The sequence below is a fragment of the Hymenobacter telluris genome, assembly GCF_017313265.1.
GTDB lineage: Bacteria > Bacteroidota > Bacteroidia > Cytophagales > Hymenobacteraceae > Hymenobacter > Hymenobacter telluris.
Map to the genome: position 1 here is coordinate 1 of NZ_JAFLQZ010000015.1, position 115,343 is coordinate 115,343.

The window sequence follows — 115,343 nt, forward strand, 5'->3', positions numbered from 1 at the left end:
AATCCGTTCCGCGACGAGCGAAGCGAGTTTCTACGCGTTAGCGCGGAGCCAGATACTCGCTTCGCTCGTCGCGGAACGGATTTCCGCGCTACATATTCGACCAATCCCCTCTTTCCACTCCATTCCCCTGTCATGAACCCATTAGTTGCTATCCGCGAGTTCAACCAAAGCATCTGGCTTGACTTCATCCGTCGCAAAATTCTGATTAACGGTGAGTTGAAGCGCCGCATTGACCACGAGGCCCTGCGCGGCGTAACGTCCAACCCGGCCATCTTCGAGAAGGCCATTGGCGGTTCCGACGACTACGACGGCGCCATCAAAAGCCTGGCGCTGCAAAACAAAACCACCGACGAAATCTACACGGAGATGGTTATTGCCGACATTCAGCACGCCTGCGACCTGTTCCGCCCGCTCTACGACAGCCACGACAACTCGTCCGACGGCTACGTGAGTTTGGAAGTGTCGCCGACGCTGGTTAACGACACCGAAGGCACCATCGAGGAAGGCATGCGCTTCTGGAAAGCGGTGGACCGCCCGAACGTGATGATTAAGGTGCCGGCCACGCTGGAAGGCCTCCCCGCCATCCGCCGGCTCATTGCCGAAGGTATCAACGTCAACGTAACCCTGATTTTCGGGTTGGAGCGTTACCGTTTGGTGGCCGAAGCCTACATATCGGGCCTCGAAGACCGGGTGAAAGCCGGCCTGCCCCTCGACAACATCGACTCGGTAGCCAGCTTCTTCCTCAGCCGCATTGACGTGCTGATTGACCCGATGCTGGAAAAGATTGCCGCCGAAGGTGGTGAGAAAGGCGAGCTGGCGCAGTCGATGGTGGGTGAAGTGGCCTTGTCGAGCGCCAAGCAAGCCTACCAGATTTACAAAGAGATATTCCAGGGTCCGCGCTGGGAAGCCCTGCAAGCCAAGGGGGCCGACACGCAGCGCCTGTTGTGGGCCAGCACCGGCAACAAAAACCCGAAGTACGACGACCTGAAGTACATCGAGAACCTGATTGGGCCGAACACGGTGAATACCGTACCGACCGAAACGCTCGACATTTTCCGGGAGAAAGGCCAGCCCGCCAACCGCCTGGAAGATGGCCTCGACAAAGCTGCCGACGTGCTGCGCCGGCTGCCTGAATTGGGCATCAACCTGGAAGAGCAAACGCAGGCATTGGAAGAAGACGGCGCTAAAAAATTCAAGGAGCCCTTCGCCAAGCTGATGGACTCGATTGAGAAGAAGCGCGTAGAGGCGCTGAAACTCACCACGGCTCCGGCAGAGCTGGCGCTGGGCAAGTACCAGGCCGATGTGGATGCCAAAGTGAAGGAGTTCAAGAGCAAGAACTTCACCGTAGGCTTCTGGAACAAGCAGGCCGATTTGTGGGTGCAGGACGCCGAAGGGCAGGAAAGCATCCGCAGCTTTATGGGCTGGTTGCGCGTGGCCGAAACGATGGTAGCGGCCGTGCCCGCCATCGAGCAGTTTGCGCAGGAAGTGAAGGACGCCGGCTTCAAGCACGTAGTAGTGATGGGCATGGGCGGCAGCACGATGGCGCCCATTGTGTTCAAGGAAAGCTTCGAGCAGGGCGCAAACGGCCTGCCCGTATCGGTACTCGACACCACCGACCCCACCACGGTGCGTCAGATTGAAGAGTCGGTGCCGCTGGCCGATACCTTGTTCATTGTGGCCAGCAAATCGGGCACCACGGCCGAGCCGCTGGCATTTGGCGACTATTTCTACGATAAAGTCAAGCAAATCAAAGGCGACAAAGCCGGCGAAAATTTCGTGGCCATTACCGACCCCGGCTCCAAGTTCGTGACGTCGGCCACGGCGCAGGGCTACCGCCACATCTTCCTGAACTTCGCCGAGGTAGGCGGCCGGTTCTCGGCCCTCACCTATTTCGGTTTGGTGCCGGCCGCCATGTACGGCTTGAGCACCGGCGAAATTCTGGGGCGTGCCATTCTGATGATGCGGGCCTGTGGCGCTTACGGCAACGTAGAGCAAAACCCCGGCGTGGAACTGGGCGTGGCGCTGGGTGTGCTGGCCAAGCAGGGCCGCGACAAGCTGACGCTGATTGTGCCGGAGTCGTTGAGCAGCTTCGGGCTGTGGCTGGAGCAGCTAACGGCCGAAAGCACCGGCAAGCAAGGCACCGGCATCATGCCGATTGCCGGCGAGCCGGTGCGGGAGCCCGCCCTGTACGGCAACGACCGGGTGTTTGTGTATGTGGGCTACCAGAACGAAGCAGACGAAGCCAACAAGCAGGCGCTGCAAGCCCTGGAGCAAGCTGGCCACCCCGTGGTGCGCATCACGCTCGAAGATGCCTATGATTTCGGGCAGGAGTTTTTCCGCTGGGAAGTTGCCATTGCCGTGGCCAGCGCCGTGCTGGAAATCAACCCCTTCGACCAGCCCAACGTGCAAGCCGCCAAAACGGCCACCGATGCGCTGATGAAAGTGGTGGAAGAGCAAGGCAGCCTGCCCGAAGGCGACGCCCCGGTGGTAACCGAAAACGATGTGGCGTACTACACCGCCGTATCGGGCGCCACGGCTACGGAGGTGCTGCAAGCCTTCTTCGACCAGGCCCAGCCCGGCAATTTCCTATGTTTGCAAGCCTACCTGACCGAAACGCCGAGCCTGAATAAGAGCCTCGACCAGTTCCGGACGCAGGTGCAGGAGCAGCTGCACATTGCCACGGCTTCGGGCTACGGGCCGCGCTTTTTGCACTCCACAGGGCAGTACCACAAGGGCGGCCCCAACAACGGGCTGTTCGTGCAGTTCACCAAAAACCACCCGCAGGACCTGCAACTGCCCGGCCGTTCCTACACGTTCGGTACGTTCCAGAACGCGCAGGCAGCCGGCGACCTGAAAGCCCTGCACGATTACGACCGTCGCACGTTGCACATCCACCTCGGCGACGATGCCGAGCAAGGGTTACAAACTGTGCTGGCGGCCCTGCAAGCCGCTACGCTGCGGGTTAATTAGGGCCTCACCCCCCGGCCCCCTCTCCTAGGGGAGAGGGGGAGCCAGACGACCGTAGCGCCGCCCCGCCGGCTCGCGCCTTCGGAACGGCTACCAGCATATATATCATCACTAGTTAAAAAGGCCTGTAGTTATTGCTACAGGCCTTTTTAGCTTTCTAATCCTCGCCTTACTGCCTAGCATCTAGTTTATTCGGTAGCCGTTCCGGAGGCGTGAGCCGACGGGGCGGCGCTACGGTCGTTTGGCTCCCCCTCTCCCCTAGGAGAGGGGGCCGGGGGGTGAGGCTACCACGTCAGCCGCAACAATGAAACGCCCTGCCGAGGCAGCGTGACGTGCAGGGTGGTTTTGCCATCTTTGGTTTTCACCCAGGTCGGCGAATCGAGCAGGGCCAGCTGGCCGGCTTGCTCTAGCTGGGTGCGCTGGGTGGCCGATACATTTTGCGGGGAGCCCATTTGCTGCCACGTGGTGTAGGAGTTGCTGTGCGTACCGTCGATGCGGTAATGTTGCACTAGGGCTTGCGACGCGGCTAGGTTTTGCAGCTCGATTTCCACCTCGGAAGCTGCGGCGGGCAGGTCGTCGTTGTGGTAGTTCCAGACCAGCACGTTTGCCGAGCGGCCATCGGTGGAGGCCAGGGCGCTGATGTCGGGGCGCTGGGTTTGCTGGCCCTGGCGCACGTCCTGCAACGACAGCGCCGTGGGGTTGCTGACGGCTACGCGCTGCCCGCCCATCAAACCCAGCATCCGGAACACGTTGAGCACCGGCTTATCAACGCCATTGGTGGCCAGGTCGCGGAAGCCGGCAAACCAGGGCTGGTTTTCAAACTCGAACGACCAGCTGACCGCGCCCAGCAGGTTCACCTTATATTCGTCGGCCAGCTCGTAGAGATGCGCGTAGGCGGCGGCGGTGTAGCTGGAATACATGGTGCCGTTGCGGTAGGCGTTTTCCGGGCTCAACTCCACGGAGCAGGCCGCGCAGCCTTCGGGGTCGTTTTCGCCGATGATGATGGGCAGCCCCTTGTACTGCGGAAACGAGGCCACGATTTTGAAGCCTTCGGTAAGGTCCTTGAACTGGGTGCCCATGTTCATGCGCACGTGACCGTCTACCACTTTCGGGCCGCCTTTGGCGTGGAAGGTGATGAAATCGAGGCGGGTGCCGGTTTTGCCGGTGGCGTAGTTGGTGCCGGTGGCGCAATGCTGCAGGAAATTGCGCAGGAAGTCGGCGGCTTTGTCCCAACCGGGGCCGGTGGTTTCGGGGCCGCCGAGCTGGGCGCCGGGGCAGGCGCGGTGCACAGCTTCCTCGGTGTAATCGAAGAGCTTGCTATACTCTTCGGGCGTGCCTTTCCAGTAGCCGATGTTGGGCTCGTTCCACAGCTCCCAGGGCCAGGTTTTCACCTCGGCCTCGCCGTAGCGCGCCACGCAGTGCTTCACCCACTGGTACACCAGCTCGCTCCATTTCTTGTAGTCCTTGGGCGGGTAGGCCCAGCCGGTGTAGATGTCGTTGTAGTTGTCGCCGGGCTTCCAGTGGTGGCGGTAGGGCACCGGCTTGCTCGACAGCGCCTCGGGCATGAACCCGATTTGGGCAATGGGTTTCATGCCGCGCGCCAGGTAGGTATCGAAAATCTGGTCGGCAATTTTCCAGTTGTAGATGGGCCGGCCTTTCTTGTCTTCGGTGTAGGCGTTGGTGGAACCCCACTTGAGGGCGGGCGTACCGTCGCCGGTGGTAAGCAGGTTGTGGGTGCGCACGTACACGGTGCTGGGGCTGAGGGCCGCCAGCTCGGTGAGCAGCTTCTGCCCATCCTTCATGTAGGTGTAGTTGGGCTCGTCGTACCCAAAGTAGGCCCACATCGGGTACAGCGGGCCTTTCGGCTTCGCCAAATCCACCTGCATGGTAACGGGTGCGGCGGGCGTTTGAGCCTTGGCGGAAACAGCGGCCAGCAACAGCAAGCAAACGGCAGAAAGAATGGCGGCGCGGAAATCCGTTCCGCGACGAGCAACGCGAGTATCCGGTACCGCACCATGCGCGCAGGAACTCGCGTTGCTCGTCGCGGAACGGATTTCCGCGCTACAGGTGGTATAGGAAGCGGAAGCTTTTTGCATACAAGGGTGGGGTGGGGATTGGGAAAGAAAGGACGCTTGCAGCAAGCTACCATTCCTGCTAGCCAAACACAACCGATTGTGTGCCTACGCGTACCTTTGCCGCCATTTAATCCTTGCGCATGTCCGTTTCCCCCATCAAAAGCCGAATTGCCGTAGCGGCCATTTTCTTTCTAGCGGGCATCTGCTTCGCCAGCTGGGCCTCCCGCATTCCGGATATCAGCCTGAAGCTGGGCTTGAGCGAAGGCGACATTGGGCAGCTACTACTCGCTATGCCGGTGGGCTCGATGGTGGCACTGCCGCTGGCCGGGTGGCTGGTGCACAGCTGGGGCAGCCGCACGGTGGTACTGATAGCCGCGGCGTTGTACTCCGTTTTTCTGCCGCTGCTGGGCTGGGCCAACTCGTTCTGGACGCTGGCCCCGGCGCTGGCGCTGTTTGGCTTTGCCGGCAACCTGGTGAATGTATCCGTCAACACGCAGGCAATCAACGTGCAGGCGCACTACGGTAAGCCCATCATGGGGTCGTTTCATGGGCTGTGGAGTTTGGCGGGCTTTCTGGGTGGGGCGCTCGGCACGTTGCTGATTGGCTGGCACCAGTCGCCCCTCTCCCACTTTCTGCTGGTGGCAGGCCTGGGGCTGCTCATTGTTCTGGGGGCCCACCCGTTCACCGTGCGCCAGGATGCCGGCTCTGAAGCCGGCGGCATGAGCTTGCGCCGCCCCGACCCCTACCTGCTGCGCATTGGCCTGATTGCGTTTTGCGGGATGCTCTGCGAAGGCTGCATGTTCGATTGGAGCGGCGTGTATTTCCAGCGCGTCGTGCAGCCGAGTGCGGCCTGGGTTACGAGTGGCTACGTGGCCTGCATGAGCACCATGGCGCTGGGCCGCTTCATTTCCGACTACCTCACCCACCGGTTCGGGGCCGCCCGAATGCTGCAACTCAGTAGCGCGCTTATCACCAGTGGGCTGCTGCTTGCTATTCTGTTTCCGTACCTGGGGACGGCTATTGTGGGGTTTCTGCTGGTGGGCTTCGGCATTGCCTCGGTTACGCCGTTGGCCTACACCGCAGCCGGCCAGGCGGGCACGGTGTCGCCGGGCGTGGCGCTGGCGCTGGTTTCCACCATCGGCTACTTTGGGTTTCTGCTCGGGCCTCCTTTGATTGGCTTGCTGGGTGAAGCGTTCAGCCTGCGGATTTCCTTCGCGCTGGTAGCCGTGATGGGCGCGGCCGTGGGCATACTGGCCGCCGGCATTGCAGTCAAGCCTAAGCCGGTGCCTACGTCGGGCTAGTGGCCGTTTAAGTTATTCAAGCAAGTCGTCGGAACGGTGTAGAGACGCATACTTGCGTCTCGTCGTTGAACAGAGTCGGCCGAACGGCGCGCTCGACGAGACGCAACTATGCGTCTCTACACCGTTCCGACAACTTGCTCACTTAATCAGCTTCTCAGGGTTTCAAGCCAGCCGGTAGTTAGCTGAAATTGAACTCGGGCCGCCACTTCTCGATGGTGTGGTTGTAGATGGCCTGATTGGCTAGGTACACGGCGCACGCCACCCGCGCCCCTGTATATACATTGGAATCGGGCAGCTTCTTGTCTTGCACGGCCTTGTAAAAATCGTTCAGCGCGTACCAGGAGCCATCTTTCAACGGCTCGGTGGTGATGGGAATGCCACCGTTTTTGTCCCAGGTGATTTTGGTGGCACCCGTCACGCCGTCCACGGTGCCGTATTGCTTCAGGGTTTCCTTTTCGGGGTAGTAAATGCCTTGGTCGATGAGCAGGGAAATGGTGCCTTTCGTGCCTTTGAGCTTGAACAAGTACCCGTCGCGGGCGTTGCCGCAGGTGGCCCCGAAGTTACCCACCATACCCTCACGGGCGTAGCGCACCATCACTTGCACGTTGTCGTAGGTTTCACGGCCGTCTTTGTAGTAGTCGATGCCGCCGGTGCCGAATATTTCATCGGGGGTGGTATTGAAGGCCCAGTGGATGAAGTCGAGCTGGTGCGAGAGCAGTTCGGCGGCCAGGCCCCCGGAGTATTCGCGGTACATGCGCCAGTTTATTTTGCGCTCCAGGCTCGGCTCAGGCACGGGCCGCCGCCAACTGCCGTTCCGGTCCCACCGGCAGTCAATCTGCGTCACCTTGCCCAAATAGCCCTGGTCTATCATCTCCTTAACCCGGTAGTAGAGCGGCGAGTAGCGGTACTGGTGCCCAACTTGCAGAATCTGGCGGGGGCGCTGCTGGGCCAGCGTCACGAGTTCCGTGGCCTGCTCGATGTTGTGGGTCATCGTTTTTTCCAGGTACACCTGCTTGCCCGCCAGCAGCGCCGCCTTCGCCACCGCAAAATGCAGGTTCAGCGGCACCGAAATAATAACGGCGTCTACGTTGCGGGCCTCCAGCAGGGCGCGGTAGTCGGCGTAGGTTTTGGCTTTGCTGGCCGCCCCTATCTTTTGGGCATCGCGCAAACGGAAAGGCAGCTCGTCGCACAGCGCCGTTACTTCGTACTTATCGGGGAGCTCCTGCAAGATTTTGAGCAGACCGGTGCCCCGGTCGCCGCAGCCAATAATGCCGATTCTGAGTTTGTCGCCAGCTACGGAAGTTGCAAAAGCTTCGGTTAGCTGGGTGCCCAGCAATAGGCCGCCAGTTAGCAGGCCCGTGGTTTTCAGAAAGTCACGTCTTGGAAGGTGAATCATGGGTGGGAGACTAAGCGGTGGAATCCGGGAGAGGCAGTGTCGGCAACCGCGCCGTTGGGGCGCTGGTAGATGATGTAAGCGTGCAGGTTGGGGTGGGCGCGCAAAAAGGCCAGGCTTTTCGGCAACCCCATGCCCATCAGCGCATTGTCGTAGGCGTCGGCGGTTATGGCGTCGGGGGCTACCACCGTCACGCTAATCATTTCGTTCCGGAGAGGGTAGCCGCTTTTCGGGTCGATGAGGTGGGCAGTTCGAGTTGTGCCGGCCTGCCTGAATTTACGATAGTTGCCGGACGTCGTGATTCCGCCGGCTTCAAGTTCAATGACTTGCTGCATGCCCGGCAGTTGCCAGCCGCTGCTATCGGGCCGCTCTATGCCAATGCGCATCCGGTGCCCGCCCGGCTGCTTGCGGCCCCGCACGCGTAGCTCGCCACCCAGCTCCACTAGGTAGTTGCGGATGTGCTTGCGCTCCAGCAGCGCCGCCAGCACATCTACGGTGTAGCCTTGGGCAATACCGTTTAAATCGAGGTGGACGGCCGCCACCTTCTTCACCAAAGAATCGTTGCGCAGCTGGATTTTATCGGAGCCAATGGCGGGCAGGATGGCCTGGATGGTAGCCGCCGACGGGGCTGTTTCGGTGGGGCGCGTACCGAAACCCCAGGCTTGCACCAGCGGCTGCACGGTGGCATCAAACACCCCATCCGTTTGCCGGTACACGTCCAGCGCCTTGCCCGCTACCACCCGCAGATGCCCATCAGCCAGCACTCCAGTGGCCGACTCATTGAACCGATTGATCAGCGAGTTAGGCTGATAGAGCGAAAGCGAAGCATCAATTTCGGCTAGCTGCCGGCGCACCTCGGCTTTTGTAACGAGGCTATCCGGGGCATAGTAGGTGATGGTGTAGGTGGTGCCCTGCGCGTAGCCACTGAGCTGAAACGGCCGAAGCGGCGCCTTATCCACCGGAAGCAGCCACAACATGAGCGCGGCAACGATACTGCATTGCATCATAACGATACGCCTGGGTGAAGCGGGTTTTATCATTAGTCAGTGGTACAATCCGAACAGCCTGTAATTCTATAGCCGTTTCGCAAACGGTATACGTGCTGGTCCGGCGGCTATATTCAGCCGGCGGGCCGGTTACCGCCTGCACGGCACCGGGTATACAACGGCGCCTTACTTCGAGCGGCCCGACAGCTGAAAAAAGCCGCCGGACCGGCAGGAGCCCGCCGCTACACCGTTCGTGAAACCGCTATAGCCAGGAAGCCATTTTACCGGCCGAAAACAGAGTGCAGGGGGTTTGCTACTCCTGTTCCTCTCAACCAACCTATCATTTAAACGCGCCTTCACCAAATGCTAGTAACTTAAATCATCGTAAACGATTGCGTAATTAAAGCCACCATTTACACGCCGTTAAATGGTATTTGCCTATAGCTTAGCAACCCATACCATCAGCAAAAGCTAACACGCCGTTCAAGCACTGCGCACTGCTTTGAAACTGATTTGCAGTACACAGCTTCACTTCTTTTAGCAAGTGACTCTTCCTGCCCGCCACCACATCCTCTACCCTTCCTTTCCCCACCACGTTGATAAAGCTTACAACCTTCGCTATCTGCGCCACGGCGGCTTCCATGGCCTTTGTGCAGCCCCGCCCGGCGCCCCCCGCTCCTGCCGATACGTGGCAGAATCTGTTCGACGGCAAAACCCTGAATGGCTGGAAGCGCCTGGCCGGCACCGCCGACTATAAAGTGGAAAACGGCGCCATCGTGGGGACAACGGTGATGAACTCCGGCAACACGTTTCTGGTCACCGAGAAAGAGTACGGCGACTTTCAGCTGGAGCTCGATATCATGCTGGAAAGCAACGTCAGCAACTCCGGCGTGCAGACGCGCAGCCACTTCAATACGCCCGGTTTCGAGAACAAGGTGTACGGCCGGCAGGTGGAAATTGACCCGTCGGAACGAAGCTGGTCGGGAGGCGTGTACGATGAGGCGCGCCGGCAGTGGCTGTACCCGCTGGACTTGAACCCCAAGGCCAAGCCGCTCTTCAAAGTGGGGCAGTACAACCACGTGAAAGTGGAGTGCATCGGCAACGAGATGAAAACCTGGCTGAACAACACGCCCGTGGCCTACGTGGTGGACCCTATAGATGCCAAGGGCTTTATCGGCTTGCAGGTGCACGGCATTACCACCAAAGAGCAGGAAGGCAAAAAGGTGTACTTCAAGAACATCAAAATCAAGACTACCGGCCTCAAGCCCAGCGCCTTCCCCACCGATATCTACGTGGTGAATTTCATGCCCAATATGCTCACGCCCTACGAGAAAGAGCACGGCTGGAAGCTGCTGTTCGACGGCAAATCCTCGGCGGGCTGGCGTAGCGCCAAAGGCACGGCATTTCCTACCAAAGGCTGGCAGGTGAACGATGGCACGATGAGCGTGCTGCCGGCCGAAGGCAAGGAATCAACCAACGGCGGCGACATTGTAACCAACGGCCAGTACAAGGCTTTCGATTTGTCGTTTGAGTTCAAGCTGACGCCGGGCGCCAACAGTGGCCTGAAGTACTTCGTAACGCTGGCCGAGCAAAGCACGGGGTCGGCAATTGGCCTGGAGTACCAGGTGCTCGACGACGAATTGCACCCCGACGCCAAGCTCGGGCGCGACGGCAACCGCACGCTGGCCTCGCTCTACGACCTCAAGAAAGCCGACAAAAACCCGCGCTTCATTCACAAAATTGGGGAATGGAACGTGGGGCGCGTGGTGGTGTATCCCGACAACCGGGTGGAACACTACCTGAATGGCGCCAAAGTGCTGGAATACACGCGCGGCTCCCAGGAGTTCAAAGACCTGGTGGCCATCAGCAAATACAAGGTGTGGCCGAACTTCGGGGAGGCGCCGGCCGGGCACATTCTGCTGCAAGACCACGGCAATAACGTGTCGTTTCGGAGCATCAAAATCAAGGAACTGAAGTAGCTACCCGCCTTTCCCACCCTCAATTGCCTGTTCTTATGTCGTATCAGCGTCGTGATTTTCTTAAAACCACTGCCCTGGCCAGCGCCGGGGTGATGTTCTCGCAGGTTTCCTGGTCGGCCAGCAGCTACAAGCGCATTATCGGGGCCAACGACCGGGTGCGGGTGGGCGTGGTGGGCTTCTCTGACCGCCACCGCAACTCGCACATGCCCTGCTTTCTGAACCACTACAAGGAGTTGAACTTCGACGTAGTGGCCGTGTCCGACATCTGGAAACAGCGCCGGGAGGAAGGCGCGGCCCTGTGGAAAGAGAAGCTGGGGCACGATGTGGTAGCGTACCGCAACAATGAGGAGATGTACGCCAGGAAAGGCGTGGATGCCGTGTTTGTGGGCACCGCCGACTTTCAGCACGCCCTGCACGCCATTGAGGCCGTGCAAGCCGGCTGCGACGCCTACGTGGAAAAGCCTTTCGCCGAGACGATGGAAGACAACCGGGCCGCGCTGAAAGCCATCAAAGCGTCCAAGCAAATTGTGCAGATTGGCTCGCAGCGCCGCAGCGGCGCCAATTACCACGCGGCTGATACCTTCATTAAATCCGGCAAGTTTGGCCCGATTACGATGGTGGAGCTAACCTGGAACGTGAACCAGCCGGGGCGCTGGCGCCGGATTCCGTTGCTCAGCCAGCTCAAGGAAGCCGACACCGACTGGAAACGCTTTTTGATGAACCGCCCCGCCGAGGCTTTCGATCCGCGTAAGTATCTGGAGTACCGCTTGTTCTGGCCGTACTCCTCGGGCTTGCCGGGCCAGTGGATGAGCCACCAGATTGACACTGTGCACTGGTTCACGGGTTTGCAACACCCGCGCAGCGTGGTGGCCAACGGCGGTATTTACATGTGGAAAGACGGCCGCCGCAACTGGGATACCCTCACGGCCGTGTTCGACTACGGCCCCGCCAACGACCCGTCCAGCGGCTTTCAGGTGACGTTTGGCTCGCGCATGCACAACGGCGACGAGCGGCCCACCGAAATCTACTACTCCAACGGCGGCGAGCTGAACCTGAACACCAACAAGGTGATTCCGCGGGGGGGCCTGACCAAACAGCACGCCGCCGAAATGCAGATGCAAGCCAATCTGCTGCCCGAGTTCAGCTTGTCGGAAGCTACGGCGGTGGCGGCTTCGGCCAATACGGGCGGCGACTTGCTTACTTCCAACCACGTGCGCAACTGGATGGAGTGCGTCCGCAGCCGCAAGCAGCCCAACGCGCCCGTCGAGGCCGGCTACTACCATTCCATTGCCAATATCATGACCACCGCCGCCGCGCACACGGGGCTCAAGGCGACCTTCGATGAAAAGCGGCAAGAGGTGATGGTAGGCGGCAAAGTGTTTACTTTATAAAAGCTATCCGGGTGTAGAGACGCATACTTGCGTCTGGTCGGGCAGGCCGTTCAACCGATTCTGTTCAACGGCAAGACGCAAGTATGCGTCTCTACACCGTTCTGACTGCTCTTGCGCTAAATCAAACAGCTTCTTAGCTCCTTACAGGTCCGCGCCATGATGAAATTCGTTTGCTTGCTCCTGGTGGCTGGCTGCTTGCCTGAAGTACAGGCGCAGCAAAAAGAAGTGGTCCACATCAGCAAAGACGCCAAAGCCAACAAGGTGGATGTGTTTGTGGGCAAGCGCCTGTTCACCACCTTCCTCTACCCCGATACGCTGGAAAAGCCCGTGCTGTACCCGCTGCACACGGCCAAAGGCACGGCCGTTACGCGCGGTTTCCCGGTAGCGCCCAAGCCCGGCGACCCTACAGACCACCCGCACCACCTCGGGTTATGGCTGAACTTCGAGAATGTGAATGGCCTCGATTTCTGGAATAACTCCTACGCCATTCCGGCCGAGAAAAAGGGGGCCTACGGCTGGATCAAGACCGACAAGATTCTGGAAACCACCAGCGGCCCCACCGGCACCCTGGCCTACCACGCCAACTGGACGAATCAGCAAAACGACGTCCTGCTGGAGGAAACCACCCGCTTCGAGTTCAGCGGCACCAACCAGCAACGAACCATCGACCGAGTTACAACGCTCAAGGCCAATACCGAAGTGACATTCACTGATGTTAAGGATGGCCTACTAGGTTTGCGGGTGGCGCATGAGTTGCAAATTCCGAGCGACAAAGACGAGAAGTTCACCGACAACCAAGGCAACGTAACGGTGGTGAAGGCCGGCACCGACCGAATTCCCAACGGCAACTACCTCGCCAGCACCGGCAAGCGCGGCAACGACGTGTGGGGTACCCGCGCCGCGTGGTGCAAGATGTACGGCAAAATGGGCGCAGATTCGGTGAGCGTCGTCATCCTCGACCACCCCCAGAATTTCAACTATCCCACCTATTGGCACGCCCGCGGCTACGGCTTGTTTGCGGCCAACCCGCTCGGCGAGAAGATTTTCACCAACGGTGCCACCGCCAAAAATCTTAAACTCAGGAAAGGCGAATCGGTAACGTTCCGCTACCGGGTGCTCATCGATGAAGGCCGCACCACCCTATCCGCCAAGCAGCTCAACCAAGCCGCCACCGACTTCGCTAAGCAAAACGTGGCCGTGAAGTAAGGCTGGTACCCTGCCAGCTGGTTCTCAGTGGGCGCGCCGCCCGGCTGATTCCGTTCAATGATAAGACGCAAGTATGCGTCTCTACACCGTTCTAACACCTTACCGGGGAAAGGGCATATCAGTTACCGGTAGGTTCAGCCGGGGTGATTTGCGGGGCTTTCGACCACACTTGCAGGGCCTGCACGGCGCGGTGCCAGTTGGCAATTCCGGCTTGCACCTGCGCGGGTTGCAGCTTCGGGCTGAACTGCTTTTCGGCGTGCGGCAGGGCCTGAATTTCCTCTAGATTTTTCCAGTAGCCCACGGCCAGGCCGGCCAGGTAGGCCGCACCCAGGGCGGTGGTTTCCGCCATACGCGGCCGTATTACGTTGGTATTCAGCACGTCGGCCAGAAACTGCATCAGGGTTTCGTTGCTGGTGGCGCCGCCATCTACCCGCAGCTCGGCAATGGGCAGGTTGGCGTCGGCCTGCATGGCTTTGAGCACATCCATGGTTTGGTAGGCAATGGCCTCTAGTGCCGCGCGGGCAATGTGCGCCGCCTGGGTAGCCCTGCTCATGCCGAAGATGACGCCCCGCGCGTACGGGTCCCAGTAGGGCGCGCCCAGCCCCGCAAAAGCCGGCACGAAATACACGCCCTCGGAACTGCTCACCTGCCGGGCCAGCTGCTCTACTTCCGCTGAGGTTTTGATGAGGCCGAGGTTGTCGCGCAGCCATTGCACCACGGCCCCGGCAATGAAAATGCTGCCTTCCAGCGCGTACTGCACCTGCCCGTTGATCTTCCAGGCCACCGTGGTAAGCAGCTGGTTTTGCGAGAGCCGGGCTTCCGTCCCGATGTTCATCAGCATGAAACAGCCGGTGCCGTAGGTGCTTTTCACCATGCCCGACCGCACGCACTGCTGCCCAAACAGCGCCGCCTGCTGGTCGCCGGCAATACCCGCAATAGGGATTTTCGAGGCAAAGACGGTGGTTTTGGTTTCGCCGTACACCTCGCTCGACTGCCGCACATCAGGCAGCATACTGCGCGGAACGTCGAATAGCGCCAGCAGTTCCTCGTCCCATTCCAGCGTGTGGATGTTGAAGAGCATGGTGCGCGAGGCGTTGGTTACGTCTGTTACGTGCAGCTCGCCTTGGGTGAAATTCCAGATCAGCCAGCTGTCCACGGTGCCGAAAGCCAGTTTGCCGGCTTCAGCTTGCTTACGGGCACCTTTCACGTTTTCAAGAATCCAGCGCACTTTGCTGGCCGAAAAATAGGCATCGAGCAGCAGGCCGGTTTTACGCCGGATCAGTTCTTCCTGGCCTTCTTCGCGCAGTTGGTCGCAGTATTCGGCGGTGCGCCGATCTTGCCACACAATGGCGTTGTAAACCGGCTTGCCGGTTTTGCGGTTCCAGACCACCACGGTTTCGCGCTGGTTGGTGATGCCGATGGCCGCAATGCTCTTGCCGTTGCGGCCAGCTTTCACGGTAGCTTCTGCCGCCACCCCCGCCTGCGTCGACCAGATTTCCAGCGGGTCGTGCTCCACCCAGCCGGGCTTGGGGAAAATCTGCTTGAATTCCTTTTGCGCTTCGGCCACCACCTGCCCTTTCTTGTCGAAAAGGATGGCGCGGGAACTGGTAGTGCCTTGGTCGAGGGCCAGAATGAACTGTTGCATAGCAGGTGGATAAGTCAAGGGGAAGTATAGAACCAGAAGCACTCAACTAGGCAGCACGTAGTGCTGGGCCACCTGCCGAAACGCCGCCACTTGCTGCTGCTGCCAGGCGGCATCGTGGCCTAGCTCCTGCGCCAGTAAGGCGGCCACGGACGGGGCCACCCGCAGGGCGGCGCGGGCATCCAGAAACAGGATACGCACCCGCCGGGCCAGCACGTCTTCCACGGTGCGGGCCATTTCGTGGCGGGCAGCCCATACCACTTCCGCCTTCAGAAATTCCAAGGTTGGGTCCAGCTTTTCGCCGAGTTCGGGCTGCTGCGTTATCAGTTCAAGCAGGGCTGCTTGGTCGGTGCCGTACACGTAGAGGTGGCTGCTTCGGTCGGGGATGGGTTGGGCGCCGTGGATGGGCAGGTGGGCAGTACGGCTGGCGGCGGCAGGCAGCTTGCCCAGCGCCACGGCCTTGTCCACGGTATCCTGGCCCATACGGCGGTAGGTGGTCCATTTCCCACCAGTAATTGTAATGAGCCCGGTTTCCGACACAATTATCTTGTGGCTACGCGAAATTTCCTGGGTTTTCTCACCGCCGCTTTCCGTGGCCGCCAACGGCCGCAGCCCAGCAAACACGCTCAGCGCGTCGTGGCGCTGGGGCGCGCGGGCCAGGTAGCGCCCGGCGGTACGTAGGATAAACTCGATTTCCGCTTCCAGGGCCTGCGGCTCTTGGCGGTATTCCGTGAGGGGCGTATCGGTGGTGCCCACTACCACCCGGTTGTGCCAGGGCACGGCAAACAGTACCCGGCCATCATCGGTTTTCGGTATCATTAAGGCGTCGTTGCCGGGCAAAAACGACTTATCCAGCACAATATGCACGCCTTGGCTGGGCCGCACCAGCTTCCGGCCGCCGGGCTTATCGAGTTGCAGAATATCATCCACGAAGATGCCGGTGGCGTTTACTACCACCTTGGCGCGTAGCTCATACGCAGTGTCAGTTTCCTGGTCGGTGGCCGATACGCCGACGATGCTGCCGTGCGCGTCTTTCAGCAGCCCGCGCACCTCGAAGTGGTTGAGCAGCGTGCCTCCTTGCTCAATGGCCGTTTGGGCGAGGTTAATTGCCAGGCGCGCATCATCGAACTGCCCATCATGGTAGAGCACGCCCCCGCGCAAACCCTCGGGTTTCAGGTTACCGAGGCGCTGGAGGGTTTCCGCTTTGCTCAGGTGCACCGAGGCTCCCAGGCTGAGTTTGCCCGCCAGCAGGTCGTAGAGCTTCAGGCCGATGGTGTAGAATGGGCCTCCCCACCAGTTGTAGTTGGGGATAATGAAATCTTGGTTTTTAACCAAGTGCGGCGCGTTTTTCAGCAGCAGGCCCCGCTCGTATAAGGCCTCGCGCACCAGGGCCACGTCGCCTTGCGCGAGGTAGCGCACCCCGCCGTGCACCAGCTTGGTACTGCGGCTGCTAGTGCCCTTGGCAAAGTCTACCTGCTCCAGCAGTAAGGTTTTGTAGCCCCTACTGATGCCGTCCAGCGCCACCCCCAGCCCGGTCGAGCCGCCGCCAATTACCAGCAAATCCCACTCGGGCTGTGCCACCAACTGTTGCAACAGTGCCTCCCGGCGAAACGGCGTGAACGAGGGTTGATTGGGCATTACGTGGGCGAGTTTTGTTGGCGAGTCAAGGTCTATACGATAGATAACAGGCTTACGCAGCAAACCTAGACAGGCTCTAGTAAGCGAATAAAAAACGGTCATGCTTTGGGAAGCACAACCGTTTTTTATTCGCCACAAAACCCAACAAAGGCCGTCATGCTGAGCGCCGCCGAAGCATCTCGCGTGCTGATGTTGCAATGGTAGCCTGACGTCAGCAGGCGAGATGCTTCGGCTTCGCTCTGCATAACGGCCTTTTAGCTTACTTCACACATACTAGCATAGCAAAAATCAACTCAGATTCCTCCCTACGGTCGGAATGACAGTTTACTTGGCCACTATCTTCTCTTCCACTTTGCGGGTGATGAGGTCGACGTCGGTGATACGCTCCGGGAACCAGACGGTCATTTCGCCTTTGCCGCGGTTGGCCCAGGCGTAGTACGGAATGGCGGTAAGGGTTTGCTGCACGGTGCTGATGGAGTTGTTGGCGGCGTCCACTTTCACCACGGGCACGGTGGCGGTCAGTTCGGTGATGCCGTTGAGCACGTCGGGTTTGTAGCTGGCCGTGAAGCGGGTAGCGGCGGGCACCACGATGTTGCTGGTGCGGCCATCGTTGTCTTTCCACTCGGCGCAATACACCACCGGGCCGCGCTGCAAAGCCACTTTGCCCACGTCGTCGCGCACGTTGGGGTTAGCTACCACTTTGCGCGTTTCCATCGGCAGGGCTACTTCCACCACGTCGTTCTTCTTCCACTTGCGGGCCAATACGGCGTAGCCGTTGCGCATGGTGTAGGGCTGCGCTTTGCCGTTCACCTTGATGCTCACCTGCTCCGGCGAAGGCGCGGCGAAGGTGTAGAGGTTGGACGGCACCGCCTCATTGCGGGCCCAGCCGGGCAGGCGCACCAGCAGGTTGAAGTCGGCGCTGGACTTGGGGGCTACCGTGAATTTCAGGTCGCCGTTCCAAGGGTAGTTGTTTTGCTGGGTGATGCGTACGGCCTGTTTATTCACGTTCAAATCGGTGGTACCGTTGATGAACAGGTTCACGTACACGTCATTGGCCTTCTGGGCGTACACGTAGCCAGGCAACGACGGAAACAGCCGCGCTAGGTTGGTGGGGCAGCACGAGCACTCAAACCAGCCCGCCCGCTCCGGCTCCGACTGCCCAAACACGGCGCTATTCTTGATTTGCATGGCGTTGGAGTAGAAGAACGACTTGCCATCGAGCCCCACGCCCGAAATCAGGCCGTTGTAGAGCACCTTCTCCATGACGTCCACGTACTTCGAGTCGCCGTGGAGCAGGAACATGCGCTGGTTCCAGTACACGTTGGCCACCGAGGCGCAGGTTTCGTTGTAGGCCGTGCCGTTGGGCAGCTCGTAGTTGCCGCCGAACCGCTCCCCGCCGGGCACCGCGCCCGTGCCACCGGTTACGTACAGCTTTTTAGTCACCATGTTGTTCCAGATGCTGTCTACCGAAGCCAGCATTTTCTGGTCGCCGGTCAGGGCCGCCACATCGGCCATGGCCGAGTACAGGTATTCGGCGCGCACGGCGTGGCCCACGGCTTCTTTCTGATCATACACTGACTTGTGGTCTTGCCAATAGGAGCCGTTGCGCCATGCGTCGGAGCTTTTGGGGTCGTAGCCTTTGTACTGGCCGCGCTGCTCGATAAAGAACTTGGCGGTGCTCAGGTATTCCGGCTTGCCGGTCACGCGGTACAGCTTCACGAGGCCCATTTCCACGATTTCGTGGCCGGGCGCCACGGCGCGCTTGCCGGGCCCGAAGGTGGCGCACACCAAATCGGCGTTTTTGAGGGCAATGTTCAGCAGGTTTTTCTTGCCGGTGGCCTCGTAGTGCGCCACCGCCGACTCGTAGAGGTGGCCGGAGTTGTACAGCTCGTGGCTCAGTTCCCGCTCCTTTTCCCAGCGTGTGTTGCCGGCCCAGGCGTGCGGGTGCGCCGGGTCGATGGTGCGGGCCGTGTAGAGGTAGCCGTCGGGTTCCTGCGCCTTACCCACCTTGGTAATCAGCTCGTCGATGTAGCTTTCCAGCTTCTGGTCGGGGTACAAACTCAGCGAGTACGACGCGCCCTCGATGGTCTTGTAGATGTCGGTGTCGTCGAAGGGAAACGTGGTGGCGAACTTACCTGATTTAGCCGCGGCCATTTCAAAGTTCTTCACCCGGTTAGTGGCCTCACAGCGCTGAAACGACGCCGGAATGGTGACGTCGGTGTTGGTTTTCAGCCGGGGCAGCCAGAAGTTGTCGGCCAGCTTCACCTTAGTGAAGGCCACCGCCTGAATGGGATAGTCGGAGCGCTTCACCGACTGGGCCACGCTCGGCGACGTCAGCAAACCAGCCACAGCCAGCGCAGGAAATACTTTTTTCATTGGGAAAGGGGGAATTTGGAGATGGGGATTCTTGAATAGTGGCAGCTGTTTAGGTAGTGCTCCACAACTTTTCTGAACGTCATGCTGAGCGCAGCCGAAGCATCTCTACCGCTTCATCTGGTTGGTATTGCAACGAAGCGGTAGAGATGCTTCGGCTGCGCTCAGCATGACCGGCTCATGACTTCATAAACAGCCTACTTCGGGACAGTCGTTCCGCGTTTGGAAATTCGATACAGCTGCGCGCCATGGCGCCGCACGTACGGGGCAAACTCGCCGGTAACGGTGCCCACCGTTTTGCCGGCCCATAGGTCGCGCACGGTGCACGGCCCGGTGAAACCCAGCTCGGCCAGGTTCACTTTCACCGCCACCGAATCGAGCGGGGCCGCCTGGTAAGGGCTTTTGGTGAACACCAGAAACTGCACGGTGCCGCCGGTATTCTGGCCGGCCGCGGCCTTATCCAGCCCCACCGTGGTAGTGAGCTTGGTGTAGCCGGCCGGCAGGTCGTACTCGATAATGGAGTTGGCGTGCGTACCGATGCCCTCGGGGTAGGTTTTATCAGCTACCACCAGCTTCCCGCCCGATACGCTTTTGTTGACGGTCGTTTTGCCCCAGCCTGCCGACGCTGCTTTCCACGGAATCGAGGTCAGGGACACCGATTTGCTGCCGTTGGAAAGCGTGGGCATCAGCCAATCGGCGTGGTCCCAGGAAGTGTCGTCGCCGCCGTTGCGCACGTTCAGGTAGAGCTTGTTGGCACCCGTAATGTCGATTTCAGCGGTTTTACTTTGGTTGGGCGTGCTACGCGTAATTACACCACTGTTCCACACGGCGTCCTTTTCCTCGGCCAGTTCCTGGTCTTGGGCATTGAAGACGGCCAGAAATTTGTCGCCGGTTTTTGGGTCGTCGGCGGTCCAGGCTACTAGGTTGTTGCGGCGGAACAGCTGGCGGTTGTTGCTGCTGCTGCGGTGCATGGCCAGCACCTCTTTGTTGGTGAGCATGGCCAGCGTAAAGGCATCGTTGCTGGGCAGGTCGCCGCCGAACATCAGCGGGGAGCGGAAGATGCTCCACAGCGTCATCAAGGTGAATTGCTCGTCGTGGGTGAAGCGCGTCATCCGGTCGTCGCCGCGCTCGGCCCGGATGCCCAGCCGGCCCATCGGCAGCATGTCGGCATCGGGCCATGCCCCCGTCATGATGTACGGCGCCCACCGCTCACACACCTCGAAGTGCTCTTTGAGCTGCTCCCAACTGTCCCAAAAGTCGCCGACGGTGCGCCACATGTTGGCGTTGGCTTGCACGTGTTTGGCCTGGCTGATGGGCGTTTCGCCGGGCGAGGTGCTCAGCACAATCTTGCGCCCGGTCAGGTCGATGGCCTTGCGAATCATCTCCACTTCCGGCGCGTGGTACGGCGACGACAAATCATCGACCTTCACAAAATCAACGCCCCACGAAGCGTAGAGCTTGAAAATGGAATTGTAGTACTCTTGTGCGCCGGGCCTGCCCGCCACCACCGTGTACATGTCGCGCAACCAGGTCCCCTGCCCTTCCTTGGTGTAGATGTCGGCGGCGGTGGCTTTGCTACCGAGGATGGGCAGCTTGCGGTTCACGGCAATGACCGGTACCCCCCGCATGATATGAATCCCGAATTTCAGGCCCTTGCTGTGCATATAATCGGCCAGCGGCTTGAAGCCCTTGCCCCCCGCCGCCGACGGAAACCGATTCGGAGCCGGCACGAAGCGCCCGTACTGGTCGATGTTCCAGTCGGGGTCTTTCTCGTTGTAGCCGTGCGCCGTATCGTTGCCCACGTACCAGCGGATATCCACCACCACGTAGTCCCAGCCGCTGCGTTGAAGGTTTTTGGCCATGTAATCAGCGTTGGCCTTCACCTCGGCTTCGGTTACGGTGGGGCCGTAGCAGTCCCAGCTGTTCCAGCCCATCGGCGGGGTGGCGGCCCATTGGTGGAAGTCGGGTTTGGAGGCAGGTTTGGTTTGGGCGAAGGTGGGCGTGGCCGTACAAGCAAGCGCGGCCACAGCTAATACTGACTGGGGTAGAAATTTCATTAGCGAGTGCAAAAGTTGATTATGCCGCTAAGTCGGAGCCTAGCGAGTCAAGGCAGGGAAAAGAAAAAGCGGAGCGCTTTGTCAGCCACTCCGCTTTTCCATTCGTGCTTTAGCGTTTACCAGGAATCCGGAGTACCGTGAACGAATTCGGGGCCAGCGTGTAGCTCACCGTGGCAGACGACACCTTGAATTGCTCTTCTTTCGGGGCGAGCTTCATAGGTTCCTGCAAGCTGTTCACGGCCTGTAAATCGTTGCTGGCCAGCACAATGGCTTTGCCTGTTTTGCCCATTTTCTTGGCGCCGGCCAGGTTCAGCTTCACCGGACGCGCGTCGTTGGAGTAGTTCACCAGCTTCACAATAATGTCGCCGGCCTTGTCGTCGGCTACGGCACTGGCGAAAAGGTTTGCGTCACCATTCTTCGCATTGTTCGGCAGTTGCACGGGCAGCATAGTGGTGCCAGCGTTGGTGGCATACATTTTCTGCACGTAGTAGTTGGGCGTGCCATACGACTTCAGGTTGTCAAACCAAATCAGGTCGGGCGTCCACTGCCAGGCATCCACGTGGGCAAACAGCGGCGCGTAGGAAGCCATGCGCACCACATCGGCGTTGCGCTCCAAGCCGGTCATGAAGGCCGCTTCCGAAATGGCGCAGTCCCAGGTGTTCTTGTTTTCGGAACTGCCGGTGTTCACGCTTTGCGCGGCATACTCCCCGGCGAAGATTTTCGGACCCGTGCGGGCGTAGTTGTCGTAGCGGCCCACGTTGTTGCGGAACCAGTCGGGCTTGGCGTAGTAGTGCTCGTCCACAAAATCGGCCTTTAGCTCGCCCAGGCGCTTGGAGGCTTTCACAAAATTGTCACCGTCGGGGCTCGGGCCGGCACTGCTCACGATTAGGATGTCGGGATACTTGGCCTTCAGCGCCTTAGCAAACGGCTCGTAACGCTCCAGGTACTGCGGCCCCCACTGCTCGTTGCCCACCCCAATATACTTCAGGTTGAATGGCGCGGGGTGGCCCATAGCGGCCCGCTTGGCACCCCAGGGGCTGCTAGTGGGCCCGTTGGCAAATTCCACCAGGTCCAGCGCGTCCTGAATGAACGTGTCCAGCGACAGGTCGGCGCCAGGGGCTGCATTGCCGGCATTCGGGCCCGAAGCGGTGGTAATGGGGGCCAGTTCAGCGGAGTTGAACTGGCAGGCCATGCCCACGTTCAGGATGGGCAGCGGCTCGGCGCCAATGTCCTCGGAAAGCTGGAAGTACTCGAAGAAGCCCAGGCCAAACGACTGGTAGTAATCGGGCGTGAATTTGTGCTTGAACTCGGTGTTCCAGCGGTTAATCAAAGGTTTGCGGCTGGCTACGTCGCCAATGGTTTCTTTCCACTGATACCGCTCTTCCAGCGTACGGCCCTCCACAATGCAGCCGCCGGGGAAGCGCAGGAAGCCGGGCTTCATGTCCTTAAGCAGCTGCACCAAGTCGGGGCGCAAGCCGTTTTCGCGGTTCTGCCAGGTGTCTTTCGGAAACAACGATACCACGTCGATATCCAGCGTGCCGGCGCCGTCCATCGTCAGCTTGAGCCGGGCCCTGGGCGCCGTACCCGACGCTTTGATAACGGCCGTGTACTTTTTCCACTCGTTGGTCAGGCCCGTGATTTTCGCTTGGCCTAAGGTGCGCCCAGCGTTGCCGCGGCCGGGTTCTTCCAGCGTTACGTTCAGGCCGCTCACGCTGCCGGGCCCGCGCCGCAGATACACCGAAAACGTGTACTCGGCATCCTGCTTCACGCCCATTCCGCGGAAGCCCTCGTTGGTGAAGCCGGCATCGGGGCTGGCGGTGGTGGCCGTCAGGCGCAGGAAGTGGTTGTTGGTGGCGCTGATGGGCTGCTGGCTGGAAATGGTGTACGTAGACAGCGCCGCCGCCCCGTTGATGCCCTTCCACCCTACCAGCTTTTCGTCGGTTTCAAACGACTTGTTTTTCACCAACTCCGGGTACAGGCCGCCGTCGGCCGCGAAGTTGATGTCCTCGAAGAACAAGCCGTACATGGTTTTGGCGATGGGCGCGCCCGGCTTGTTAACCTGAACGGTGATGGTGCCCGGCGCGGCATTCTGCGCCAGCGCTACGTTGCCGGCCACCACGCTCAGCAGCGCGGCACCTGACACAATCGATTGTGGATTGAAAAAACAAAGTTTCGAGGCCATGAGTGAGAATTTGGGGAGGAAATATTCTGGTGAAAGAACCTAATGCGAGCGTCTAGGTCCGTGCTATACGGCAGCCAACCAAAGCGCTGCATTGGTTGGGGGTTGGTGGCTGAGCGGTGGTCCTGCACCAGCCCGAAGGCAAGGCACAGGACCACGTTCAGTTACATCAGCGCTGGTAAGTGACTACCAGAACTTAACATACAGCGCCGTGATGAGCAGCAGCGTAATTACAATCAGGGCCAGGGTCTGGCCGCTTACTTTGAACATGCCAGGCTCCAGGTTGATGGCGCGCGGGTTGATAACCGGACCGGCCAGGCTGATGAGTACCATCAGCAGCACCGTGAAGGCAAACGACAAGCCCATGCAAATCAGGAACGGAATTTCGTAGCCGCCGTGGCCGTTCGGGAAGGCGGTGTACAAAATGGTTTCAGTGCCCAGTACGCCCACCGCGTAGTTGTTGAAGAACACCGACAGGACGAAGCCCGCCAGAATGCCCACCACGCCAGCCGTAGCGGTGGTGCGCTTCCAGAACATCCCCAGCAGGAAGATGGCCAGGATACCAGGCGAAATGAAACCGGTGTACTTCTGAATGAACTGGAAGCCACCTTCGCCACCAATGCCCAACAGGTCTTCCCAGGTGAGGGCCACCCCGAGGATTACGGCAATCAGAATGGTGAGGCGGCCCACCCACACCTGCTTCTTCTCGGTGGCGTCTTTGTTGATGTAACGCTTGTAGATGTCGAGGGTGAAGATGGTGGAAATCGAGTTTACTTTACCTGCCAGCGAAGCCACAATGGCAGCCGTAAGAGCAGCCATTGAGAGGCCTTTCAAGCCGTTGGGCAGGAAAGTCAGCACGGCCGAGTAGGCGTTGTCGGAGTTGAAGGCGCCTGTAGAGGCCATTTCCTGCTGCAACTCGCCGTTTTTGTAGAGCACGTAGGCGGCAATACCGGGCAGCATTACAATTACCGGCATCATCAGCTTCAGCATTCCGGCAAACAGGATACCGGTACGGGCCGTGTGCAGGTCGGCGCCGAGGGCGCGCTGGGTGATGTACTGGTTGCAGCCCCAGTAGTTCAGGTTCACAATCCACTGACCGGCGAAGTACATGGCAATGCCGGGCAGCGCTATGTACTTATTGATATCCTCCTGCGGCGTATTGGGCCCCGGCTTCGGAAAAATCATTTTGAAGTGGTCGTCGGCGTTGGTCATCAGGGCCTTGAAACCCGAAATAGCGCCGCCGCCCAAACCGAACTTGGTGCTTACCACGTCCAGGGCAATGTACGTGGTCATCAGACCGCCCACTACCAGCACTACCACCTGAATTACGTCGGTGTAGCCTACCACTTTCATCCCGCCCAGTGAGATAAGCAGGGCAAACACGGCCAAAGCCACCATAATCAGATGGAAGCTGCCCCCGCCAATCAGGTTGCTGATGGCCAACGCCCCCAGGTAGAGGATGGACGTCAGGTTAACCAGCACATAGAGGAACAGCCAGAAAACACTCATAATCAGGCTCAGCGTGGTGTTGTAGCGCTGCTCCAGAAACTGCGGCATCGTGAAGATTTTCTCTTTCAAGTAGATCGGCATGAAGAACACCGCCACAATGATGAGCACAATGGCCGCCACCCACTCATACGCCGCCACGGCCACGCCCACGTTGAAGCCGGAGCCCGACATGCCAATGAACTGCTCGGCCGAAATATTAGAGGCAATCATGGAAGCCCCAATGGCCCACCAGGTTAGAGAGCCTTCGGCCAGAAAGTAGTCTTTGGTGCTTTGCTCGGCCTTTTGCTTGCTCTTGTACACGTAATACCCATAGCCGGAAACCCCAACCAGGTAGAACAGAAATACAAAGATGTCAAGCGTAGTAAGATTGTTACGCATGAGGGAAAAAAGAGGGAACGTGGGAGATGAGGAGAGTTTGAGAGCTTAATTTTAAGTAGAATTTATTTCATTCTAAGTTGATCTTTTGCGCGAAGGAGCAGAGGGATTCTTCTAAACTAAGAGCTAGTTCCCCTCCTCAGATGAGGAGGGGCTAGGGGTGGTTGAAAGTCTAGAATTAGAAACTAGAGCTAGTAAGTCGTTCAACGATTGGTCAACCACCCCTAACCCCTCCTCATCTGAGGAGGGGAACTAGTTTTTTAGTTTTTGAAAGCCACTTCGTTGTAGCGCAGCTCGTTTTTGAAGGTGCGCAGCTTGGTATCGGCGTCGATAACCACGTACTCGATGCCGGCCATTTCGGCGAAATCCTCCAGGTACTCGGCGGTCAGGTTTTGGCTGAAACCGGTGTGGTGCGCTCCGCCGGCCAGAATCCAGGCGGCGGCGCCGGTAGCCAGGTCGGGCTTCACTTTCCAGAGCACGCGGGCTACGGGCAGGTTGGGCAGGTCTTGCTCGGGCGCCACGGCCACCACTTCGTTTACAATCATGCGGAAGCGGTTGCCCATGTCCACGATGGTGGCGTTGAGGCCTTCGCCGGCGGGGCAGTTGAACACCAAGCGCACCGGGTCGGCTTTGCCGCCAATGCCCAGCGGGTGAATCTCGGCGCGCACTTTGCCTTCGGCAATCGTGGGGCAGATTTCCAGCATGTGCGAGCCCAGCACCTGGTTGTTGTTGGGCGCGAAATGGTAGGTGTAGTCTTCCATGAACGAGTTGCCGCCGGGCAAGCCCGCGCCCATCACCTTCATGGCGCGCACCAGGGCCGAGGTTTTCCAGTCGCCCTCCCCCCCGAAGCCGTAGCCTTCCGCCATCAGGCGCTGGGTGGCAATGCCGGGCAGCTGCACCATGCCGTGCAAATCCTCGAAGGTATCGGTGAAGCCTTTGGCGTTGGTGTCCTGCAAGAACTTGCGCATGCCGGCCTCAATGCGGGCCGCGTCGCGCAGGGATTCGCGCTGGCTGCCACCGTCTTTCAGCGTGTCAGCCAGCTCGTATTCCTTTTCGTAGGTGGCCAGCAGCTCGTTGATTTGCTGGTCGGTTACGGCGTTTACCACCGCCACCAGGTCACCGATGCCGTAGGTGTTCACCGAGTAGCCGAACTTGATTTCCGCTTCCACTTTGTCGCCTTCGGTTACGGCTACGTAGCGCATGTTGTCGCCGAAGCGCACGAAGCGGGCCCCCTGCCAGTCGGCCCAGGCCGAAGCCACGCGGCTCCAGATGTTCAGGCTCTGGTGCACGGCGGCATCCTGCCAGTGACCCACTACCACCTTGCGCTTGATGCCCATGCGGGCCCCGATGAAGCCAAACTCCCGGTCGCCGTGCGCCGATTGGTTGGTGTTCATGAAGTCCATGTTGATGTCGCCCCACGGAATGTCGCGGTTGAACTGGGTGTGCAGGTGCGCCAACGGCTTTTGCAGAATCTTCAGGCCGTTGATCCACATTTTGGCTGGCGAGAAGGTGTGCATCCAGGCAATCAGACCCACGCAATTCGGGGTGGTGTTGGCTTCCTGCATCAGCTTGTAGATTTCCTCCGGGCCGGTCAGCACGGGCTTATATACAATCTTGATGGGCAGCTGCGTGTTCAGCTCGGCAGCAATCTGCTGCGAGTGTACGGCTACTTCTTCCAGGGTTTCGGGGCCGTAAAGGTGCTGGCTGCCAGTGATGAACCAGGCTTCGTATTGCGAAATGTTGATCATGAGAAAGAGAAACTAAAGAAGAACGTCATGCTGAGCTTGCCGAAGCATCTCTACCGCTCCGTTGTGGTAGTAACTTCTGACGTGAGCAGCGAAGCGGTAGAGATGCTTCGGCAAGCTCAGCATGACCGTTATTTTGAAAATTTATTGACCGTAGTAAGAATTAGCGCCGTGCTTACGCTCGTAGTGCTTGCGAATCAGGGCGTCTTTCAGACGGGGCACCTCGGGGCGCAATGTGCAGCTGAGGTAGGCCAGGCGGGCAATTTCTTCCAGCACGGCGCTGTTGTACACCGCTTTTTCCACGGTTTTGCCCCAGGTGAAGGGCGCGTGGTTGCCCACCAGAATCATCTCCACTTCGGTGGGCGAAATGCCACGCCGCTCGAATTCCTGGATGATCTGCCAGCCGGTCTGGTGCTCGTAGTCGCCCTGAATCAGCTCGTCGGCCATGGGCGGGGCGCAGGGCACGTCGGTGGTGAGGTGGTCGGCGTGGGTGGTGCCCAGAATCGGAATGTCGGTTTGGGTTTGGGCCCAGGCGGTGGCGTAGGTGGAGTGCGTGTGCACAATGCCCCCGATTTCCGGCCACTGCTTGAAGAGCAGCGCGTGCGTCTTGGTATCCGACGACGGGCGCTTCTTGCCTTCTACAATGTTGTTGTCGAAATCGACAATCACAATGTCCTCGGGCGTCAGCGTGTCATAGGGCACGCCGCTGGGCTTGATGGCGAATACGTTTTTGGCGCGGTCCACCACGCTGGCATTGCCGAAGGTGAACAGCACCAGCCCAAGTTTGGGCAGTTGCATGTTGGCGTCGTAGCACGCCTGTTTCAAATCCTGGTATTGGCTCATGCGGAGGTGATGGCAGGTGTTTCGGGTTCCATTACCGGCTCAGACTGGCCCACGGTGGCGCTTTCCACGAACTTACCGAAGGCCTGGTACTGCTCGTAGCGGGCCTGGTAGTCGGCCACGCGGGCGGGGTTGGGCTCGTAGGTTTCGGCAAAGCCGCTGCCCATCACGCGCTGGGCTGTCAGCACATCGGCGTGGATGCCGGCGGCTACGGCCGCGTACATGGCCGCGCCCAAGGCCGGGGCCTGCTCGGAAACGGCAATTTTGATGGGGCGGTCCAGCACGTCGGCCAGGGTCTGCATCACAAACTTCGACTTCTTGGCCACGCCCCCGATGCCGATTACCTGCTTCACCGGGATGCCTTCCTGCTCGAAGCGCTCCACAATTTGCTTGGAGCCGTAGCAGATGGCTTCTACCAGCGCCCGGAAAATCTGGGGGGCGTTGGTGCCCATGGTCAGGTTCATCAGGGCGCCTTTCAGGGCCTGGTTGGCGTCGGGCGTACGGCGGCCGTTCACCCAGTCGAGGGCCAATACGGCCGACTCTTCGGGGTCCACTTCGGCAGCGGCTTTGCTGAGCTCTACCAGCAGCAGGTCGCTCATTTCGTCGCGCAGGGCCACTTGTTGTTCGGCGTTCAGCACTTTGGAATGCGGCAGCACGTGGTGTAGCGGCCATTCCACCATCTGGCGGAACCAGGCCAGCAAGTCGCCGAAAGCCGACTGCCCAGCCTCCAAGCCCAGCATACCGGGAATCACGGAGCCGTCCACCTGCCCGCAGATGCCAGCCACGAGGTGGCTGCCTACTTCGGCGGTGGGCGCTACTACAATATCACAGGTGGACGTACCCATCACCTTCACCATCGAATACGCTTCGATTTCGCCAGCTACGGCACCGGCGTGGGCGTCAAAGCTACCCACGGCTACCACGGTGTTGGTGGTCAGGCCGAGGCGCTCGGCCCACTCGGCGGAGAGGTGGCCGGCTACTTCGTCGGCGGTGTAGGTTTCCTCGAACAAGCGGCTGCGCAAGCCGGCCAGTTTGGGCTCCAGGTGCGTCAGGAACTCTTCAGAAGGCAAACCGCCCCAGCTTTCGTGCCACATGGCTTTGTGGCCGGCGGCGCAGCGGCTGCGCTTGAACGTGGCCAAATCCTGGCCGGTCAGCAGCAGCGTCACCCAGTCGCAATGCTCAATCCAGGAGTGCGCGGCCTTGAATACGGCCTCATCCTCGCGGATAACGTGCGCAATCTTGGCCCAAAACCACTCCGACGAGTAGATGCCGCCTTCAAACTTGGTGAAATCTTCGCCGCCCCAGGTGCGGGCTTTCTGGTTGATTTCGGCGGCTTCGGCCAGCGCCGTGTGGTCTTTCCAGAGCACGAACATGGCGTTCGGGTTGGTTTCGAAGCCGGGCGTGAGGGCCAGGGCCACGCCCTGCTCGTTTACGGGGCCGGGCGTCGAGCCCGTGGTGTCCACGGCAATGCCCACAATCTGCTCGGCGGGCACGTGGGCGGCCACTTTGCGGATGGTGGTTTCCAGCCCTTCGATGTGGTCGAGGGGGTGCTGGCGGAACCGGTTGCGGGCCGGGTTGCAGAACTCCAGCTTTTTCCAGCGCGCGTAGTAGTGCACGGCCTGGGCTATTTCGGCGCCAGTGCGGGCATCAACCAGCAAGGAGCGCACCGAGTCAGTGCCATAATCAACCCCAATGACGTACGCCGGGGAGTTGGAAGATGCAATATGAGAAGTTTCCACGGGTGGTGAAATGGTGAAGTGGTGAAGTGGTGAAATGGTGAGGATCTATCAGACCGTCATGCTGAGCTTGCCGAAGCATCTCGCGTGCTGACGTCAGATTACTAATTCAACATCAGCACGCGAGATGCTTCGACAAGCTCAGCATGACGGTCTGTAGTATAACATACCTCACCATTTCACTTATTTGCGCACGCCGAACTTGTAGATGGTCGTGGATTTCAGGGTGTCGCCGGGCTTGAGGATGGTGCTCGGGAACGAGGGCTGGTTCGGCGAATCGGGGAAGTGCTGGGTTTCCAGGCAGAAGCCGGAGTTTTTGCCGTACACGGTGCCGCCTTTGCCTTTCAGGGTGCCATCGAGGAAGTTACCGGTGTAGAACTGGATACCGGGCTCGGTGGTGGTTACTTCCATGGTGCGGCCGGTGGCAGCATCGTACACGGTAGCGGCGGCGTGCATGCCGCTCGGGTTATTCAGCACCCAGTTGTGGTCGTAGCCACCGGGTACCTGCCCGATTCGCTCGCCAATGGTGTGGGGCGTGGTAAAGTCGAAGGGTGTGCCTTTTACTGGCTTCAACTCGCCGGTCGGAATCAGGGTGGCGTCTACCACGGTGTAGCGGTCGGCGGGCAGCGTTACCTCGTGGCCCAGGATGTCTTTGCCTACGCCGTGGTTAAGGTTGAAGTAGGCGTGGTTGGTGAGGTTGACGGGCGTGGCCTTGTCGGTGGTGGCGGTGTAGTCGATGCGCAGGGCGTCGTCGGCGGTGAGGGTGTACACCACCGTCACGGCCAGGTTGCCGGGGTAGCCTTCTTCGCCGTCCTTGCTGTTATAGGTAAGCGTTAGGGTCTGGCCGTCGGCCGAGGAGCCGGGCTTGGCATCCCATACCACTTTGTCGAAGCCTACCTTGCCGCCGTGCAGCGAGTTTGGGCCGTTATTTTTGGCCAGTGTGTATTCCTTGCCATCGAGCGTGAACTTGCCGCCTTTGATACGGTTGCCGTAGCGCCCAATCAAGGCCCCAAAATACGGCCCCGACTTCAGGAACTCCGGGCTTTGGTAGCCGCTCACGTTGTCGAAGCCCAGAATCACGTCGCCCATTTTGCCGTCTTTGTCAGGCACCATCAGGCTGGTGAGCGTGCCCCCGAAGTTGGTGATGGTGGCTTTTACGCCGTGGGCGTTGGTGAGCGTGAAGAGTTGCGCTTCGGCACCGGCGTTGGTTTTGCCGAAAGAAGAGGAAGTAGGCATTGCGGCGGCAGAGGTTTGGGTGGAATCGGGGGCGGCAGCGCTGGTGCCACCTTCGGTATTGGTGGCCGGCTGCTGGTTGCAGGCCGTAAAGGCCAGGCTGGCCGCAATACCACCGGCAAGCAGACCGGCACGGTTGAATTTTTTCATTGCGTGAGGGGAAGTTAGAAATGCAGAAAACAGGGAGTGGAAACAGGCAGTGAAAAGAAAGTGGAATCAACTGATTTGCCGTAAGCAGCCCAGTGCGGCTTGCTGCCTAGATGGCTGGGCATTGGGGTCTAATTCCACTTCAGCAAGCATAAGTTGTAATCCAGTAAGAAGTAAGTTCTTCTTTCATAGGGAGCCACAATAGCTAAGTAGCCCGTAAAGTAGGAATTACTATTGGTTTGCACAATCGTTTGTGCATGCTTGCTTGCAAATAATTGTTTGCGTTTCCACTTGTACTAGATTGATTAACAGCCATTCACTCTTTATCATCAGGCAACAAATTGTGGGAAATAGACGCATGAAATTGTGCTGGGGAATAAGCCAAGACCCTGTTTAGGTAGCAAGCAGTTAGTTGCCGTCTGCGTCAGGCACGAACTGCGGAGGGTAGCACTGCTCCCCTGCTGTGCTAGCTCTTCAGTCCGCTACTGTTTTGCATGGCATCTGAAGCAGTGCGAACAGCTTTGCGGCTGCGTACGCCTAAGCATAGAAAGCAACTACAGTAGCAACGCCGGTTGCTGTGCTATTACTGCCTGCCGCTGCCTGGCAGCAAGGTGGCTCGGCAACGAAAATATGCGCACAAATTGTGCAAACCTTTGCATCAGGCATTGCTCGGTTCCTCATTTTAAATAACTCTCACTAGTGTCCGTACGCTGCATATACGCCGAATACTACGAGCCAAATATGGGGTAGTAGCACTAAAATATTGCAAACGTATGCGCTAAATTCCAGAATTAATTTCCTTTACTTTAGCCTCAGTTTCTTTTGTCCCATTCCAGTTTCACGTCCTTGTTTCCTACAGGTCATGCTTCAACAATCAATTGCAAAGTCTTTTCAAGAACGATTCGACCATTCTCCTTTGCTGGTAAGAGCGCCAGGTAGGGTGAACCTCATTGGTGAGCATACTGATTATAATGAGGGCTTTGTGTTGCCGGGCGCCATTGACAAGGAAATCTACTTTGCAGTAGGCTTGAACGGTACCAGCAAAATCCGCCTGTATGCCTATGACCTGGAGCAGGACTACGAAGCGGAAGTAGCGGACGTAAGCAAGGGCAAAACCATGTGGGCCAACTACCTGAAAGGCGTGGTAGCACAGTTTCAGAAGCGTGGCCTCACCGTGCCAGGCTTCGACTGCGTGTTTGGCGGCACTATTCCCATTGGGGCGGGCTTGTCGTCGTCGGCGGCGGTGGAATGCGGACTGGCGTTTGCCCTCGACCACCTGATGGACACCCAACTCGACCGGATGACGCTGGCGCACATGGCACAGAAAGCCGAGCACGAGTTTGCCGGTGTACAGTCCGGCCTGATGGACCAGTTTGCCAGCTTGTTCGGCAAGCCCGGCCAGGTGGTGCGCCTCGACTGCCGCTCCCTCGATTATGAGTATTTGCCCTTCGATACCGAGGCGTGCCGCATTGTGCTCTGCAACTCCGGCGTGAAACACTCCCTGGCCAGCTCGGAATACAACCTGCGCCGCCAGGAGTGCGAGCAGGGTGTGGCTATTCTCAAAAAGTACTATCCCGAAATCAACTCCCTGCGCGACGCCACGCTGCCGCAGGTGAACGAGCACCGCGAGGAAATGGGCGACGTCGTGTACCGCCGCTGCCTGTACGTGGTGCAGGAGAACTTCCGGGTGGAAGCGGCTTGCCAGCACCTCAAAGACGGCGACCTGAAAGCTTTTGGGCAGGAAATGTACGCCTCCCACGCCGGCCTGCGCGACGACTACGAGGTGAGCTGCCGCGAGCTGGACGTGCTGGTACAGATTGCCAAGGCGCTGCCTGGCGTGTACGGCTCCCGCATGATGGGCGGCGGCTTCGGCGGCTGCACCATCAACCTGGTAGCTACCGAGCACGTGGATGATTTTGTGCAGAAGGCTTCCGAAGAATACCACCGCTACCTGGGCCTGCCCCTCGAAACCTACCAGACGACTATTGTAGGCGGCGTGGAAATAATCAAGTGATTTTCAGTTGCCAGTTGAGAGTTACCGGTTACCAGTTCATTCAACTACCGACAACTCTCAACCGGCAACTCTCAACTGGCAACTCATAACTAAACTGATGGCTGAATTCGACAGCGCCGAGCACCCACACCGCCGCTACAACCCGCTTTCCGGCGAATGGATTCTGGTGTCGCCGCACCGCTCCAAACGGCCCTGGCAGGGCCAGCAGGAAAAAACAACGGCCGAGCAGCGCCCCACCTACGACCCCACCTGCTACCTCTGCCCCGGCAACACCCGCGCCAACGGCGCCGTGAATCCGGCCTACGAAGGCACGTTTGTATTCGACAACGACTTTGCGGCTCTGATGCCTGATGTGCCTGTGGGCAGCGTGAACGTGGGCGGCTTGCTCCGGGCCGAATCGGAATCGGGCGTGGGGCGGGTTATATGCTTTTCGCCGCGCCACGACCTAACGTTGCCGGAAATGACGCCCGCTGAAATCCGGCGGGTAGTGGATGTATGGATCGAGCAGTACCAGGAGCTTGGCGCCCGGCCCGACATCAACTACGTGCAGATTTTCGAGAACAAGGGCCAGGCCATGGGCGCCAGCAACCCGCACCCGCACGGCCAGATTTGGGCCCAGCGCACCGTGCCGGTAGAGCCCGCCAAGGAAACCGTGCAACAGGCCGCCTACTTCGCCGAGCACGGCCGCAGCCTGCTTTCCGACTACCTGGAAATCGAAACCAAGGAAAAGACCCGCGTAGTGCTCGAAAACGAGCATTTTGTGGTGGTGGTGCCGTTTTGGGCGGTATGGCCCTACGAGACGCTGCTGGTACCGCGCCGCCACGTGCAGGACGTGGCGCAGCTTACCGATGCCGAGAAAGATGCCCTGGCCGATATTCTGCGCCAGCTCACTATTCGCTACGACAACCTCTTCGAAATCTCCTTCCCCTACTCGGCCGGGCTGCACCAGCGCCCCACCGACGGGCAGGCGCACGAAAGCTGGCATTTCCACATGCACTTCTTCCCGCCACTGCTCCGCTCAGCTACGGTCCGCAAGTTCATGGTAGGCTACGAAATGCTCGGCAACCCCCAGCGCGACGTAACCCCCGAATTCGCCGCCGAACGGCTCCGCATCCAGTCCGATGTGCATTACAAACACGTTAGCGCTTAGCGCTTAGCGCTTAGTGCTTAGTGCTTAGTGCTTAGTGGCCTACTTTACTTTGGGACTGGCAGTTCAAGAAAAGGCCCGATTCCTAGCGGAATCGGGCCTTTTCTTTGGTGCTTGCTAATGAGCCAAGTGGGTGTATTGTTCTGGTGAGGGGCCTCACCCCCCAGCCCCCTCTCCGAAAAGGAGAGGAGGTGCCAGTCGTCAGCAGATGAACCGGTTTCCCCTCTCCTTTTCGGAGAGGGGGTCAGGGGGTGAGGCCCCTCGTCCGCGCCCCTAAACACTAAGCACCAAGCACTAGGCACTAGGCACTAAAACCTACTTGCCGTTTAGCTTCTTAATCAGGTTGGTTTCGTCTTGGCGGTAGGGCGCGCCGTCTTTCTGAAACACCTCGTGGAACCACTCAATTGGCTCACTGCCATCGGCCAACGGCGTATCCCAGGCGTATTTGGTGTTGGTTTTTCCATCGACCAGGCCCCAGTTGATGGCGCCTACGTTTTGCTTTTTAAGCAGCGGCATGATGTTGGAAAAACGGCTGTTGCGGGTGCGGGCCATGTACTCGGTGCAGATGAGGGGGCGGCCGTGGGTTTCGAGCAGCTCAATCACGCGCTGATGCATGGGCGCGTCTTCGTAGTTGTGGTACGTAATAATGTCGGAGTTGCGGGCCTGAAACCCATTCAGCGCCTGGAAGTCCCAGGCCCAAAGGCCCACACTCAGCGGCTGGTCGGGGTTTACGGCGCGGGCCCAGCTGAACACGTTGCGTAGCAGCGGCAACGATGTGGCCAGCTTGCCGGAGTTACCGGGCTCATTAAACAGGTCCCAGAGCAGAATGCGCTTATCGGTTTTGAAGCTGGTTAGCACGTCCTGCACGTAGGGTTTCAGCTTTACAAACGTGGCCGAGTCGCGGGAGGCAGGGTCGCCGGGGTCTTGCAGCCAGCCGGAGTTGTGGATGCCGGTTTTGGGCGCGGGCTGCAGGCCGGGCTTGCTTTCCTTGTTCCAGCAGTCATCAAAGAACACGAAGATGGTTTGGATGTGGTGCTTGTCGGCAATGCCCAGGTAGGTGTTCAGGCGCTGCTTGAAGCCGCTGGGGTCTTGCTGCCAAGCCTGGCTGTGCAAAAACACGCGCATGGTATTGAACCCAATACCTTCGGCCCAGCCCAGCTCCCGGTCGATGGTGGTGGGGTCGAAGGTGGTAGCCTGCCACATTTCCAGTTGGTTGATGGCCGTGCTCGGAATGAAGTTGGCGCCCGACATCCACGGATGCGCGCGGTACCACTCCCAGGCTTTGGCCGTCGTCCAGACTTGGCCGGTGGCGGGTTGGGCATTCGTCTTGGTTTTGGTTTTAACTTTTTGCGCCTGGGTGCTGCCCCCCAAGGAAAGCAAGAGCAGAAAGAGCAGTAGTTTTTTCATAGGGTGGAAAGTGGGAGTTGGAAGCCGGATGGATTAGGCAAGCCAAATAAGAGCAAAGAAGTTGGCTATACAAACGTTTGTGTATATCTATTCCGCGAGTTGAGGCTGTTACGCCCGATCAAAGCCGATAAATCACCTGGTTTCACGCAAATACTTGCGCAAATTTGCATAGCTTGAGTAGCATTATTGCCTAGCCTTATTTCAACTCAACCCCTCCGTGGCCCGCACCCGCACTTCCATCTCCGACCTGGCCCAGCAGCTTGGCATCTCTATTTCCACGGTTTCGCGTGCCCTCGCCGACCACCCCAGCATCAGCGACGCCACTAAAAAGAAGGTCTGGAAGCTGGCCAAAGCCTTGCACTACCAGCCTAACCACATGGCAGCGGGTTTGCGCAAAGGCCGCAGCAACCTGCTCGGCGTGATAGTGCCGCACATTGATGGGCACTTCTTCACGATGGTGGTAAAAGGTATTGAAGCCGTGGCGGCCAAAGCCGGCTACAACGTGCTCATCTGCCAGTCCAACGAAGACGTGGCGCACGAGCAGAAGAACATTGAAACCCTGCTCAACGCGCAGGTGGAAGGCATTTTGGTATCGTTGGCCCGCACCACGCGCACGTTCACGCACTTCGAGAAAGTACGGATGCAGCAGATTCCGCTGGTGTTTTTCGATAGGGTACTGGAAGGGCTTGATGTGAGTGCCGTGGTGATTGACGACCGGGAAGGCGGCTACCAGGCCACCAAGCACCTGCTGGAGCAAGGCTACCGGCGCGTGGCCCATTTCAGTGGCCCCCAGCACCTCAACATCTACAAAAACCGCCGCCAGGGCTACCTCGATGCCTTGCACGAATACAACCTACCGGTAGTAGAGGAACTGATTTTCAACTGCAACATGGCCCTGGAAGACGGCGAGCGGGGCATTGAATACCTGCTGGCCCTACCCGAACCGCCCGATGCCGTATTTTCAGCCAGTGACTTTTCGGTGGTTGGGGCCTTGCAACTACTGAAACAGCGGGGCTTGCGCGTACCACAGGATATAGCGCTGGTGGGTTTCAGCAACGAAACCTTCACTTCCTTCACCGACCCACTGCTGACGTCGGTGGATCAGCGGTGCGAGCAGATGGGCCAGGCGGCGGTGCGGCTGTTTTTGGAGATGCGCGAAGAAAACGACGGTTTGTATTCGCCGCGCCGGGTGGTATTGCAGCCCGATTTGATGGTGCGCGCTTCCTCAGGCATCAAGCAGCAGTTGGAAGTGGAAGCCGATTGAGCTATCCTGCTTCGGTTAACTGCCATTCTGAGCGCAACGAAACCTTGCTCACATCACAACGGCTTTTGCAGCGCGGAAGCCTGCACGGCCATTGCCAGCGTGGTACAGAGGATTTCCGGTGCCTTTGCTGGTGAGGGGAGGCCGGGTTTCCAGCTTGAGAGCGGCAGAGCAGCTACATCCATTGTTGGGTTTAGCCCGTATAGGCTTCCGACAATATGTTGACTGTTCCTACTAATCTTCCCTCTCATGTTTAAGAACCTCCTTTCCGTAACGGCCCTCACGCTGGCTTTCTCTTTTGGTGCTGCCTCTACTTCGCAGGCCCAAAGCTCGATGAAAACCAAATCGGACGACGAAAAAACCAAGACCAAAGACGGCGAGATGATGACCAAGACCAAGGTCGCCGACGATGGGAAAACCAAGCTCAAAGGCAAAGCCAAAGACGGTAGCAAGATGAAGGCTACCACCAAGCCCCGCGAAGGCAAGGACATGAAGGACATGCAAATGACCAGCACCGACGCGGCCGGTGGCGTGATGGTGGGCGGCGCCATGATGACGCCCGATAAAGACATCGTAGACAACGCCGTAGGCTCCTCGGAACACACCACGCTGGTAGCAGCCGTGAAGGCTGGCGGCCTGGTTGAAACCCTGAAAGGCGCTGGCCCATTCACCGTATTTGCGCCCACCAACGCGGCATTTGAAAAGCTGCCCGCTGGCACCGTGAATACGCTGGTAATGCCCGAGAACAAGCAGAAACTGACCACCATCCTGACCTACCACGTAGTGCCCGGCCGTGTGATGGCCGCCGACCTCAAAGATGGCCAGACGCTAACCACCGTGGAAGGCGAAACGCTGACCGTAATGGCCCAAGGCGGCAAAGTGATGCTGCACGACTCGAAAGGTGGCACCGCCAACGTAACCATCCCCAACGTGGTATCCAGCAACGGCGTTACCCACGTCATCGATGCGGTATTGATGCCATCCAAATAGGGTTGAATTGCTGAATTGTTAAATTATTGAGCGTTCGGCAACTAGCCTTAAAAGGGCCCGTTTCTTTAGGAAGCGGGCCTTTTTTTCGTGTGGCTGGTAGTGGTGAGCTGCGGGTAACGGACGTGTGAATAATCCGGCACAACTACCATTTATCCTGCTCATCATCCAACCATTGCCGTAGAATCCCGACCTTTAACCACGTTTTTCTTACCTATTGCTTTTGCTGATGAAACACTTTTTCGCTCGAATGCTGGGGGCGGCGCTGACGGTATGCAGCCTCGCCGCTTCGGCTCAGGTAATGCCGCCGGCCCCACCCGTTTCGCTACAAGGGCAAGCCCTGAAACTATGGCTGCGCCAGAACTGGTACGATGGCCGCCGCACCGTGCTGAGCTACAACGTGGCCCGCGGCAAGATGTACAACTACATCGACAACCAGAACGGCAGCGTGGTGTGCGTGTACTCGGGCTACACCGAAACCACCCCGCTCGACTCGGTGAGCACCAGCACTACTGTGGTCAACCAAATCAACTGCGAGCATACCATTCCGCAGTCGTGGTTCAACGAAACGGTACGGATGCGCTCCGACATTCACCACCTGTTCCCGACCTACATCACCTGGAACTCCGACCGGGGCTCCGACCCGTTTGCGGAAATTCCGGACGCACAGACGTTGAAATGGATGCGCGGCACCCAAAGCCAGACCACCATCCCAACTGCCAACATCAACGAGTATAGCGAGGATACCAACACCCAGTTCGAGCCTCGCGAAGACCACAAGGGCAACCTGGCGCGGGCGGCGTTCTACTTCTACACCATGCACCAGGGCCAGGCTTTCGACCCCGGCAAAGACACCATTACGGCCCTGGCCGACGTGAACACGCTCTACCAGTGGCACCTCGCCGACCCAGTGGATGCGCGCGAGCGGGAGCGGAACCGGCGCACGGCCAAAAGCCAGGGCAACTTCAACCCCTACATTGCTTATCCTGACCTAGTAGGGCGTGCTTTCGGGTTTCAAGTGCTGCCTACCTTCTCGTTTGCCACCGCCACCGGCAGCATAGCCGAAGGCAACACCGGCACCACCACCTACACCGCCACCGTCACGCTGACGGGTGCCGCTACCACGCCGCTCACGGTGCAAGTGGGCCTCAACGCGGCCAACTCTACGGCCACCTCCCCTACCGATTTCACGTTCACCTCGCCCCAAACACTCACCTTTGCCGCGGGCCAAACCAGCCAGACGGTAACCGTAACGGTGAACGGCGACACCACGCCCGAAGCCGATGAAACCGTGGTGCTCACGCTCCAGAACGTAAGCAGCGGCGGCGCTATTGGGGGCCCGGCTACCCACGAACTCACCATCACCAACGACGACGGCACGCCGCCTTCGGTGCGCTTTGCAGCCGTTTCGGGCTCGATTACGGAAGGCAACGCCGGCACCACCACGTACACCGTAAACGTAACGGCCGCCAACATTCCGGCCGGCGGCGTAACGGTGCCGGTTACCGTAGATGCGGCTAACACCACCGCCACCGCAGCCGATTACCTATTGAATACCACCACGTTGACGTTTGCGGCAAACAGCGGCGTGCAAACCGGCACCGTGACAGTGACCATCAACGGCGACACCACGCCCGAGCCCAACGAAACGGTGCGGCTGCGCTTTGGTACGCCCAGCAACGCGGCAGTACTGCTAGCGGCCCCAAGCACCCACACGCTCACCATCCTCAACGACGACCAGGCGCCGGCCGGCTCGCCCTGTACTGACCCGTATTTTTCGGAGTACGTGGAAGGCTCGGTGGGCAACACCAAAGTGCTGGAGATTTACAACCCCAGCCCTGCTCCTATCAGCCTGAGCGACATTCGGGTATCCTTGTTTGCACCCGGCGCCAGCACCCCCACCACCACCGCCACCCTTACCGGCACGCTGGCCCCCGGCGACGTGTACGTTATTGCCAATACCGGCGTGGCCTCGCCCGTAGTGCAGGCCCAGGCCGATTTGATTTCCAGCGTCTGCTTTTTCAACGGGCCGCACTCCCTGGTGCTGTTCGATGGCACCGATACGCTTGACGTTATTGGGGTGCCCGGCCAAACGCCCGCCGGCAATGCTTGGCTGATTCCGGGCGGCTCTACGCTCAACAACACACTGGTACGCCGGCCTACTGTGGCCCGCGGCGAAGTGCGCTGGAGCACCGCCGCCGCCACCTGGCAGGCCCTGGGCACCGATGTGTACACCAACGTAGGCAGCCATACCAGCACTGCCTGCGTGGTGAATTCCACTAAAAATGCGCCCCTCAATTCGGGCCTTGCCGTGTACCCCAACCCGGCGGCTACCGCCGTGCAGGTACAGGTGCTGAACCTGAATGGCCGCCACCCGGCTGACATTCGCCTCTATAACGCCCTGGGCCAGGAAGTACTTGCCCAACAGCAGCCGCTAACCGGCACCGACACGGCCACCCTGGACGTGCGCAACCTGCCTGCCGGTCTGTACTCCTTGCGCGTGACCGTGAATGGTGTGCGCTACACCAGCCGCGTGGCGGTGCAGCCGTAAGCCACCGAATACGCTTCACTGAAAAGCCCCGGTTTCCTATTGGAAGCCGGGGCTTTTGTTTACGGTTACTTTTCAGCCGGTTGAAATGTAGCCAGCGGCTAGGCCAACAGGTCTTGGTACTCGGGGTGGCGCTTAACGTAGGCGGCCATGAACTTGCAGCTGGTTTCCACGCGCAGCTTCTTTTCGCGGGCGTAGGTTAGGCCTTCTTTGGCCAACGCCTCCCCGACGCCTTTGCCGCGCAGGGCTTCGTCAACGAAAGTGTGGGTGAAGTCGATGGTATCGGGGGCGGGTTGGCTGTAGGCTAGCTCGGCTTCGTGGCCATCAACGGTAGCAACGAATTCTTGGTCTTCGGGATGGTGCTGAATGGGAACGGGCATGGTTGGTTGAGTGGTGATAGTGAAGAGTTGATTACGATGGTGCTGACTGCGTTGTGCCGTAACAAGGAGGCGGCAACACGCCAGTGCATACGAGTGCAGCCACCAATCAGCAATTCAACAACCAATAATTAAGCTATTCAACTCACCACTCAACTTTTTTACGTCTACCCTAACCGTGTACCGCCCAGCCTGCGTATGCAGTCCGGGGCCTATGTCCCTCTCCCTTCCTACCTCTTACCTTTCAGTTCCTTTCCCATGAATACCACTCCCGATTCCGACGGCAACAGCCCACTCAACACCGACGACACCAACAACCTGCCAAACAAGTACCCCGACAACATTGAGCGTGGCACCCATAGCACCAGCCCGGCACCCACGCCCAGTCACTCCGACACGCCTAAGTACGGCGACTTTGGCCACGTAGCTTCGCAGCCAACCAACCAGCAGCCCGACCGCCCAGCCGGCACCAACCCCGACGGTGAGGCGGCCCCCAGCACCGCTGACCCGAACCAGCGCGGTAGCGTAGCACAGAACCTCAACCCGACGGAGGTGCGCAACGTGGAAGACGAAGAGTACCGCGACCAGCGCGAAGGCTGGGCCAAGGACGACCCACGCTACGGCGGTGGTACCCGCAACTGGGCCACCAACGAGCCCGCCAATAAAAGCACCGGCTCGGAGCCGGAAACCGATGATTCGGAGCGCCGCAACCCCAACGACGGCAGCAACGACAACCCCGACGAATTCAGCGCCCTGCGCCCCGATAAAGGCGCTGGCATCCCCGGCAAATAATATTTAGTGCTTGGTGCTTGGTGCGTAGTGCATAGGTCGTTCACTCCTCTTTTACAGCTGAACGACCTATGCACCAAGCACTACGCACCAAGCACTAAGACACTAAAGCACTAAAGCAATGACTGAACCGAACCAAGACCCCGCCGCCGCCCTCGACCCGAAATCGGGTGCCAACCTGACCGACGAGCAGCGCAAGCACCGCGAAGAGCTGTACGGCTACAAGAAAGACGAAGAAGGCACGCTCGATACGTCGGCGCGGCTGGAAGACGAAACCACCGGCATCCCGACCGATAGTGCGACTACTGGCCCCGACCCCGACACTTCCAGCATGACCGACGAGCTAAACAATCCTGGTTTCAACAACCCCATCGACGACAACAACCGCTAGACCAACCAGCGCCTATTAGAAAAGCCTTCTGCTATTGTGCGGAAGGCTTTTCTTTTTCAGGTTTCCTGACATAAATCAGGTGCTTTGCCACTCGCTTCAGCGTGCAGCTTCCCTATCTTGTTCTGCGTATAAACCTGCATCAACCGTTACTCGCTGTTCTATGGCTGCCTGTTTTCTCGTTCTGACCGACTTCACCCCCGCCGCCGACCAGGCCCTTACCTACGCCGACAAGCTGGCTACCCAGCTTGGCGCTTCGCTGGTGCTGCTGCACATCCGCCGGGAAAGCCTGCTCGACCCCGATGCGTTTAATGGCTACATTCAGCGCATGAGTGAGGGCGAAGTGGCGGCGGCCCTGGCCGAGCGCACGGCGCCTCTAACCTCCCCCACCACAGTAGAAACGTCGGTGGCGGGTATTACGGAAGCCACGCAGCAAGCCATGGGAAAATATCAGCCCTTGCTGCTGGTACTGGGCAAACCCGATAGCTCCAAAATCCCCGACGAGCTGGTAACCACCACCTCCCTGAACCTGTTGCGGGCGGTGTCGTTGCCATTGCTGGTGGTGTCTATGGGGCAGCAGGCAGCAGTGCCGGCGCACGTAGTAGTAGCTGCCGATGGGGAGGTATTTCAACTGAGCGCGCCGGTAGCGGAGGGCGCCCAGCAGCTACTAGCGGCGCTGTCGCCCGACGTTACGGTGGCGTACGTGGCCGAGCCCGAACACAGCGACGACACCAAGCCCGCGGTGGCCAGCGTGCAGGAAAGCGGGCTGATTCCGGAGGCGTCGTTACTGCAAGGCTACGGGGTGCGCAACCGCCGAGCATCAGAAGGCATTTTGCAGGCGCTTACCGATAAGCAGGCCGATTTGCTGCTGGTTATTGCGCGGCGCCGGAGCTTCTTCGGGCACATGTTCAACCATAGCGTTTCCTCGCAATTGGTACTGCACAGCCCGGTGCCCGTGCTGCTGTTGCCGGCCGTAACCTGAGTATCCTAGCACTTGGTTCTAGCAGCGCGCCCGCGCCGCCTACCCTACTCGGTACGCGGCGCGGGCGCGCTTTGCATGGCATTGGACCATAACGCGAAGCGCCTTCCGCCCGTTCTGCCAAAGAGAAACCACTTCTTGTCTATGCTTTCCAGTTCCACCACCGAGTCGCGCCGGCAGTTTCTGCGGCAGGCGGGCCTTACGGCGGCCGTTGCCACTGTTGCCGGCCCCGCCGCCGCGCTGCCCTTCTCCGAACCTCTGGCCGCTATGCAAAACGAAAACCAACGTAAACTCGGCTTCGCCATCGTGGGCCTCGGCAAGTTTGCCACCCAGCAGATGATGCCCGCCTTCAAAGACTGCAAACACGCCAACATCACGGCCTTAGTAAGCGGCTCGCCCGATAAGGCTAAAAAGCTGGCCGCCGAGTATGGCGTAGACCCCAAAAACATCTACAATTACCAGAATTTCGATTCCATCAAAGACAATCCGGCCGTGGATGTGGTGTACATCGTGCTGCCGCCCTCCATGCATATGGAGTACACGCTGCGGGCCGCCAAAGCCGGCAAGCACGTGCTGACTGAGAAGCCGATGGCGACGTCGGTGGAAGATTGCCAGAAGATGATTGACGCCTGCAATAAGGCCGGCAAAAAGCTGATGGTGGCCTACCGTGCCCAGTTCGAGCCCTTCAACCTCGACGCCATTTCGCGCATCAAAAAGGGCGAGCTAGGCAAGCTGCGCCAGATTACCGCCGACCACGGCCGCATTGTAAAGCCCACCGAGGAGCCCGCCGAAGCGTGGCGCGTAGTGAAAAAGCTGGCCGGCGGCGGCTCGCTCATGGACATTGGCGTCTACTCGCTGAACGCCGCCCGCTACCTCACCGGCGAAGAGCCCACCGAAGTAACCGCCCAGGAATTCAGCGACAAATCCGACCCGCGTTTCAAGGAGGTGGAAGACACCATTCACTTCACGCTACGCTTCCCCAGCGGCGTGTTGGCCTCGTGCACCAGCTCTTACAGCATACAGGAGGTAAAGCGCTACCGGGTGTTCGGCGACAAAGCCTTCCTCGACCTAGACCCCGCCACCGACTACTACGAGCACAACATGACCATCGGGACCAAGGAAGGCGACATGAAAGTGAGCCTCAAGGAAGGCAACCAGTTTGCCGCCGAGCTCGACCACATGGCCGAATGCGTGCTGGAAAACAAAACGCCGAAAACGCCCGGCGAAGAAGGCCTCAAAGACATCCGCATCATCATGGCCATCTACGAAGCCGCCCGCACCGGGAAGAAGGTGAAATTGTGAGATGGTGATGCAATAGCCTGAAAGACTTTCAATCAGAAGGCCGTCATGCTTCGACAAGCTCAGCATGACGGCCTTATTTTATGACTCACCATCTCACCACTTCACCGCTACTTGCGCGCCGCCGTAGTAGTTGCGGCCGGGCGCGGGTTGGAAGTAGCGGCTCCCGAAGGCGTTGAGGTCGTTGCCGAGGGAGTAGCGGCGGTTGGTAGCGTTTTCAACGCCACCGAAAATATCCAGCTCCAGTTGGCCGAGGGTGCGGCGCCAGCCCGCGCGGGTGGCAAACGTCCAGTAGCCCGGCGCCGATACGGTGTTGGCATCGTTGAGGAAGATACGGGCCTGGTGGTTGGTGGTGGGGCTGAGGTAGAAGCCGTGCAACTCGCTGAAATCGAGGCCGGCACTGAGGGTGTGGGGCGCGGTGCCGGTGAGGCGGTTACCGCTGAAGTTGTTGCCGCCCGACTCGTAGCGCCCGAAACGGTAGTGGTTGTAGGCGTAGCTAGCAAAGGCGCGTACGCCACCAACTACCTTTTCCTCCCGGAAAATACCAGAAGCAGAAGGTCCAATCGGATACGTATACTCTCTCACCAATTCCGTCTGCTGCCACAGCCAGCCGCTTAACGCTGCTTCCAGGCCGCGTTGGCGGGTGTTGCCGGAGTTGGCGAACAGCTGCGTCCCCAACTCGTCGGTGCGCGTGACGATGGTTTCGCGCAGGCGGAAATTGTAGGCGGCCACATCGAACTTCAGACGCTGGTTGAAAAGTGTGCCGCGCGTGCCCACTTCGTAGCTGGTGCCGCGCTCGGCCTGCAACGCCGTGTTGATAGACCCATTGGAAGGCCGGATTTCCTCTTCGGTAGGTGGTGAGAAGCCACTGCCCACACTACCGTACACCGATACTTGCGGCGTCAACTCCTTAAGCAGCGCCAACCGGGGCGCCAGCCGGGGCTGGAAATTCCGTTCGGTCTGGTAGCCTTGCAGCGGTGGCGTTACGGCCTCGGTCAGGCGGTTGATGCGGTAGCGGAGGCGGTTGTAGCTGGCGCCGGCCGTCAGCAGCAGCCCAGCGGGCAGCTCGTAATCCGCTTGCGCAAAGCCGAAGCCGGTGAGCGTCCGGATTTCGTCGTCGTAGCGCAGCGGGCCGGGGGTGCCGCCGCGGTTCTGGTAGTTGCGGGAGCTTTCGAAGCTGGTTTGCAGCTCGGCGCCACCTTGCAGGCGCAGGGTCCGGCCGGCCAGGGAGGTGCGGTAATTCACGACGGTGCGCCCCCCGCTGCCCAGCGGCGTGTTGCGCTCCAAATCCACCAGAAACGGCGTGACGATGGTGCTGCCCGTGCCGTAGAGGGTGGTTCGGCTGGACAGCCGGTTGGTGAAGCGGTGCTCGTAGGTGGCTCCCAGCAACACCGTGCGCGAGGCATACCCGGCTTGTTGCGCCACGGTGCCGGCCGCGGTAGGGGTGCTGGGCCGCGCCTGGCGTGGGTTGGCATCAAACTGCGCCCGGGTAAGGCTGCCCGGAATCTGATAGTCGAGGTCGGAATACAGGCCGTGCAGGGCTAGGGTGCCCTTTTCGGAGGTGCGAAATTCACCATCCAACGTTAGCACGGTGCGGCGCAGGGCACTTTGCTCCCGGTAGCCGTCGAGGGTTTGGCGCGCATACTGGGCCCGGAAGTAGCCGGTAGCCGTGCCGGCTTCGGCGGCTACGGTGTAGCGGCGCAACCCGTAGGAACCCGCCGTAAAGCCGGTTTGCACCCGTGTTTGGCCCGCTACCGGGCGGCGGTTTTCGAGCAGCACCGCCCCGCCCGTGCCGGCGCCGTACACGCTGGCAGCCGGGCCTTTCAGCACTTCCAACCGGCCTAGTTGGCTGGGGTCGAGCAGGTTGAGGTTGGTACTGCCGCTGGCTTCGGTGAACGGAATGCCTTCGTAGTACACCTTTACGTTGCGCACCCCAAACGGCGAGCGGAGCGTACTGCCGCGCACACTAAGCCGGTAGCTGGCGGTGGCCCGCTCCTCCAGGCGCACCCCGGGCAGCGTGTTGATGGCCTGGGTGAGGGCGTTTTGTGGAAACCGCTCAAACGTGGCGGCATCTACCACCCCCACGGCGGCAGCGGTGCGGCGCAGCGGCAGCTGCTGACCGTAGCCGGTAACGGTGGCTTCGGGCAGGCGGACGGTGCGGGTGGTATCGGGCGGCGCGGTTTGGGCAAACAGGGAAGCAGGCAGCAGCAACAGGGGCGCGGCGTAACGGTAGGGCATTGGGCAAGCAAAAGGATTCGTTGCTGCTAACCGAAAATCAGCTGCTAGGGTTGGATTTACCTGCCATTCCAGACAATATTTCGTCTTCTACCAACGTGTAGTAGCTATACTCTTCGGCCATGACTAACACGCTCTATCTGCCCCGCCGCCACCGTCGGCCGCTACTGTTCCCGCCGGGCCTGTTGGCGCTGGCGTGGCTGTTGTGGCTGGGTTGCGCGACGCTGCCGCAGATGCAGGAACCCCAGCAAGGTGTATTTCAGCTAACAGTGGACTTTAAGCCATTTCGCGACGAAATGAAGCCCTTACCCATTCAAGGTGCCTTCGTAATCCCAGCTTCGTATATGTCGCCGCTGGAATTAGCGACGCTTCGACCTTGGAAGAACATTTCTTTTACTGGCAATTTATGGTCTGATTACTTCAGCTATCAGCAAGTAGCGGCAGCAACATTAGAATTGAAAGACAACAACTATGAAGACTCAGGAGTACGTGTGTTTTTTAATACACCAGCTCACTACCGCAGCTTAGTTTACACTTTAGACAAGTTTAACACTGCTGATACTCTTGCTAACCGAGTACATTACTGGCTTGACATTCGGCATCAGCCGACTACTATTTACGCTATTACTAGCAAGCCTGTAGAGAGATACCCTTGGCATAATTATACTGCTCCCCTTTGGAACTGTATAGTTGATAACAACTCCATAAGTGCTTCTACATCAGATTGGCATGGACGCTTTCAGGAATGGATTCATTCTCTATCTGACTTTACCACGTACGCACCACTCTTCTACCCCGACTGGCGCAACACCACTCTCTTGCTGCTCCTACTGGCGCTGCTTTCCGTCATTCGATTGTACCGGCAGTATCGCGCCAGCTAGAAGCCCAAACGTAACTTAAGCCCGGCAAAAGCAGTTGAACAGAAGCACCTTTTCTGCTTCTCACTCCTCATGAAAACGACTGTTTTACTAGCCACTGCTTTCCTGGCAGGTTTCTCTACCATAGCCCAAAACGTACCGCCCGAAGGCACCCCGTTCAAGATGCAGGGCAACATCTACTTGCCCAAAAAGCTACCCGCCACCCCCGAGCGAGTAGCCGCCCTGAAAGCACCAGCCGGCTTCACCGTCAGCAAATACGCCGAAAACCTCGACATGCCCCGCATGCTGGCCCAAGCGCCAAACGGCGACCTGTACGTGAGCAACCGCGTGAAAGGCACCGTAACGCTGCTGCGCGACGCCAACAAAGACGGCAAAGTGGAAACCACCAAACAGGTAGCCCAGAAGCCACACCTGCATGGCCTCGCCCTCAAAGATGGCAAGCTGTACATGGCCGCCGTGCGCGAGCTGTACGTGGCCGACGTGAAAGCCGACGGTACCCTCGGTGAGTTGAAAACGCTGTACAAAGACCTACCCGACGCCGGCCAGCACGCCAACCGCACCCTCAATTTTGGGCCCGATGGCAAGCTCTACCTCTCGGTGGGCAGCACCTGCAACGCCTGCGACGAAGACAACCCCGAAAACGCTACCCTGCTGGAAGTCAGCACCGACGGCTCGGGGCGGCGCGTGTACGCCACCGGCCTGCGCAACACCATCGGCTTCGATTGGCACCCCACCACCAAGGCCCTGTTCGGCATGGACCACGGCATCGACTGGCTCGGCGACGAAGACCAGCAGGAGGAGTTCAACCAGCTCAAGCCCGGCGCTAACTACGGCTGGCCCAGCATCATTGCCGATGGCAAGCCCTACCCCGCCAACAAGCCCAAATCGGGTGAAACCTACGAGCAGTTCGACGCCAAAGCCGTGCGTCCGCTTTTACTTTACAAGGCGCATTCGGCCCCGCTGGGACTGGTGTTCAATAAGGCCCAGCAGTTTCCGAAAGAGTACCAGAACGACGCTTTTGTAACCATGCACGGCTCCTGGAACCGCGCGCAGCCCTCGGGCTACAAGATTGTACGGGTCCGCTTCAACGAGCAAGGCCAGCCCCAGCAGTTCGAGGATTTCGTGACCGGCTGGCTGGTGGAAGATGGCAAGTCGGAGTTTGGGCGGCCCTGCGCCATCGTGCAAGCCACCGACGGCTCCCTGCTGGTCTCCGACGACGACAACGGCGTGATTTACCGCGTGGCCTACGCCGCCGACAGCAAGGCATCAGCAAAGCCAAAAAAGAAAAGCTAAGGCTAGAAGCCAGAAACTAAGGAGAAGCTAGAAGCGAGGAACTGGAAGCTAGCTCCCCTCCTTTTTTAAGGAGGGGTTGGGGGTGGTAAAATCGTTGCACGACAACTAGCTTTAGCTTTCTAATCCTAGATAACCACCCCCAACCCCTCCTTAAAAAAGGAGGGGAGCTAGCTTCCAGTTCCTAGCTCCTGGCTCCTAACTCCTTCCAAAGCATGCCCACCCTCTCGCCCGACCTACGCAAAGCCCTGTTCAACCTGCCGCAAAAAGAAAAAGACCAGCTGCTGGCGCGGCTGGTGGCGCAGGATGCCGTGCTGACCGAACAGCTCACGTTCCGGTTGCTGGAAGGAGATGATGCGCTGGAAGCCCGGCGGGAGCGGCTGCGTACCCTGATAGACGACCCCGTGCGCGGCTACCACCAAACGCCCAACGATTTGCTGCACATCGTGCGGCAGCTACAAGCCCGCCTCGCCTACCACGCCCGCATCACCGGCGACACATCCGGCGAAATCGAGCTGACATTACGCTTGCTCACCAACATTTTCCGGCACCAACCCGAGGCGGTGGCCCGGCTGCATGGCCCCACCCAGCCGCTGCTCCAACACCTGGCCCGCCGCACCCACGACGTACTCAAGCAAATCAGCAAGCTGCACGAAGACTACCGGGTGGAGTTTGGGCCGGCCGTTAACGAGTTGTTGCCGTTGCTGTATGCCTCAGCGGCGGCTCCCTTAGCGCGGGAGTTGGCCGTACCCCCCATGTTTGAGTGACAAGGCGAGGTATGAAATACAGCTTAAAAACCGGGGCCGCTACTTGAAATTTTTCACCGTGCCGCGCAGCAGAATCCACCTAAGCAGCCCTTTCATTAAAGCAACATCAAGTATAATTATTTCATTATCTATTCCAACATCCTGAAACCAACCGGCAGCGTGTAAGCAACCCGTACCGGCTGCCCGTTCACGCGGCCGGGCGTCCACCAGGGCATGATCCGAACCAGGCGAAGCGCTTCTTCGTCGAGGCCGCCGCCTAGCCCCTTTACCACTTTGGGGTCTAGAATCCGGCCTTCCTCATCCACTACAAAGCTGACGTGTACTTTTCCTGATAAGTTAAGCCGTATTGCTTGCTCTGGGTATTTTATTTTAGCTTTTAGGAATCTTTGAAAAGCCACCGCGCCACCAGGGAAGGTGGGCATTTCCTCGGCCACCAAGTACACCTCGGGCGCAGCTGGGGGTTTCGGAGGCGTTTCGGGAGAGGCTACGGCGGTGGTGGCGGAGCGGCTGGCTGCTAGCGTTTGGGCTAGCAAGCCAGGGGGTAACAGCAGGAATAAAAGCAGCAAAAGGCAGAGGCGGGGCATACGAGTAAAATATAATATAACCGTTCAAAGGTACACCAGACCCCACCCCAGACCTGGGAAGGTATATTACTTAACTATTGTATTTGTGTTACGGCCGCGGCGTATCCTTTGCCCAACAAAAGCTGTATCTTATTCTATAAGCGTTTCAACCTTCAGCACCCACCTGCCATGTCCACTATTCCAGCCCCCGAACACGTGCGTGTGCCCCAGCACCTTTCCGACAAAGACCTGCGCCAGTCGCTCGAAGACCTGGATGGCAAAATCAAGACCTTGCGTAACCGGGCTCATGCCACCACCGAGGGCGCCAACCATACCTACCACGAGCACATTGCTATGCTGGAAGCCAAACGGCTGAAATTGGCGGAGCGCCTCGGCCCAACCCCTGCCGCCGACGCGCAAGCCAACAGCCAGGACCAAAGTGTGTGGGGCGAAATCTGGCACGGCATCGAGAACCTGCGCAATGACTTGCGCAACATTCTCTAAAGCCCAGCCATACGGTTTCCGGCCAATACGCCTCGTTTTTACAAGTAAAAGACGCTCCGAAGGGGGTGTCTTTTTTAATTTTAAGGTAGCCGTTTTTGCCAGGCAGCGGTAATCTGGCGCAGCCATTCGGGCGGGTTTAAAGCAGTTCAGGGCGCCGATTTACCGTTCCCCGAAATCCTGTTTCCGGCGGCGGCGGGCGGCAGTAGGTTTGGCTATTCTTTCACCTGTGCTACTCCTCACTGCCATGAAACTTGTTACCGTCCTCCGCTCTTTCTCGTTCTGCTCGGCCCTGCTACTGGCCGGTGCCAGCTTTGCCGCGGCGCCAGCTCCGGCAGCTGCCACTTCCTTGCCACTCGTTGCAGTTGCCGACAACCCAACGGCGCACCCCAACTTCACGGTGCGCGTGGTGGGCAAAGGCCAGCCGATGCTGCTGATTCCGGGCCTCACCTGCCCCGGCGCGGTGTGGGACGAAACGGTGGCCCGCTACCAGAAACAGTACCAGTGCCACATTGTGTCGTTGGCGGGCTTTGGCGGCAACGCGGCCCCGGCCAGCACCAATCAGCTGTTGCTCAACGTGCGCGACCAGCTGCTGGCCTACGTCAAAACGCAGAAGCTCGACAAGCCGGTGGTGGTCGGCCATAGCCTGGGCGGATTCATGGCCCTGTGGATGAGCACTGCCGAGCCAGCCGCCCTCGGCCCGCTGGTTATCGTGGATTCGTTGCCGTTTCTGGCGGCCGTGCAAAACCCCACCCAAACGGCCGAAGGCGCCCGGCCCATGGCCGAAGGCATGCGCCAGCAGATGAGACAGGGCAAAAACAGTATGGCCAATGCCCGCCAGATGTCGGCTTCACTGGTAACCGACACCGCCCGCGTTACGCAGCTGGCCCGCTGGAGCGTGGCGTCCGATATGCCCACCGTGGCGCAGGCCATGTACGACCTGTTCACCACCGATTTGCGCCAGGATATTGCCCGCATTCAGCAGCCGGTGCTGGTGCTGGGTGCCTGGGCCGCTTACCAGCAGTACGGCTCCACCAAGGCCAGCACCCAGGCCATCTTCGAGCAGCAATATGCCAAGCTCCCCAAGCACCGCATCGAAATGTCGGAAGCTGGCCGCCACTTCCTGATGTACGACGACACCACTTGGTTTTTCGCGCAGACCGACGCGTTTTTGAAGCAGAACGCCGTGGCCAAAAAGTAAGCTGCCTTTTGCTGGTCGAGGCAAGCTTGGCGCAGGCGCTGAGGTTGCCTTGGCAGGCTTTTCTTTCCTTGCGTGCTGCCTCTATAACCAGTGCCCTTCCATTGCTTATGCTACTCGAAAAGCAGTTTGCCAAGCTACAGCTCGAATTATCGGTGAAAGCCAAAAACGGGCTTGATTTCATACTGGCCGCCAGCATCGTTTGGGCTGCTATTGCCTTCGTCTGGACGCTGCCTAACTCGCCGACACTGAACGGGTTTATTACATTTTTTGTGGGTGCCGCAGTCTTGCCGCTGGCGTGGCTGTTCTCTAAGCTGCTTGGCACCACCTGGACTATTGCGCATAACCCGCTGCAACCCCTGGGGCTGTGGCTGAATTTCGCGCAGCTGTTCTATTTTCCCATCCTGCTGTTCATATACAGCAAGCACCCCGCCCAGTTTATCATGACGTACGGCATCATCACCGGGGCGCATTTCTTTCCCTACGCCTGGTTTTACAAGGCCACCCCGTACGCCATTATGGCGGGCGTTATTGCGGTGGGCTGTTTGGTGCTGGGGCTGCGTACTCCGGAGGCAAATCTGTACCTGATTCCGGGTTTTGTGGCGGCTGCTTTGATGCTATTAGGCGGTTTGCTGTATGTTTCTTACCGCCAGAACGAGCAGGTGTACCTGCTGCTAACAGCGCAATCCGAGTAACTTGGGCAGCACTATGTTTTCCTACGCATCTGTTCCGCCGCCCAGCCGCCTCTACTGGCGCGCGCAGCTACTCGGCTGGACGCTCTATTTTGCCTTTAACCTGCTCTTGTTTTCCGTGTTTGGGCGGTTTTCCGGCGAGCTGCTGCTCATCACTACGGCCATTGTGCTGCCCATAGCAGCTCTCACGCACGCGTTGCGCTACCACATTCGGGCCAACCGCTGGGAACAACTGCCCCTGCTGCCGCTGCTCGGCCGTTTGCTGGTAATGAATGCCACCTTGTCGGTGCTGAGCCAGCTGATTATCTGGGCCCTGCTGATTTGGGTGGTGCGGCCCAGCCCCGATGGTCAACCGCACGGCTGGGCGCAGTTTCTGGGCTATTGCCTCAACGTCAATTTTATGTTGTGGCTGTGGGCGGGCTTCTACTTTGGCTGGCACTTTTTCAATCGTTACAAGCAAGCCGAAGTAGACAAGTGGAAGCTGGCGGCGGCGGTACAGGAAGCGGAAATGCGCACCCTCAAGGCCCAAATCAACCCGCATTTCATGTTCAACGGGCTCAACAACATCCGGGCGCTGGTGATGGAAGACCCGGCCCGCGCCCGCACCATGATTACGCACCTCTCCGATTTGCTGCGCTACTCCATCCAGCTCAATAGCGCCGAATGGGTGCCTTTGCGCCGGGAGCTGGAAATTGTGCGGCACTATCTGGAGCTGGAAGCCATGCAGCTAGAGGAGCGCCTGCACTACTCACTCGATGTAGACCCAGCGGCGCTATCCGTGCTTATTCCGCCCATGACCTTGCAGCTGCTGGTTGAAAACGCCATCAAGCACGGCATTGCGCCCCGGCCCGAAGGCGGCACTATTCAGCTCACTGCCCAACCCGATGCCGCTACCGGGCAGCTGCACATTATAGTGCGCAACACGGGCCGCTACCAGCCCCAGCCCGGCCACAACGGGGTGGGCCTGCGCAACGCCCAGGAACGGCTAGCCCTGCTTTTCGGCCGCGCCGCCACCCTCACCATCAGCAACGACCCCACCACCGCCGATACAGTGGTAGCGCAGTTGCAATTGCCGGTGCAAGCGGCGGTAGTTGCTTAGGCTGCGTGAGCAGTACACTGAGGCAGAACGTCATGCTGAGCAGAGTCGAAGCATCTCGCGTGCTGACATTGTAGTGCTAACCTAGCATCAGCACGCGAGATTCCTCGGCAAGCTCGGAATGACATCCTTTTTAGTTGTGATATGCGGAAACTATCTATCGACCACACACTGGGAATACCGCCAGTTTTACCGGAGTGGCCTTACCTCAGAACAGCTTAGCTCTCTTACATCTATGAATATCCTGCTCGTTGACGACTCGCGCCTGGCCCGAACCGAGTTGCGCCACCTGCTGCAAGCCTTCCCCGACGTAACCGTAGTAGGCGAAGCCCGCCACGTCGCCGAAGCCCGCACCCGCATCCAGGAGCTTCAGCCCGACGTGTTGCTGCTCGATATTCACATGCCCGGCGAAACCGGCTTCGAGTTGCTTGCGTCCTTGGAAGCGGCCCCGCACGTAGTCTTCACCACCGCCTACGACGAATACGCGCTGCGGGCCTTTGAAGTCAACGCCCTCGATTATCTGCTCAAACCCATTGAAGCGCACCGGCTGGCGGCCGCCCTCGACAAGGCCCGCACCCAGCTGCGCCCGGCAGTTTCCGCGGAAGCTCCCCCCCCAATACCGGTATCCGAGGAGCCAGCCGCCACGCCCCTCACCGAGCACGACCAGGTGTTTGTGAAGGACGGCGAGAAGTGCTGGTTTGTGCGCCTCGCCGACATTCGCCTTTTCGAAATCAACGGCAGCTACACCCAAATCCACTTCCACGAGCACCGCCCCCTGATTCCGCGCACCTTGCAGCACCTGGAGCAACGCCTCGACCCGCGGGTGTTCTTCCGGGTGAACCGCCAGCAAATTATCAACCTGAAATGGGTGGAAGGCATCGAGCCCTGGTTCAGCAACTCCCTGAAAATCCGGCTGCGGGGCGGGCCTGAGGTGGAAGTATCGCGCCAGCAGTCGGTGCGGTTTCGGGAGCTGCTGAGTTTGTAAGCCGCCGGCCAGGCACCGCCCGCTTGCCCCCACCATAACCAGACCTCTTGGTTGCCGGTTCTGGGTCTGTTCTTCTCACTTGGAAAACCAACTATGGAATACAGACAATTAGGCGCCTCGGGTTTGCGCGTGCCGGTGCTGAGCTTTGGCACGGCCACCTTCGGCGGGGGCAACGAATTTTTCAAGGCCTGGGGCAACACCGACGTGGCAGAAGCGCGCCGCCTGCTGGAAATCTGCCTGGAAGCGGGCGTCAACTTCTTCGACACGGCCAATGTGTACTCGCAGGGGCTGGCCGAAGAAATCCTGGGGCAGGCACTAGACGGGCGCCGCCACGAAGCCCTGCTCGGCACCAAAGCCACCTTCCCAATGGGCGACGGCCCAAACGACTTCGGCTCGTCCCGCCTGCACCTGCTTAAAGCCTGCGAAGACAGCCTACGCCGCCTGAAAACCGACTACATCGACGTGTACTACCTGCACGGTTTCGACGCCAACACGCCTGTGCAGGAAACCCTCCGCGCCCTCGACGACCTAGTGCAGAGCGGCAAAGTGCGCTACATTGCCTGTTCCAACTTTTCGGGCTGGCACCTGATGAAGTCGTTGTCGGTATCGGAGCGGTACGGTTGGGCGCGGTATGTGGGGCATCAGGTGTACTACTCGCTTATCAACCGGGAGTATGAGTGGGAGCTGATGCCGCTGGCGCAAGACCAGGGCGTGGGTGCCGTGGTATGGTCGCCGCTGGCGAGTGGCCGGCTCAGCGGCAAAGTGCGGCGCGGCCAGCCCATTCCGGACAGCAGCCGCCTGCAACAAGGCGGCGGCCAGGGCCCCGATGTACCCGACGAGCTACAATTTGCTATTGTGGACGTGCTGGATGAGTTGGCCGAGGAAACCGGCAAAACCGTTGCCCAAGTTGCCCTCAACTGGCTGTTGCAGCGCCCCACAGTCACTAGCCTAGTGTTCGGAGCCCGCAACGAAGAGCAGCTTCGCCAGAACCTGGGCGCGGTCGGCTGGCACCTCACACCCGAGCAAGTCGCCCGCCTCGACAAGGTGAGTGCCACCCCGCCGGTGTACCCCTACTGGCATCAGCGCAATCAGCCGCAGCTCAACCCGTTGCCGGTTTAATCCGCTATTTTGCGGCCTTCACTTTCCTTCCCCTTATGCTCGACCTCATCATTGATGCGCGCCCTGCCGATATCGGCAATGGTTTTGGGGTGCGGCGGATTCTGCCGTATCGGTTGCGGCGGATGCTGGGCCCATTCATTTTCATGGACCACGCCGGCCCCGTGCAAGTGGCCCCCGAGTTGATGCCCACCCTGGATGTGCTGCCGCACCCGCACATCGGCCTGTCCACGGTCAGCTATCTGTTTGGCGGACAAGTTGTGCATCGGGATAGTCTGGGCGTAGAGCAAGTAATTCGGCCGGGCGAGGTAAACTGGATGACGGCCGGCCGCGGCATTGCGCACTCCGAGCGGTTCGAAGACCCGGCCACCCTGGCTGGTGGCGCCCTGGAAATGGTGCAGACCTGGGTGGCTTTACCCGAAGCAGCCGAAGAAGACGCGCCCAGCTTCACCAACTATCAGCCCCAAGAGCTGCCCATCTTCACCGACCAGGGCGTGTGGATGCGCCTGATTGCCGGCGACGCTTTCGGGTTGCGCAACGACGTGAAAACCCATTCACCCCTCTTCTACCTGCACGTAGTTTTGCAAACGGGTGCCCGCTTCGGTCTACCCACCGGCTACCCGGAACGCGGCGCTTACGTGGCAAAAGGCAGCGTAGAGGTGAGCGGCCGTACGTACACCACCGGGCAGTTGCTGGTGTTCACCCGCGGCCTCGACCCCGTACTGGTAGCCCGTGAGCCTACCACACTCATGCTGCTGGGCGGCGAACCATTGGGTGAGCGGTACATCTGGTGGAACTTCGTTTCGTCGCGTAAAGAGCGGATTGAGCAGGCCAAAGCCGACTGGCAAGCCGGCCGCATTGCCCTGCCCCCCACCGACAACGCCGAATTCATTCCGCTCCCCGCCGACCGTTCCCGCCCCGCTGGCAGTTCCCCGCCGCCCCCGCCCCTCTCGTAGCTACTCACGCAGCAGATAGCCTTAAATAGCTAATCCATACGTGCTTCCCAGAAGCGCCTGGCAGCCCTGAAAAGGGGTATGCCAGGCGCTTTTGCTTTATCGGCATCCTATTAGGTAAGCTATAAGGCTAATAGATGGTGAACTATAGCATTTCCAATTCAACATAGAAGCTTACAATAATCCTAATCAATCAAATACAACAATCGGGCAGCAACGAACCATTCAAACATCTGCTTTTGCATCGTTTCCTACAGCTCTATTTATAACTATTGTGCCTAATATCCGACATCAGCAGTTTTACATTAGTAGACGAACTCCTAACTCACTGCATGCGTATATACATTTAATATAAAATAAATCAAGCAGTATAATTTATCATTTAAGAATGATTATCAGTAAAAAATAGCCTTTATAGATGTATTATCAATTTATAGCATGCTAGATTTACAGTATTGATATTGCACTTTTTATTAAATAGTACAATATCACCATCTGTTTAACTGTCCTTTTCAGCCTGCTATGAGTAAACTTATACCTTCCTTCAAATTAGTACTATTATCAGTAGCCACCTGTTTTGCCTTTTCAGGCAAGGCCCAGCAAACAGGTAGCAATCCGGCTCCCATAGCAACCGGAACTTTCGTTGATAACTTCAATCAGCCTGCCACGCTTGATGGCACACTGGTATTCAAGCTCAAGCCCGAATTCCAGGCGCAAGCTTCTTCGGACGGGGTGGCCGTGCCGGCCCTGAACGATATGCTGCGCCGGATGGGCGTAACGCGTATCACGCAAAAGTTTCCGCACGCCTCAGCACCGCATGCGGAGCAGCCCGGCGCTGTGGATCTGCGCTTGATTTATCAGATTTGGCTGGATAAAGCGGCACCTCTGGCCAAAGTGCAGCAGGCCCTGCTCAGCACTGGCACGCTTACCTACGTGGAGCCGCTGTACTACCGCGCCCCCCTGTCGCAGCCCAATGACCCGCTAGCCGATTCAACCCTGGCAACCGGCCAGTATCACCTTAAGAACATCCGAGCTTACCAGGCCTGGAACCTGACCCAGGGCGACAGCACCGTGCTGATTGGCATCACCGACACCGGTTTCCGCCTTTCGCACCAAGACCTGGCCGGGCAGTGGCAGCGCAACTACCAAGACCCACCCGACGGTATCGACAACGACAACGACGGCTTCGTTGACAACTACCGGGGCTGGGATTTTGCCGACCGGGACAACAACCCCGCCGCCAATGGCATGACGCAGCCGCTGCACGGGGTGCACACGGCTGGTGCCGCAGCGGGTCGCGTCGGCAATGGGCTGGGTATTGCGGGCGTGGGCTACAACTGCCGTTTTCTGCCCCTGAAAATCTACCCAAGCACCAATACGGGCAGTTTCGCTGGTTACGAGGCCATTGTGTACGCCGCCGACCACGGCTGCAAGGTTATCAATATGTCGTGGGGTAGCGCGGGTGGCCGTTCCCAGTTCGAGCAGGATGCCATTACCTACGCCGCCATCAACCACGACGTGGTGCTGGTGGCCTCGGCCGGCAACACCAACGCCGAGCTGGACTTCTACCCGGCCAGCTACGACCACGTACTATCGGTGGGCTGGACCGGCGCCGACGATGTGCGGGCTAGCCGTGCAACCTATAGCCGCCGCATTGACTTGGTAGCTCCCGGCGACAACATTTACACCACTTGGGGCGACACTGACTCCGACTACATCCGGGCCACGGGGTCGTCTTTCTCGGCACCGTTGGTATCGGGAGCAGCGGCGCTGGTGCGGGCGCGGTTTCCGCAATTCACCGCAGCGCAAGTTATTGCGCAGCTGCGCGCTACCACCGACAACATCTACAACCTACCGGGCAATACGCCTTACGCCGGTAAGCTGGGCACGGGCCGCCTGAACGTATTCCGGGCGGTGCAGGGCGACAACCAGCACGCCATGCGCATCACGCAGCGCGTGTTCACGCCCAGCAAAACCATTTATCAGCTCAACGACACCATCCGGCTGGCCGTGGAAGTGCAAAACCTGCTTCAGCCCGTCCAGAACCTGACCCTCACGGTTACTTCTCTTTCGCCTTACCTAACGGTGCAGCGCGGTACGTTCACGGCCGGCGCGGTGGCTACTCTGTCCCGGGCATCCAATGCAAGTGCTCCTTTCTGCCTGAAAGTGGCGGCGGCGGCGCCGGTTAACACGTCCGTTACAATCCGCTACCGGCTCTCCGACCCTTCCACCGGCTACGAGCAAGACCAATACACCACGTTGCTCATCAACCCAGAATACGTGGTGCTGAATGCTGGCAATTTGGCTCTCACGCTTACTCACCGGGGCAGCTTGGGCGTTGATGGACTGGGCTCCACGAAGGGGGAAGGCGTGCGGTACCAGGGCGGGGCTTCCCTGATCTACGAAGGCGGCATTATGGTAGGCGCTGGCACTACGCGCGTTTCCAGCCGCCTGCGCAACGACCGAAACGGGATAGATACCGATTTCTTCACCCAGGCCCAAACCACTATGAACCGCCAGACCCTGCGGGCCGACCAGGAGGCTTGCGGTTTGCTGCAAGACTCGCTGCCAAGCGCCACCCGCAACCGCACCGTAGGCGTGCAGATTCGTCAGCGCGGCTACTCGTGGGCGCAGGCCCCACACCGCGACTATGTGGTGCTGGAGTATGTAATCAAGAACGTGACGGCCGATACGCTGAAGCCATTGTACGCCGGCCTGTTTGCCGACTGGGACCTGGGTGACTACATCCGCAACGCAGTGGCCTGGGACTCGGTACGCAACCTGAGCTATGCCTACAATGTGAATAGCCAGAACGCTTATATAGGACTACAATGGCTGCGTGGCGGCACTCCTATCTCCTACGCCATTGATGTAAATGCTCCCACTGGTCTCGTTCGTCTTTCCGATGGCTTCAGCAGAGCCGAGAAGATGACCACGCTCGCCAATGGCACTCGTCAGCGTACTACGGGCCTCACCAATGGCACCGACATTGCCCAAGTGGTAGGCGCTAAATTGCCTTGGTTGGCCCCCTCCGATTCGGTGGTGGTTGCGCTGGCAGTGGTAGCCGCTCCCACGCTCGCCCAGCTTCAGGCAGCGGCCAGTGCTGCGCAAGTGCGCTACAGTCCTCAGCAGGCCCTGAATACCCGCTCTGCACTGGCAGCCGGCGCTTGGCAGCTTTATCCTAACCCAACCACCGGCCAAATCCGGGTAGAGGTACCGGCCAGCTTTGGCAGCCGCCAGTTGGAAGTGCTGAGCCCGCTAGGCCAAGTAGTGAAGCAGCAGGCTTTTCTGGGCTCAACATCAGAAGTGAATTTGCAAGGATTACCAGCCGGCATGTACATCGTGCGCATCCACGGCGCCACCGGTTCCCTCACGCGGCGCGTTTTGCTAACGCACTAAGCCAGCAAGAAGCTACCATAAGGCAAGGCCCGGTTGAACGGCAAAGCCAGCATAGTGCTGGCTTTGCCGTTCAACCGGGCCTTTTAGCTGTTAAAAAACTGAGCTTATATCTATTTCCGGATTGAGAAACTTTGCACTCCATTATTGCTGTATATACATCTATAACATCCAACATTTAACTAAAAATATTAGCAAATCACTTTGCGTATTCGATGCTTTGCTCGTCATCAGGCTATCTTATAAACGCTCTAAATTTTTATTAAAATTTGATTAAATGCACGTTATGGGCTTTTCGCCCGTAAAAAATTATCAACTAATCTTTTTAGAATGACTTAATATGCGTATCTTTGGATATGTCGAAAGTTAAGCTTCCCGTCCCGCCGCCCGTGCAGCAATATGCCCGTTGTGTAGATGACAGCCGCCGCCCCTCCGACCACATCGGCGACTGGCCTATCGCTGGGCAGGTGTATCCTATTCAGGTGCGCCGCAACGCTCGTACCGGCTTGCCACAAATACACGTGCTGGGCTTTTATGCCGAACAGCCTTATGGCGCCTTTGCTCGTCACCGTTTCGAGACGGTAGCCGAGCTTTGGCTCAACTAACAGGACCCGGCCGTTTTTCCGCCACCCTCAGCCCCGGCTGCTTCTGTGCTACGCAGGAGCAGCCGGGTTTCTTTTTTATAAACCGCTAGCACCGCCAACAACAAAAAGGCCAACCCTGCATCAGCAGGGTTGGCCTTTCAATTCACTCAGCGTAGTTTCCTTAGCGTTGAGCGTCTGTTTTGGCCAGCTGACCAATCTCCTGTGCCGGGCTATTGCCTTCCGCATACATCGGCTGGTCGCTGAGGTTGTAGATTTCCTGAATGTCGTGCAGGATATGCTCGAAATCCAGCTTGAGGTCTTTCAGCAAGCCGGTTTTCAGATCGAACACCCAGCCGTGTACCGTAGGATAGCCGTTTTTGAGGTACATCTGTTGCAGCACCGCCGTCTTGATAACGTTGACGCACTGCTCCTGCACGTTTAACTCCACCAGCCGGTCGTAGCGCAGCGTGGTGTCTTCAATCTTGTCGAGTTCCGTGTGGTGCAGGCGGTACACGTCACGGATATTGCGCAGCCACGGGTTCATAATGCCTAGGTCTTTGGCCTGCATAGCGGCTTTCACGCCGCCGCAGCCGTAGTGCCCGCATACCACAATGTGCTTCACACCTAGGTGCGCCACCGCGTATTCAATCACCGACATGGCGTTCAGGTCGATGTTGATGACCATGTTGGCAATGTTGCGGTGCACGAATACCTCACCCGGCGCCACACCCATCAGTTCCTCGGCCGTTACGCGCGAGTCGGAGCAGCCGATGTACAAGTAATCAGGCTTTTGGTCGGCAGCCAAGTGCTCCAGAAAGTTGGCGTTGGATGCCTGGTTGTTGGCTACCCACTGGCGGTTTTTTTCGAAGATTTGGTCGTAGGTTATCATAGGGACTTTTTACGTTTTTGCATCTTCGGAGGATGCTTTACAGGTGGAAGATTTCTATTTGACAGGGCCTCGGTTGCGGTAGTGCCAGAAAATACCACCGTCGAACGGCGTCCATAAGGCGGCGCGCTGGTCGGCCGCTTTTAACGCGGCATTGGCCCAGCTATTGCAGGTGTAAAACAGATTGTACGTACGCTTGGCTTCGTAAAATGCATCGTATTGGCCGTAGCTGTGGCCTTTAATGTGCTCTACCAATCCTTGCGCGTCGTAGTCGAAGCTTTTGCGGATGAAGTCTACCAGTTCGGCGTACTGGGCCGGTGTCAGGTAGATGCGCACGCAGTCGGGACCTTCGGTGGGCTTGTGGTGAAAGGTGGCGTGAATGGCCGACTCGCCGAGCCAGAACATAGCCTTGAACGCCGTGCTCGGTTTCAGCTCGGCCCAGGTAGGCGTATCGAGGTAAAAGCCCTTGTCGCCCCAACCAAAACCGACGTAGCGCATGCTGGAGTCGGCGGCAGGCGTATCGACGTAGCGGATTTGCTGGGTCCAGTCGATTTGCGGGTTGCGCACCGGCACTACAATATCGGTGTGCACGCCATTGGACAGGATGTAGGCCTCAATGGCACCGGGCGTGGGCTGGCTTCGTTCTCCTACTGGTATAGCCGAGCAGATAACCGCCGCCACCGCATACACCACCACCACGCCCACTATTCCGCCCCCTACGTAGGCGGTTGTTCTTAGTACTTTTCTGAACGTAATTGGCATCAACTGGCAGCTACAAGTAAGGACGGGCACTTAATCAGGGGCATCGAAAAAGGCTGTCTGCGTTTTATATTTGGGTAATTCACCTGCACCATGCCCCAGCCCGACGACCAAATATACAGCATCCCGGCTCCTTACCGCCGGATGGAAAACATGCACATCCTGTTCTGGCTGCTCAAAGACATTGGCTGGTGCATGATTTGGAAGCCGCTCGGGCTAAGCATGATTGTGCCCACACTGGTTATTGCCATCGTCATCACCTGGCGCACCCGCGACATCAAAGCCGAGCTGGCGCACAACCTGGCCATTGTATTCTGGATTTCGGCCAACTCCTACTGGATGATCAGCGAGTTCTTGGGCTTCGATACGGTGCGCGTATGGGGCAACCTGACCGGCAAGCACCTGGCATTGATTCCGTTCCTCACCGGCCTATCTATTCTGCTGTACTACTATATCGTGCAGAAGCCCCGCGAGAACCGCGCCGCGCAGGTAGCCACGCTGTAGTAGGCTACCGGCCAGGCAGAGTCGTGCGCAACAGCACCTCAACCTGTCGAATAGCTTGCTGCAAGCGCACTTCCCAACTGCCACTGATTTCCACTACTGGCACATTATAGCGGCGGAGCGTGGCGCGGTGCGAGGCATCCAGCCGCAGCCGGTCGGTGGCGGAAAGGCGGGTGCCGTCCTGCACAAAGGGCACATCGGGGCTCAGGTACAGATACAAGTCGGCGCGGTTGAGAGCGTATATCTCCGGCGGTACGGGTAGCTCCTGCCCGAACATCAACTGCGCATACGATAGGGTGATGTGTACATCGGTATCGATTATCAGCAGCGGACTGGAACCAGTTTGTGCTTGCCGAATGCGGCGGGCGTGTTCCTGGGCCACGGCGTGCAGGTCAGCCAGGCTGAAACTATCGGAGCTGGCAATCAGGTCACGGCCGGCTTCGGCTACCAGACTAGCGTGAAAGTGCGCGGCCAGCTGGTTAGCCAGTACCGTTTTGCCAGTCGATTCGGCGCCTAGTATCACCACCTTACGCACGTAGTAGGGCTTCACGCTGGCGGGCAGAAACTGCCAGTGCGCCGCCGGATTCCGCCGGATAGCCGACGCGGAAACGGGCACGATTCCACGGGCCTCGTCAAACAGCAGATACCTAATGCCCATGCGCGCGGCTACCAGTTCCCCATACGGCTCCGAGGTTATCACCAGCCGGCACTCCGGCAATAGTCTGCTGAACACGTCAGCCCAAACCTCCGATACGGCCAACGACGTTTCCGACGTATTCGGCAGCTCACTTTCCAGATATTCCAGCACCTGGATTTCCACGTCCGGCTGCCCGGCATACGTTTCCCGCAACCATGCCTGCCGCACCTCGGCCGGCAGCGCCTCTTGGTCACTCACGCACAGCAGCACCGTCAGATGGTCGCAGTGCTGGCGCGCGAAGTTGATGAGCTGCTCGTGGCCTTTGTGGAAAGGCATGAACTTACCGAATACAAAGGCTTTAAGCGGAGCACTGCTTTGCATGGGGAAGAAATGTCATTCCGACCGAAAGGAGGAATCTGGGGTTCCTATTGCAAGGGTGCCATTCAGATTCCTCCTTTCAGTCGGAATGACAGCTAGAAGGTATACTGTGCGTTCAGGTAGAAATTGACGGGCGCCTGCACAAAGTACTTGCGGGTGCCATCGGCTTCCACGTAGCCGTTGTTGTAGTACTTGGTATTGGTGAGGTTGTTGGCAAATAACGACACCTGGTAGCCCTTGTGCGCATACTGCACCCGCGCGTTCAGCAGCACGTAATCGGCCACGGTGGCGGAGTTGGCAAAGTCGATGTAGGAGCGGCTCTGGTAGCGGCCCACCAGCGCGGTGGTCCAGCGGCCCGCTTGGTACACCACTTCCTGGTTGACAATGAGCGGCGGCGTGAGAATGGGCTCGAACGATTCGCGCTGCTCCCGGATGCGGCTGTAGCTGAAGGCCGAATTGTTGCTGAACGCCCATTGGCGCGTGAGCTGGTAACGCACGGTAGCCTCCAGACCGGTCCGGCGGCTGCTTTCCACCTTGTTGGTCAGGGCCAGCCCGTTCGGCCCGAATTGCCCGTTCAGCACAATTTCGTTGCGGAACGCCATGTAATACGCATTCAGATTCAGCTGCCACCTTTCGGTTTGGTGCCGCACGCCCAGTTCCTGGTCCACCACCGATTCGGGGGTGGCGGTGGTTACCAGGGCGGCACCGGTGCTGTCGGCCAGCAGGTCGTCGTTGCCAATGAACAGGTCGTTGCGGGTGGGTTCCCGGCTGGTGCGGCCCACGCTGTAGTACAGTGTGGTGCGCGGCGAGGCGGCGTAGCTCAGGCCGGCTTTGGGGTTCAGGAAGTGCCAGTCGAGGGTTGGCAACGGCACGCTGCCTTCGTAGCGAAAGGCCGTGTAGCGGAGCTGCACATCGGCGAAAAGCGTGAACCGCTGCACCTGCGCTTCCAGCTTGCTGAACGCACTGAGGTCGGGCTTGCGGCCGGTGTTGCGGTAGAGCTGGCCCAGGGCTCGTTCGGTACCGGTGTGGCGGCGGTGGTAGGTGCTGGCGTGCACCCCGCTGGTCCACGTCAGGCGCTGGGTGCGGCGGGTGTAGGTACTAAACGCACCCAGCCACCCCGACTGAAACCCGTAGTTGTACAGCTCGCTGGTGCTTGGCAGCCCGATAAAGTTGTTGAAGTCGAAATCGTAGTTGCCGCGCAGCGCGGAGTAGTACACGCTGGTACTCACCAACGAGCCGGCACTCGGCTGCCAGTCGTTGCTTAGCTGCACCAGGGCCTGCGTGAAATGGTCGTTTTCAGCGGGACTGTTGGCATTGGCCCGGCGGTTACGTTGCAGCACCGAATCGGGCACTCCCAGCCAGGCCAGCTGGTTGCGCTGCTGCCCGGCCAGGATGTTCAACTTCCAGGTGGTTTTGTTGCGGAACAGCCCGCTGCTCACGAACACCGAGCGCGACGTATTGGCCGACCGGTCTTTATAGCCATCGGAATGCAGCTCCGAGGCCCGCACGTATAACGCCTTGCCATTGCGCAGCCCGCTGGCATACTCCCCAAAAATTCGGTAGCTGTTGAACGAGCCGTAGCCCAGCCCCAGCGTGGTGTGCGCCGAGTCGCGGAGGGAGGCTGAAAACAGCTGGATGCTGCCGCCGTAGCTGGCTGTGCCGTTTTGGCTGGTGCCCACCCCGCGCTGAATCTGGATGGAGCTGACCGAGTTCAGCAGGTCGGGGTAGTTGGAAAAGTAGGCACCCTGGTCTTCCGGCTCGTTGAGCGGCACCCCGTTGAGGGTGGTGTTGATGCGGGTTTGGTCGATGCCGCGGAGCCGGAAGTAGGCGTAGCCCTGGGTGCTGCCCGCATCGGAGTAAGCAGTAATGCTGGGCGTTTCGGAAAGCAGAAACGAGGGTTCCTGCCCCACGCTTTTACGGGCCAGCGCCCGGCCATCAAGGTTCAGAAACGTAACCGGCGTCAGCTTTTCCGCCTGGTAGATAACGCGCACCTCGGGCAGCGCCTGGATGGTGTCGGCGGGTAGCGTTTGGGCTTGGCTTGGAGCGGCATACACTAGCGCGGCGGCCATTGCACTCACTAATCGTTTCATCAAGCGTATCGGAATAAGATAAATAGGCCCGAATCTACGGCTCTTTGTAGAGCTTCCCGCAGCACCTCATCCACTAGCAATTCCTATACGGGCCCAGGCTTGGGTTCCGTCAGGGGCACTTCCCGCTTCCAGCCAATCAATAGCACGCCTACTATAACGATTAAAGTACCCAGTACTTGCGTGAAAAATATCTTCTCGCCCAGCACAAAATGCGCCTGTACAATGGTGGAAACCGGCCCAATTCCGCTGATAACCGCCACATTGTTGGAGCCGATGCTTTTCAGCCCCTGCGACAACATAAACGAAGGCAACACGGTGGAAAAAACCGCCAGCAACACGCCATACTGCCAGATGTCAGGGCTGAGCGCCACTCCCTTACCGGCATTAACTACCAAGAAATGCCCCAGCACGCCCACTGTGGCCGCCAGCATGGCGTAGGCCGTAAACTTGTTGGCCCCTACCCGCGGAATAATCCGGCCGCTGCCCACCAAATATACCGAGTATGTTGCGGCGCACAGCAGCACCATCAAACTGCCGAAGTAGAAATCGGGGTTGTTGGCATCAACCGACAGTTCCCCGAAATACGCAATGCCAATGCCGAGGTAGGTCAGCAGCAAAGCCGTTTTCTGGATGCCGGAAATCCTTTGCTTGAAGTAGAAAGCGTTGATAAACACGGCAAAGCTGGGATACAGGAACAAAATCAGCCGTTCCAGCCCCGCCGAAATGTATTGCAGGCCAATAAAATCGAACAGGCTGCTGAGGTAGTACCCCAGGATGCCAATGGCACTAACGTACACCCATTCTCTCACTGTGAACCGCACATTGTCTTTCTGCCGGCTCAGCAGGAAGGCCGCTACCAAGTAAAACGGCAGCGCAAAAACCATTCGGGCCGCCAGCAGCGTCACGGCATCTACGCGCACTTGCCCGAAGGCCAGCTTCACGAAGATGGCCTTGGTGGAAAACAGCACCGCCCCCGCTAGCGTGACGAACAATCCACCCAACGACAAGGTGTGTTTAGTGGCAGTGTTCATGTAAGACAGTATAACACGTTAAGAGGCTTTTTGAGTGAAGCAGTCAGAACGGTGTAGAGACGCATACTTGCGTCTTGTCGTCCGCGCCTTTCAGTCGGTTTCGTTCAACGACTAGACGCAAGTATGCGTCTCTACACCGTTCTGACTGCTTCTAAACAATCCAAGTAGGTAAAAAATGGAACAGCCCTACCTCATCCTGCGCCCGCTTGTCGAGGCATGATGGGCAATGTAGCCGCTCAGTACCAACACAAAAGAGCCGCTTCTCACGAAGCGGCTCTTTGCGTAACAGCTAGAAATCAGCTCGGTATTACTTCTGCGACAATTCTGCGCCGCTGGCTTCTTTCTGGCGGATCAGGTTCAGGGCCGAACCGGCTTTGAACCACTCAATCTGGCCTTCATTGTAGGTGTGGTTCACCGTAATCAGGTCAGTGTCGCCGTCGGCGTGGTGCAGGCGGATTTGCAGCGGCTGGCCAGGCTGGAAGCTGTTGAGGCCAAGGATGTCGATGATGTCGTTTTCCTCAATCAGGTCGTAGTCGGCCTTGTTGGCGAAGGTGAGGGCCAGCATGCCCTGCTTCTTGAGGTTGGTTTCGTGAATCCGGGCGAAGCTCTTCACCAGGATGGCGCGTACGCCCAAGTGGCGTGGCTCCATGGCGGCGTGCTCCCGGCTCGAACCTTCTCCGTAGTTCTCATCCCCCACTACAATCGACCCGATGCCCTGGGCTTTGTAGTTACGCGCCACCGCCGGAACCGGCGAGTACGGCGTGCCCGAGGTCAGCGCGTCCTTCACCGAGTTTGCCTCGCCGTTGAAGGAGTTGGTGGCCCCGATGAGCATGTTGTTGGAGATGTTGTCGAGGTGGCCGCGGTATTTCAACCACGGGCCGGCCATCGAAATGTGGTCGGTGGTGCACTTGCCCTGGGCCTTGATGAGCAGCCGCAACCCTTTCAGGTCGGTGCCTTCCCACGGCTTGAACGGCGCCAGCAGTTGCAGACGGTCGGAACCGGGGTCCACGATAACCTGCACGGCGGAGCTGTCGTCGGCCGGAGCCTGGTAGCCGGCATCTTCCACGGCGTAGCCAGCTGGCGGCATTTCCAGGCCCGATGGCTCGTCGAACTTCACTTGCTGACCGTCTTTGGTGGTCAGGGTGTCAACCAGCGGGTTGAAGGTCAGGTCGCCGGCAATAGCGAAGGCCGTTACGATTTCGGGCGAGGCCACGAAAGCGTGCGTGTTTGGGTTGCCGTCGTTGCGCTTGGCAAAGTTGCGGTTGAAGCTCGTGATGATGGAGTTCTTGCGCTTGGGGTCGTCGGTGTGGCGGGCCCACTGCCCGATGCACGGCCCGCAGGCGTTGGCCAGCACCACGCCACCCATCTGGGCGAAGGTGTCCAGCAACCCGTCGCGCTCCACGGTGTAGCGTACCAGCTCCGAGCCAGGCGTTACCGTGAATTCGGCGTTTACGGTCAGGCCTTTGCTTACCGCCTGCGACGCTACCGAAGCCGCGCGGGTGATGTCTTCGTACGACGAGTTGGTACACGAGCCAATCAAGCCAACTTCCAGCTTCTCGGGCCAGCCATGCTCCCGCACAGCGGCAGCAAACTCGGAAATCGGCCAGGCGGCGTCCGGCGTGAACGGGCCGTTCACGTACGGCTCCAGCGTGTTCAGGTCGATTTCGATGAGCTGGTCGTAGTAGGCTTTTGGGTCGGCGTATACTTCATCGTCGGCGCGCAGATGCTCGGCCACGGCGGCGGCGGCATCGGCAATTTCGGCCCGGCTGGTGCCGCGCAGATAGTCGCCCATCTTCTCGTCGTAGCTGAATACCGAGGTGGTAGCCCCAATTTCAGCCCCCATGTTGCAGATGGTGCCTTTGCCGGTAGCCGAGAGGCTGTTGGCACCTTCACCGAAGTATTCTACAATTGCACCGGTACCGCCTTTTACGGTCAGGATACCAGCCACTTTCAGGATTACGTCTTTCGCGGAAGTCCAGCCGTTCATTTTGCCGGTCAGCTTCACGCCGATTACTTTCGGGAATTTCAACTCCCAGGCCATGCCGGCCATTACGTCCACGGCGTCGGCGCCACCAACCCCAATGGCAATCATGCCGAGGCCACCCGCGTTGGGCGTGTGCGAGTCGGTACCGATCATCATGCCGCCGGGAAAGGCGTAGTTTTCGAGTACCACTTGGTGAATGATGCCCGCACCGGGCTTCCAGAAGCCGATGCCGTATTTATTGGAAACCGAAGCCAGGAAGTCGTATACTTCTTTGTTCTCGGAGTTGGCAATGGCCAAATCCTCGTCGGCGCCATCTTTGGCCTGAATCAGGTGGTCGCAGTGTACGGTGCTGGGTACGGCCACTTGGGCTTTACCGGCCTGCATGAACTGGAGCAGCGCCATTTGAGCGGTAGCATCCTGCATGGCCACCCGGTCAGGAGCGAAATCGACGTAAGAAACACCCCGCTGATACGCCTGCGAAACAGAGCCGCCGTACAGGTGAGCGTACAGGATTTTTTCAGTCAGGGTAAGCGGACGGCCAACAGCAGCGCGCGCTGCCTCAATACGCTGGCCCATACCAGCGTACACCGCCTTGATCATTTCTAAGTCAAACGCCATAATGCGAGAGGGAAAAATGTGGAGGGAACGAACCTACTAGGAGGTAGGTACGCAAATATAGGTACCGAGTAGGGCGCGTCCCAATTTTTCGGGGCTTTGCGGCTCTTGCGCGGCCTCATTTAGAATGATTCCAATGAGCCTGCGTGAAAACGGAACGCCGCGCTCCTTGTATAGGCAGTACCTTCACGGGCCTTAGGTAGTAAACTAATAGCGGCCCGCAGTAGTTTAGTGCCGCATCAACCTTTTCAACTTTTCTCTATGCCCGTTGCCTTCTTCTTTCGCAAGGCTGTAGCTGGGGCCGGACTCGCGCTGGCCGTAGCGGCCTGTCAGTCAAACTCATCATCAGAAAATCAAGCGGCCACTACGGCCGGCACGCCCCTTACAGCCGGCACCTGGCGCGGCGTACTCTCGGCGCAGGGCCAGGAAATACCGTTTTTGTTTGATGTGGCTACCGACGGCGGCAAGCCCACCGTAACGTTGCGCAACGGCGAAGAACGTCTTAAGCTCGATGAAATCAGTTCGGCTGGAGACTCCACAACCATCCGTTTGGGTGTGTTCGACGCGGCTTTGGTGGTGCACGCCGACGGGGCCGACAAGCTGCGGGGCACTTGGGTGAAATACGATGGCAAAGAGCCGTACCGGGTGCCGTTTAGCGCCGCCAAAGCTGCCACTTCTACGGCCTTGTTCACGGGCGACACCAAACCGGTGGAAACCTACGGCGACATGAAAAAGGGCGCCACGTTCCGGGTGGAATTCAAGGGTGACGACGGCGAAACGTACCCGGCCGTGGGCATCATCACCCAGGACAGCGTGAATACCTCGCAGCTCACGGGCACCTTCCTGACTTCCACCGGCGACTACCGCTACCTGGCCGGAAACCTCGTAAACAAGGCCGACGGCGAGCATATCCTGCTTTCCACCTTCGATGGCAGCCACGGCTTTCTGTTTGATGGCAAACTAGCCAAGCCCGGCAACATCAACAACATCACCGGCGACTTCTACGCCGGCAAATCCGGCCACGAAACCTGGACTGCCGTACTCGACGGCAACGCCAAGCTGCCCGATGCCAACGCCCTGGCAGGCATGAAGCCCGGCCAGAAAAAGCTGGATTTCAAGTTCCCGAGCGTGTATGAAGGCGGCAGCATCTCTCCCACTGACCCCAAGTACAAGGGCAAGGTGGTAGTGCTGCAAATCCTGGGCTCGTGGTGCCCAAACTGCATGGACGAAACCAACTTCCTGGCCCCCTGGTACGAGAAGAACAAGCAGCGCGGCGTGGAAATCATCGGGCTGGGTTACGAGCGTACCTCCGACCAGAAACTAGCGTCGCAGAAGCTGCTCAAGATGAAGCAGCGCCTCAACGTGGGCTACGACTTAGCCGTGGCCGGCGTGGCCAACAAGGATTCGGCCGCCAACTCCCTGCCGCAGCTGGCGAAAGTGGTAGCCTTCCCCACCACCATCTTCCTGGACAAGAAAGGCGAGGTGCGCAAGATTCACACCGGCTTCTCCGGCCCCGGCACCGGCAAGTACTACCAGCAGGAAACCGAGGAGTTCGAGAAAACCGTGGCGAGTTTGCTGGCGGAATAGCTTGACGCACGTCCTTTCTCGTACTTATCAACACCACAAGGTCCTTCGTGCTAGCACGAAGGACCTTGTGGTTTCAAGCAGCGTAATAATTATGTGGGCTGAGCACTTTAGTTGCCGAATAACTTTTCTCGCAATGCTTTATGTCCCCTCCAACTATACTGGGTATCATAAACCCATATTTGAGGTTTCTCATTATCCATTCCAACCCAATATATATTTCCGGCATGGAATGTACGCAGGTCTTTCAAGCTGTAATTGAGCAAAGCATGCATGTATCGCACAATAGCTTTTTCATCGTCGACACTTAGCACTTTCTGCTTTTCCAAGAAATACTTTCTGTCAGCCCGGTAAGAGCATCCTATTGTATCAAGGAAAAAATCCGCAGTAAATGGTCTTTGTCTAAATTCTACATAGCCTAGTCTTTCTCTAACGTCACCTTCATCAGACAAGTACACTTTTATTAACTCCCGATGCCCACCAAACTCTCCACATTCTGAGTATTGTGCATAAATGAAAAGGGTATCTCCGTAAGATATATTGCCGATTACATGCTCCTCACTATGCTTTGCTTGATTCACGTGAGGTGCAACAGGCTTTCGTGTGAATACTATCACTAAAACAGACACTGCTACCAGCAGCACTAATGCAGCTTTCCACATACTCTCAGCCAGCTTATTCTATAGAGTCTGATTTATATATGTTGAGGCAATATGCTTTTTATTCAGGTTAAGTGAAGTCCTGTCTGCTAACTTCCTACTTTGGCTAACCAACTCTGCCACTACCTTCGCAAGCAACTTCCCGGCTAGTTTCGGGGTTCTTGATACTCTCACTCGCTATTCCTGTCTTTGATTTCCGTCGCTGCTTCTCCCTGGTTGATTCTGCTGTGCCTGGCCGTGGGCGCGGGCTACGCGGCTCTGTTGTATTCGGCTAGAGCGCCGTGGAGCAAGGCGCTGAATTACGGGCTGGCAGCCCTGCGCTTTGTGGTGGTGAGCTTTCTGTGCTTTCTGCTACTCTCCCCGTTCCTGAAAACCACTACCAACACCACCGAAAAGCCTACGGTCGTGTTGGCCGTCGATAACTCGCAGTCGGTGGGGCTGTTCACGCCGCCTGCCGTGCTAGGCCAAGCCCAAACCGGGCTGCAACAGCTTGCCGAAACGATGCGCGGCCGCGGCTTCGAGGTGGAAACCCGCACGCTCGGACCCGGTGCGGGCCGTCCTGTGCCCCCCGATTCGGTGCGCTTCACGGCCCCGGCCACCGACCTGAACGGGCTACTAACCGGCGTGCGCGAAACGTATGAGGGGCGCAATCTGGCCGGTGTAGTGCTGGTGTCGGATGGCATTGTGAATCAGGGCCAGTCGCCGACGTATTCCGAATTCAACTTCCCGATTTATTCGGTGGCTGTGGGTGACACGCTGCCCAAGAAAGACCTAAGCCTGCCCACGCTGAACTACAACCGGGTGGCCTTCAGTGGCAACAAATTCCCGATTGAGGCCGAAATAACCTACGACGGGTTTGCGGGCGGTACGGCCACCGTGCAGCTGCGCGAAAACGGCCGGGTGCTGCAAACCCAGCGGGTACGCCTGCCCGCCGGCCAGCGCCGTACCAAAACCACGTTTACGGTAGTAGCCCCGGCACCCGGCAAACGCCGCTACGAAGTGGTGGTAGAGCCCCAAGCCGGGGAGCTTACCACGCTCAACAACAGCAAATTCGCTTATATCGAAGTTGTGAAAGGCAAGCTGCGGGTGCTGCTGGCCGGGGCCGCGCCGCACCCTGACCTGAAGGCCCTGCGCGCGGCCATCCAGCAAAACGACAACTTCGACCTGGTTACGTATCTGCCCGGCATCAGCCCGCTGAAAAGCCAGGACTACGACGTAGCCATCTTGCACCAGCTGCCGGCCCGTAGCGGTGAAGGCGCTGAGGTGCTGGCCCAGGTGCGTAGCCGCCGCATTCCGGCCCTGTACATTGTGGGCGCGCAATCCGACTTCAACGCCTACAACAACGTGGGTACCGGCCTGACCATCCTGCCCCGCGGCACCCAAACCGACGATGTAACACCCGTGCTGAACCCGGCGTTTTCACGGTTCACCTTTGAAGAAGAGGCCTTGCGGCGGTTTGCCGCGTACCCACCCGCCCCGGTACCGTTCGGGGATTTGCGCCTGGGCGGCGGGGCCGAAGTGGCCTTATTTCAGCAGGTGGGTCGTTTGCGGACGCAGAAGCCGCTGCTGGTTTTTGGTGGCGCGGGCACGCAGCGCCAGGCTACTTTGCTCACCGATGGTAGCTGGCAGTGGCGCCTCCAGGAAGCCGTGGAGCACGACGACCAACCCGAGGCCTACGACCGGCTCGTGATTCGCACGCTCCAGTTGCTCACCCAGAACGCCAACAAAAAGCGCCTCGATGTGTATCCCACCCAGGACGCTTTCAGCACCCAGGACGATGTGACCTTCGGGGCCGAAACCTACAACGCCATTTTCGAGCGGATCTACGGCCAGCAAATCACGCTCACGCTTACCGACGAGCAGAAAAAAACGCGCACCTTCAGCTACACCAACTCCGAAGATGGCGCGCCGCTGCACCTTGGCACGCTACCCGGCGGCGTGTACCGCTACGCGGCCCGCGCCACGTTGAGCGGCCAGGCCCAGCAAGACCAGGGCGAGTTACTGATTCAGGAGCAACAGCTGGAAGCCCTCGAAGCCCGCGCCGACCACAACCTGCTGTACCAATTAGCCCGCCGCAGCAACTCGCGGCTGTATTATCCGCAGCAATTCACCCAGCTCACCCAGGATATTCTCAAGGCCGATTACAAGCCGGTCATCTACTCGCAGGAAGACCTGAAGGACCTCATCAACCTGAAGTGGCTGTTCTTCCTGATTCTGGCCTTCGTGACAGCGGAGTGGGCCACGCGCAAATATTCGGGCGGGGTATAGCGGCGGTTGATAGAATGGTGTAGAGACGCAACATCTTGCGTCTCGTCGTTGAACGACCGGAGCCACGCAGAACTGCGCACAATAATAAGCTCAGCAACGCCGAGACGCGAAGTGTCGCGTCTCTACAGCTTTTGTATAGCCCCGCGTGGTACCTTTGCAGTATGCGCTACATTCTGGTCAACAAACCCTACGAAGTCCTCACCCAATTCACCGACGAGCAAGGCCGCGCCACGCTCAAGGATTTCGTGGCCATTCCGAACATCTACCCAGTGGGGCGGCTGGATTTCGACTCCGAGGGCCTGGTGCTGCTCACCGACGACAAGCAGCTTCAGCACCGCCTTTCCGAGCCCCGTTTCAAAGTAGCGAAAACCTACTGGGTGCAGGTAGAAGGCATCCCGACCGAAGAAGCGCTGGAAACGTTGCGCCGCGGCGTAGACATCAAAAGCGGCTTCACTTCCCCCGCCGAAGCCCGCTTACTACCCACCGACACCGAGCTGTGGCCTCGGAGCAAGCCGGTCCGGTTCCGAGCCAACATCCCAACCAGCTGGGTTGAAATCACCATTTCGCAGGGCATGAACCGGCAGGTGCGCAAGATGACGGCCGCCGTGGGCTTTCCCACGCTCCGGCTGGTGCGCGTAGCTATTGCCGATTTGCGCGTAGAGGGCTTGGAGCCCGGTAAATGGCGTGAGCTGACCACCGAAGAAGTGCAGGCCCTGAAAGAAGATATGGCTGCCCAGACTGCCGCGGCGGGCACGTTCAAAACGCCCGGCAAAACCTCGGAGTACTGGCCCGGCGGCGTCCGGCCCGGTACGGCCAAACCCAACCAGAACAGCGCGGGCGGCTACAACCGTGGTGGTTTCGGCGGCGCATCGGGCAGCAAAACCAAAGGCGATGCGCGGGCGGCGGGCGTACGGGGCTCCGGCCGTAATGCCAAGCCCACTGGTGGCACCAAAGCCAAGCCTACCGGTGGCCCAAAGTCAACGCCCGGCAAAACCGGCAGTAAGCCCGGTCCGAAATCGGCCGGACGCGGAACCGCGGGTGGCCGCGGCGGCCGGAGCTGATGGCTGCCCGGCGGAAGTGGCAGCGGCGCCTGTTGCTGCTGGCGGCGGTGGCGTTTGGGGCCATGAACCTAGTGGCGGCCTTCCACGCCTGGCGCTTCACCCATTTCACCACCGAAGCGGGCACCCACACCGACAACCCCGAGCAACTGACCGCCACGCAGAAGCTGTGGGTACTGCTGACCGGCATCAAAAACCCGAAGCCAGTAAACCACCAGAGGCCGAGCTTCCCTTATCGAACCATCCACCTCACTAGCCCCAATGGCCAACTGGAAGCGTGGTACGGCGCGGTACCGCACGCCCAGGGCACGGTGGCGCTGTTCCACGGCTATACCAGCTCCAAAGGCAAGCTCCTGACCGAAGCCGCCACCTTTCGCCGCCTCGGCTACAACGTACTGCTCACCGATTTTGCCGGCAACGGGGGCTCTACGGGCAACGTCTGCACCGTCGGCCACCACGAAGCCGCTGATGTAGCGGCCGTAACGCGCTGGCTGCAACGCCGGCCCGGCCCGGTGTTTATCTACGCCAACTCGATGGGAGCCGTGGCCACCTTGCGGGCCGAAGCGGAGCTAGGGGTGCGCCCTACCGCCAACGTGCTAGAGTGCCCTTATGGCTCCATGCTTGAAACCGCCCAAAGTCGTTTCCGCTCCATGCACGTTCCGCCGTTCCCGATGGCCAATTTGCTGGTATTCTGGGGCGGCGTGGAAAACAACTTTTGGGCCTTCGACCTCAACGCTACGGATTACGCCACCCGCATCAGCACCCCTACCCTCCTGCTATGGGGCACTGCTGACCCGCGCGTAACCCGCCCGGAAACCGACGCCATCTATACGGCTCTGCGTGGCCCCAAGCAGCGGCAGGATTTCCCTGGTTCCGGCCACGAACCATACTGGCGCAAGCATAAGGCGCAGTGGGAACAGACGATTCAGAATTTCACTAACAACTATTCTCAATCAGCAGCTTATGGATCTTCTACAACGAATTCAACGCTGGTACACAATTAACTGCAACGGCGACTGGGAACATGATTACGGAATTTCTGTTTGGCACGGAATATCAGTTCAAACATTAGACAACCCCGGCTGGATAGTGTCTATCGACTTAGAAGACACATGTGTAAAGCAGGCTGACTTGCCTTACGTGTTGCATGAACGAAACACAACTGATTGGTTCGGTTATAAAGTAGAAAACGGAAAATTTGAAGGAGTTGGAGGGCCTGAAAACCTTTCTGAAATTCTGAGCTATTTCCTTGACACCTTTCTACCAGCACACATCGACCCAACCTGTACTCTAGAAATTCACTTGCCCGTACTTGGCTATGAGAATCGGTTGTGGTTGAAAGCGGAAGCTAAGATGCTTTCAGAGTCAGTAGTCGAAATTACAGCTGTTGCTGACCGACAGCATTCACAGTCTTATGAGTGGGGACTTGATACCGATTTAGACTTGCTCAATGAGCTGGAATCTTCGCTTTCGGAGTTACAAGTGGATTACGTGCTTGGCGACAACGCCGAACCATACGTATTTCAATCCAACGACAATATGCTACGCACCTTCTTAGTAGCACCAAGCAAGAGCTAACTCTGCCCCAGTGGCAGAATATCCTGCGGCTGTAAATTTCGTAGAAGTCAGTCCGGCGGTAATTTCTGGTGGAAGGCCTTTAAAAATGACAATCTGTCACAAATAAAGCCTTTTACCGGGGCTGGTACGAGCCTTGTAATTCCCCCGGTGCGAGTGATTCGCAACACAACCTGACACCTCAACTTACTACATAACAACCATTCAAATGGGCAAAATAATCGGTATTGACCTCGGCACTACCAACTCGTGCGTCGCCGTAATGGAAGGCAACGAGCCGGTGGTAATTCCAAATAGCGAAGGCCGCCGCACCACTCCTTCCATCGTGGCGTTCCTCGACAATGGCAAAGGTGAGCGGAAAGTCGGTGACCCGGCCAAGCGTCAGGCCATTACCAACCCCACCAACACCATCCAGTCGATTAAGCGTTTCATGGGTCGCGCCTTCGGCGAAGTGACCGAAGAAGCCAAAAACGTATCGTACGCGCTGGAGCGGGGTTCCAACAGCACGGTAGCCGTGAAAATTGGCGACCGGCAGTACACGCCGCAGGAAATTTCGGCGATGGTGCTTCAGAAAATGAAGCAGACCGCTGAAGACTACCTCGGCCAGACCGTAACCGAAGCCGTTATTACGGTTCCGGCTTACTTCAACGACGCCCAGCGCCAGGCTACCAAAGAAGCTGGTGCCATTGCCGGCCTCGACGTAAAACGCATTATCAACGAGCCTACCGCCGCTGCCTTGGCGTACGGCCTCGATAAGAAGCACACCGACCAGAAAATTGCCGTGTATGACCTGGGTGGTGGTACCTTCGATATCTCCATCCTGGAGCTCGGCGATGGGGTGTTTGAAGTACTGAGCACCAACGGTGACACCCACCTCGGTGGTGACGACTTCGACCAGGTAATCATCAACTTCTTGGCTGAAACTTTCGCCAGCGAAAACGAAGGCCTCGACCTGCGCAAAGACGCTATGGCCCTCCAGCGCTTGAAAGAAGCCGCCGAGAAAGCCAAAGTGGAGCTGTCGTCTTCGACCGAAACGGAAATCAACCTGCCCTACGTAACGGCTACGGCTTCGGGCCCCAAGCACTTGGTGGTGAAACTGAGCCGCGCTAAGTTCGAGCAGCTAGCTGACAACCTGGTTCGTCGTTCGATGGAGCCGGTGAAGAAAGCCCTGCAAGATGCTGGCCTGAGCACGTCGGATATCAACGAGGTTATCCTCGTGGGTGGTTCGACCCGCATTCCGCGCATTCAGGAAGAAGTAGAGAAGTTCTTCGGTAAGAAGCCTTCGAAAGGTGTGAACCCCGACGAAGTGGTGGCCATTGGGGCTGCTATCCAGGGTGGGGTACTGACCGGTGAAGTGAAGGACGTGCTTCTGCTCGACGTTACCCCGCTTTCGTTGGGTATCGAAACGATGGGCGGCGTAATGACCAAGCTCATCGAGTCGAACACGACCATTCCTACCAAGAAGTCCGAGACTTTCTCGACGGCTTCTGATAACCAGCCTTCGGTGGAGATTCACGTGTTGCAGGGCGAGCGTCCGCTGGCTTCGCAGAACCGCACCATCGGCCGCTTCCACCTCGACTCGATTCCACCGGCTCCCCGCGGCGTTCCGCAAATCGAAGTAACCTTCGACATCGACGCCAACGGTATCCTGCACGTATCGGCTAAAGACAAGGGCACTGGCAAAGAGCAGAAAATCCGTATCGAAGCTTCGTCGGGCCTCACCGACGCCGACATCGAGCGGATGCGCAACGAAGCCGCGGCCAACGCCGAAGCCGACAAAGCCGAAACCGAGCGTATCGGTAAGGTGAATGCCGCTGACTCGATGATCTTCCAGACCGAGAAGCAACTGAAAGAGTACGGCGACAAGCTGAGCGCTGGCAACAAAACGGCCGTTGAAAACGCCCTTGCTGACCTGAAAAAGGCCCACGAGAGCAAAGACATCAGCCAGATTGACACCGCCATGGAGGCCATCAACGCCGCTTGGCAGGCGGCCTCGCAGGAGATGTACGCCGCTACCCAAGGCGGTGCGGAAGGCCAGCCCGGCGCCGACGGTGGTAACCCCTTCGGTGGTGGACAGCCCGGCGGCAACGGTGCCCAGGGTCAGCCCCACGACAACGTAACCGACGTGGACTACGAAGAAGTAGGCAACAAGTAATTGCTGATTGTTGAATCGGTGATTATTAAGATAAAAGGCCCGAAGCGCATTGCTTCGGGCCTTTTTGTTTTCGGTGTAGAGACGCATAGTTGCGTCTCGTCGTTGGACGACATGTCCGCCCCGTTTTCCGGTTGCTGTAGGCTGTAGCGCGAAGCTCTGCTTCGCGTACCGTTGAACGACTTGCGTATGGTGCAGCTGTCCGCAACGATACGCGAAGCAGAGCTTCGCGCTACAGCCTGTAATCAGAGTATATAAACAACATCAGCAACGACGAGACGCGAAGTGTCGCGTCTCTACAATCGTTCTGCTGGGTTTAAGGGGAACGTGGCGCGGGGCTGCCATTGGTGGCCGTTGTGACGGAAAAGCGTGAGGGTTTTCACCGGAAATGAGGCGGCATACGAGCGGCTCTCGAAAAGATGTTGGAGTTCTGGCACCTGTGCTGGTGGAAGGTCGCGGGTGGCTAGGGTGAGGTGCGGGGTAAACGGGCGTTTCTCGCGTGGCACTTCGGGCAGGTGTATGGCGCACCACTCGACAAGCGCCGCGTGAAACGTTCTTATAGCCGCGGCTTCGCTTACCTGCACGAACAGCGTCCGGTCACCGAACCAGGCGAAATCCTGCAAGCCGACGGTGAAGACGGACTGTGTTGCTGCAAAAGCTGTTAGCGCGGCTGTGCATCTGCCCTCGAACTCATCGGGCTGATGCAGGGGCGGAATCAGGGTGATGTGCGGTGGTAGGCGCACGGCGTTGCGGCTGCCCGTGAGGCGGTGTACCTCCTGCTTCAAGGCCCAGGTTGCCGAGAAAACAGGCTCGGGGGGCAACAGCGCCACCAGATACAAGCTGGCCATGCGTCAGGTGATTTATCGGCGCGCTAGTACAGCAACGCTGGGTTTACAGCTTTCACTTTCCCATACTAAAAACCCCACTCTACCAGCGTAGCTAGCGGAGTGGGGTTTCTACGGCAGTATCAGGTAGTCAATTCTTTCTTCTCCGGATTAGCGGCTTCCTCGGCTTCTTCTTCCGCTTCTTCCTCGTGGCCTTCCCTTATTTTCTCGTCGGCCTCCTGGTGGTCGTCGGCGTCGGCTTCCTCGCAGTTTTCCTCCTGCTTTTCTTTGTCGTGGGGCTCGTAGCTGAGCTTGATATAGATGGGAAAATGGTCGGAGCCCACATACGGCAGGCGCTGCATATCGTCCACCTTGAAATCGGGCGACACGAACACATGGTCGAGGGGCCAGCGGAGCACTGAGTAATCGGCGTGGAACGTGGGGAGCAGGCCGCGGCCAACGCGGGGGTCCATGAGCCCGCTCACCCGCCGGAACAGCTCGGAAGTGTGCGACCACGCCACGTCGTTCATATCCCCGAACACGATGGTTGGCTCATCGTGCTGCTCAATTTCCTTGCCTACAAGCAGTAGCTCAGCGTCGCGCTTGGTACTGGTTTTCGATTCGGCGGGTGCCGGGGGCTTGGGGTGCAGGCCGTAGAGCCGCACCCAGGTTTTGCCGTCGGGCAGCTGCACGCGGGAATGCAGGGAGGGTACGTCGTCGTCGAGCAAGTATTTCACCTGGCATCCTTCCAGCGGCAGCCGCGAAAAGAACAACAGACCATACGTGTTATCCAGCGGCTCGTGACAGGTGTAGGGGTGCGTTTTTTCCAGCGGCTTCAGCTGCTCGTACCACCACTTATCGGTTTCGACGGCCATAATAACGTCGGGGTCGGCTTGCTGGAGCGTGGCCAGTGCCTTGCCGCCTTCCTTGTTGAATTGCAGCACGTTCATAACGGCCAGGCTCAGATGGCGCTGGCCGTCTTTCAGGGTACTATCTCCCACCTGCTTGCCCACCAGCGGCGTGTAGGGCGCAATCCGCACCGACTGGTAGGCTACTACAATGCCCAGCGCGCCCATGGCGCTTAGCCCGGCCCAGCCGGGCAGCTGGTGCCACCCCAGCATGGCCGCACCGCCCAGCGTGAGCAGCGTTACGCCCACAATCTGAAGCCGCGGAAAATCAAATACCCGTATCCACCAAGCGGTTTGGCGCAAAAGTGGCAGCAGCGTGGCAACAACCGCCAACACGGCCAGCAAGAAAGTAAAACCATGCGCTATGAGAAGCCAAAGCGGTGCATCGAGGTTAGGCACAGGTGGGTGAAGTAAGGAGTGAAGGAGCGGGAAACGCCAACCCAGAAACCAGCGCACTACAGGACTGAGCGGGCAATTCGCTTATCTGGTTGCCGTACGCAAGTTGTTTTTTGCCGTGAGGCTGGGATTTGTACGCTAATGCGCAACCACGGTTGACCTTTCAAACATAGTACTTTCCTGGATTGCCGCTTCTATCAGGCCGCGTACCTTTGCTCGGCCTTGCACCGGCTGCCCGTCATGGAAATTCTACTTGCCACGTTTACCACGCTCTTCTCGGTTGTCAATCCGTTCGGGGCCATGCCCGTGTTTCTGACCCTAACGGAAGAAGACACGCCCGCCGAGCGCGCCAACATTGGCCTGCGGGCCTGCCTGTATATGATTGGGGTGTTGTCGGTGTCGTTTTTCGCGGGGCAGTACGTGCTCAATTTCTTCGGCATCAACATCCACCACCTGCGCATTGCGGGCGGCATCCTGCTCATGCGCTCCGCCTTCGATTTGCTTACGCCCGGCGGCAACCGCTCGAAGGTATCGGAAGAAACGCTGGAGGAGAGTATGCACAAAGATGACATTTCCTTCACCCCGCTGGCCATGCCCATGCTGTCGGGGCCGGGCTCTATGGCGGTGTGCATCGGCCTGTTCACCGAGAAGCTGAGCTTCCTGGATATGGGTTTGATTGTGCTGGGGTTCGTGCTGGTGGCGCTGGCGGCTTATGTTATTCTGATGTCGTCGCTCCGGCTGACCCGGTTTTTGGGTCGGCCGGGTATGGCCGCGTTGGCACGCATTATGGGCTTCATCACGCTGGCCATTGGGGTCAATTTTCTGGCCACGGCCATTAAGGCGCTGTTTCAGGAGTAAGCCAACAATCGTGTAATGGGCGGGGCTCTGCTAGTATTCTTTCTTATCGGCTTACTGGTTCTGTCTGTTCCAATTGGAATAGGTTGGAATATTTATGAATGGTTACGAAAAAGAGGCAATTTCATAGCATCACAAGTCTTTTTGGGTACAGCTAGTGCCATCCTGCTGACACTAGGCTACTTTGTATACACTGCTTTCTATCCGAATGACGAGTTTTATGAAACGGAGTTCAAGCAAATAACCTCTTCGTCTTTTCCGGAAACTGGTGTTCTTTTAGTCAAGGATGCGAGCTATCCAGATCAACATGGCGACTATAGTGTCTGCGCTTTAGTAGAAGTTTCACCGCAAGAATATCAGCGCACATTGCAGCAAGTTGCTAACGAGCCCACTTTCACTGCTGTAGATGTTGCTAATAATGCCCCATTTGCTCGTAGCGAGTCTTTTAACGCAGTGGCAGGAAATATTCCTGCTGCTTCTTATTCAAGAAGCTATTCGCGGGGCAGTACTGTTCATCACGCTTTTCAGTTCGTCGGTTTTTTAACTGACCGGAAAACCATCGTTATTTACCGCCATAGCAGCTGAAGCTATTTTCACTCTTCCGGCATCCAACTCTGTAATCCTGCGCCACAGGCCCTACCTTTGCGGCAGTTATGCTGAAGAACGACCTCCTGCTCCGTGCCGCTCGCGGCGAAGAAACCGAACGTACCCCCGTCTGGCTGATGCGCCAGGCCGGCCGCATCCTCCCCCAATATCGTGCCCTGCGGGGTCGCCTGAGCGGCTTCAAGGAGTTGGTGGAAACGCCCGACCTAGCCGCCGAAGTCACCATTCAGCCCGTGGATGCGCTGGACGTAGACGCCGCCATCATCTTCTCCGATATTCTGGTGGTGCCCGAAGCCATGGGCCTGACCTACGAAATGATAGAGGCCCGCGGGCCGCTGTTTCCCGAAACCATCAAAACCGCGCACGACGTAGCCCGCATGCGCATTGCCGACCCGGAAGAGCATTTAGGGTACGTACTGGAAGCCTTGCGCGTCACGAAGCGTGCCCTCAACGGCCGGGTGCCACTCATCGGGTTTGCCGGCGCCCCCTGGACTATTCTGGCCTACATGGTGGAGGGCCACGGCTCGAAAACCTTCAGCAAAGCCCGCCGCATGCTCTACGCTGAGCCCGCACTGGCTCACGAGTTGCTCGCCAAGATTACCGCTACCACTATTGCGTATCTGAAAGCGCAGGTGGAAGCTGGCGCCAACATCATACAGGTATTCGACTCGTGGGCCGGGATTCTGCCGCCCGCGCACTACCAGGAGTTCAGCACGCGCTACATTGCCGAAATCTGCCGCGCTATTCCGGAGGTGCCCGTCACGGTGTTTGCCAAAGGGGCTTTCTGGGCCGTGGAAGAGTTTGCCACCCTCCCCTGCCGCACCATCGGCCTGGACTGGAACCAGGATGCCCGCGCCGTGCGCCCGCTGGTAGGCGACAAAACCCTGCAAGGCAACCTCGACCCCTGCGCCCTCTACGGCACGCCCGCCCAAGTGCGCGCCGCTACCACCGCCATGCTCGACCAGTTCGGACCGCACCGCCACATTGCCAACCTCGGCCACGGCGTCTACCCCGACACCAACCCCGACAACGTGAAGGTGTTCATTGAGACAGTAAAGGAATACAGCCCAACGTTGCGCTAGGCGGTCGGCAAAAGCTGCTTTTCATTAGTAACAAGCCAGTCTGCTGCCAGCGGGCTGGCTTGTTTCAGTTGGGGCCACCATAATGCCATTCAGAGCTACTTATCTGGTTGATTGGCTGGCCTTATGCGTAGGGCGAAAGCAATTTATCCGTACGTCTTTATCCTTCAGCCTCCTTCATTGAGAGAGGTGCTGCCACCCTTAAAGCACAGCTGCTAATTCTATATAACATATATAGAATATTACAATAAATTATTGCTACTTTTCAATTCGCGCCGGCTTATACTACTATCCTGTAGGCGGTTGCAGCGCAAAGGATGCTAGCATGATTTCCAACTCTACAAAGCAGATTAGGGTTGCTGTGTTAGGCGGGGGTGTGGCCGGGATGAGTGCGGCGCACGAATTGGCAGAACGCGGCTTTTCGGTGGATGTGTATGAGCGGCAGCCGCAGTATGTGGGCGGCAAGGCGCGCTCCGTGAGTGTGCCGAACACTGGCCAGGATGGGCGGCTAGATTTGCCTGGTGAGCATGGCTTCCGGTTTTTTCCGGGCTTCTACCGGCACATCACCGATACCATGAAGCGCATTCCGTACGGCACTAATCCGCAGGGGGTGTTCGATAACCTGGTGGCGTCGCAACGGGTGCTGCTGGCGCGGTTTGGCAAGCCGCCGCTGCCTACTTTGGTCAACTTCCCCAAAACCAAGGCCGACCTTGAAACCATTCTGCAAGACCTGTCCGGCGCCGATACAGGGCTGACCAAGAGCGACATGCAGCTGTTTGCGCACAGCTTGTGGCAGATTCTGACGTCCAGCTATGAGCGGCGGCAGCAGGTGTATGAGCGCCAAAGCTGGTGGCAATTCATGCAAACCGACGAGCAGCAGCACCGCGACGGTATTGCGCCCGATGCCCCGTCGCCGTACGAGCTGTACTGCGTGGGGGGCCTGACGCACTCCTTGGTGGCGGCGCAACCCAAACTGATGAGCGTGAAAACCGGCGGCGACATTCTGCTTCAGCTGCTGCTGCTCATGGCCGACCCCACTGCCCATACCGACCGGATTCTCAACGGCCCCACCAACGAAGTGTGGCTCACTCCCTGGTTTACGCACCTGACCACCACGCTGGGCGTGCGCTACCACAAGCACCGCTACGTTACGCGCTTCACCTGCGACCGGTACACCCGGCGCATCACGGCCGCCTACGTGCGCCCCGATGTGAGTGATGCGGAGGAACGGGTTGAGGCCGATTTTTACGTGGCAGCCGTACCCGTGGAGCGCATGGCTGAGCTAATCAGCGACGACATGCTGGACGTAGATGAGACGCTAGAGTTTATAAAAACGCTGGCGGCGCCGGTTACCGAGGCGCTGAACTGGATGAATGGCGTGCAGTTTTATTTGAACGTGGATGTACCGCTGGCGCCCGGCCACATCATCTGCCTCGATTCGCCGTGGGCCGTAACGGGCATTTCGCAGGCGCAGTTCTGGCCCCAGCACCCGCTCACCAACTACGGCAACGGCCAGGTGAAAGGCCTGATTTCGGTGGATGTGAGCAACTGGTTTGAGAAGGGCCTAAACGGTCAGGAAGCCCGCAACTGCACCATCGAGCAGATAGTGGAGGAAGTCTGGAACGAGCTGAAAAAGAGCTTGGTGCAAGCTAACGGCCAAGGTATGCTTACCGACGAGATGCGCGTGGGCTACTACGTTGATTCCGACATCCAGCCCGACACTCACCAACCCACTCCACCGCCTATTAAAAGCCCGTTTGTGGCCATGCACAACACCGAGCCGCTGCTGGTGAATACGGCCAACTCGTGGAGCCTGCGGCCCAACAGCTTCTGTGGCATCCAAAACCTGTTTCTGGCCTCCGACTACGTGCGCACCAACACCGACCTGGCCACCATGGAAGGTGCCAACGAAGCGGCCCGCCGCGCCGTGAACGGCATTATTGCCGCCAGCGGCAGCGGAGCCCCGCTCTGCAAAATCTGGCCGCTGCACGAGCCCGACGTGCTGGCCGTGCTGCGGTGGCGCGACCGGCGGCGCTTCGAGAAAGGCCTGCCCTGGTCCGACGTGCTGACGGGCCCCGCCCGCCTGCTGCACGAAGTGAACTACTGGTTGCAGCGGCTGCGCGGCGTCACAAAATCCTAGCGTTTCCCTTGTAGCCCGCGCTGGTTGGCCTAGGGTCGGTTTTCCTATTTTACGCTTGTCGTCCCATGCTTGGTGTCCTGCTTAACCTCAACGACTACACGCCTTATGAGCACGTCTGCTTTGCGGTCGGCTGCTTTCTATGGGTGATTGTCTACATTTTCACCATTCGCTCCATCCGTCGCAACCAGTTCGTTGACATCCCGCTGATTTCGGCCTGCGCCAACATTTCATGGGAATTTTTGTGGAGTTGGGTGTTCACCACCGACATGGGCGAGCTGTACGTGTGGGGCTACCGCATCTGGTTTTTCCTGGACTGCTACATTGTGTACGGTTTGTTTCGCTACGGCTACAAGCAAATCCTGATTCCGGCGCTGGCCAGGAAACACCAGTTGGTTACCACCTTTGGTATTGTGGCCTGGCTGGTAATGCTCTACTTCTACATCAAGCTCTACGATGCGCCGCTGAGCCACATGGGGGCCTATTCCGGCTACATTCTGAGCATTCTGATGGGCACTTTATACATCACGCTTTTCCTGAGTATGAACAATACGCGCCTGTTTTCCTATGCCTCGGTGTGGTGCGCGGGCTTAGGCAATCTGCTGGTTACGCTGTTCTGCTTTTCGCACTTCACCGATTGGTTTTTGCTTTCGATGTGCGTATTTACTACCATTCTGAACGCCGCTTATATTCTGATTTTCGCCAGCCAACGCAAGCCCGCTGCCCACGAGTTGTCTACCGCATGAGCACCACCACGTTTTGGGAGCAGTACCTCTGGTTTCCGCTGGGGTTTCGGGGGCTGGAAGCCGACGAGTTCAAGAAGCGCACCACCGCCGTCCGGCTGGCTCTGTTTACCATGCTAGCCGCCATTCCGTATTCGCTGGTGTATGCGTGGCTGGGGTTTCCGCTGGCCCCGCGCGCCACGTTCATCTACATTGGCTTCTCGCTGGCCAACCTGCTGCTGCTGTTTCTGACCAAGAAATATTCGCTGTTCACCACGGCGCAGCTGGTAGCCATCATCCTGAACCCTATTATGGCGCACGTGGCCATTGGGGGCTTCGTGGACAGCAGCGCCATCATTCTGTCGGCCATCCTGAGTCCGTTGGGGGCTTTGATGTTCACCAACTACCGCACGGCGCGCATCTATTTCGTGCTGTTCGTGCTCGACGTGGTTGTTGCGGGCGTCTGGGATTATCTCTATGTCAGCGGCGAGCCGAAGCTGCCGAAGGGGGTGCTCATCGTCAGCTTCGTCAGCAACCTGGTTATCATCTGCTTGATTATTTACTTGCTGATTGCCAACGTGCTGCAAAAGCGCGAAGAGGCGCAGCAGGAGCTGCAACAGTCGCTCGACCACCTCCGGGCCACCCAGGTGCAGCTGGTGCAGCGCGAGAAAATGGCCAGCCTGGGGGAGCTGACGGCCGGCATTGCCCACGAAATTCAGAACCCGCTCAACTTCGTCAACAACTTTTCGGAGGTATCCACGGAGCTGGTGGAGGAGCTGTCCGAAGAAAACCACAAACCCGAGCGCGACGCCGGTTTGGAAGACGAGTTGCTGCATGATTTGCAGCAGAACCTTCGGAAAATAACGCACCACGGACGCCGCGCCAGCAGCATCGTGCGCGACATGCTGGAACACAGCCGCGCCAGCACCGGCGAGCGGCAGCCCACCGACCTGGCCGCTCTCTGCGACGAATACCTGCGCCTGGCTTACCACGGCCTCCGCGCCAAAGACAAAAGCTTCAATGCAACCCTCGAAACCAGATTCCCGCCCGATTTACGCCCCGTAAATCTTATTGGCCAAGACATAGCGCGGGTAATGCTTAACTTATTTACCAACGCCTTCTACGCGGTACGGGAACGGCAGCAACGGGGCGAGGCAGGGTACCTGCCAACCGTTGCGGTAAGCATTGAGCAGGACGCCGAGCAGGTACGAATTCGGGTGCGCGACAATGGCACCGGCATACCCGAAAGCGTGAAGCATAAGATTTTTCAGCCCTTTTTCACCACCAAGCCCACCGGCGAAGGCACTGGCCTCGGCCTCTCGCTCAGCTACGACATCATCACGAAAGGCTGCGGTGGCACGCTCACTGCCGAAACCACGGAAGGCCAAGGCACCGAACTGACTGTCACGCTACCAACATGCTTAGAATGAGGCGAAGAAGCAAGTGAAAAGAAAGCCCGTAGCTGCTATGCAACTGTAGCTTCTTTCACACCAACCAATTGATACTTAGATAGCCAACCCTACTTCTTGCGCTTCTTCCAGCAGCAGCAGCTTCTCGATTGGAACTACGCCTACCTGTTCACAAACCAGCCCGCCGCCGAGGTTGGCCAGCGCGGCCGTAACTGAGGCGGGCAAATCAAGCGCCACGCAAAGCGCCGCAATGCTAATCACCGTGTCACCGGCGCCGGATACGTCGGAGATGGTACGCAGGTGAGCCGGCAGGTAGGTTTTTTCCTGCTGACGCTGCGCGAATACGCCGTGCTCGGAAAGAGTTACCAGCACGATTTCCGGCGTCAGCACTTCCCGCAGGCGAGCTACGGCAGCTTCAAATCCGGCGCGGTCGGTATCCGGCTCCCCGAACTCCAGCTTCAGACCTTCGCGCAACTCTTTCAGGTTGGGCTTGAACAGGGTACAGTGCTGATACGCCAGGAAGTTCTTTTTCTTGGGGTCGACAACGGTGGGAATACCCCGCTGCCGCGCCAGCGCAATGAAGTGCTGAATGCTGGCTTCAGTGAGCACACCTTTGTCGTAATCCTCGAAAATCACCACGTTGGCTTGCGCCAACAGGGTTTCGTAGCAGGCCGTGAGCTGCGCGTTTTCTTCGCCGTTGAGGTCGGTTTCCACCTCCGAATCAATACGCAGCAGCTGCTGTCCTTGGGCCAGAATCCGCTGTTTCACGGTGGTTGGGCGGTACGCGCTGCGCACAATACCTTCGGCCGACAGACCGGTGGTGTGCAGCAAATCCAGCAGCTGGTTGCCGCCTTGGTCTTCGCCAATTACAGCGCATAGCAATGGGGTGGCCCCCAGAGCCTGCACATTCAGCGCCACATTGGCCGCCCCACCGAGGCGGTTTTCCATACGGCTCACGTTCACCACCGGCACGGGGGCTTCCGGTGAAAGCCGGGTGGCTTTGCCCCACACGTAGGCATCCATCATCACGTCGCCCACAATGAGCACGCGCAACTGGTTGAAAGCGTTGAACAGCTCGGGCAAGGTGGTAGGGGCAGATGGGGCAGGCATTCTGGCAGGTTCGGTGAAACCGCAAAGGTAACTCTAACCCTGACTTTCACTTGTTGAAATGAACAAAGCGAGTAGCTGGCCCTGTCCTGAACGGTACAGTGGCCGGCTACTCGCCTCGTGCGTGCTGTTAAGCCTAAGGCAGCGCTACTTTATACCAGCGTGGCCAGGCTCTTTTTGATGCGGGTGAAGGCGTCGCGCAGCTTTTCATCGGCGGCGGCGGTGCTGAACCGGATGCAGTTTGGGGCGCCAAAGGCCCGGCCATCTACGCAGGAAACGTGCGCATCGCGCAGAATGAACAGGGCGAGGTCGTAGGCGTTTTCAATCACCTGGCCGTCGGGGGCGGTTTTGCCGAAGAAGCTGCTCACGTCGGGAAAAACGTAGAACGCGCCGCTGGGCGTGGGCGTGCGCAGGCCGGGAATCTCCTTGGCCATTTCCAGCACCAGGTCGCGGCGGCGGTGGTAGGCTTCCACCATTTCGTCGGCCGAGGCCCGGCCGCCTTTCAAGGCCGCCAGGGCAGCACGCTGGGCAATGGAGCAGGTACCCGACGTAATCTGGCTCTGGATTTTTTCGCAGGCACTGGCAATGTCTTTGTGGGCCGCAATGTAGCCCACGCGCCAGCCGGTCATGGCGTAGCCTTTCGAGAAGCCATTCACGGTAATCACCCGGTCCTTGATGTCAGAGAACTGCGCAATGCTGGCATGGTCGCCCACGAAGTTGATGTACTCGTAAATCTCATCGGCCAGCACGTGCACCTGCTCGTGGCGCGCCACCACGTCGGCAATGGCGGCCAGGTCGTCGCGGGAGAATACTGAGCCGGTGGGGTTGCAGGGCGACGAGTACATGATGAGCTTGGTGCGCGGCGTAATAGCGGCTTCCAGCTCGGCAGCCGTCACTTTGAAGTCATTTTCAATGGAGCCGACCAGCTCCACCACCACGCCTTCGGCCAGTTTCACTATTTCGGTGTAGCTCACCCAGTACGGCGCAAACACAATCACCTCGTCGCCGGGGTTCACTAGGCTCAGCACGGCATTCGCCAACGACTGCTTGGCCCCGGTGCTCACCACAATGTTCTCGTTTTTGTAGTCGAGGTTATTGTCGCGCTTTAGCTTGTCGCAGATGGCCTGGCGCAGCTCGGGGTAGCCAGGTACGGGCGTATAGAAGGTGTAGCCTTCGTCGAGGGCGGCTTTGGCGGCATCCTTGATGTACTGCGGGGTCTGAAAATCGGGCTCGCCGAAGCTGAGGTTGATAACATCCACGCCCTGGGCAGCCAGTTCACGGGATTTTTTAGCCATGGCTATCGTCTGGGATTCCTGCATGGTCAGGATCCGGTCGGACAGAACAGAGGTGGACACTGGGGCAAGCGTAACTTCTTGAGACATGGGGGCAAAGACGAATTAGTGAAGCGGGCGAATGTACTGAGGATAGAATAATTATTCAGCACCAGCTCGTTGATTATCTACACAGGCCAACGCGCCATTCCGCCTGCTATTGCCCGCCAATTCAAGAACGTGATACACTACTGCCATTTCGCACCCGTCGGCGTTTTCTGTCCTGCGCTTCCTCCTGAATCCTGCTCTAGAACACCCATAATCACGCCGGATAGCGGCTTCTTGCTACTCTTCGGGGGTATATTGACATGCTCTGGCCTGCAAGCTCTATAGTAGCAGTTGGTACCCCAAGGTGCCGCCGCTTAGCAGCACGAATCTATTATTTCTAACGCTTGAATAGCTCGTCCGTTAGTGTCTTGAAGCAGTTTCAGAAGTGTAGCGCGAAGTCTTTACTTGGCGTGTTGTTGCGGCCTAGCAAATTATCAGAACCGACAATATTCAATGGCGCGCCAAGCAAAGGCTTCGCGCTACAGTCCGAGCGCGCCCTACTCCACTCCCAGCCACCGAAAGCGCCGTAGCATAATACTGAGGTCGGTGCCAGGCTCGTAGTCTTTGGCGTAAAGCAATTCCAGGCGGCGGCGGGTGGCCTCGGTGAGAGGCGTGGCTACCGGCGTGGCATCGGCGGGCGAGAGGATGGCGCGGGCCATGTGGGTGGGTGTGGCGGCATGGCGCAAGCCTACCCAGGTGCGCGAGCCACCCAGCACCCGCAAACAGTTGCGCACGAACCCGCCTTTGCGCTCCTGCAACCCCAGCACCAGCGGCGACGCCAACAATAGCAACAAAGCCGTCAGCAAGTCGAGCACCCGCTTGTTGCGCACCTGCTGGGGCCGGAACAGATTGAGCGTAATATCGAGGGCGTAGTAGTCGCCGGGCGCGTCCTTCGACGAGCTACCAATGATGTACTGGCTATCCTGCGGCAGTATTTTGTAGGCCACGGCCGGGTGCTGCGGCAAACTCACCATCAACCCGATAATCTGGCTGGCCGACAAATCTTTGCCGCAAAAAATCAGCTCATCCAGCGCATAGATTCGGATGATTTCCGCTAGCTGCCGCACTTCGCCCAGCTGGTCGTCGGCCGGTGCGGCTAAGGTGGTTTCTGCATCCAGCACTGCCTGTTGTGCTCCAGAAGCAGCCCAGGCAGGACCAGCCAACACCGGGGCGGGCGCCGCCGGGGTGGCTACGGCGGTAACCTCCGGCGTGATGTAGCCGATGATGCGGGCCTGTACTGCCGCATGCTCCAATAGCTGCCGCACCCGCAGGCTTTCCACCGCCGAGCCCACAATGGCCACGTTTTTCTGCCGCCGCTCACTCAGGCGTAAGTCGTGGTAGCGCAGAAAGTGCGTGGCCAGCCGCCGCCCGACCAAGGCCGCCACGGCCCACACGCCCCCCAGCACAATCAGCGCCTTCGAGAAGCGCCAGGCATCAAAGAAGTTGCTGATGGCCGAAATCAGCACGGTGCCCAGGAAGATACCGCGCACGATGCGCGAGGTTTTGGTGGGCTCGTCGTAGGCGCCGCTGAAGTAGGCCGAGGTCAGCCACACCAGAATGTAGGCCGGCACCGCCACCAGCATAAACTGCGGCGGATAGGCCGTGGGCACGTATTTGTGGTTCTGCTCCCAATAGTGTTTCAGAAAAAACATCCCCCCGTAAATCAGGCCGGCATCGAGCAGTACGGGCGCGGCGCGGGTCAGCAGGCGCTCGGCTACCGCCATGCCCGCCCGCAGCCAGATGGCCGCGTTTATCAGCACCGAAAACAGACCGGCCTGCCCCGGCATGAAGTGCTTGCGCGCAAAAATCACCATGGCCCGGTAGAACACGAACACATAGTTGACGCTGGTGCGCTTGGTGCTTTCGCCCTTATAGTGGATGATGCGGGTGCCGGGGAAGTAGTAGTTTTTCCAGCCGCCCTGCGTGATACGGTACGAGAGGTCAATGTCCTCGCCGTACATGAAATAGTCCTCGTCGAGCAGGCCCACTTGCTGGAGCGTGGCCTGCCGCATCAGCATAAAAGCGCCACTCAGCACTTCCACCTCATGGGTCTGGTCTTTGTCGAGGAAGCCGAGGTGGTAGCGCCCAAACCGGCGCGACTTCGGAAACAGCTTGGCCAGCCCGAATATTTTGTAGAACGCCACCCACGGCGTGGGCAGCCCCCGCTTGCTTTCCGGCAGAAACTTACCCTGTCCGTCGAGCATCTTCACGCCCAGGCCGCCGGCATTGGGGTGCTGGTCCATGAACGCGCAGCAGGCCCGGAAGGTGTCTTCCTCCACCACCGTATCGGGGTTGAGCAGCAGTACGTACTCGCCGCGCGCTATCCGCAGAGCTTGGTTGTTGGCCTTCGAGAAGCCGGGGTTGTCGTGGTTTTCAATGAGAATCACCTCCGGAAACCGGGTCCGCACCATGGCCACCGAGCCGTCCACAGAGTTGTTGTCCACTACAAACACTTCCACCGGCTGCCCCAGCTTTTCCACCGCCCGCCGAACCGACAAAAGCGCCTGCTCCAGAAAGTAGCAGACGTTGTAGTTGACGATGACAACGGAAAGTTTCACGGATGGCAGCAAGCAAGAAGTAGCCTCGAAAGGTACGCAGAGTCAGGTCAGAATGTAACGCGGAAGCTCGTTCATCTCAAACCCTTTGGATGGTACGGAAAAGACCTGTCATGCTGAGCGCAGTCGAAGCATCTCGCGTGCTGACTTCTGGATTACCGTTGCAACGTTAGCACGCGAGATGCTTCGACTGCGCTCAGCATGACGTTCTTTGAGTTGATGTTCACACACGCTAAAAAAACAAGGTTTTATTCAACGCAACCACGGCGGCCCGGAAATCCTTGCGGGCAACCAGGAATTGGATGTTCACTTTGCGCAGGGCGAAACCGGCACTCATAATGTTGATGTCGGCGTCGGCCAGGGCGCCGGCGGCTTTGGCCAGCAGGCCCGGCTGGTCGATGTTGGAGCCAATCAGGCACACCATGGCCATCTTTTCCACGGTTACCTTTTCGTATTTCTCCTGCAGTTCCAGCACCAGCTTCTTGTTGAAATCCTTCTCCCAGATAACCACCGAAATACTGTTGGCGCTGGTGGCTTTGAAGCTGTAGCTGATGCCTAAGTCGTAGAATATCTGCATAATATGCAGGTCGTAGCCGGCCGCGCCCACCATCAGCGGGTCGTACACGTCAATCATCATCACCTTGTCGGTGCCGGTAATCACCTCCACCCGCTTCTGCGGCGACACGTAATCTTCGGTGATGAGCGTGCCGGGGTGCTCAGGCTCGAAGGTGTTCTTGATGCGCAGATTAATCTTGCTGATTTCCAGCGGCTTCGAGGCCTTGGGGTGGATGGCCTCCATGCCCACGTCGGCAAGCTGGTCGGCCACGTCGTAGTTGGTGAATCCAACGGGTTGGCAGTTGTCCACGCCTACCATCATGGGGTCGGCGGAGCAGAGGTGGTACTCCTTGTGAATAATAGCTTCCTGGGGCTTCACTGCTACGGCTATCTTGCTGAAGGTCACCTCGGAATAGCCCCTATCAAATTCCCGCATGATACCTTCCGTGCCCTTCACGTAGCCCGTCACGATGCAGATGGTTTCGGCGAAGTTGATTTTCTTGAAGGCGTGCCGGATGCGCTGGTCGATGGTGTAGGATTTATGGTCGTGAAAACCGCTCAAATCCACCAGCGTAGCGTTGATGCCGCGGTTTTGCAGGATGTTCACCGAGTTGAACGCCGAGTGCGTTTCGCCAATGGAAGCCAGAATTTCGCGGGCCGCTTGCAGGATGTTGGCGCTGCTCACGTAGCCCGACGCCAGAATATTAACGAGGCTGTTGAGGTAGGTTTTGGCGTCCTGAATTCGCTGCTCGATGAAGGCATCGGCCACCGCCAAATCCAGCCCCAGCGGCTCGTATTGCCGGTTTAGGGCCTTGAGCTTGGCGGCTACTTCGGCCAGAGCCTGATGAAACTTCTTGTGCTCGGTAATGCGGTGGTACACGCCCGGCTCACCGGTTTTCTTGTTTTCCAGCAGCCAGTTCGTCACACCCGCGTAGGCCGACACCACAAAAATCCGGTTGTAGAGTTCGGCACCCGTGCGGTTGTACAGTATAATGTTGCTGAGCACGTCGCCGAAGGCACTCATAGACGTACCGCCGATTTTTTCTACGGTGAGCATGGAAGTAAAGCAGACAAGTGAATCAGCAAACATAAGCGGTGAATTGGTGAGATAGTGAAATGGTGAGTTGCTATTCCATTTGCACCACTTGCGCGGCTGGAACAACAACTCACCATTTCACTATCTCACCAATTCACTTACTTCGCTTGGCGCTGGCGTTCCACAATGCTGCGGCCCAGCGTAATTTCATCGGCGTACTCCAACTCTCCACCCATCGGAATGCCGCGGGCAATGGAGCTGATGTGTACCTCGGCGAAGTCGCGCAGCTTGCGCGAAAGGTAGAAGGCCGTGGTGTCGCCTTCCATCGTGGGGCTGATGGCCAGAATAACTTCTTTGATTTCCGAGTCAGGCGCGCTGATACGTTCCACCAACGAGTCGATCTGCAAGTCGCTGGGGCCTATGCCTTCAATGGGCGAAATCACGCCGCCCAGCACGTGGTAGCCGCCTTTGTACTGCCCGGTGTTTTCGATGGCAATAACGTCGCGGATGTCCGATACCACGCAGATGATGCTATGGTCGCGGAGCTTGTTGGCGCAGATGCTGCACTCGGCCGTGTCGGAAATGTTGTGGCAGGTGTCGCAATAGCGAATGTCGAAGCGCATTTTAGCTAGCGCCTCGGCCAGCGTAGCGGTGGTATCCGTTTCGGCTTTCAGCAGATGCAACGCCAGGCGCAACGCGGTTTTTTTGCCAATGCCGGGCAGTTTAGACAACTCCCCGACGGCGTTTTCTATCAGTTTGGAAGGAAAGTCCATTCAGTTGAATTGTTGAATAGCTGATTGTTAAATTGTTAACTGTTCAACGAGCCGCTGAAACGACCAACAATTCAACAATCAACCACCCAACTATTTATAATACGTCGGCCGAGATGCCCCGGTCGTGGATGGCGGTGCACATGGCGGCCAGTTCATCGTACACGCCGTGCTTCACCGTGCACTGGCCTTTATGATGAATTAACAAGGTGCACTGCTCGGCCTGTTCGGGCTCGTGGCCGCACACATCCATGAGCGTTTTGATGACGTGGTCGAAGGTATTGATGTCGTCGTTATACACGATTAGGTCGCGAACATCCGTCGTTTCCTCCAGTAGCAGAACGTCCTCGTCGTAGTCGATTTGTGGGTTGGTGTTCATAACACAAAAGTACGGAAAAACGAGTGAAAAAACGGCGTTGATGGCTTCTATCGGCCTTGTATAACCCCTTGAAGAGCAGAATCGTTTCGCCGATTCCGAGAAAAGACAAGCCGGATGGCTGGCATTCTAAAATTACGGCAGGTTAGCGCCGGCCGCCGTAATTTCCGCCTTTCAATTCCTGGTACTTGCTTCAATTTTATGCTCAATTCCTCTCCCCGCCTGCTGCTGCTTGTGCTGCTGGCGCTGGCGGCGCAGCTTCCCGCCCGCGCCCAACAGAAACTGCTGACCATGGAAGATGCGTTTCTGAACCGTAGCCTCCAGCCCGAAAACATTCGCCAGCTAACTTGGATTCCGGCTTCACAGGACGAATACAGCTTCCTACGCACCTCCGGCGGCCAGGACGAGCTGATGCGGGCCAGCCTGGCCGGCAACCTACGAGCCGTAGTAACGCTGAACGAGTTAAGCCAGGCGTTGCAAGCCGCTGGTGCTCCCGCCGTGAAGGCAAGCGCCTTTCCGGCCGTGACGTGGATCAGTCCTAGCATTTTTGTAGTGACGCGCGCCAGCAAACTATACCGGGTGGATGCGTCGAGCAAACAAGCCAGCCTCCTGTTCGGCTACGACCAAGCCGCTGAAAACGTGGAGCTGGACCCCACTAAAACCCGCGTGGCGTACACCAAAGCGCAGAATCTGTACGTGTCGGGAGCAGGCCGCGAAAACGAGGCGGTAACCACCGAAACCAACCCAGCCATCGTGAATGGGCAGGCGGCGCACCGCTCGGAGTTCGGCATCACGAAAGGCACGTTTTGGAGCCCCACCGGCCGGCGGCTGGCCTACTACCGCATGGACCAAACCATGGTAACCGACTACCCGCTGGTAGATATTGCTGCCACCCCGGCGCAGGCCAGGCCTATCAAATACCCCATGGCCGGCGACAAAAGCCACGAGGTAACGGTGGGCGTGTACGACCTGGAAACGCGCAAAACGGTGTTTCTGCAAACCGGCGAGCCCAAGGAGCAGTACCTCACCAACATCAGCTGGAGCCCCGACGAGAAGTCGATTTACGTAGCCGTGCTGAATCGGGGCCAGAACCACCTGAAGCTGAATCAGTACGATGCGGGTACGGGCGCCTTCGTGAAAACGCTGTTCGAGGAGAAAGACGAAAAGACGTTTGTGGAACCCTTGCACCCGCTCACCTTCGTACCCAGCCAGCCGACGCAGTTTATCTGGCACAGCCAGCGCGACGGGTACGACCACCTGTACCTTTATAACACCAGCGGCAAGCTGTTGCGCCAGCTCACCAAAGGACCGTGGCAGGTAACTGACTTGCTGGGCTTTACCAACAAAAACCAGGAAGTGGTTTTTCAAAGCACGGCGGCTAGTCCGCTGGAGAGGCAGGTGTACGCGGTGAAGCTCAGCGGCGGTAAGCTGCGCCAGCTCAGCCAGGAAAAGGGCACGCATACCGTTACCCTCAGCCCCAGCGGCAACCACTTGTTCGATACTTTCAGCAGTACCACCACGCCACGCACAGTGGGTATTATCGGGGTGGATGGCAAGCTGAAACAACAGCTGCTCAACGCCGAAAACCCGCTTACCGGCTACACACTAGGCGAAACCAAGCTGGTGACCATCAAAGCCGCCGACGGCAGCACCGACCTGCACGGCCGCCTCATCACGCCGCCCAACTTCGACCCGGCCAGGAAGTACCCCACAGTGGTGTACCTCTACGGCGGCCCGCATGCCCAGATGGTAACCAACTCCTGGCTGGGCGGCGGCAACCTCTGGATGCAGCTGATGGCGCAGAAAGGCTACGTGGTGTTTACCGTAGATTCGCGCGGCAGCGGCAACCGGGGCTCGGCGTTTGAGCGGGCCACGTTCCGGCAACTCGGCACCGTGGAAATGGCCGACCAGCTCAAGGGCGTTGACTACCTCAAAAGCCTGCCTTACGTGGACCAGGCCCGCATGGGCATTCACGGTTGGAGCTTCGGCGGCTTCATGACCACCACCCTGATGACGCGCAGCCCCGGCACGTTTAAAGCAGGTGTAGGTGGCGGCCCGGTTATCGACTGGCGCATGTACGAAATCATGTACACGGAGCGCTACATGGATACGCCCCAGGAAAACCCCGAGGGCTACGAGAAAGCCAACCTGCTCAACTACGTAGACAAGCTGCAAGGCAAGCTCCTGCTCATCCACGGCACCGTGGATGACGTGGTGGTGTGGCAGCACAGCCTCGATTACCTGAAAACCGCCGTGGATAAAGGCGTGCAGCTCGACTACTTCGTGTACCCCGGCCACCCGCACAACGTGGGCGGTAAAGACCGGGTGCACCTCTACAACAAAATCACGCAGTACTTCGACGAGAAGCTGTAAGCTGTTAGGAATTAGCAACTCCAGCGGCATGATGTGGCTACAAGCTAGTTCCCCTCCTCAGATGAGGAGGGGTTAGGGGTGGTTGACCAACCGTTGAACGATTACTATTTCTAATTTCTAGCTCTAGCTGTTCAACCACCCCTAACCCCTCCTCATCTGAGGAGGGGAACTAGCTTGTAGCTTTTAACACAAGCTCTCTACCGCTGCTTGATTTGGCGGACGATGGTGTCGTCGGTGATTTTGTCGTCGTCCATGAGCAGCAGGGCTTTGCTGAGGATGATGGACAGCACGGCGTCGCCCTCGAAAGGCAGGAAGACGCCGGCGGTGCTGGCGGTTTTGGCGGACCGGTCGGGCACAATGCACAGGTATTGGTCGTTGGGCGTCATGAGGATGTTGCCCGAGCCGAGGTGGATTTTATAGGTCCGCAGCTTGCCTTTCACTTCCAGAAAGTTGCCCTTGATTTCGCTCACTTTCCCAATTTTCAGGCGCGGCACCAGCCGTTCCAGGGCCAGCTTGCGGTTTTTGGCCACTTCGCCCAGCTCCCCGAAGCTGTAGCTTTCCCAGTAGTTGCGGTACTGCACCAAGCCGCCATTGTCGCGCCAGAGTGGGTCGTTGCCGACGGAGGCTACCCCCACAAACAAATCCACGTCGCGCATTACCTCCGAGAATACCAGCGGCGGCACCTCGGGCAGCGGCACCGGCCCGTGGCCGGTCACGAAACGTACCTGGTCGGTGCTGACGTAGTTCCAGATGCCGGTGTCGTTGAAGGCGTCGTCGGCGTTGACTTCGCTCACCCAAAACTGTGCCTGCAAGCCATGCGCGGGCAATTCCAACGTGGCAGAGTCCGATTCGTAGCCCTTATCATAGGCACCCATGAGGCGGTAATTCCAGCCCCGCCCTCGTGCCAGGGCACTGAACTGATGTTGGCGCAACACGTGAGCGGCCATGCGGTTGGAGTAAACGCGGGTGCGCTCCTCGGGCGGCGTGAGTAGGTACACTTCGCGGTACACCTGCTTGAAAGGCTGGCGTAATTCCCGTTCGTCCAGCAAATTGCGCCAGGTAAGCACCTCATCGGTGGTGGATAGCACGGGGTGCCAGAGTTGCAGGGTATCGGCGTCGGTAAGGGCGGGCAGGGCCTCGCCCTGGGCGGTACGCCAGGCGTCGTTTTGCCACAGCGCGTCGTGGTGGGAGCCGTCGGGGTGATGAATGCGCCACACGAGCGGGCGCGCCAGCTCTCCTACCACACCATGCTCCAGGTAGTAGCGCCGGAAACGGGGCCACGCAATGCGCCGGCCGGTGATATAGCCCCGGTCTAAACGCTCGCGCTGGGTGGTGTAGGTGTGCTGCACCTGCGTTTGGGTGAGCTTCAGGCTCCGTAGTTCGTCGGCATGAGTACTCTTCAGCGCGGTGGGGGCCGATTTCAATGATTTACCGGCTTTGCTCCATAGTAGTTCCACCTTGCTGCCAGCCACCGTTAGCACCGCTTGGTAGTCGCCGAACAGGTAGTCTACCCGCCCGTTTACCAGCCCAAAATCGGGCACGGCCATGTCTTCCAGCTCGGCGGGCGTCATACCCAATTCCAACGCGGCCTTCTCCAGGTAGCGCCCAATCAGGCTTTGCGTGTTGGGCTGTTTCACGGCACTATGCAGGCGCGACAAATGCGCCACGCCCGGCAAACCGCCCTGCGCCAGCACCCACACGCCGGCATTACCTAGGCTGGGGGCCAACTGTCCTTTGCCCGGAATCTTGCGGTAGCACTTAGCGGACAGCTCAGCCACGTAGTGTAGCAATGCCGAATTCAACAGCGGCACGCTGGTCCAGAGCAGGCCCTTCACCACGTCTTGATTGGTCTGGCTCAAGAAGTGCCACTCCGAATAGGTGTAGGAATGGCCGCCGTAGTTGTTGGTACGGCTCAATTCCTGCACGGGCAGTTTGGCCAAAGCGCCCAGCCACGTTTCATAGTGTTTGGCTACTACATCTGCTCCTATAGCGGCCACAGCAGCTTCCGCTTCCTTCTGAAATTTGGTGGTAGGTTGCGCGCCGCTGGCTTTCTGAAACAGCTGCAACAACCGCAGCCACGGGCCAGCTTCCGGGCTGGCTCCCAAGCCTAGTACAAACTCGTTCAGCGCTTCGCCAAAGGCATCCCCATCAGCAAATACCACCGTTGGCAGCCCTTCAGCACCGCTCAAGCGTAGTATTTCCTGAATCTTACCGCGCATCTTCACCACACCGGCATCGGAAGTATAAGCGGCAGAAACGGCCAGCAACTCCCTTAAATACACTAGCAGTTCCTCAGCTAGCGGCTGCTTTTTGGTCTGCTTTTCCAGTTGGCCCAGCGTTAGCAGCACTGGAAAAGCAGATAAGGTCTGCCCTAGTGGCTGCTTCGGATGCTTCGTTCGAGCATCAAGTCCATACACATGAAATAATTGTACCCAGGCGGCTGGCTCTAACTCCAGCGTAGCGCGTAATAAGGCTTGCAACAGCTTTGCCAGTTGATAGCGGGTTTGATAGTTGTTGCTCAAGCTACCCATTGCTTCTGCAGTAGCTACTGCCAAGCGGCCTTTGTAAGCGGCATCCTGGGTTTTCAGGGTCTGGTATGCTTCAATTTCCGGCAGCTTCAAATCCCAGTAACTGATGTCCCGGTTCTGTAGCTCCGTCAGGTACGCCAGTAGAAACGGTTGCATTTCGGTGGCTTCGGGGCTGGTGCTGCTGAGAAGCTTCGTGAACGACTTTTTTTCTTTAGTAGTCATAGAAGATGCAGAAGAAGATTTCGCGCTGGTAAGCTCCCACACGCTGTTCAACCAGTCGGTCCAGAAGGATGCCATATCAGCCGCCTACCAGGGGGGTGAGCTTGATAAAGCTGGCGGTAGCGCCCGTGCCTAGCCATACTTCTTCGTCTAGGCTTTCCACTTGCCGGTCGTTCACCAGCACAAAGTAGCCGTTTTGCTGAAAGCCTTCCAGGGCTTTATAAAGCTGCTCTTCGGCATCAATCGGCTTGGGCTGGCGCAACCGGAAGCCATTGAGCACTCGTTCCGAAGCGGTGGGCTGTACCAAGCCAGTAAACACCCCAGACTGCCGGGCGTTGTAGGCTTCCACTTCCTGTTGCACGCGCTGGGCAATCAGCTCGCGCACCGTGAGGGTTTCCTGGGTGATTTCCAGCTCCAGCCGGTTGAGGACACTGCCGGTGGCAGTTTCATCCTGAATGGTGAGGTAAGCCATGTAGAGAAGGTTAGTTGCTAACTGAATTCAATATACTAATTTTTTTAGCAATAGTTGCTAACTGCACCGGCAAAATCGCCAAAAGTTGCGTGGTTGCGTTTTTAAGTAGTAGGTCATAAGTAGTTGGACAAAGGATGCATTGCTGTCTGCCTGGCATTCCAGTGGGTGGCATCTCAATTCCAACTACTCACCACCAACTACTTACTTAGCTTACTTTTAGCGCGCACTTGCTGTTCCTGCCTGCCCATGCCTGTTCCGTCCGCCGATTTCAAGAAGGCCCTCCAACGCCTCTCCGACAAAGAAAAGGAAACCCTGCTGCTCCGCGCCGCCCGCCGCGACGCCGAACTCTACGACACGCTACGCTTTGAGCTACTGTCCGATATAACCATCGAGTCGGTGTTCGAGGAAACCTCCGACCGGATTCACGAGCTGTTTGCAGTGGGTGCTACCGGCCGGCTGCTCAACCGTAGTCTCACCAAGGCTCTCCAGAAAGCTACCAAGGAAGTGGCCCGCGCCAAACGCGTTACCAAAGACAAGCGCCTGGAAATCGACCTGAACCTGTACATCCTGCGCCTGATTTTCGATAACTACACCGGCCAGTTCGACAGCGTATACGGTGGGTTCTACACGGCTACGGCCCGGCTGGCGGCGCGCACCACCCAACTGGTTATCAGCAACCTGCACGAGGATTTGTGGCTGGAATACAAAGAGGACCTCGACGATTTCCTGAGCCAGCTGCACGGGCGCAATAAAAGCCACAGCCTCAAGTTTATATTGCCCCGCGAGCTGGTATTGCCCGATTAATGATTTCTTGCGGAAAACTATCCTCTATGTTGCTCTTCCGCATTTCCGCTACCCTTATCCTGCTTGGCGGCTTGGCTGCTTGCTCCGAAAACTCCTCTCAGCGCACTACCTCTTCAGCAGCCGGAGCACCCCTTGATACGGCCGCCGTGCGGAAGGCAGCGCAGGAATATCGGGTGCATTATAACACGCCGGTGAGCCTAGATAGCACTGATTTTTACTATCAGCCCATTTCGGTGGTGCCGCTGGACCAAGCCAGCCGAAGCCGCTTCCTGTCCAGCAACGAGTACGGCGAGTATGAGGCAGATGACCGCAGCAGTATTGAAGGCACTTGCTACAATGTGCTGTTTTTCCAGAAGTCGACGTTGCAGGAGCACGCGCTGTTTGAGCACGGGCGCTTTGTAGTTACGGCAATTGATACCGACAGCAAGCCCGATGTCCGGTGGCCCTACTTGTTCTACACCGTCATCAAGGCCGATACCAATGCCGACAGCGAGCAAAATGAGAAAGACGCCAGCGCCCTATTCGTGTCCGATAGGAGCGGCCGGCAGCTGCGGCAGCTGACGCCCAACGGCACGCGCCTGGCCAACCGGATTATCCTATCTAAAACCAATATCCTGCTGGTGGAAGTGCAGCCCGATTCCAACGGAAACCGCGCTTTCACCCACGCTGATGGTACCTATTGGCTGCGTTTCGATTTAGCAAACCTAAGCGTTCCTCCTACCCGGCAGCCCACGCCAGCCTTATCCGGTGCTCTGCACCAGCAAATGCTGGAGCGGCAGAGCCGGAGCGCCCAGTAGATAACCAAATAAAAAAAGCCCCGCTGGCAATGCCAACGGGGCTTTTTTATAGTTAAGAACTACTACTTAACTGCAGCGCTGCTCTTGCCTTCGGCTTTAGCAATAACGTTGAAGCTCAGCGTGAAATCATCCATAATGGCTTTGTCGCCGATGCCTTCGAAGAACGATTTAGAGCCGTATTTGATGTCGAATTTGGTACGGTCGATGGTGGCGGTGCCGCTGGCCGAGGCCAGGTCGCCTTTTACGCCGGTTTTAGCGGGGAAGCTTACGGGCTTGGTGATGCCTTTGATGGTCAGGTCGCCGGTGATGGTGGCGTTGTTGCCGGCTGCATCGGCTTTCATGGGGGTTACTTTCGTGATTTTGAAAGTAGAAGTCGGGTTCTTCTCGATGCTGAAGAAGTCGTCGGAACGCAGGTGGCCCATCAGTTTGCCATTCATGCCGGCATCCTTGATGTCTTCCACTTTCAGCGTGTTCATGTCAACGGTGAACATGCCGCCCACAATCTGGTTGCCGCTTACCTGCAATGTGCCTTCTTTGAACTGCACGTTGCCGTTGTGCTGGCCGGTTACTTTTTTGCCTTCCCAACCCAGCGTGCTCAGCTGAGGCTGCAACTTGAAGGTTTTGGTGGCAGCTTTCGAGTTGCTGGTAGTGGCTTTGCTGGCAGCAGGAGTGCCGGCAATAACAGGCGAAACCAACAGTGATACGGCCAACAGGGCTGGGAGAATGAGCTTTTTCATGAGAAAGGCAAGAATGGAATGAGAGTAAAAAGAAGGGCCGACTGAAAACCGTCAGTCGCGGATTTTATCGAGAAGGTCGTTGAGCTGGCTGGCTTCGGCCTCGGTAAGATTGCGCAACTGAGGTTCTTGCGCAAATACTGTGTCTATTTCGCTTAGCAGGGTAAGGCCGGCTTCGGTGATGCGGATATCAACGGCGCGGCGGTTGCTGGGGCACACGGTGCGCGTAACCAGCTTCTTTAGCTCCAGCTTGTCTACAATGCGTGAGGCGTTGCTGGTTTTGTCCAGCATCCGCTCTATTAGCAGATTGACGGTAGCTGGCTTGGGGTGCTGGCCGCGCAGGATGCGGAGCACGTTGAATTGCGGACTGGTAATACCATACTCTTTGAGCTGCAAGGCGTTACGCTGGCTAATCCAACCGGCGGTATATAGAATATTGATCAGTCCCTTCTGAAACACATTGCTGAAAACAGGCTGCTTGATTTCGTCTTCGATTTTCATTGTAAGAAGGGTATTACCCCGGAAGGCGTTGCAAATATATGTACATACATTTAATGTCGCAACACAGTTCAAGAAAATATTTTTATACCCCGAATGTACTTACTCCGCAGCATAGCCATTTTCCGTTGCCCGCCGTATGTCCAGCCAGCCCTACATACTATTACCGGAATACTATGAAAAAGCTATTGTTTTTCCTTGCGCTCAGCTCGGTTTTGGGCAGTGCCAAGCAAGCAGCGGCCCAATCCAAAACCGCGCCACTTGTTGGCGCCATTGAAGCTAACTCATCGGATAGATTTCTGATGCAGAATGGTTCCGTGGTATTAGTGCAAGGTAGGCGCCCCACGCCACTCACCAAAAACGTAGTGCTGGCCAATGGCACCAAAATCAACTACAAAAGTGGGATTGTAGAATTTGTCACCGGCAAAAAAACCACGCTGCAAGAAGGCGACTACGTAAAAATGAATGGCGACATCGTATTTGCCACTCCAGCCAGTGCGGCGGCGGCCCGCGGCAACAATTCGGTACCCGCTACGGCGCAGTACGACCCGTATGTGCAGCAAACTGGCGCTGCTACCAGCACTACTGTTTCGGCCACGCCCATGGAGCAGCAACTTACCACCCTACTCACGCGCAAGATTGAGCTGCTTAACCAGAAAATCAGCCTCATGACGCCCAACCCCGCCAACCAAGCCGCCCTCGACAAGCTCAATCAGCAGATTCAGAGCCTCGATGCGCAGATTGGCCGGTAGCTGAGTAGTTACGAGGCGCTATTCAGGCAGCAGCAAGCCGTTTTCTTCACACACCAGCCCAAATGGCTCGTCGCGTATAATCAGCAGGCCATCTAGGTCGCAGATTTCAGCTAAGCCGCTGACCTGCAATGCTCCCCAAATACCTAACGATGTTTCCACCATGCAGCCAATCATGGTTTGCAGGCCGTGGGCGCGGGTTTCGCGCAGAATCCGGAGGCCGTTACGGTAGCCCCCGGCCTTCATAAGCTTCATATTCACGCCATGAAACTGACGGGCAATGTCACCAAAGTCGGCCGCATCCGTCACCGACTCATCTGCGAAAAGCGGCCAAGCCGAGCGGGAATGCAGGTAGCGGTAGTCAGTGGCTTGGGCGGCAGGTAGGGGCTGTTCCAGCATCCGAACGTGCAGGCCAGGCAAGGTGCTGGCACGCTCCACAAATTGCAGCAGCGTATCGGCGTCCTGCCAGGCTTCGTTGCCATCCACCAGCAGCGGCCGACCGGGTAACGCGCGAGTTAGCTCCCGCAGCAAATCGTATCCGCTTTCCTGGTTTACTTTCACTTTCAACGTCTGGAAGCGGGCCATGCCTTGTTCCTGCACGAAACCGGCTACGGCGCCGGGCTCCATGATGGGCAGCGTGAAAGCCGTAGGTACGGCCGCCGCAGGCTGGGGCGCGCCCAGCCACTGCCATACCGGCTGCCCAGCCCGCGCCGCCAACCATTGCACAAACGCCGCCTCGATGGCAAAGCGCAGCGCATGCGCCGGCGGGTAAGCCGCCAGAAACTCATGCAGTTCTGCTTCGGTGTGCACCTTTTCGAGGCCAGCTGCCAGCAATGCCGCAAATTCCGCTTGCAGGGCTTCGGGCGTTTCGTTGTAGCGCACGTTGGGGGCGGCCTCTCCCCTGCCTACAGGTCCGCCGCCCGCATCCTGCACCTGCACAACAAGGTTGGTTTTGGAGGTGGATGCGTTGCGGGATATTTTCCAGGTGAAGCGCAACGGCAGCACGTAGGGCGTGAGAGTCCAGATGGGCATGAGGCGGCAGAAAAGACGAAAATAGCCTATTGGCGCCCAACGCCACGCGCTGCTTGTCCTGCCTTGCCGGTTTCCTGTCGAATGCACTCCTCCAATTGTTTCAGCGTCAGTTGCTGAGCGCCAGCGGTGGCTAATGCAACGGTACAGCAACAAGCAACTTGCAGGATAGCGGCCCCGGTAAGCTCGTGGCGGGTTGCTACCTGCTGCCAGTTGATGTTGGGAGCCAAACTGAGCTGCCGGGAAAACGTTTTCTGCCAGATGGCTGCGCGTTCTTCAGCCCGAAGTGTGGGAAACTGGATGATGGTGCGGAGACGCCGTAAAAAAGCTTCGTCGAGGTTGTTGCGCCGCTCGGTAGCGAGTATCACGAGGCCACTGTACGCTTCGAGACGCTGCAAGAGGTAGCTGGTTTCTTGGTTGGCGTACTTGTCGTGGGCGTTGCGGATGCCAGTGCGCTTCCCGAACAGGGCATCGGCTTCATCGAATAAACAGAACCCAGTTCTTAGCCGCGGCCCGCTCGAAGAGACGCCCCAGGCTTTTCTCGGTTTCGCTGCTGTATTTGGCTATTGCCTGCGAGATGTCAACGCGCACCACGTCGTTGCCCAGATACTTACCCAGCACAGCAGCCGTTAGGGTTTTGCCGGTGCCAGCCGGCCCACAGAGCAAGACCTGGTAGCCGGCGGGTGAGGTGCCCAGACTGGTGGCAGCCGCATCAGGGGCAAGCTGGCGGGCCATTGCCTGCACCTGGCGCAGCGTATCGGGGTGCAGTACCAAATCGGCCCATTCTATATCCGTTGTGAGATGCTCGATGAGGAAAGCCGGCGGGTAGCTTGGGGCACTGAGTTGCGCCACCTCGTTGCGGAGGCGGTACACAGCGCTGGCCTGGCGGGCTTGGGTTAGCGCACGAAGTTTCTCAGTGCTCATACAAATGTGTTGGTAGCCGCGTGGTAGGTCTTTTGCAGCACTCCCGCCCCAACGCCTTCGGCAATTTTTTGCTTCAGGGACTTGATGCGCTCCGCATAGTTGGCAGCCCCAATAGTGAGCAGGTTGGCGTAGGCCCGGTCCCAGTTGCCGCCGGTGTTCAGGGCCGCGGCAATCCGGTCGAAGGTGGCGCGGCCCTGATGCAGAATGTCGCACACGGCGATGCACACCCGAGCCGGGGCCTGGTCGAGCCCAAGCCGCCGATGATAGCGCAGCAGATTGGCCTGGAAATGGGCAATGGCCAGTTCCACCTGGGTTTGCTGGTTGAGCGCGTCATGCTGGGCCCAATGTACCATGCGGGCGGCGCAGATGGTTTCCTGCGTTTCGATGTCCAGCAGCGTTGGGTTCAGGTATTCCATTAGCCCTTTGGTGGACGTGTCACTTTCCAGCGGCGTCAGGGTTTCATCGTTGCTTTGATACTGAATGCGGCCTTGCTTCAGCGTCAGCCGCGGGAAATATTCGGCGGCCAGCGGCAGTTGCAATAGCGCCCGCACGTAGCGCACAAAGTCGCCGTTGGGCACGTGGGCGGCGTACTGCATAAACCCGAACGTGAACCGGGCCCGGTCGTAGGTATTGAGGCAAAAGAACGAGCCCTTGCTTTCCACGTAGGCAGTGGGATAAATAAAATCCGCCCAGAACCCATACCGGGCCCGGTACGCGGCCGGCTGATACACCAGCCCGGCTTTCACATCGGTGTTGTAGAGCCCGAAATTGTCTTGATACCGGGTGCGGTACCCGATGGTGAAGCGCGCTTCCGGCGAATTCAGCCGCGTACCAAGGTAGGCCGTCCGGCCGTTGGGCAACACGTTGGAACTGATAGTGAAGGAGTAAGCCATAGGAAAGGATATTACTATACTGTTGAAAATCAATTCACTACAGCAGTAGCACAACATGATTGGGGGGCTACTGGCGGCAGCGGCAGTATCAGGCGCTGGCCATGCGGCACACCAAGCGCCGGACAATAAACTCGGCGGGGCGTACGGCGGCAAGGCCCATTTCCACTATCATCCGGCCTTCCTGAATATCGAGGGCAGTCATGGTTTTGCCCAGCCCCACGGCCACGTAAAAGGCGTGTTCCGGCTTGCTGCCAGCTAAAGCGCCCTGCCGCCAGAGCGTCAGCAAGAAGTTTTCAAGCATGCCCCGTACCCGCACCCAGGTGTTGGCATCGTTGGGTTCAAACCCGAATGGCTGGAGGGCTTTATTCACTGATTCTTCCACGAAAAGAAACAGCCGCTGCACGTTCACGTAGCGCCACTCGTTGTCGTTGCCGGCCAGGGTGCGGGCACCCCACACAAACGTACCTTTACCCACGAACTCCCGAATGGCATTCACCGATTTACCGGCCACTGGGTCCACGTTTAGCTGGTCCTGCTGGATGCTGGTTAGCGCGAGAGTTGGCTTCAGCACCGCCACCAAGCTCACATTGGCCGGCGCTTTCCAAACGCCCCGGCTGGCATCAACGGAAGCATACACTCCCGCTACGGCCGCGCTGGGTGGCAGCTTGCAGGGCAAGTCCCGGATGGCGGCTTTTGCCAGCTCATAGCGCTGCGGATTGGTGGTAGCCAGGTTACTTAGAGTGGTGGTAGTAGTCCGCTTGAAACCCTGAACGGCGCGCACCACAACGGCGGCTTCGTCTACAACATAGTGCAGCATGGTGACCAGGTTGGGTGCGTAGGCCGCCCCGTAGCGGAGGTTGCCGGAGCCTATGCCACTGCTGCGGAAGTGGCTGATGGCCGTCAGAATATCAGGGCCGGGTTCGTTCAGAGAAACCCCGTCGCTGTGCACATCCAGCAGCACGAAACGGTCTTGGCGCAGGGCGCATTGTGTTAAAGCCAGGTCTTGCAGGGTTTTAAAATCGGTGATGGAAGCCAGGGCCTGCGCTTCGGGGAATACCAGCAGCGTTGGCTCGTCGGCGGTACGCAGCACGGCCAGGCCGGCGGTCAGCTCGGCCAGAAGCGGCGGCGTCCCCAGCGGCTTATACAGCCCCACCGACACGATGTAGCAAGGCCCGCCCCCGTTGGCAAAAAACAGCTGCGTAGCATAGTACAAGATATGCCGGGAGCGGGCAGTTTCCGTCAAGGTGGCCACTACGCTCGTTGCAGGCTTGCCGGCGGCTTTCAGCGTTTCGGTGATGGTTACGGCAACGGCAGTTTCAGGCTGCGGCCCCCCAAAATACCGGCTGTACTCGGCCATTGAGGCAATACGGGTCGGCTTTAGGTGCAGGTCATCGGCCAACGCTTGGGTGGCCCGCTGGGTGTAGCCCACAAAAGCCGGCACAGCCGTTGACACCGGCGCAACCGCAGGCGGGAACAGCGGCACCTCTTCTACATAGACTCCCGGAAATTTAGCTGGTTCTGGCATGTTGGTGTGCTTGAAAAATCCCGCCTGCACTTCTTCCGCTTGAATGCGCTACGCCATGCAGCCCCGCATCTTTCTTCCTGATGATATTTTGGCTATCAATAGCTTACCTCGGCGCAGTGTCACAAATAAAGCAAAGCCCAGCTGGTTCCCCTATCACATAAGCATGTGGTAGCGCAAGCCGTTTTACAGCCGACGAACATCGAGTACTGTGGCTTCCTTCGGGTAGTAAGAGCGGAACTTACCGGCTGGCTGGTAGTGCCCGGCCGCGGGCTGCTGCACCACGCTCTGGCTGTTTGGTAGCGGGCCGGAGCAGCCCAGCCCGCGGAGGTTGGTGCGCCGGTTTCAGGAGTTGCGGGCCAGGTTGCCGCGGGCCGACCCCAAAAACCTATCTTTGTTATCTACACCCTCTCTCCTTTTTGCCGCCGCGTATGAAGTTTTCGCGACTCGTCCCTGTCGTATTGGTGCTGGCTTTGATAGCCGTGCTGCTGACCGTTCTCACTTCTTATCAAGTCGTTAGCCTCGACCCGATGGTGGCCCGGGCGGCCCGCTGGGGGTTCCTGGCGGCTTTCTTTGCCTATGGTATTCAGCGCCGCTCCCTCACCTTCTGGATTGTGGTGAGCATGTTTGTGGGCGCGGAAATCGGCAACGACTTCCCGGAATTTGCCGTGAACCTGAAAGTGCTCAGCGACATTTTCCTGAAGCTGGTGAAAACCATTATTGCGCCGCTGGTTTTCGCTACGCTGGTGGTGGGTATTGCCGGCCACGCCGACCTGAAACAGGTAGGCAAAATGGGCCTCAAGGCGCTGGTGTACTTCGAGGTTATCACCACGTTTGCCCTGTTTATCGGGCTGGCGGCCATCAACCTCACTAAAGCCGGCGTGGGCATCAGCCAGGCCGGTGTAGATGTGGAAACCGAAAAGCTGCAAGCCGTTAAGCAGTCGGCCTCCGATATTATTCTGCACATCTTCCCCGAAAACATTGCCAAATCGGTGGCCGAGGGGCAGGTATTGCAGGTGGTGGTGTTTGCCATCATCTTCGCCATCGGGCTGGCCATGGTGCACCAGCAAAAGCGCAAGCCGATGCTGGAACTGATTGAGAGTTTGTCGGAGGTGATGTTCAAATTCACCAACGTAGTGATGTTCTTCGCGCCCATTGGCGTGGGTGGGGCGCTGGCTTATACGGTAGGCAAAATGGGCTTTGAGCCGCTCAAAAACGCCTTTTACCTGCTCCTGACGCTGTACGTGGCGCTGCTGGCTTTCCTGCTGCTCATCTTGCTGCCCATGGCACTGATTGCCCGCATTCCGGTGAAGCGCTTTGTGCAGGCCATTGCCGAGCCGGTGAGCATTGCCTTTGCTACCACCTCCTCGGAAGCCGCTTTGCCGCGGGCTATGGAGGCTATGGAAAGCATTGGCGTACCGCGCCGGATTGTGGCTTTTGTGATGCCCACGGGCTACTCGTTCAACCTGGATGGCACTACGCTGTACCTGTCGTTGGCGGCGGTGTTCGTGGCGCAGGCCGCCGGCATCGACTTGTCGTTTGGGCAGCAGCTGGTGATGGTATTTACCTTGATGCTGACCTCGAAAGGCGTGGCGGGCGTCCCGCGGGCGTCGTTGGTGATTCTGCTGGCCACGGTGGCCTCGTTCAACCTGCCAGCGTGGCCGGTGTTCATCATCCTCGGCATTGATGCGCTGATGGACATGGCCCGCACGGCCGTTAACGTTATCGGCAACTGCCTGGCTACGGCCGTGGTAGCCCGCTGGGAAGGCGAGTTCGTAGACAACTACGTAGCCCCCGACCCAGTGGAAGGCCTGGCCGAAGCCGACAGCACCCTGGCCCAGCACACGCACTAGGTAATTGATGATGTGTTGATGTGCTGATGGGTTATTGTTGCTTGTTGGAAGATGTTCTTTGGTTAGGTGGTCGAACAACCTATTGGCAATTCAACCTTTAGCAATCAATACTTCGTCAATCAACCATCAGCATATCGATAATACACCCCGTGGAGCAGGAGGTACAGCGCAAGATTATTCACCTGGACATGGATGCTTTCTATGCCTCGGTGGAACAGCGCGACCAACCGGCGCTGCGGGGGCGGCCGGTGGCGGTGGGTGGCTCCCGCCAGCGGGGCGTGGTGGCGGCGGCCAGCTACGAGGCCCGGCAGTTTGGGGTGCGCTCGGCCATGGCCTCGTCGGTGGCGGTGCGCAAGTGCCCCGAGCTGGTGTTTGTGAAGCCGCGCTTCGAGGTGTACAAGGAGGTGTCGCGGCAGATTCGGGATATTTTTCTGGAGTACACGCCGCTCATTGAGCCGCTGTCGTTGGATGAGGCCTACTTGGATGTCACGCATAACTTGAAGCACATAGCCTCGGCTACGCAGCTGGCGCAGGAAATCCGGGCCCGCATTCATGAGGAAACCCGCCTAACCGCTTCAGCGGGCATTTCCTACAATAAGTTTCTGGCCAAGCTGGCATCCGATTACCGCAAACCCAACGGCCAATTCGTGATTAAGCCGCACGAGGGCCTGGCTTTCGTGGAGACACTTTCCGTAGGTCAGTTCCACGGCATCGGGCCCGCCACGGCCGGGCGACTCAACCAACTGGGCATCTTTACGGGCCTGGATTTGCGGCAGCAAACGGAGGCGTTTCTGCGGCAACATTTCGGCAAAGCGGGCTCGCACTACTACCAGATTGCCCGCGCCCAAGACCACCGCCCGGTAGTGGCCGACCGGGTGCGCAAATCCATCGGCTCGGAAACCACTTTCGAGCACGACCTTCTTACCCACGCCGAGCTGCTGGCGGGCCTGGAACCCGTGCTGGCATCGGTGTGGGCGGCCAGCCAGCGCACCGGCGCCACCGGCCGCACCGTTACGCTGAAAGTGAAATACGCCGACTTCCGGCAGATTACGCGCAGCCGCACCTTTCTGGCCCCTATCCGCACGCCCGAACTGCTGGCGCAAGTCAGCCACGAGTTGCTGGCCGCTTTGCTGCCGCTGCCGCTGGGGGTGCGCTTGCTGGGCGTTTCGCTGTCTACGCTGGAAGTGGAAGCTGAAATGCCAGGTCAGCAGCTGGCCCTGAAGTTTTGAGCTGCAGCTGTGCAATACACTTACCTGTTGCCTTAGCCTTTTCGGTAAGCCGGCGGCAAGTCGTTCGTCAGTCTGGCACGGCAAACAAGGGCAGTGCTGATTGCAGTATTTCTGCTTTCTAGGCTCCCTTTACCTTGCTGGTGGCCCGCCGCTTTTTGGATTTCTTTTTCGGCTTGCGGTGTTTGGGGCGTTTGCCGAACAGTTCGCGCACCGCCTTGCGCTCGGCCCGCATTTCCAGGCGTTGCGGCAACCGCGCCGTTAGCCGCTCGCGCACGTATTGCGCCACCGCCGAAAGCGGAATGGAATGCGTGGTGCGTAGCAGATTGAGCACGTCGCGGCGGCGGAGCATGCTGATGCCGGTCAGGCCGCGGGCCAGCAGAAACTGCCGAACCTCTTCCAGCAGCAGCAAATCGGCCACTATGGCGCGCTCCACGGTGGCGTTGTAGAGCGCCGGCCGGTACGCCCGCAGCCCTTCCGCCGAGGCCACCAACACGCCCACCCATTCGGGCAGCAAGAGCAGCAGTTTGGGTAGGTGCTTTTCCGTTACCACAAAAGTCACGAAATCGTAGGCCCCAGCGTAGCAGCCCAACTGCCGGCTCACCCGTTGCAGCGTGTCGCCGTCGCCTTTCACCTCGTAGCCGTGCATAAACTGCTCGGTGATGTGCACCACGTCCACGCGGGTGCTACCGGTAGGCAGTTCGTTGATGTACACGCCCCCAACAAGCAATGGGTAAAGCAGGGCGCGGATTTCCGGGTCGTTCATGGGATGTGCAAGATACCAAGGGTGCAAGCATCTTCGGAAACAAGCAGCTGGCACAATTTTTCCAAGTAACCAGTTAAACCCGCACCCGTGGCTGGTATCTATAGCACCTGAAACGGCCATCTAATTTCTTTGCCCTATGAAATCAACCTTCACTAACACCTTGGCGGCGGCGCTCCTACTGCTAGCTACGGCCACCGCTACTTTGGCACAGAAACCGCACGAGGCACACCAGAAAACCGGCCACCTCGCCCGCACCGAAGTAAAGGCCTACGTTGAGCAGAACGTGCTGCCCGTGGTGCGGCAGCAGCGCCAGAAGCTGGAAACCCAACTCGCTAGCACCGACAAAGCCCAGTTGGCTACCTACCGCACGCAGTTGAAAGACGTACGCCAGCGCAGCCAGGCCCTGCGGCAAAGCTTCCGCACCAGCCAATCCGCTGCCTCTGCTAGCTCTGAACCCGCCAGTCCGCGCGCCAGCCTCACCGAAGAGCAGCGCCAGCAGCTTCGGCAGTTGCACACTGAAACCCGGGCTATTATGCAGAACGTGACGCAACTAGCCCAGAAGTACGCCACCAACATCAGCCAGCTCACCCAGGAAGTGCAGCCTCAGAAAGAGAAGTGGGCCTCCGATATCCAAGCCATTGCTGCAAAAAACGCCACGCCCGAGCAGCAACAGAATTCAAGCCGTTTGCCGGGACGAATGCAGCGCCACCATGGCACCGGTCGTTTTTTTCGGCCCGCTGCGTTTCTCTTGCTAGACCCTGGCACTCCAACTGCTGCTGAGCCAGCCTTGCGCGGTACCAGCCTCTACCCCAACCCCGTAGTAGCCACCAGCCAACTAGAGTACTCCGTAACCAAGGCTGGCCCCGTTACCGTGGAACTGCTCGATGGCCGCGGCAACATTTTGCGGACCCTGGCACAGGAACCCAAGCAGGAAAAAGGTACCCACGTGCTGCCCGTTACCCTCGGCGACTTGGCGGCGGGTACCTATTACTACAAAATCACTACCCGTACCGGCTCGGAAACCAAGCGGTTCGTGAAAGAATAACCAGCCGCCTTCCGGCGTTAAAAAGCCAGCTCTATTCCGGAGCTGGCTTTTTTCGTATGGGTGGGTCTGCTGGAATCCGCTCTATCTTTGTGCTCTATGCTTCGCAACCCGCTTACCTGGCTTCTACTTTTTGTTGTTTCCACCGCTTTGGCCGGCTGCTGCGGCTCGGTGGAATGTGCCTGCAACGACCGACTGGACGATGCCTTGGTGTTTCGTTTCAACGTGGATGCCGTGAATGATCCAACCCGAAGCTTCCCCCTGGCGGACCTTGACACAGTATTCCTGCGGCGGGTACCTATTGATACCGCGCAGCGGCCCCGCGCCGACACGGTGGCCCTAACGGGGCGGGCCGGCTACGTTACCACCTTCACTATCAACAACAACACCCCGTTCATTCAAAGCAGCTCCCGCAAGCTCGACCAGTACGACTATACCATTTACTTAGGCAACCGGCGGCGGCCCACCCAACGCTTTGAAATTGATACGGTTAGAATAGTGGACGACTTCGTGGGCAGCAAGTGCTGCACCTGCAACCGCAACCTGGACAAGTTTATCCGACTCGACGGCCGGGCCTACAACCTAACCGACCCTTCGGGGGAAGATAAGCCGGTGGAAGTGGTGCTCAACCGCAAACCGTAACACGCTCCTACGTCCGCCGGGCGGGCCAGATACGTATACAGAGCGTACTCCGCTGATGAGTGGCAATGATTTGGCTACCTTCGGTGTTGTTGCCTCTGTTATGCTACCCGAACCCACACTTACCCGCACCACTCTCTCGGCGTTTCCCTTCAAGACCACGCTCAGCTTCGAGCCGCTGATTGCCTATTGGCAGGCGCACGAAGACGACTCCAACCCGGGCCTAGCCATGTTGGCCCGGGCCATTGGCGAGAGGGTAGCCGAGCAGCCTTGGGCCCGCGGCCCCATCACCGACATGTCGTTGCTGGAGTGCAACTGCGACTTGGTGGAAACGCTGATGCTGGCTATGTTCCCGCCGGCTTCTTTCAAAACCGATATCAGTGGGGCTATTGCGCCGTTTCAGCGCTTCAGCTTCTACCACACCCCTTCTTTTGCTGATGTGCTGCTGACGGCCAATAAAACCATCAAGCAGCCCCTCAACATCGACCTCAAAACGCTGGAAATCTACACGACCCGAATGGCGTACCAGCTCATTCTGGACAAAGTGTACGGCGTACAGATGCCGCACAGCGGCGCCATTACGTTTACGGTGCCCGACTACAGCATCGGCCTGTACCGGCACTACGGCGTTGATTTCAATTCCACTTTTCTGGATGTGCGCGTGGTGGGCGGCCCCCGGCCCGAACTTACTTCCGAGCAGATTGAGTTGCTCACCCGCAACCCGCACCGCCTCAGCTTGTGGCAGGAATTGCTGCCTCCCGAACAATTCGAACTGGAAGGCTTCAATATCCTGCACCTTGTGGACGTCACCGACCAGGAAATTTTGTCGGAGCTGAAGTACGACCTGCTGGAGCGCGACGTGCTGCAAGCCTCCGACCGGCTAGAACAGATTCAGGAGAAGCTGCGGGTGCTGTTTGGCCGGCCGTTTTTGCAGCTTGGCATTGCGGCCTACGACGAAAAGAAGCAGGCTTTCGTGGATTTCGGCCGTAAAATCAACCACAGCTTCCTCACCAAGCAGCTCCACAGCCAGGACGCCGGCTCGGGTTTCCGCCAGATTTACAGTCAGTTGTGGCAGGACCGCCAGCCGCTGGTGCTCGAAAACGTGGAAACCGCCGACATTCCCGAAGATTTGCGCCAACAAATCCTTAGCTTGGGCATCCGCTCG

At 58.5% G+C, this 115,343-nt stretch carries 90 protein-coding genes (1 of these 90 running past the window's edge); 48 read left to right on the forward strand and 42 right to left on the reverse strand.

The window, feature by feature from the left end:
• Positions 1 to 132 precede the first annotated feature (132 nt).
• Entirely contained in the window at positions 133 to 2,970 is a 2,838-nt protein-coding gene (locus J0X19_RS18380) for a bifunctional transaldolase/phosoglucose isomerase (RefSeq protein ID WP_206985886.1), read from the forward strand.
• Positions 2,971 to 3,251: 281 nt separating this feature from the next.
• Here the strand turns inward: J0X19_RS18380 and J0X19_RS18385 are convergent, their stop codons facing one another.
• Positions 3,252 to 5,063 carry a GH39 family glycosyl hydrolase gene (locus J0X19_RS18385; protein ID WP_206985887.1) on the reverse strand — a complete coding sequence of 604 codons (1,812 nt, stop codon included), beginning with the start codon at positions 5,061 to 5,063 and terminating at the stop codon, positions 3,252 to 3,254.
• A gap of 119 nt (positions 5,064 to 5,182) precedes the next feature.
• On the opposite strand from J0X19_RS18385, the gene J0X19_RS18390 reads away from it, so the two are divergent.
• A complete protein-coding gene (locus J0X19_RS18390; protein WP_206985888.1) occupies positions 5,183 to 6,343 on the forward strand; it encodes an MFS transporter in 1,161 nt (386 codons plus the stop codon).
• 178 nt (positions 6,344 to 6,521) lie between these two features.
• On the opposite strand, the gene J0X19_RS18395 is transcribed toward J0X19_RS18390, so the two are convergent.
• On the reverse strand, positions 6,522 to 7,739 hold the full coding sequence (locus tag J0X19_RS18395) for a Gfo/Idh/MocA family protein (protein ID WP_206985889.1): 1,218 nt from the start codon (positions 7,737 to 7,739) through the stop codon (positions 6,522 to 6,524).
• On the reverse strand, positions 7,736 to 8,713 hold the full coding sequence (locus J0X19_RS18400; protein ID WP_206985890.1) for an FAD:protein FMN transferase: 978 nt from the start codon (positions 8,711 to 8,713) through the stop codon (positions 7,736 to 7,738). Before J0X19_RS18400 ends, J0X19_RS18395 begins: the two co-directional genes overlap by 4 nt.
• Before the next feature lie 605 nt (positions 8,714 to 9,318).
• On the opposite strand from J0X19_RS18400, the gene J0X19_RS18405 reads away from it, so the two are divergent.
• The 3 genes from J0X19_RS18405 to J0X19_RS18415 all read left to right on the forward strand — a co-directional run bounded on the left by J0X19_RS18405 (position 9,319) and on the right by J0X19_RS18415 (position 13,298).
• Positions 9,319 to 10,701 carry a 3-keto-disaccharide hydrolase gene (locus J0X19_RS18405; RefSeq protein WP_242582963.1) on the forward strand — a complete coding sequence of 461 codons (1,383 nt, stop codon included), beginning with the start codon at positions 9,319 to 9,321 and terminating at the stop codon, positions 10,699 to 10,701.
• A 35-nt stretch (positions 10,702 to 10,736) separates the two neighbouring features.
• Positions 10,737 to 12,092 (forward strand): Gfo/Idh/MocA family protein, encoded by a 1,356-nt coding sequence (locus J0X19_RS18410; protein ID WP_206985891.1) that lies wholly within the window; start codon positions 10,737 to 10,739, stop codon positions 12,090 to 12,092.
• 156 nt (positions 12,093 to 12,248) lie between these two features.
• Positions 12,249 to 13,298, forward strand: coding sequence for a DUF6807 domain-containing protein (locus J0X19_RS18415; RefSeq protein ID WP_242582966.1), 1,050 nt, complete (start codon positions 12,249 to 12,251; stop codon positions 13,296 to 13,298).
• A 118-nt stretch (positions 13,299 to 13,416) separates the two neighbouring features.
• Here the strand turns inward: J0X19_RS18415 and glpK are convergent, their stop codons facing one another.
• The 10 genes from glpK to J0X19_RS18465 all read right to left on the reverse strand — a co-directional run bounded on the left by glpK (position 13,417) and on the right by J0X19_RS18465 (position 30,775).
• Complete coding sequence (gene glpK, locus J0X19_RS18420; RefSeq protein ID WP_206985892.1) at positions 13,417 to 14,943, reverse strand: glycerol kinase GlpK; 1,527 nt, start codon at positions 14,941 to 14,943, stop codon at positions 13,417 to 13,419.
• Between the two features lie 42 nt (positions 14,944 to 14,985).
• Entirely contained in the window at positions 14,986 to 16,578 is a 1,593-nt protein-coding gene (locus J0X19_RS18425) for a glycerol-3-phosphate dehydrogenase/oxidase (protein ID WP_206985893.1), read from the reverse strand.
• A 324-nt stretch (positions 16,579 to 16,902) separates the two neighbouring features.
• Positions 16,903 to 18,954 (reverse strand): glycoside hydrolase family 127 protein, encoded by a 2,052-nt coding sequence (locus tag J0X19_RS18430; RefSeq protein ID WP_206985894.1) that lies wholly within the window; start codon positions 18,952 to 18,954, stop codon positions 16,903 to 16,905.
• 194 nt (positions 18,955 to 19,148) lie between these two features.
• Positions 19,149 to 20,978, reverse strand: a complete 1,830-nt coding sequence (locus J0X19_RS18435; RefSeq protein ID WP_206985895.1) for an NPCBM/NEW2 domain-containing protein — start codon at positions 20,976 to 20,978, stop codon at positions 19,149 to 19,151.
• 139 nt (positions 20,979 to 21,117) lie between these two features.
• Positions 21,118 to 23,190 (reverse strand): alpha-L-arabinofuranosidase C-terminal domain-containing protein, encoded by a 2,073-nt coding sequence (locus J0X19_RS18440; protein WP_206985896.1) that lies wholly within the window; start codon positions 23,188 to 23,190, stop codon positions 21,118 to 21,120.
• 183 nt (positions 23,191 to 23,373) lie between these two features.
• Positions 23,374 to 25,074 (reverse strand): sodium:solute symporter family transporter, encoded by a 1,701-nt coding sequence (locus tag J0X19_RS18445; protein WP_206985897.1) that lies wholly within the window; start codon positions 25,072 to 25,074, stop codon positions 23,374 to 23,376.
• Between the two features lie 257 nt (positions 25,075 to 25,331).
• Positions 25,332 to 26,819 (reverse strand): L-arabinose isomerase, encoded by a 1,488-nt coding sequence (gene araA, locus J0X19_RS18450; protein ID WP_206985898.1) that lies wholly within the window; start codon positions 26,817 to 26,819, stop codon positions 25,332 to 25,334.
• 141 nt (positions 26,820 to 26,960) lie between these two features.
• Complete coding sequence (locus J0X19_RS18455; RefSeq protein WP_206985899.1) at positions 26,961 to 27,659, reverse strand: L-ribulose-5-phosphate 4-epimerase; 699 nt, start codon at positions 27,657 to 27,659, stop codon at positions 26,961 to 26,963.
• Positions 27,656 to 29,395 carry a ribulokinase gene (locus tag J0X19_RS18460; protein WP_317194794.1) on the reverse strand — a complete coding sequence of 580 codons (1,740 nt, stop codon included), beginning with the start codon at positions 29,393 to 29,395 and terminating at the stop codon, positions 27,656 to 27,658. Before J0X19_RS18460 ends, J0X19_RS18455 begins: the two co-directional genes overlap by 4 nt.
• Before the next feature lie 180 nt (positions 29,396 to 29,575).
• The gene (locus J0X19_RS18465; protein ID WP_206985900.1) at positions 29,576 to 30,775 is read right to left on the reverse strand and encodes an aldose epimerase family protein; all 1,200 of its coding nucleotides are present in this window, start codon (positions 30,773 to 30,775) and stop codon (positions 29,576 to 29,578) included.
• An 859-nt stretch (positions 30,776 to 31,634) separates the two neighbouring features.
• On the opposite strand from J0X19_RS18465, the gene galK reads away from it, so the two are divergent.
• Together galK and J0X19_RS18475 are read left to right on the forward strand one after the other, a co-directional pair.
• Positions 31,635 to 32,786: a galactokinase gene (gene galK, locus J0X19_RS18470; RefSeq protein WP_206985901.1), complete on the forward strand. Its 1,152-nt coding sequence runs from the start codon at positions 31,635 to 31,637 to the stop codon at positions 32,784 to 32,786.
• 97 nt (positions 32,787 to 32,883) lie between these two features.
• Positions 32,884 to 33,936, forward strand: a complete 1,053-nt coding sequence (locus tag J0X19_RS18475; protein ID WP_206985902.1) for a UDP-glucose--hexose-1-phosphate uridylyltransferase — start codon at positions 32,884 to 32,886, stop codon at positions 33,934 to 33,936.
• A 312-nt stretch (positions 33,937 to 34,248) separates the two neighbouring features.
• Here J0X19_RS18475 and J0X19_RS18480 read toward each other — a convergent pair whose 3' ends face one another.
• Entirely contained in the window at positions 34,249 to 35,340 is a 1,092-nt protein-coding gene (locus tag J0X19_RS18480; protein ID WP_206985903.1) for a glycoside hydrolase 5 family protein, read from the reverse strand.
• Between the two features lie 217 nt (positions 35,341 to 35,557).
• On the opposite strand from J0X19_RS18480, the gene J0X19_RS18485 reads away from it, so the two are divergent.
• From J0X19_RS18485 to J0X19_RS18495, 3 genes are all read left to right on the forward strand, one after another.
• Positions 35,558 to 36,604, forward strand: coding sequence for a LacI family DNA-binding transcriptional regulator (locus tag J0X19_RS18485; RefSeq protein WP_206985904.1), 1,047 nt, complete (start codon positions 35,558 to 35,560; stop codon positions 36,602 to 36,604).
• A 486-nt stretch (positions 36,605 to 37,090) separates the two neighbouring features.
• Positions 37,091 to 37,591: a fasciclin domain-containing protein gene (locus J0X19_RS18490; protein ID WP_394369123.1), complete on the forward strand. Its 501-nt coding sequence runs from the start codon at positions 37,091 to 37,093 to the stop codon at positions 37,589 to 37,591.
• A 226-nt stretch (positions 37,592 to 37,817) separates the two neighbouring features.
• Positions 37,818 to 40,139 carry an endonuclease gene (locus J0X19_RS18495; RefSeq protein WP_206985906.1) on the forward strand — a complete coding sequence of 774 codons (2,322 nt, stop codon included), beginning with the start codon at positions 37,818 to 37,820 and terminating at the stop codon, positions 40,137 to 40,139.
• 98 nt (positions 40,140 to 40,237) lie between these two features.
• Here J0X19_RS18495 and J0X19_RS18500 read toward each other — a convergent pair whose 3' ends face one another.
• Entirely contained in the window at positions 40,238 to 40,516 is a 279-nt protein-coding gene (locus tag J0X19_RS18500; protein ID WP_206985907.1) for a GNAT family N-acetyltransferase, read from the reverse strand.
• A 255-nt stretch (positions 40,517 to 40,771) separates the two neighbouring features.
• On the opposite strand from J0X19_RS18500, the gene J0X19_RS18505 reads away from it, so the two are divergent.
• The 4 genes from J0X19_RS18505 to J0X19_RS18520 all read left to right on the forward strand — a co-directional run bounded on the left by J0X19_RS18505 (position 40,772) and on the right by J0X19_RS18520 (position 43,971).
• Positions 40,772 to 41,305 (forward strand): hypothetical protein, encoded by a 534-nt coding sequence (locus J0X19_RS18505; protein ID WP_206985908.1) that lies wholly within the window; start codon positions 40,772 to 40,774, stop codon positions 41,303 to 41,305.
• A gap of 118 nt (positions 41,306 to 41,423) precedes the next feature.
• Complete coding sequence (locus tag J0X19_RS18510; RefSeq protein WP_206985909.1) at positions 41,424 to 41,693, forward strand: hypothetical protein; 270 nt, start codon at positions 41,424 to 41,426, stop codon at positions 41,691 to 41,693.
• A 160-nt stretch (positions 41,694 to 41,853) separates the two neighbouring features.
• Positions 41,854 to 42,672, forward strand: coding sequence for a universal stress protein (locus J0X19_RS18515; protein ID WP_206985910.1), 819 nt, complete (start codon positions 41,854 to 41,856; stop codon positions 42,670 to 42,672).
• A gap of 141 nt (positions 42,673 to 42,813) precedes the next feature.
• Complete coding sequence (locus J0X19_RS18520) at positions 42,814 to 43,971, forward strand: Gfo/Idh/MocA family oxidoreductase (RefSeq protein ID WP_206985911.1); 1,158 nt, start codon at positions 42,814 to 42,816, stop codon at positions 43,969 to 43,971.
• 93 nt (positions 43,972 to 44,064) lie between these two features.
• Here J0X19_RS18520 and J0X19_RS18525 read toward each other — a convergent pair whose 3' ends face one another.
• Positions 44,065 to 46,206, reverse strand: coding sequence for a TonB-dependent receptor family protein (locus tag J0X19_RS18525; protein WP_206985912.1), 2,142 nt, complete (start codon positions 46,204 to 46,206; stop codon positions 44,065 to 44,067).
• Between the two features lie 119 nt (positions 46,207 to 46,325).
• Here J0X19_RS18525 and J0X19_RS18530 point away from each other — a divergent pair, with 119 nt between their 5' ends.
• The 3 genes from J0X19_RS18530 to J0X19_RS18540 all read left to right on the forward strand — a co-directional run bounded on the left by J0X19_RS18530 (position 46,326) and on the right by J0X19_RS18540 (position 49,138).
• Positions 46,326 to 47,084 carry a hypothetical protein gene (locus J0X19_RS18530; RefSeq protein WP_206985913.1) on the forward strand — a complete coding sequence of 253 codons (759 nt, stop codon included), beginning with the start codon at positions 46,326 to 46,328 and terminating at the stop codon, positions 47,082 to 47,084.
• Positions 47,085 to 47,153: 69 nt separating this feature from the next.
• Positions 47,154 to 48,374 (forward strand): PQQ-dependent sugar dehydrogenase, encoded by a 1,221-nt coding sequence (locus J0X19_RS18535; RefSeq protein ID WP_206985914.1) that lies wholly within the window; start codon positions 47,154 to 47,156, stop codon positions 48,372 to 48,374.
• A gap of 212 nt (positions 48,375 to 48,586) precedes the next feature.
• Positions 48,587 to 49,138, forward strand: a complete 552-nt coding sequence (locus J0X19_RS18540; protein ID WP_206985915.1) for a hypothetical protein — start codon at positions 48,587 to 48,589, stop codon at positions 49,136 to 49,138.
• A 128-nt stretch (positions 49,139 to 49,266) separates the two neighbouring features.
• Here the strand turns inward: J0X19_RS18540 and J0X19_RS18545 are convergent, their stop codons facing one another.
• Positions 49,267 to 49,704, reverse strand: a complete 438-nt coding sequence (locus J0X19_RS18545; RefSeq protein ID WP_206985916.1) for an energy transducer TonB — start codon at positions 49,702 to 49,704, stop codon at positions 49,267 to 49,269.
• A gap of 186 nt (positions 49,705 to 49,890) precedes the next feature.
• Here J0X19_RS18545 and J0X19_RS18550 point away from each other — a divergent pair, with 186 nt between their 5' ends.
• The 9 genes from J0X19_RS18550 to J0X19_RS18590 all read left to right on the forward strand — a co-directional run bounded on the left by J0X19_RS18550 (position 49,891) and on the right by J0X19_RS18590 (position 60,243).
• Positions 49,891 to 50,205, forward strand: a complete 315-nt coding sequence (locus tag J0X19_RS18550) for a hypothetical protein (protein ID WP_206985917.1) — start codon at positions 49,891 to 49,893, stop codon at positions 50,203 to 50,205.
• 244 nt (positions 50,206 to 50,449) lie between these two features.
• Complete coding sequence (locus tag J0X19_RS18555) at positions 50,450 to 51,403, forward strand: alpha/beta fold hydrolase (RefSeq protein WP_206985918.1); 954 nt, start codon at positions 50,450 to 50,452, stop codon at positions 51,401 to 51,403.
• Positions 51,404 to 51,510: 107 nt separating this feature from the next.
• The gene (locus tag J0X19_RS18560; RefSeq protein ID WP_206985919.1) at positions 51,511 to 52,095 is read left to right on the forward strand and encodes a DUF7010 family protein; all 585 of its coding nucleotides are present in this window, start codon (positions 51,511 to 51,513) and stop codon (positions 52,093 to 52,095) included.
• A gap of 13 nt (positions 52,096 to 52,108) precedes the next feature.
• Positions 52,109 to 53,191 carry a sensor histidine kinase gene (locus J0X19_RS18565; protein ID WP_206985920.1) on the forward strand — a complete coding sequence of 361 codons (1,083 nt, stop codon included), beginning with the start codon at positions 52,109 to 52,111 and terminating at the stop codon, positions 53,189 to 53,191.
• 232 nt (positions 53,192 to 53,423) lie between these two features.
• Positions 53,424 to 54,173 carry a LytR/AlgR family response regulator transcription factor gene (locus tag J0X19_RS18570; protein ID WP_206985921.1) on the forward strand — a complete coding sequence of 250 codons (750 nt, stop codon included), beginning with the start codon at positions 53,424 to 53,426 and terminating at the stop codon, positions 54,171 to 54,173.
• A gap of 93 nt (positions 54,174 to 54,266) precedes the next feature.
• Positions 54,267 to 55,292: an aldo/keto reductase gene (locus tag J0X19_RS18575; protein WP_206985922.1), complete on the forward strand. Its 1,026-nt coding sequence runs from the start codon at positions 54,267 to 54,269 to the stop codon at positions 55,290 to 55,292.
• Positions 55,293 to 55,327: 35 nt separating this feature from the next.
• Complete coding sequence (locus tag J0X19_RS18580) at positions 55,328 to 56,245, forward strand: pirin family protein (RefSeq protein WP_206985923.1); 918 nt, start codon at positions 55,328 to 55,330, stop codon at positions 56,243 to 56,245.
• Positions 56,246 to 56,764: 519 nt separating this feature from the next.
• A complete protein-coding gene (locus J0X19_RS18585; protein ID WP_206985924.1) occupies positions 56,765 to 59,641 on the forward strand; it encodes a S8 family peptidase in 2,877 nt (958 codons plus the stop codon).
• 353 nt (positions 59,642 to 59,994) lie between these two features.
• Positions 59,995 to 60,243, forward strand: a complete 249-nt coding sequence (locus tag J0X19_RS18590) for a hypothetical protein (RefSeq protein ID WP_206985925.1) — start codon at positions 59,995 to 59,997, stop codon at positions 60,241 to 60,243.
• Between the two features lie 160 nt (positions 60,244 to 60,403).
• Here J0X19_RS18590 and J0X19_RS18595 read toward each other — a convergent pair whose 3' ends face one another.
• Together J0X19_RS18595 and J0X19_RS18600 are read right to left on the reverse strand one after the other, a co-directional pair.
• The gene (locus tag J0X19_RS18595; RefSeq protein ID WP_206985926.1) at positions 60,404 to 61,111 is read right to left on the reverse strand and encodes a carbonic anhydrase; all 708 of its coding nucleotides are present in this window, start codon (positions 61,109 to 61,111) and stop codon (positions 60,404 to 60,406) included.
• A gap of 54 nt (positions 61,112 to 61,165) precedes the next feature.
• Complete coding sequence (locus J0X19_RS18600; protein WP_206985927.1) at positions 61,166 to 61,870, reverse strand: TIGR02117 family protein; 705 nt, start codon at positions 61,868 to 61,870, stop codon at positions 61,166 to 61,168.
• A gap of 90 nt (positions 61,871 to 61,960) precedes the next feature.
• On the opposite strand from J0X19_RS18600, the gene J0X19_RS18605 reads away from it, so the two are divergent.
• Positions 61,961 to 62,371: a hypothetical protein gene (locus J0X19_RS18605; RefSeq protein WP_206985928.1), complete on the forward strand. Its 411-nt coding sequence runs from the start codon at positions 61,961 to 61,963 to the stop codon at positions 62,369 to 62,371.
• Positions 62,372 to 62,375: 4 nt separating this feature from the next.
• Here J0X19_RS18605 and J0X19_RS18610 read toward each other — a convergent pair whose 3' ends face one another.
• The 4 genes from J0X19_RS18610 to J0X19_RS18625 form a co-directional block, all read right to left on the reverse strand.
• Positions 62,376 to 63,386, reverse strand: a complete 1,011-nt coding sequence (locus J0X19_RS18610) for an AAA family ATPase (RefSeq protein WP_206985929.1) — start codon at positions 63,384 to 63,386, stop codon at positions 62,376 to 62,378.
• Positions 63,387 to 63,478: 92 nt separating this feature from the next.
• A complete protein-coding gene (locus tag J0X19_RS18615; protein ID WP_206985994.1) occupies positions 63,479 to 65,473 on the reverse strand; it encodes a TonB-dependent receptor in 1,995 nt (664 codons plus the stop codon).
• Positions 65,474 to 65,556: 83 nt separating this feature from the next.
• Positions 65,557 to 66,504, reverse strand: a complete 948-nt coding sequence (locus J0X19_RS18620) for a DMT family transporter (protein ID WP_206985930.1) — start codon at positions 66,502 to 66,504, stop codon at positions 65,557 to 65,559.
• Positions 66,505 to 66,811: 307 nt separating this feature from the next.
• On the reverse strand, positions 66,812 to 69,106 hold the full coding sequence (locus J0X19_RS18625) for an aconitate hydratase (protein ID WP_206985931.1): 2,295 nt from the start codon (positions 69,104 to 69,106) through the stop codon (positions 66,812 to 66,814).
• A 258-nt stretch (positions 69,107 to 69,364) separates the two neighbouring features.
• Between J0X19_RS18625 and J0X19_RS18630 the strand changes: the two genes are divergently transcribed.
• Positions 69,365 to 70,690, forward strand: a complete 1,326-nt coding sequence (locus J0X19_RS18630; RefSeq protein ID WP_206985932.1) for a peroxiredoxin family protein — start codon at positions 69,365 to 69,367, stop codon at positions 70,688 to 70,690.
• A gap of 107 nt (positions 70,691 to 70,797) precedes the next feature.
• On the opposite strand, the gene J0X19_RS18635 is transcribed toward J0X19_RS18630, so the two are convergent.
• Complete coding sequence (locus J0X19_RS18635) at positions 70,798 to 71,349, reverse strand: hypothetical protein (RefSeq protein WP_206985933.1); 552 nt, start codon at positions 71,347 to 71,349, stop codon at positions 70,798 to 70,800.
• Between the two features lie 186 nt (positions 71,350 to 71,535).
• Between J0X19_RS18635 and J0X19_RS18640 the strand changes: the two genes are divergently transcribed.
• The 5 genes from J0X19_RS18640 to dnaK all read left to right on the forward strand — a co-directional run bounded on the left by J0X19_RS18640 (position 71,536) and on the right by dnaK (position 78,402).
• A complete protein-coding gene (locus tag J0X19_RS18640; RefSeq protein WP_242582969.1) occupies positions 71,536 to 73,614 on the forward strand; it encodes a VWA domain-containing protein in 2,079 nt (692 codons plus the stop codon).
• Between the two features lie 161 nt (positions 73,615 to 73,775).
• Positions 73,776 to 74,675 (forward strand): pseudouridine synthase, encoded by a 900-nt coding sequence (locus J0X19_RS18645; protein ID WP_206985934.1) that lies wholly within the window; start codon positions 73,776 to 73,778, stop codon positions 74,673 to 74,675.
• Positions 74,675 to 75,676, forward strand: a complete 1,002-nt coding sequence (locus J0X19_RS18650; protein ID WP_206985935.1) for an alpha/beta hydrolase — start codon at positions 74,675 to 74,677, stop codon at positions 75,674 to 75,676. Before J0X19_RS18645 ends, J0X19_RS18650 begins: the two co-directional genes overlap by 1 nt.
• Positions 75,636 to 76,250 carry an immunity 53 family protein gene (locus J0X19_RS18655; RefSeq protein WP_206985936.1) on the forward strand — a complete coding sequence of 205 codons (615 nt, stop codon included), beginning with the start codon at positions 75,636 to 75,638 and terminating at the stop codon, positions 76,248 to 76,250. The genes J0X19_RS18650 and J0X19_RS18655 overlap by 41 nt, the downstream gene beginning before the upstream one ends.
• 205 nt (positions 76,251 to 76,455) lie before the next feature.
• Positions 76,456 to 78,402: a molecular chaperone DnaK gene (gene dnaK / locus J0X19_RS18660; protein WP_206985937.1), complete on the forward strand. Its 1,947-nt coding sequence runs from the start codon at positions 76,456 to 76,458 to the stop codon at positions 78,400 to 78,402.
• Between the two features lie 293 nt (positions 78,403 to 78,695).
• Here dnaK and J0X19_RS18665 read toward each other — a convergent pair whose 3' ends face one another.
• Positions 78,696 to 79,247: a 2'-5' RNA ligase family protein gene (locus tag J0X19_RS18665; protein WP_206985938.1), complete on the reverse strand. Its 552-nt coding sequence runs from the start codon at positions 79,245 to 79,247 to the stop codon at positions 78,696 to 78,698.
• A 119-nt stretch (positions 79,248 to 79,366) separates the two neighbouring features.
• The gene (locus J0X19_RS18670; RefSeq protein ID WP_206985939.1) at positions 79,367 to 80,434 is read right to left on the reverse strand and encodes an endonuclease/exonuclease/phosphatase family protein; all 1,068 of its coding nucleotides are present in this window, start codon (positions 80,432 to 80,434) and stop codon (positions 79,367 to 79,369) included.
• A 333-nt stretch (positions 80,435 to 80,767) separates the two neighbouring features.
• Here J0X19_RS18670 and J0X19_RS18675 point away from each other — a divergent pair, with 333 nt between their 5' ends.
• From J0X19_RS18675 to J0X19_RS18700, 6 genes are all read left to right on the forward strand, one after another.
• Complete coding sequence (locus tag J0X19_RS18675) at positions 80,768 to 81,385, forward strand: MarC family protein (RefSeq protein ID WP_206985940.1); 618 nt, start codon at positions 80,768 to 80,770, stop codon at positions 81,383 to 81,385.
• Positions 81,386 to 81,400: 15 nt separating this feature from the next.
• Complete coding sequence (locus tag J0X19_RS18680; protein WP_206985941.1) at positions 81,401 to 81,967, forward strand: hypothetical protein; 567 nt, start codon at positions 81,401 to 81,403, stop codon at positions 81,965 to 81,967.
• A gap of 68 nt (positions 81,968 to 82,035) precedes the next feature.
• The gene (gene hemE / locus J0X19_RS18685) at positions 82,036 to 83,067 is read left to right on the forward strand and encodes a uroporphyrinogen decarboxylase (RefSeq protein WP_206985942.1); all 1,032 of its coding nucleotides are present in this window, start codon (positions 82,036 to 82,038) and stop codon (positions 83,065 to 83,067) included.
• A gap of 322 nt (positions 83,068 to 83,389) precedes the next feature.
• The gene (locus J0X19_RS18690) at positions 83,390 to 85,204 is read left to right on the forward strand and encodes a hydroxysqualene dehydroxylase (protein WP_206985943.1); all 1,815 of its coding nucleotides are present in this window, start codon (positions 83,390 to 83,392) and stop codon (positions 85,202 to 85,204) included.
• A 65-nt stretch (positions 85,205 to 85,269) separates the two neighbouring features.
• Positions 85,270 to 85,947, forward strand: a complete 678-nt coding sequence (locus tag J0X19_RS18695; RefSeq protein ID WP_206985944.1) for a transmembrane-type terpene cyclase — start codon at positions 85,270 to 85,272, stop codon at positions 85,945 to 85,947.
• Positions 85,944 to 87,353 (forward strand): sensor histidine kinase, encoded by a 1,410-nt coding sequence (locus tag J0X19_RS18700; RefSeq protein WP_242582972.1) that lies wholly within the window; start codon positions 85,944 to 85,946, stop codon positions 87,351 to 87,353. Before J0X19_RS18695 ends, J0X19_RS18700 begins: the two co-directional genes overlap by 4 nt.
• 75 nt (positions 87,354 to 87,428) lie before the next feature.
• On the opposite strand, the gene J0X19_RS18705 is transcribed toward J0X19_RS18700, so the two are convergent.
• From J0X19_RS18705 to J0X19_RS18730, 6 genes are all read right to left on the reverse strand, one after another.
• Positions 87,429 to 88,442, reverse strand: a complete 1,014-nt coding sequence (locus tag J0X19_RS18705) for a bifunctional heptose 7-phosphate kinase/heptose 1-phosphate adenyltransferase (RefSeq protein WP_206985945.1) — start codon at positions 88,440 to 88,442, stop codon at positions 87,429 to 87,431.
• 149 nt (positions 88,443 to 88,591) lie between these two features.
• Positions 88,592 to 89,821: a pyridoxal phosphate-dependent aminotransferase gene (locus J0X19_RS18710; protein WP_206985946.1), complete on the reverse strand. Its 1,230-nt coding sequence runs from the start codon at positions 89,819 to 89,821 to the stop codon at positions 88,592 to 88,594.
• Between the two features lie 494 nt (positions 89,822 to 90,315).
• Positions 90,316 to 92,376 (reverse strand): glycosyltransferase family 2 protein, encoded by a 2,061-nt coding sequence (locus J0X19_RS18715; protein ID WP_206985947.1) that lies wholly within the window; start codon positions 92,374 to 92,376, stop codon positions 90,316 to 90,318.
• Between the two features lie 229 nt (positions 92,377 to 92,605).
• A complete protein-coding gene (locus tag J0X19_RS18720) occupies positions 92,606 to 93,985 on the reverse strand; it encodes an aspartate kinase (protein WP_206985948.1) in 1,380 nt (459 codons plus the stop codon).
• A 137-nt stretch (positions 93,986 to 94,122) separates the two neighbouring features.
• Positions 94,123 to 94,737 (reverse strand): recombination mediator RecR, encoded by a 615-nt coding sequence (recR, locus tag J0X19_RS18725; RefSeq protein WP_206985949.1) that lies wholly within the window; start codon positions 94,735 to 94,737, stop codon positions 94,123 to 94,125.
• Between the two features lie 94 nt (positions 94,738 to 94,831).
• The gene (locus J0X19_RS18730; RefSeq protein ID WP_206985950.1) at positions 94,832 to 95,113 is read right to left on the reverse strand and encodes an ATP-dependent Clp protease adaptor ClpS; all 282 of its coding nucleotides are present in this window, start codon (positions 95,111 to 95,113) and stop codon (positions 94,832 to 94,834) included.
• A gap of 198 nt (positions 95,114 to 95,311) precedes the next feature.
• Here J0X19_RS18730 and J0X19_RS18735 point away from each other — a divergent pair, with 198 nt between their 5' ends.
• Complete coding sequence (locus J0X19_RS18735) at positions 95,312 to 97,483, forward strand: S9 family peptidase (RefSeq protein ID WP_206985951.1); 2,172 nt, start codon at positions 95,312 to 95,314, stop codon at positions 97,481 to 97,483.
• Between the two features lie 197 nt (positions 97,484 to 97,680).
• Here the strand turns inward: J0X19_RS18735 and J0X19_RS18740 are convergent, their stop codons facing one another.
• A complete protein-coding gene (locus J0X19_RS18740; RefSeq protein WP_206985952.1) occupies positions 97,681 to 100,233 on the reverse strand; it encodes a DUF4132 domain-containing protein in 2,553 nt (850 codons plus the stop codon).
• A gap of 76 nt (positions 100,234 to 100,309) precedes the next feature.
• Positions 100,310 to 100,702 (reverse strand): hypothetical protein, encoded by a 393-nt coding sequence (locus J0X19_RS18745; protein ID WP_206985953.1) that lies wholly within the window; start codon positions 100,700 to 100,702, stop codon positions 100,310 to 100,312.
• Between the two features lie 246 nt (positions 100,703 to 100,948).
• On the opposite strand from J0X19_RS18745, the gene J0X19_RS18750 reads away from it, so the two are divergent.
• Positions 100,949 to 101,506 (forward strand): hypothetical protein, encoded by a 558-nt coding sequence (locus tag J0X19_RS18750; protein WP_206985954.1) that lies wholly within the window; start codon positions 100,949 to 100,951, stop codon positions 101,504 to 101,506.
• A 26-nt stretch (positions 101,507 to 101,532) separates the two neighbouring features.
• A complete protein-coding gene (locus J0X19_RS18755; RefSeq protein ID WP_206985955.1) occupies positions 101,533 to 102,303 on the forward strand; it encodes a hypothetical protein in 771 nt (256 codons plus the stop codon).
• Between the two features lie 62 nt (positions 102,304 to 102,365).
• Here the strand turns inward: J0X19_RS18755 and J0X19_RS18760 are convergent, their stop codons facing one another.
• Both J0X19_RS18760 and J0X19_RS18765 read right to left on the reverse strand, forming a co-directional pair.
• Positions 102,366 to 103,040 carry a YceI family protein gene (locus tag J0X19_RS18760; protein ID WP_206985956.1) on the reverse strand — a complete coding sequence of 225 codons (675 nt, stop codon included), beginning with the start codon at positions 103,038 to 103,040 and terminating at the stop codon, positions 102,366 to 102,368.
• A gap of 51 nt (positions 103,041 to 103,091) precedes the next feature.
• On the reverse strand, positions 103,092 to 103,538 hold the full coding sequence (locus tag J0X19_RS18765; protein WP_206985957.1) for a MarR family winged helix-turn-helix transcriptional regulator: 447 nt from the start codon (positions 103,536 to 103,538) through the stop codon (positions 103,092 to 103,094).
• A 173-nt stretch (positions 103,539 to 103,711) separates the two neighbouring features.
• Between J0X19_RS18765 and J0X19_RS18770 the strand changes: the two genes are divergently transcribed.
• Positions 103,712 to 104,287, forward strand: a complete 576-nt coding sequence (locus J0X19_RS18770; RefSeq protein ID WP_206985958.1) for a DUF6799 domain-containing protein — start codon at positions 103,712 to 103,714, stop codon at positions 104,285 to 104,287.
• Between the two features lie 18 nt (positions 104,288 to 104,305).
• On the opposite strand, the gene J0X19_RS18775 is transcribed toward J0X19_RS18770, so the two are convergent.
• The 5 genes from J0X19_RS18775 to J0X19_RS18795 form a co-directional block, all read right to left on the reverse strand.
• Positions 104,306 to 105,316, reverse strand: coding sequence for a dipeptide epimerase (locus J0X19_RS18775; RefSeq protein ID WP_206985959.1), 1,011 nt, complete (start codon positions 105,314 to 105,316; stop codon positions 104,306 to 104,308).
• Positions 105,317 to 105,342: 26 nt separating this feature from the next.
• Complete coding sequence (locus tag J0X19_RS18780; RefSeq protein WP_206985997.1) at positions 105,343 to 105,780, reverse strand: ATP-binding protein; 438 nt, start codon at positions 105,778 to 105,780, stop codon at positions 105,343 to 105,345.
• Between the two features lie 10 nt (positions 105,781 to 105,790).
• Entirely contained in the window at positions 105,791 to 106,237 is a 447-nt protein-coding gene (locus J0X19_RS18785) for an AAA family ATPase (RefSeq protein ID WP_206985960.1), read from the reverse strand.
• Positions 106,234 to 107,130: a hypothetical protein gene (locus J0X19_RS18790; RefSeq protein ID WP_206985961.1), complete on the reverse strand. Its 897-nt coding sequence runs from the start codon at positions 107,128 to 107,130 to the stop codon at positions 106,234 to 106,236. The genes J0X19_RS18785 and J0X19_RS18790 overlap by 4 nt, the downstream gene beginning before the upstream one ends.
• A gap of 88 nt (positions 107,131 to 107,218) precedes the next feature.
• Positions 107,219 to 108,655: a phage tail sheath family protein gene (locus J0X19_RS18795; protein ID WP_206985962.1), complete on the reverse strand. Its 1,437-nt coding sequence runs from the start codon at positions 108,653 to 108,655 to the stop codon at positions 107,219 to 107,221.
• A gap of 428 nt (positions 108,656 to 109,083) precedes the next feature.
• On the opposite strand from J0X19_RS18795, the gene J0X19_RS18800 reads away from it, so the two are divergent.
• Both J0X19_RS18800 and dinB read left to right on the forward strand, forming a co-directional pair.
• The gene (locus tag J0X19_RS18800) at positions 109,084 to 110,505 is read left to right on the forward strand and encodes a dicarboxylate/amino acid:cation symporter (protein WP_206985963.1); all 1,422 of its coding nucleotides are present in this window, start codon (positions 109,084 to 109,086) and stop codon (positions 110,503 to 110,505) included.
• A gap of 149 nt (positions 110,506 to 110,654) precedes the next feature.
• Positions 110,655 to 111,734, forward strand: coding sequence for a DNA polymerase IV (dinB, locus tag J0X19_RS18805; RefSeq protein ID WP_206985964.1), 1,080 nt, complete (start codon positions 110,655 to 110,657; stop codon positions 111,732 to 111,734).
• Positions 111,735 to 111,852: 118 nt separating this feature from the next.
• On the opposite strand, the gene J0X19_RS18810 is transcribed toward dinB, so the two are convergent.
• Positions 111,853 to 112,497, reverse strand: coding sequence for a sce7726 family protein (locus tag J0X19_RS18810; RefSeq protein WP_206985965.1), 645 nt, complete (start codon positions 112,495 to 112,497; stop codon positions 111,853 to 111,855).
• A 136-nt stretch (positions 112,498 to 112,633) separates the two neighbouring features.
• Between J0X19_RS18810 and J0X19_RS18815 the strand changes: the two genes are divergently transcribed.
• The 3 genes from J0X19_RS18815 to J0X19_RS18825 form a co-directional block, all read left to right on the forward strand.
• The gene (locus J0X19_RS18815) at positions 112,634 to 113,542 is read left to right on the forward strand and encodes a T9SS type A sorting domain-containing protein (RefSeq protein WP_206985966.1); all 909 of its coding nucleotides are present in this window, start codon (positions 112,634 to 112,636) and stop codon (positions 113,540 to 113,542) included.
• Between the two features lie 96 nt (positions 113,543 to 113,638).
• Positions 113,639 to 114,181, forward strand: a complete 543-nt coding sequence (locus tag J0X19_RS18820) for a hypothetical protein (RefSeq protein WP_206985967.1) — start codon at positions 113,639 to 113,641, stop codon at positions 114,179 to 114,181.
• Positions 114,182 to 114,281: 100 nt separating this feature from the next.
• Positions 114,282 to 115,343, forward strand: partial view of a GAF domain-containing protein gene (locus J0X19_RS18825; protein ID WP_206985968.1) — the beginning only. Its footprint extends 1,275 nt past the window's final position; only the first 1,062 of its 2,337 coding nucleotides appear in the window; the start codon lies at positions 114,282 to 114,284; its stop codon lies off the right edge, out of view.

Excerpts from the sequence above, each read along its gene's own strand:
- J0X19_RS18735 (WP_206985951.1), top strand. The coding sequence starts at position 95,312 with ATGCTCAATTCCTCTCCCCGCCTGCTGCTGCTTGTGCTGCTGGCGCTG.
- J0X19_RS18795 (WP_206985962.1), bottom strand. The coding sequence starts at position 108,655 with ATGCCAGAACCAGCTAAATTTCCGGGAGTCTATGTAGAAGAGGTGCCG.
- J0X19_RS18515 (WP_206985910.1), top strand. The coding sequence starts at position 41,854 with ATGGCTGCCTGTTTTCTCGTTCTGACCGACTTCACCCCCGCCGCCGAC.
- J0X19_RS18560 (WP_206985919.1), top strand. The coding sequence starts at position 51,511 with ATGCTACTCGAAAAGCAGTTTGCCAAGCTACAGCTCGAATTATCGGTG.
- J0X19_RS18595 (WP_206985926.1), bottom strand. The coding sequence starts at position 61,111 with ATGATAACCTACGACCAAATCTTCGAAAAAAACCGCCAGTGGGTAGCC.
- J0X19_RS18520 (WP_206985911.1), top strand. The coding sequence starts at position 42,814 with ATGCTTTCCAGTTCCACCACCGAGTCGCGCCGGCAGTTTCTGCGGCAG.
- J0X19_RS18650 (WP_206985935.1), top strand. The coding sequence starts at position 74,675 with ATGGCTGCCCGGCGGAAGTGGCAGCGGCGCCTGTTGCTGCTGGCGGCG.
- araA (WP_206985898.1), bottom strand. The coding sequence starts at position 26,819 with ATGATCAACATTTCGCAATACGAAGCCTGGTTCATCACTGGCAGCCAG.
- J0X19_RS18415 (WP_242582966.1), top strand. The coding sequence starts at position 12,249 with ATGATGAAATTCGTTTGCTTGCTCCTGGTGGCTGGCTGCTTGCCTGAA.
- J0X19_RS18675 (WP_206985940.1), top strand. The coding sequence starts at position 80,768 with ATGGAAATTCTACTTGCCACGTTTACCACGCTCTTCTCGGTTGTCAAT.
- hemE (WP_206985942.1), top strand. The coding sequence starts at position 82,036 with ATGCTGAAGAACGACCTCCTGCTCCGTGCCGCTCGCGGCGAAGAAACC.
- J0X19_RS18770 (WP_206985958.1), top strand. The coding sequence starts at position 103,712 with ATGAAAAAGCTATTGTTTTTCCTTGCGCTCAGCTCGGTTTTGGGCAGT.
- J0X19_RS18510 (WP_206985909.1), top strand. The coding sequence starts at position 41,424 with ATGACTGAACCGAACCAAGACCCCGCCGCCGCCCTCGACCCGAAATCG.
- J0X19_RS18820 (WP_206985967.1), top strand. The coding sequence starts at position 113,639 with ATGCTTCGCAACCCGCTTACCTGGCTTCTACTTTTTGTTGTTTCCACC.
- J0X19_RS18590 (WP_206985925.1), top strand. The coding sequence starts at position 59,995 with ATGTCGAAAGTTAAGCTTCCCGTCCCGCCGCCCGTGCAGCAATATGCC.
- J0X19_RS18700 (WP_242582972.1), top strand. The coding sequence starts at position 85,944 with ATGAGCACCACCACGTTTTGGGAGCAGTACCTCTGGTTTCCGCTGGGG.
- J0X19_RS18720 (WP_206985948.1), bottom strand. The coding sequence starts at position 93,985 with ATGCTCACCGTAGAAAAAATCGGCGGTACGTCTATGAGTGCCTTCGGC.
- J0X19_RS18395 (WP_206985889.1), bottom strand. The coding sequence starts at position 7,739 with ATGATTCACCTTCCAAGACGTGACTTTCTGAAAACCACGGGCCTGCTA.
- J0X19_RS18705 (WP_206985945.1), bottom strand. The coding sequence starts at position 88,442 with ATGCCTGCCCCATCTGCCCCTACCACCTTGCCCGAGCTGTTCAACGCT.
- J0X19_RS18800 (WP_206985963.1), top strand. The coding sequence starts at position 109,084 with ATGAAGTTTTCGCGACTCGTCCCTGTCGTATTGGTGCTGGCTTTGATA.
- J0X19_RS18765 (WP_206985957.1), bottom strand. The coding sequence starts at position 103,538 with ATGAAAATCGAAGACGAAATCAAGCAGCCTGTTTTCAGCAATGTGTTT.
- recR (WP_206985949.1), bottom strand. The coding sequence starts at position 94,737 with ATGGACTTTCCTTCCAAACTGATAGAAAACGCCGTCGGGGAGTTGTCT.
- J0X19_RS18625 (WP_206985931.1), bottom strand. The coding sequence starts at position 69,106 with ATGGCGTTTGACTTAGAAATGATCAAGGCGGTGTACGCTGGTATGGGC.
- J0X19_RS18400 (WP_206985890.1), bottom strand. The coding sequence starts at position 8,713 with ATGTTGTGGCTGCTTCCGGTGGATAAGGCGCCGCTTCGGCCGTTTCAG.
- J0X19_RS18635 (WP_206985933.1), bottom strand. The coding sequence starts at position 71,349 with ATGTGGAAAGCTGCATTAGTGCTGCTGGTAGCAGTGTCTGTTTTAGTG.
- J0X19_RS18690 (WP_206985943.1), top strand. The coding sequence starts at position 83,390 with ATGATTTCCAACTCTACAAAGCAGATTAGGGTTGCTGTGTTAGGCGGG.
- J0X19_RS18665 (WP_206985938.1), bottom strand. The coding sequence starts at position 79,247 with ATGGCCAGCTTGTATCTGGTGGCGCTGTTGCCCCCCGAGCCTGTTTTC.
- J0X19_RS18465 (WP_206985900.1), bottom strand. The coding sequence starts at position 30,775 with ATGAAAAAATTCAACCGTGCCGGTCTGCTTGCCGGTGGTATTGCGGCC.
- J0X19_RS18530 (WP_206985913.1), top strand. The coding sequence starts at position 46,326 with ATGACTAACACGCTCTATCTGCCCCGCCGCCACCGTCGGCCGCTACTG.
- J0X19_RS18630 (WP_206985932.1), top strand. The coding sequence starts at position 69,365 with ATGCCCGTTGCCTTCTTCTTTCGCAAGGCTGTAGCTGGGGCCGGACTC.
- J0X19_RS18760 (WP_206985956.1), bottom strand. The coding sequence starts at position 103,040 with ATGAAAAAGCTCATTCTCCCAGCCCTGTTGGCCGTATCACTGTTGGTT.
- galK (WP_206985901.1), top strand. The coding sequence starts at position 31,635 with ATGCTTCAACAATCAATTGCAAAGTCTTTTCAAGAACGATTCGACCAT.
- J0X19_RS18790 (WP_206985961.1), bottom strand. The coding sequence starts at position 107,130 with ATGGCTTACTCCTTCACTATCAGTTCCAACGTGTTGCCCAACGGCCGG.
- J0X19_RS18425 (WP_206985893.1), bottom strand. The coding sequence starts at position 16,578 with ATGCCCAATCAACCCTCGTTCACGCCGTTTCGCCGGGAGGCACTGTTG.
- J0X19_RS18755 (WP_206985955.1), top strand. The coding sequence starts at position 101,533 with ATGTTGCTCTTCCGCATTTCCGCTACCCTTATCCTGCTTGGCGGCTTG.
- J0X19_RS18655 (WP_206985936.1), top strand. The coding sequence starts at position 75,636 with ATGGATCTTCTACAACGAATTCAACGCTGGTACACAATTAACTGCAAC.
- J0X19_RS18445 (WP_206985897.1), bottom strand. The coding sequence starts at position 25,074 with ATGCGTAACAATCTTACTACGCTTGACATCTTTGTATTTCTGTTCTAC.
- J0X19_RS18555 (WP_206985918.1), top strand. The coding sequence starts at position 50,450 with ATGAAACTTGTTACCGTCCTCCGCTCTTTCTCGTTCTGCTCGGCCCTG.
- J0X19_RS18565 (WP_206985920.1), top strand. The coding sequence starts at position 52,109 with ATGTTTTCCTACGCATCTGTTCCGCCGCCCAGCCGCCTCTACTGGCGC.
- J0X19_RS18680 (WP_206985941.1), top strand. The coding sequence starts at position 81,401 with ATGGGCGGGGCTCTGCTAGTATTCTTTCTTATCGGCTTACTGGTTCTG.
- J0X19_RS18455 (WP_206985899.1), bottom strand. The coding sequence starts at position 27,659 with ATGAGCCAATACCAGGATTTGAAACAGGCGTGCTACGACGCCAACATG.
- J0X19_RS18410 (WP_206985891.1), top strand. The coding sequence starts at position 10,737 with ATGTCGTATCAGCGTCGTGATTTTCTTAAAACCACTGCCCTGGCCAGC.
- J0X19_RS18430 (WP_206985894.1), bottom strand. The coding sequence starts at position 18,954 with ATGAAAAAAGTATTTCCTGCGCTGGCTGTGGCTGGTTTGCTGACGTCG.
- J0X19_RS18605 (WP_206985928.1), top strand. The coding sequence starts at position 61,961 with ATGCCCCAGCCCGACGACCAAATATACAGCATCCCGGCTCCTTACCGC.
- J0X19_RS18615 (WP_206985994.1), bottom strand. The coding sequence starts at position 65,473 with ATGAAACGATTAGTGAGTGCAATGGCCGCCGCGCTAGTGTATGCCGCT.
- J0X19_RS18730 (WP_206985950.1), bottom strand. The coding sequence starts at position 95,113 with ATGAACACCAACCCACAAATCGACTACGACGAGGACGTTCTGCTACTG.
- J0X19_RS18575 (WP_206985922.1), top strand. The coding sequence starts at position 54,267 with ATGGAATACAGACAATTAGGCGCCTCGGGTTTGCGCGTGCCGGTGCTG.
- J0X19_RS18535 (WP_206985914.1), top strand. The coding sequence starts at position 47,154 with ATGAAAACGACTGTTTTACTAGCCACTGCTTTCCTGGCAGGTTTCTCT.
- J0X19_RS18475 (WP_206985902.1), top strand. The coding sequence starts at position 32,884 with ATGGCTGAATTCGACAGCGCCGAGCACCCACACCGCCGCTACAACCCG.
- J0X19_RS18390 (WP_206985888.1), top strand. The coding sequence starts at position 5,183 with ATGTCCGTTTCCCCCATCAAAAGCCGAATTGCCGTAGCGGCCATTTTC.
- J0X19_RS18580 (WP_206985923.1), top strand. The coding sequence starts at position 55,328 with ATGCTCGACCTCATCATTGATGCGCGCCCTGCCGATATCGGCAATGGT.
- J0X19_RS18540 (WP_206985915.1), top strand. The coding sequence starts at position 48,587 with ATGCCCACCCTCTCGCCCGACCTACGCAAAGCCCTGTTCAACCTGCCG.
- J0X19_RS18525 (WP_206985912.1), bottom strand. The coding sequence starts at position 46,206 with ATGCCCTACCGTTACGCCGCGCCCCTGTTGCTGCTGCCTGCTTCCCTG.
- J0X19_RS18785 (WP_206985960.1), bottom strand. The coding sequence starts at position 106,237 with ATGAGCACTGAGAAACTTCGTGCGCTAACCCAAGCCCGCCAGGCCAGC.
- J0X19_RS18815 (WP_206985966.1), top strand. The coding sequence starts at position 112,634 with ATGAAATCAACCTTCACTAACACCTTGGCGGCGGCGCTCCTACTGCTA.
- J0X19_RS18385 (WP_206985887.1), bottom strand. The coding sequence starts at position 5,063 with ATGCAAAAAGCTTCCGCTTCCTATACCACCTGTAGCGCGGAAATCCGT.
- J0X19_RS18740 (WP_206985952.1), bottom strand. The coding sequence starts at position 100,233 with ATGACTACTAAAGAAAAAAAGTCGTTCACGAAGCTTCTCAGCAGCACC.
- J0X19_RS18500 (WP_206985907.1), bottom strand. The coding sequence starts at position 40,516 with ATGCCCGTTCCCATTCAGCACCATCCCGAAGACCAAGAATTCGTTGCT.
- J0X19_RS18505 (WP_206985908.1), top strand. The coding sequence starts at position 40,772 with ATGAATACCACTCCCGATTCCGACGGCAACAGCCCACTCAACACCGAC.
- J0X19_RS18480 (WP_206985903.1), bottom strand. The coding sequence starts at position 35,340 with ATGAAAAAACTACTGCTCTTTCTGCTCTTGCTTTCCTTGGGGGGCAGC.
- J0X19_RS18745 (WP_206985953.1), bottom strand. The coding sequence starts at position 100,702 with ATGGCTTACCTCACCATTCAGGATGAAACTGCCACCGGCAGTGTCCTC.
- J0X19_RS18490 (WP_394369123.1), top strand. The coding sequence starts at position 37,091 with ATGAAGGACATGCAAATGACCAGCACCGACGCGGCCGGTGGCGTGATG.
- J0X19_RS18610 (WP_206985929.1), bottom strand. The coding sequence starts at position 63,386 with ATGCAAAGCAGTGCTCCGCTTAAAGCCTTTGTATTCGGTAAGTTCATG.
- J0X19_RS18750 (WP_206985954.1), top strand. The coding sequence starts at position 100,949 with ATGCCTGTTCCGTCCGCCGATTTCAAGAAGGCCCTCCAACGCCTCTCC.
- dnaK (WP_206985937.1), top strand. The coding sequence starts at position 76,456 with ATGGGCAAAATAATCGGTATTGACCTCGGCACTACCAACTCGTGCGTC.
- J0X19_RS18710 (WP_206985946.1), bottom strand. The coding sequence starts at position 89,821 with ATGTCTCAAGAAGTTACGCTTGCCCCAGTGTCCACCTCTGTTCTGTCC.
- J0X19_RS18600 (WP_206985927.1), bottom strand. The coding sequence starts at position 61,870 with ATGCCAATTACGTTCAGAAAAGTACTAAGAACAACCGCCTACGTAGGG.
- J0X19_RS18695 (WP_206985944.1), top strand. The coding sequence starts at position 85,270 with ATGCTTGGTGTCCTGCTTAACCTCAACGACTACACGCCTTATGAGCAC.
- J0X19_RS18775 (WP_206985959.1), bottom strand. The coding sequence starts at position 105,316 with ATGCCCATCTGGACTCTCACGCCCTACGTGCTGCCGTTGCGCTTCACC.
- J0X19_RS18620 (WP_206985930.1), bottom strand. The coding sequence starts at position 66,504 with ATGAACACTGCCACTAAACACACCTTGTCGTTGGGTGGATTGTTCGTC.
- J0X19_RS18495 (WP_206985906.1), top strand. The coding sequence starts at position 37,818 with ATGAAACACTTTTTCGCTCGAATGCTGGGGGCGGCGCTGACGGTATGC.
- J0X19_RS18440 (WP_206985896.1), bottom strand. The coding sequence starts at position 23,190 with ATGGCCTCGAAACTTTGTTTTTTCAATCCACAATCGATTGTGTCAGGT.
- J0X19_RS18810 (WP_206985965.1), bottom strand. The coding sequence starts at position 112,497 with ATGAACGACCCGGAAATCCGCGCCCTGCTTTACCCATTGCTTGTTGGG.
- J0X19_RS18550 (WP_206985917.1), top strand. The coding sequence starts at position 49,891 with ATGTCCACTATTCCAGCCCCCGAACACGTGCGTGTGCCCCAGCACCTT.
- J0X19_RS18585 (WP_206985924.1), top strand. The coding sequence starts at position 56,765 with ATGAGTAAACTTATACCTTCCTTCAAATTAGTACTATTATCAGTAGCC.
- J0X19_RS18380 (WP_206985886.1), top strand. The coding sequence starts at position 133 with ATGAACCCATTAGTTGCTATCCGCGAGTTCAACCAAAGCATCTGGCTT.
- glpK (WP_206985892.1), bottom strand. The coding sequence starts at position 14,943 with ATGCAACAGTTCATTCTGGCCCTCGACCAAGGCACTACCAGTTCCCGC.
- J0X19_RS18645 (WP_206985934.1), top strand. The coding sequence starts at position 73,776 with ATGCGCTACATTCTGGTCAACAAACCCTACGAAGTCCTCACCCAATTC.
- J0X19_RS18570 (WP_206985921.1), top strand. The coding sequence starts at position 53,424 with ATGAATATCCTGCTCGTTGACGACTCGCGCCTGGCCCGAACCGAGTTG.